This is a genomic window from Thalassospira lucentensis MCCC 1A00383 = DSM 14000 (assembly GCF_000421265.1).
GTDB classification, from domain to species: Bacteria; Pseudomonadota; Alphaproteobacteria; order Rhodospirillales; family Thalassospiraceae; genus Thalassospira; species Thalassospira lucentensis.
This window is the reverse complement of record NZ_ATWN01000002.1, coordinates 460,015-575,357: the sequence shown is the minus strand read 5'-3', so window position 1 is coordinate 575,357 and position 115,343 is coordinate 460,015. Positions and strand designations below refer to the sequence as shown.

The following is a 115,343-nucleotide window of genomic DNA, read 5'->3' as shown; positions in this document are numbered from 1 at the left end:
CAGGTGCCCGCCAATCTGGACCCCATAGAGGTCAACCGACGACCGTCCGATCGTGATGACATCAAGCCGCTTCATTTATTCTCTCTTTCTAGGGCGCCAGATGGAGTTCGGTATTCTTCGATCTCACAAGCACCTATGAAATTTGTAAAACTTCACATTATTCCTGCATCTGTGCCGCAAACTGCACACATCTGGGTTCAGGAGTTGATTGAAGAAAGCTCCCCCCACACAACAAACTAATATCCGTCAGGAATTTGCCGTATGAGGGGAGAGTTCATGCTCTAAGGGAGGCAGAGCATCAAATAGGTTGAAGCGAATAATCGCTTACTTTCTCGGGAGCAGCCGCGTTCAATACATTTACTGAACGCTGAACGCCTTCCGCACATGATAGCACCGGATCTTCATGCTCAATTGACAACCAACTATCGTAGCCAACGAGCCGCAACCTGTAACAAAACTCTCGCCACCAGCTTTCACCATGACCATAACCAATAGTGATGTAGGACCATGCACGCTCTGCGACATCGATCATCGGTCCGGTATCAAGCCGTGAAATTGTTGCTGCCTTATCGGGATTGATCCAGGTATCCTTGGCATGGACATGGTGAATGGCATCCCCGAGTGCGGATACAGCCTGCAGCGCATCTGCCCCCATCCACATCAAATGGCTCGGATCAAGGTTTGCGCCAACTGCTTTGCCAACTGCGTCACGTAAACGCAAAAGGGTTGGCACATTATACACCAACTGATTTCCGTGAAGTTCGATGGCAAAATTATCGATGCCAAATTCCCTGCCATTGTCGACAAGTTTGTGCCAGTACGGCAGCAAAACCTCATTCCACTGCCAGGCAAGTATTTCACTCGTTTCCGGTGGCCATGCGGAAATAATCCAGTTCGGGGTCTTGTCCGTCGGAGCCCCAGCTGGAAGACCTGACATCAGGCAAACTTTACTGCATTCCAGTTCAGAGGCGAGCCTGATTGTCTTTTCGACCACGGATGATTGGCGTTGTCCGTCCGTTGGGTGCAATTGATTGCCGTTGCAGTTTAACGCAATGAGACTCAAACCACGACTGGTAATCGCATTCATGAATCTTTTGCGTGCGTCAGAACTCGCCAGCATCTCGTCCAAATCTATATGCGGCGCAGACGACCAGTTGCCGGTGTTGATTTCAACACCTTCTATTCCCATTCCCGCAATTGTATCTAGTGCCGTTTCAAACGGCTGATTGGACAAAGAGTCTGATACGATCCCGATTTTCATTTTTGTATCCTCATTCAAAGCGTAATGGTGCGACCGGTTTCAAGAGACTGATACGCCGCCTCGGCAAGCAGCAAAGCCTTGCGGCCATCTTCACCGGACGGTGCAGGTGCAACTTCACCCTTCAAAACGCGGACAAATTCTTTCCATTCTTCGGCATAGGATTCCGCATACCGTTCAAGGAAAAAGAACAGTGGCTTTTCACGGGTAACGCCGTCCTCTCGTTCCTGCACAAGCATGGTTTTGGGGACATTCTCCGTGCGCAATGTACCGAGCGAACCATGGGCCTCGACACGTTGGTCGTATCCGAAGGACGCGCGCCGCGAATTAGTGATGACGGCAATTTTACCGCTGGCTGTCTGCAGGGTTACAGATGCCGTATCAATGTCGCCTTCGGCCTTGATAGCCGGGTCCGTTAGCGTAGATGCCAGAGCCGTAACACGCACCGGCTCTTCGCCCAGAATGAAGCGTGCCATATCGAAATCGTGGATCGTCATATCGCGGAACATACCGCCCGATACTTTGATATAGTCGATGGGCAACGCGCCCGGATCCTTTGAAACAACCGTGACCAGTTCCAAATCACCGATCACCCCCGCATCAAGCCGGCGTTTCAATTCTGCGACTGCCGGGTCAAATCGGCGATTGAATGCGACAAATAGCCTGTTTTCCTGTCCTTTGATCGCCTCAAGCGTGGCATTCACGCGACTGATGGACAGATCAACCGGTTTTTCGCAAAACACTGCTTTGCCAGCGCGTATCCCGCGTTCAATTAAATCCGCATGCGTGCTGGTAGCCGAGGCGATTACAATTGCATCAATATCGGTACGCGACAGGGCATCTTCCAAAGAACTTACCGATGCCCCGTAAGCTTCTGCAAGCTGTAGGGCAATCCCTTCCTGCGGGTCCACGACAATGGACAACCTTGATAGGGGATGGGCGGCGATATTTGCCGCATGCACCTGTCCAATTCGGCCAGCGCCCAAAAGCGCAATATTATAAATTTTGTCCATCATGTTTTTAGATTTCCGAGTTGAGATTAGTTTTTCAAAGACCAACGGCGCAGTGTTCGGTCGCCCAGTGCTGCAAAAACAACAATCAGGCCAAGAAGCAAAATGAACCATTGTGGGCGAACACCGGTCACCACGAGATAGGATTGAACCGAAGACAACACGAACGCGCCCAAAACAGCTCCGGGCAGCGATATGCGACCACCAGCAAGAACACAGCCGCCAAGCACGCAGGCCGCAATTGCCTGAAGCTCCATCAATCGGCCCATGGAGCCATCGGCGAAGCCAAGCTTGCTGGCCTCCAGGGTTCCGGCGAAGGCCGCAAGCACGCCACAAACAACAAAAGCCGAGAGTTTTATGCGTTCGACACGGACACCGCGCGAATGTGCGCTGGCGGCGGAGCCACCGACAGCCAGAAGCCGATTGCCCCAAGGCGTCATTTTCAGAGCAATCAGCAAAACCGCCAGTCCGGCCACCAACCAGTAGAACCCGGTATTGATGCCCAGGAACTCGGTTCCCCCAAGAACGGAATACGAAAGCCCATCCCGCTCCTTGTAAGGGACCGAGAATGAAAATCCGTCTGTCAGCGCAATTGCCAACCCTCTGAAGATCATAAGAGAACCAAGGGTGATGATCAGCGACGGGGTTTTGGTACGGGTTATCAGGATGCCATTGAAGGCACCAATCAAAGCACCTGCGCCGGTGGCAAGAAGCGCTGCAAAGACAGGATCAATGCGAACGGCAAACCACAGATAAATCAGGGCACCTATGCCAAAGGTTGATCCTACCGAAATATCGATCTCACCCGTTCCGATCACCAACGCAACGCCAAGCGTCATTAACCCCAATGTGGCAGTTACCTGAAGGATGGTGCCAATATTATAGGCATTGGCCCATCGTCCCTCGGACGTAAGGGTAAACAGCAACACCAGACACAGGGAGATGACCAGAATACCGATCTCGGTATGACGCCTTACGAGACGTTTGATTTCGCTCTTCAGCATCAGACCGCATCCCGTTTTTCGACAATGCGCCCGCCCTGGCGAATGACTTCCTCCAGTGCCTCGGCAGACATTGTTTCCGTGGATGCGTCTTCTATTTTTTCGCCATTCTCCATAATCACGATACGATCAGCCAGCCTGTGGACCTGAAAGATGTCGTGGGTGATATAGATCACCAACAACCCTTGATCGCGCAATTGAAGCGCCAGTTCGTTGACATGCTCGCGTTCGCGGACCGAAAGATGGTTTGTCGGCTCATCCATGATCACAACACGGTTTTTGAATTCCACGGCCCGGCCAATTTTGACTGACTGACGCTCCCCGCCTGACAGGCGTTCGACCTCATCATCAACCGAGACATTCTCACGAAGACCGAATTGCCTTATCACCCTGCCGCTCATCTCGCGCATCTTCGCAAAATCAAGCAGTGGCAAACCACAGAACCGTTTCACAGGCTCTCGCCCAAGATAAAAGTTGCGTGCAATGGACAGGTTGTCGCACAGCCCGACGGACTGCTGGATTGTTTCAATTCCCTGATCTATGGCCAGTTTCGGATGAAACGTCTTCACACGGGTTCCATCGAAATAAACTTCACCGGCAGAAGGGGTGTGAATACCGCAAAGGACACGGATCAATGTGGTTTTACCGGCACCATTGTCCCCGACAAGTCCGACCAATTCGCCTGCATGAAAGTCTACGGACACATTTTTCAGTGCGTGGAAGGCACCGAAATGAAGGTCCAGATTCTTGATCTGGATAAGGGGTGTTTGTTTGTTCATTGTTTCCTCCTTCCCGGTCACAGACTATGTCCGGCCGCGCGCGCCAGTTTCTGGTTGAAAATGACGGCGACAATCAAAACGATCCCGACAAAGGTCATGAACCACGAGGATGGCGCGCCCAGAGCAATCAGCTCATATCGGAAACTCACAACGATCAGCGCGCCAAGAACGGCACCAAGCAAGGACCCGCGCCCCCCGGATAGAAGACAGCCGCCAATAACCGCTGCGGCAATTGCCTCCAGTTCCAGCAACTCTCCCAGTGTGACATGCGTTTGCGGACGGTCTGCAAGGGTCACAATCCCGGCAAAACCAGCAAGCAGCGAACAGGTCACAAAGGCGATTGTTTTGGTCCTGTCTGTTTGAACACCTTGGGATTTGGCGCTGTCGAGATCTCCGCCAGCCGCCAGCAAATGGTTCCCGAACTTCGTTCTCCACAGCAGGACGCTGAGAATTGCAAGAAGCACAAGCAGCCAGAAAAGCGAGGCCTCAAGCCCCAGAAACTCTCCACCCAACATTCGGGTGATCCAATGTGATCTGGCTTCTTCCGGGAATGCGCGGACAGAACCGCCTGTCCAGACATAAATGATGCCGCGGACGGTAAACAAACCACCCAGTGTGACAATCATCGACGGCAGGGCGCCTTTCAGTACGGCCATTGCCTGCAAAAAACCGATCAATGCCGAAATCAGAAGTGCCGCAACAATCGCGCCTGGAACACCGAGGTCGGGTTGCAATGTGATAAAGGCGACCCCCGCAAGGCCATAAACCGATCCAACAGACAGATCGATTTCCTTTGACATGATGACCAATGCCTGGCCCATCGCGATCAACCCCAATATCGAGGCAAAGTGCAGCACGTTGGTGACGGTCTGAACTGTCCACCAGCCGCCAAAATCAATGACCGTAAAGACGGACAGCATTAACGCGACACCGACGACAGCACCAAAACCGGCACCGCGAGAAAGAGAGGTTGGAAAAAACATGGAAACTTACTCTCGGCACATTATCTGTGGCTGGGCATTCGAACACAGGTATCCGGCATCATCCGGACCGAAACGGCACGAGCTGGCAGTTTCGGTCCGGCGCTATTATGCTCGGTTACCAGGTGTTCTGTTCGTCGTACGCATCGCCGAAAATATTGCGTACCAAGCCTTCCCAGTGATCAATGTTTTCGATATCAACAATGATCGGGCCGGTCAGGATATCAGACTGCGGCTCATACCCCAGCTCATGCTTCCAATAAAGCCATTCCATTGGTGCATAGCCCTGCAACCAGAAGCCCTGACTGTTGGTCGCCAGAACATGCCCCGCCTTAATGCCGGCCAAGGCAACCGGGCTCGCATCCACCGTAATGATGGTCACGCCCTTGTCGTCGACATCAGGAGAAAGCCCCATATCGTTTGCAACGCCCCAGGCCCAGGGGGCAGACCAGCTTGCAACAGTGAAAATGTAGTTGGTGTCAGGGTTGGCCTGAAGATATGACTGCAAGGTATTGCGCGCCGTCGCTGGCTCTGCGGAAATAAACAGCTCCTCGAACTCTGCCCCGGCGGCCTCCATGGCATCCTTCATGCCGGCACAACGGGCCTTCAGCCCCTGATGGGCGGAGTCATGAGTTGCGCAAACTACGCGTTTGGGAGCCGGCAGGTCGGCTCGAGAAAGCGCATATTCCCCAAGCTTTTTACCGGTCAGATATTCATCACCACCGACATAGGTGAGATAGGGAATACGCTCACCTTCCGGGCGAGGATCCGGAATGTTGAAAGCAACAACCGGGATGCCCTGTTCAATTGCTTTGCGCAGTGGCACTTCAAACGCATCGGTACTAACAATGGGTACCGCGATGCCGTCCGGCTTCGTGGCAATTGCCTGTTCAAGCAGTCGCACATGCTCCTGAACCGAGTAGTTATTGGTCGAGATATATTCCGTTTTGACGTTCGGATACTTTTTCTCGAACTCCTCAAGCGACAGCGTCAGCCATTTCATATTCGGATCGTTTGATCCGATATGCGACACCATAACAAAGCGATAGTTGTTTTCGGCCTCCTGGGCCATTGCTGTTTGCGGTGCTGCTATTGCCAGCATGGCACACGCGGCTAGCGCATTTATAACCTTTTTCATGTTGGTATCCTCCCGATATTTAATTTTTTTGATGGATAGCCGAGACATCAAAACACATCTTTAAAAATCAAATAATCGGAAAATCACTCAAATTTGATTGAAAAAACATCAAAAAAGGAGTGTGATAAACCCTAGAGCAGATCGAATCGTTACTCGCGTTGACCTGATGTTAATTTTAGGAACAATCCATCAGATGACTGGTAAAGTTGATACGACCGATATTTTTGATGAACGAGGCAATTGGCGCTCCCCCAAGATCACCGAAATCGCACGTGCTTCGGGCTGCAGTACGGCAACCGTTGATCGGGTTCTAAATGAAAGATCCGGCGTGCGCGATGTTACGCGCAAACGGGTCCTCGATGCCCTCTCATCCCTGACGATTGAAAGTTCAACCGACGCCGCATCCTGCTTGAAAATCGCGTTTCTCTCCGACTCTGGCGCAGCATTCAATCAATCTCTAAGGGAGGGTGTTAATGCCTATCAGGCTGCTTACCCCAACCTCGAACTCTCGTTCGATTCTGTACTGACGACAGAAGTTAAACCTGTACAGTTTGCCCAACAGATTGAGCGATTTTCACAGGATGTCGATGGCCTAGTTTTGGTCGCTCGTGAGGATTTAACGATCAATAGAGCGGTTCGCGCTGTAACAGCGCGTGGGGTGCCTGTCGTATGTGTCACAACTGACCTACCGAATTCACGTCGAATAGCCTACATAGGCAACGATCAAACCGGAGCCGGTTCGACAGCAGCTTGTCTGATGGGAACATCAATCAGTTCATCCAACAGTAGAGTTTTGCTTGTCATCAGCGCCCCGTATCGTTGCCAAGAAGAACGTGAACTGGGCTTCAGAAGGGTTCTTCGATCAGAGCACCCCTCACTGACGGTAGAAGAGCGTGTCAGCAGTAACGATGATTTCGAATATACCTACAGGAACGTAAGAAATTATATTCGTGATCACGGCCCGCCTGGCGGCATCTATAATGTCGCAGGTGGCAATACTGGTATTGCGGAAGCTCTACGAGATGAGGGGCTTCGTGACGATGTGACGTTTATTGGCCACGAACTTAACAGTAACTCCAGAATCCTCCTCGAGACAGGGGGGATGGATTTTGTAATCGGCCACGATCTGGATCGAGAAATCGGCTTTAGCATCGAATGCTTACGTGCAAGCCTCAAAAAACAGGATCTTCCAAACATTCCGTCAATGCCGGTTCGCATTTTCACAAAATATAACTGTTTCTAAACATCATCAATATTTCTGCTTTTCAAAAATCAAATATTCGAGAATTCTGTCACACCTCATACGCTCAGAACGAATGTTAAAAGAAACCGCCTGACTATAGCCTGACCACATATCGAAAGACGATTACATCAATGTCCAGACTCCTTTCCTACATTATCAAGAGCAATTTCGAACCCGCCGACAATATTTACATTCTCTGCAAGTTCATTGTCAGTGAACCATGGTAATCAATACGAATTCATTCGCCTTGCTCTGTCGCACATTAATTGTCGGACTGAAATCGGGTATCAGGTTGATTGAGATTGGCAACCTCTTTCTCCAGCTGCTCTATCCTATACTCCAATTTAAGCAGGTACTCACCCTCGGATCATCAACCCATTCAAACTTTCCGATGCAACTCTGACACTTTTTCCATAACCGCCGAAACATTTCAGGTTCTCCTTTTTCGCTCAACCAAGGTTGGGGTTCCCGCAGAATTGAATCTCCCCTGTAACCGGGCGTAAATGCTACGACAGATTGTCCAGGGCGTTGCAAAGTTCGCCGAGATCGTTTTCATCAGATATACGGCGGCTCAGGTCCGCCTCAAATCCTTTCACAAGCTCACGTGCCTGCCCCAGAAGACACGCCCCATCCGGGGTAAGTGAAATCCTTTGGGCACGACTGTCCTTACGGTCTTTATCCCGAGCTACCAATCCACGTCGCACCAACGGCGCAAGATTGGCCGTAATTGTTGCGTGATCCTTCCCAAGCAACTCTGCCAAATCTTTCTGGCGAAGGTCGCTATCCAAGCCGATGGCATCCAAAATCATCAATTGCGAACCGGTTATTCCGATCGGTTGCAAGACACTGTTAAGTCGCCTTGAAATCACACGGTTGACCCGCTGCAAAACAAAACAGAAGCGTCCGGATAACGGTATGTCGCCCTTTTCTGGTATCGGTTTTGTCACCGACGGGGTTCCCTTATTCTGCAGCATTGTCCCGGCGGTCTTCATGGTGGAAAATATTTGCGGGTGCATGCTCCATATCAGGTGTCGGTTTGATCCTGAACCAAACGGCATAGAGCGCGGGCAGGAAGAGCAGGATCAGAACCGTCCCGGCGGCCGTACCTCCAATCAGCGTATAAGCCATAGAGCCCCAAAACACTGAATGGGTAAGAGGAACAAAAGCCAGAACGGCAGCAAGTGCCGTCAGGATGACCGGTCGCGCACGCTGGACGGTTGCCTCGACAACAGCGTGATAATCATCGAGCCCAGCAGCACGGTTGTCCTTGATCTGCTCTGTCAGGATCAGGGTGTTGCGCATCAAAATCCCGGCCAGCCCGATCAACCCCAAAATGGCGTTGAAGCCGAAGGGTTGATTGAATGCGATTAGGGTCGGAACAACCCCGACAAGCCCCAATGGCGCGGTCAACATGACCATGGTCATGGTCGACAGGCTTCGGACCTGCAGAATGATAACGATCAGGGTGGCGGCAATCATTACCGGGAAGATTTTTGCTAGCGCAGTGTTTGCCTTGACTGACTCTTCAATGCTCCCGCCCATTTCAATGCGATACCCAACCGGAAGTGAGGTGATCAGCGGCTGAAATGCCTCCATGATCTGTTTTGAAACTTCCGGCGGCTGGGTTGCTTCATTGATATCAGAGCGGACCGTAATCACCGGTGTTCGGTCACGCCGTTTCAGGATCGGTTCTTCCAGCTGTATTTCGGTTTTTCCGATCTGATCGAGCGGAATTTGTTGACCATCCCGGCTAATAAGCGAAAAATCTGCAAGCCGGGCAGGATCAAGACGCGCTTCCCCGGCACTGCGTGCCACGACAGGTACATTGCGAATGTTTTCGCGAACCTGCGTCACCGGGATACCCGTCAGGAGGAACTGCATCTGCTGTGCTGCCTCGGTCGGTGACAGGCCAATAAGATTGAGACGATCCTGATCAGGTGTGAAGCGCAGGACCGGTGCACGGTTGCCCCAATCGCGATTTGCCTGCCGGACATCGGGGACCTTACGCATGATCTCCAGCGCCTTTTGGGAAATCTCGTAAAGCTTTTCCGGGTCTGGCCCTGTGATGCGGAACTCGACGGGGAACGGGGTATAGGGACCGAATACTAATTGCGTAACACGGACATAGGCTTCCTGTGCAAGCCCGTCGGATACGGCCGTCCGAAGGCGATGTTTCAACGCCTCCCGTCCGTCTGCATCCGGTGTTAGCACGACGATCTTGGCAAAGGACGGATCGGGAAGTTCCGGTGACATGGCAAAGAAGAAGCGCGGCGCGCCTTGCCCGATATAGCTGGTGACGATCTTTGCCTCAGGCTGTTGTTGCAGCCAGTTTTCAACTTTCTCGACTGCTGCTGTTGTGGTTTCAATACTCGTTCCTTCGGGCAGGCGCACCTCAACCAGCACTTCGGGACGATCCGACGTCGGGAAAAATTGCTGTTTAATAAGCCCCATTCCGGCTCCGGAAAGAAGGAAGGCAAAGACAACAACGCCACATGTCAGGAATTTGTGACGCACAGCGTAACGGATCATACCTCGAAGGCGCCTATAGTTCGGTGTGTCATAGATTGCATGATGTCCGCCCTCGACCGGTTTGATCGCTGGCAGCATCTTAACACCAAGATAAGGCGTAAAAATCACGGCGACGAACCAGGAGACGATGAGTGCAAAACCGACAATCCAGAAGATATTGCCGGCATATTCACCGGCACTGGACTTGGCAAAACCAACCGGCATCAAACCAATGATCGTCACCAATGTACCGGAAAGCATCGGAGCTGCGGTGTGGCTCCAGGCATAGGCCGCCGCCTTGATGCGGTCCATGCCCTCTTCCATTTTGACTACCATGACCTCGATGGCAATGATGGCATCATCGACAAGCAGGCCAAGCGCCAGAATAAGCGCCCCAAGCGTGATGCGATCAAAAAACCTTCCCGTTTCCAGCATGATCAGAAAGACAACGGCAAGGGTCAACGGAACAGCAGCCGCAACAACGATCCCCACCCGCCAGCCAAGACTGATCAGGCTCACCAGCAACACAACCCCCAGCGCCATGGCGAATTTCAGCATGAATTCCCCCACAGCGGCGTTGATATTCACAGCCTGATCACTGACCTTCTCAAAGCTGATGCCAAGCGGTAATGTCTTTGCGATGGCAGCTGATCTGTCTTCCAGGGCTTCACCCAGTTCCAGCCCGTTCCAACCCTGTTGCATCACCACAGACAGCAGAAGTGCGGGTTCACCGTCGTGACGGATAATGTAGGTAGGTGGATCTTCATAACCCCGGCGCACCTCGGCAACATCCGAAAGCTTCAGCGTACGTCCACCAGCAACAATCGGGGTGTCCGCGATGCTCTGTATATTATTATAGGCGCCATCAAACCGAAGAAAGACCTGTGGCCCGCGTGTATCGATTGAACCGGCTGGCGTAACAGTGTTCTGTCGTTGCAAAGCGCTCGCGATCTCTTGCATCGATATGCCGAGTGTCGCCAGCTTCGCATAGGAGAATTCAACGAAAATCTGTTCCGCCCGCTCGCCAAGAATATTGATCTTCTTGACGCCCGGAACATGCAAAAGGTCCTGACGGATCGTTTCGGCCTGCCGGACCAGATCGCGCATCGGCATGCCCCGAGCCTGCAGGGCATACAGGGCAAAACTTACGTCCGAATATTCGTCATTAATGAAGGGACCGAAGACGCCGGACGGCAGATTTCGGGCTTCATCCCCCAATTTCTTGCGTGCCTGGTAGAACTCTTCGTCAACTTCAGCCGGAGGCGTACTATCTTTCAATGTGACGGTAAGAAAGGCATATCCGGGCCGTGTTATCGTCTCGACCCGATCATACCATGCCAGTTCCTGAACGCGCTTTTCCATCGGTTCGGCGACAAGGTCCTGCATCTCGCGCGCCGTTGCGCCGGGCCATGCGGCTGTCACCGTCAGCGTCTTGATGGTAAAAGACGGATCTTCCGCCCGGCCCAGATTTACAAAGGCGTAAATCCCGGCTGCAGCAAGCAGAATGATAAAGAATAATGTGACAGCTCTCTCGCGAACGGCGAGCGCGGAAAGGTTTAAACGCATCAGTTCGCCGCCTCTGCCTGAAGGGTCGTTCGGATTGCGGTACCGTCCGCAAGCAGATGCGCGCCAAGGGCAACAATCTCCTGCCCTTCATTGATGCCGGTGACAATTGCGATTTCTTCGCCAAGCTTCGTGATCTGTACCGGCACAAACTGCACAGAGGCAGAATCCTCCGTGATCTTCCAGACACCCGTTCGACGGCCATCGTCCAGAACCGCGCCAATTGGGATAACGACACCTGCTTGCTGATCCTGACTGGCAATAGATACCGTCACTGTTGCTCCGAGCGGTGCCAAGGCCGCGTTGCCTTCCAGCACATAGCGGGCCTCGTAGGTCCGGGTCAGCGGATCGGCAGCATCGGAAATCTGTCGCAGACGTGCATTGCCTTGGGCTTCCTTCTTTCCATAGATACTGGCCTCGGCGATTGATCCGATTTCCGGACGGATCGTTTCAGGAAGCGCAATAACAGCCTCGCGCGGCCCGGCATGAGCAAGCTGAATAACAGTTTGTCCTGCAACGATGACCTGCCCCGGCTCGCCAAGTGTCGCAACCACAGTTCCGTCAGCATCGGCGTGTAAAGTGGAATAGGTAGCAGCGTTTTCCGCAACTTCCGCATCCGCTTGTGCAGCAGCCATCTGGGCTTTTGCCGTATCAAGCGCAGCCTTGACCTGTTCATAACGCTGTCGACTGGCTGCCAACCCGTTTTTGACCAGCGTTGCATATCTTTTCTCGTCAGCTTCTGCCTGAACAAAAGCTGCCCGCGCGGCAGCAACGGCATTGCGCTTGGCTGTCAAAGCGAGATCCAAATCCGTCTCGTCGAGCCGCATCAAAGGCTGACCAGCTTCAACCTGTTGCCCGACATCCACAAGGCGTTCGACAATTTTGCCCGGCACGCGGAATCCCAAATTGCTCTGAACCCGTGCGGCAATGGAGCCCGTGAAAGAACGCTCGGCACCAAGAACGCTTGTCGCTTTCGTCACCTTCACCAGGACCGGCGCTTCGCGGGGGTCTGTGGACGCCAACGCTTTGCGCGGTGAGGATTGCGAGAGAACAACACCCCCAATCATCCCAACAGCTGCCAATGCGATCGCACCAAAAAGAAATAGCCGTTTGCGCCTCATAACCGAGCCTTTCAATAGAAAACTTAGTTCACCACTTAGATTACATTCGGCATCATTACCTCAATTAGATGTCGACCGCAATCTATTTTCACCGCGGTGCGTCCTGGATCACATCGAAAGCATTTCCAGAACACTTGCACTAAGACGACAAAACAACTATAGATGTTAGTTGAAATCTAACTGTGGGTATCAAGCAATGCGTGTCAGCCGTGAACAAGCCGCCCTAAACCGCCAAAACGTGATCGATGTCGCCAGTCGCCTGTTCAGGGAACACGGGTTTGACGGGATTGGCCTTAAGGATCTGATGAAAAGTGCCGGACTGACCCAGGGCGCCTTCTATAAGCAGTTCACCTCAAAGGAAGACCTTGTTGCACAGGCATCACAACGTGCTCTGGAGGGGTCGACAGAGAGATGGACCGAAGCTGCCGAGGAAAACCCGGACGACCCACTTGATGCCGCAATCGCATTTTATCTCAGCGAAGGCCATCAGGAAGAAAAAATGGACGGCTGTCCGATCGTCGCACTCGGTGCAGATGCCGCCCGACAAAGCCCTGACGTCAAAGCTTCATTTGAAGCTGGAGTGAAGGCTCAGCTTGATGTGCTTGGCCGAATGATTTCTGCAACCAGCGCAGCAGAGCGGGAAGAGAAATCAATCGCCATCCTGTCGCTCATGGTTGGTGCACTTACATTGGCCCGCGTTGTTAACGATCCGAAAATGGCACAGTCATTTCTGGATTCAGCCGCCCAAAAAGTCAGGGAAATTGCCTAACCCCTGATGATCATACTTGCCGAAAGAATGTTCCGAAGCCCCGGGTCATAGGGCTTCAATCGCCAATGCAATACCTTGTCCGCCTCCGATACAAAGTGTGACGAGACCCTTTTTCACACCATCCCGCTGCATGGAGTGCAACAAACGTGTGACCAGAACCGCACCTGTCGCCCCGATGGCATGACCATGTGCAATGGCACCTCCCTCCACATTCACAATGTCCTCGGGCAACCCCAATTCCTTCATGACGGCAAGCGGCACGGCGGCAAATGCTTCATTGATCTCGACACGGTCCAGATCGGATATGGCCCAACCTGCACGATCCAGCGCCTGGCGCACGGCAGGCACTGGTCCCAGGCCAAAAAGACCGGGTTCAACAGCCCCAACACCATAAGCGACGATTCGGCCAATTGGATCGAGACCGGACGCCTCAGCAAAACTTCGCTCGGCAACAACCATGGCGGATGCAGCACTGTTAAGGCCCGGCGCGTTACCCGCAGTGATGGTACCACCTTCTCTGAAGGCGGGTCTCAACCTAGCCAGTGCTTCCAAAGTGGTACCCTGTCTTGGTGCTTCGTCGACCATAAAGTTCTCGAATTCTTTGAGGCCCTGAATGGTAACGGGAACAATCTCGAATCTGAACTTGCCTGCATTGCGCGCAACACAGAAAAGACGTTGTGATCGCTCGGCCCAACGATCCTGCTCCTCCCGATTCAGTCGGGCATGGACCACCAAATCTTCTGTATGCCAACCTGAATGCTGCCCTGAGAAGGCATCATTCAGACCATCACGAAGCATACTATCGACACCCGTTGCATCGCCCATGCGATAACCCTGACGTGCTCCTCCCAGCAGGTGCGGCGCACGATCCATATTCTCCATACCGCCCGCAATCGCCGCATCATGAAGACCCAGTTCGATCTCCTGAGCCGCCGTCACGATTGCCTGCGCGCCGGAACCACAAACACGGTTCACCGTAAAGGCAGGTACCGAAACAGGCAAACCACCTCCGATTGCAGCTTGACGTGCCGGATTCATCCCGTTGCCAGCCTGGATGACATTTCCCATAACCACAGAACCGATATTTCGGGCTTCAAGCCCGGATCGTTCCAGCGTTTCTCGCACCACGATAGCACCCAGATCCACAGCCGGAGCATCCTTCAATGCACCACCAAAAGCGCCAATAGCCGTTCGAACCGGATATGCGAGAACAATTTCTCTTTTCGTCATGACAGTCTCTTTAATTCGGGGATTACGGGGAGAAATAACGTTAAATATCGGCTTTCAAAGCGCGCATAGCTGTCACCTACAGAACACAAGCATTCTGGCCCGTGCCCTTTGCTTGTCCGTGACATGCGACATTTTCAGTCTCGTATTACTCATGGGCAGGCAGCGCTTTAAACTGACGGCTCAATGCAACCGGAATGAAGGTCAGAATGGCCAATCCCGAAGCAATGCTCAGAACCAAGGCAAGGGAACTGAGCGGCGCAAGCGGCAAAATGCTGGCAAATGACGCCCCGACAGCAGCACAACTCATCTGTAAAAATCCCAGCAATGCAGAAGCCAATCCCGCCTGCCGGCCAAAAGGATGAAGTGCGATTGCAGTGCCGAGCGGATTGATCAGCCCCATACCAAACAAATACACTGCGATGACGACAGTAAAAGACGTAAATGAGGGAGCAGCGGCAAAAACAAACATGGAAAGGCTGCCAACCAGCGCAATCAGAAGGCCGATCATGCCGATCCTGCGCTGGCCCCAGCGACGTGCCAGATGTGGCGCGAGAAAGCCCGCCAGAAATACGATCAGAACCGTTCCGGCAAAAGTCCATCCAAGCTCGACAGGCGAGAGGCCCAGTTCATCAAGCAAGATCGACGGTGCAGCAGCAAAAAAGGTATATAGCCCGCCGATTATCAGGCTTACGGAAGCAGCAGGAAAAAGAAAATGCGGATTGATAATCAGTCGACCGTATGCCGTTGCAAAAGTTGAAACTTTCAACAATGTCCGGCGACGGCGCGGAAGGGTTTCACCAATATGCGTCACATAATGGAGTGAAAGAACCATAGCGAAAACTGCCACCACAAGGAAAATAGGGCGCCACCCGAACAATCCGTCCAATGCGCTGCCAAGCAAAGGCGAAAATCCCGGTGCCGCAGCCCCCGCAATCATCGTGAGTGATAAGGCCCGCGCAAGAACCTCACCATCGAACAGGTCACGGGCAATTGCACGCGAGAGCACCGATGCTGCACAAGCTCCAAAAGCCTGTATGATTCGACCAAACACGAGGAAGGGCAAGCTGTCAGCGACGGCGCAAAGGACACTCCCGACGACAAACACTCCAAGCCCTCCCAAAACCAGCCACTTGCGGCCCAGATGGTCAGAAAGCGGCCCGGCCAGAAGCTGCCCGAAGGCAAAGGCCACAAAGAAGCTGCTCAGAGTCAGGCCAAGATCTCGCGAAGAAACATCCAGGCTCGCGCCCATTCCAGAGAACGCGGGGAGAATAATATTCGTTGAAAGCGTCCCTAGTGCGGCCAGCCCCGCAAGCAGGAATATCGTCCCCTTGGACAACCGATGCTCTGATGCATCAGGAGATATGATCGTGGACATGGAACTCAAGCCTTTCGGGGAATGATCATGCATGATGACGTTCCATGCGCGTGGATTTTGCCTTCCGCATTCTCAATCCTGCCTTCCAGCGTAATCAGGGTTCGACCGCGTACAACCACATAGCCCGTCACATGCATCACACCGGAATGAATGGATATCGGGCGGACAAACTTGGTTGATGTCTCGAGTGACGGGCAGACTTCACCAGCGGCGAGCGTCGTCTGGGCAGCAAGTGACATCGCTGTATCAAGCATTGTCATCGCCCACCCGCCGTGAATGGTATTTGTCAGATTGCAAAAACGGGCTTCGGGAGTAGCACGCAGTTCAACCTTCCCCACTTCAGGAAGAAGCAGCTTAAAGGGAAGTGTTTCTGCCATTGCAGGAGGACGGAAGGTGCCATCTGCCAATCTCGAAACGCATTCAAGTCCTGTGCATGCCATTAACTCGGACACAGAAACTTGGCCATCGCGGATCTCCGCTCGAGACGATCCTGTCATGTATTGATCCTCGTTCTTACCCGCCATCCAGACACGTGTGGCAAAGCATTTTTTAGATTTTGATTGAAATCTATAATCCACATAGAGTATGAACGCAATCTATTAATCCACTTGGGCAACTATCGGGATCTCGTATCCTCGAAACAGGAAAAAACAGCCATGTCGAATTCTAAAATTGTGGTCGTCACCGGCGTATCGTCCGGTATTGGCCGCGCTACCGCCATCAAGTTTGCCCAGAAGGGCTGCAGGGTTTTTGGTACCGTGCGAAATATTGAAAAAACACAACCTATAAACGGCGTTGAGCTGGTCGAACTGGATGTTTGCGACGAAACGGCGGTTCAAAATGGCATTCAAACCATCATTGATCAGGCCAATCGCATTGATGTGCTTGTAAACAGTGCGGGCGTCACCCTGCTGGGCGCAACTGAAGAGACCTCTGTTAGCGAGGCGCAGGCGCTATTTGACACCAACGTTTTTGGCATCCTGCGCGTTGCAAAAGCTGTCCTGCCATATATGCGCGAACAGCGTTCTGGTCGCATCGTCAACATCAGCTCGGTATTGGGCTTTCTTCCGGCGCCATATATGGGCCTCTATTCAGCATCCAAGCATGCTGTTGAAGGTCTCTCCGAGACTCTGGATCATGAAGTCCGCAAATTCGGGATCCGGGTATCGCTTGTCGAACCGTCCTTTACCAAAACCAATTTGGACATCAACGCACCCCAAGCTGCGTCGACAATCGCCGTCTATGACAAGGACCGCAACACTGTATTCGAAGCCATTCAAAAGAATGTCCACAAAGCCCCCGCGCCCGATGAAGTCGCTTCTACGATCGTTAATGCGGCCTTGGGTACATGGAAGATGCGACGGACACCAAAAGGCGAGGCCTCGCTTCTAAGCAAGTTGCGACGGTTCATGCCTTTCGGTCCTGTGGATTCCGGTATCAGAAAGACCTTTGGGCTTTCCTGAAATAGACCGTAACCCTTGAACCTCTTCGATATTTTGGAAAAGGCTGTCACTCATCTGCAATACAGAAGGAAGATGAACGGCAGCTTTTCCTTTCAGTTCAGAAAGAAATCTCTACTTCGATAAACTAACGCACCATAACCCAAATTTATAACAACCGGGGTTTAGGGCGTGTTAGGAATTCGGAGCGGGATTAATCAGGGGAAATGGCGTCCATGGGAAATAATCATATAATATGATTATTGCTGTCAGGTGCCACAAAAGGTGACATTTGACTTCTTACAAAATCAACTCCTTAGCATTTTCAATTGCCAGATAAGTTGTCATCGATTGTCACAAAAGATGACAAAAACCTGCAGAATTGACAGAAAAGCTGACATTTCTATTGCCCAGCTTCAAAACAGCTCCCGACGTTGATTGATTTCTTCATGTTCAACTTTGCTCAGCAGCTTGGAAGTCGCACCTATCGAAATAAAGACGAGCTCTTCGTTCATCTACTTGAGAAATTGAGAGTGGTCTCACGCAGACCTGCAATGCAGGGCAAATTTCGATAGGTATATGCTTCCTCGGGACCAACCGAACATCGCTGCCGGTCAAACAGTAGAAGAACAGGTAGATAAAACTACAATAATCAAGGAAGCAGAAGCACTTGAACGTCGGCCACGTTCGTGCCTGTTGCACCAGTGACCAGTAGATCATGTGCGCGGCTTAGCGCTTCATGGCTGTCATTGTTTCTGAGCAACGCATCAAGGTTCCCACCTGCGTCCGCGATCCGTTTCAGCGTGCCTTCGTCAACCAATGCGCCTGCCGCATCTGTCGGACCATCTCGTCCATCTGTCGCCCCCGAAAGGAACACCCAGTTATCTTGCAAGGTGTCTTTTGCTGCCAAGGCAAAGCGAAGCGCTAGTTCCTGGTTGCGTCCGCCGCGTCCCGATCCTTTGATCTGGACGGTTGTTTCTCCGCCGAAAATCAGGGCTACCGGCCCTTTGGCAGATCGCGCTGCAGCGATAACTTCCGTCGCTGCCCTTTCGACATCGCCAACAAGGGCATCACTAACAATGTGAGCGTCAAAACCTTTGGGGGCGGCAGCCAACATCGCTTCCAGACTTTGCCGGTTTGACCCGATCAGATGATTTGATGCCGTTGGCAGATCAATTATCGGCGCGCTCTTGACCAGATGATCGCGAATGCTGGCCGGGACTTTATCCCAAATCCCCAACGACTTCATAAGCGATACAGCCTGCTGGGGCGTTCCAATCGGTGCCACGGTAGGACCAGAAGCGATGGCCCGCAAATCGTCACCGATTACATCAGACAGCAGTAAAGCATGCACTTCGGCTGGCGCCGCAAACCGTAAAAGACCGCCCCCTTTAAGATCATCAACCTGCTGGCGAATCAGATTCATGTCGTTGATCGCAAGCCCGCTGGCAAGCAGCACGTCATTCAAGCTGCCGTAATCTTCGACAGAAATGCCACCGGCAGGCGCTATCATCAGCGATGACCCACCGCCTGAAATCAGCGCAACAACAACATCGCCCTCGCGTGACGCCTGTAAAAAATCAATGACGCAACGGCCAGCATGCGCGGAAGCTGCATCGGGCACCGGATGCATCCCCGCTATGACCGTCGTGCCGACGAGGTCACACATGTTTTCCGGATTCGTCACGACAAGAGCATCATGTACATCAGGTATCGCGCTTTGCGCCGCCCGCATCATTGGAATAGCAGCCTTGCCAATCGCCAAAACAATGCACCGCCCCCCTTTTTTTGAGGGCAGCGGGCTTACTGCGAGTTGCCGGCGCACACCTTCTTCCGGATCGGCCCTTTTAACGGCAGCGGCAAACATGTCTTTGGCATGTTCCCGCAATTCTGCAATGCCCTGAGAGCCTAAGGTGCCTTGATCTGTGGTGTTCATTTTCTACCTTCATGTGTCTGGTACATCTCAACTGCCTAAGACCCGTTAATGAATTCCACCGGCCACAGTGAAACCGCGGGCACGTAGGTGATGATCATTAGGGCGGCAAAAACTGTCAGAACAAACCACAGCAATTGAGGGATAATTTTCTCAACCGGCAGCTTGGCAACAGCACAGGCCGCGAAAAGATTGACGCCCAATGGGGGCGTAATCATGCCAAGCGCAAGGTTAACCACAATGATCAGCCCGAAATGAACCGGGTCAACGCCATAAGACATTGCAACTGGTGTCAATATCGGAGCCAAAACCAATATCGCTGCTGCGGTCTCAATGAACATACCGACCACGAGAAGCAAGAGATTCACAGCCAGAAGGAACGAATATTTACTTTCAAACATCCCCTTGATTGAGCTGGCAATTTCATTGGGCAAGCCTGAACGGGCAATCAAAAATGAAAACAATGCCGCAGCCGAGATAATCAGCATGATTGCCGATGTTGCAATGACCGTCGACCTCAGGATCGGATAAAGGTTTTGCACCTTCAGTTCGCGATAGAACACCCCACCAACAACGAGTGCAGCCACCACAGCAGCAGCACTGGCTTCTGTTGGAGTGAAAACCCCGGAATAGATACCGCCAAGAATAACGAAGGGAACCAGAAGCGCTGGCATTGCCGAAAACAGAGCTTTCAGGAACCCTGGACGATCATCCTTGCCAAGCTTGCCGATCCCTCGAAGACGGCACAAAATCAGAACCAGTGCCATCAGTGATCCGGCGACCAGCATCCCTGGACCAAGCCCTGCAACGAACAAGTCACCAATCGATGTTTCGGTGGAAACACCGTAAAGAATGAGCGGAATGGAAGGGGGAATAAGAACCCCAAGCTCGGCGGAGCTGGCCTGGACGGAGGCCGCGAAAGGTGCAGGGTAGCCTTGCTTAACCATTGCAGGTATCAGGATCGCACCGATGGCAAAGGTCGTTGCAACCGAAGAGCCGGAAACGGACGCAAAAAGCATACATGTCAAAACACAGGAGGCAGCAAGACCACCCTGAATACCGCCAACAACTGATTTGGCGAGTTCAACCAGACGATAAGAAATGCCGCCCGCCGACATAAGGTTCCCGGCAAGAATAAACAGCGGGATCGCCATCAGGGGAAAACTGTCGAGACCGGCGAACATCCGTTGCGCCACAAGTAACAGCGGAAGGCGGCCATGGACCTCTATGCCGATAACCGACGCCAAACCGATTGAGATCGCGATCGGCACACCGACAACAAAGAAGATCAAAAGAGACAGAACAATTGCTGTATTCACTGGGCTTCCTCCCAATGATCAACGCAACCATGTTGAATAGCCCTGATTGCACTGCCCAGTGCCGACATCAAAATAAAGACAGATGCCGTCGGCAATGCCGCATAGGCCCAAGACATTGACAGATCGAGACCGGCAACCGTTTGGCGCGCAACGCGCCCGGTCATGGCCCAGCCTTGCCAAAACAGGATCGCAAAGAAGATGATGGTCAGCGCCGTGGCAACCAGATAAAGAGCAACACCAAACTTGCGCGGCAACACCCTCTGAACAAGATCGACGGCAATCATACCGCCCTCGCGGATCGCAGGGGCCACGCCCATAAATACCCCCCAAATCATAGCAAACCGTGTGATAACCTCCGTCCAGGTAGACGGGTGGCCAAAAATGAAACGGGTGGATACCTGATAAACTGCAAGCCCGGCTGCGATCAGCAAAAATGCAATGGCACACACAAGAGCGAACTGCGTCGCGGCCGTCTCGACACGCAAAAAAAGCTTCATCCGAACGTTTCTTCCAAAAAGAAAAAAGGACCAGCGCATGGCGCGCTGGTCCGGTCACAAAATCAGGCGTTATTTGACGGCCTTGATCCGCTCGATCATCTCAGAACCATATTGGTCTGTATAAACGGCGTAGGATGCTTCTTCTGCCAGTTTTGCAAACGGTGCCTTATCGACGTCAGTCAGAACCTCCATACCGTGTTCGCGCATCATGGCGACCCCGCTATCTTCAAGACGGTTGACCTCAGCGCGGTTCGCTTCAACCCCTGCCTTCGCTGCCTCGTAGAACCAACCTTTTTGTTCATCACTCAGCCCCTCGAACAAGGCAGGTGATGCAAGGAAAATGGCCGGTGAATAGACATGACCAGTCAGAGATGCGTATTTCTGCACTTCCCAGAACTTAGAAGCCGAGATCACGGTAACCGGGTTTTCCTGACCATCAACAACGCCTTGCTGCAGGGCACTAAACACTTCCGGAAATGCCATCGGTGTTGGCGCGGCCCCCATGCCCGAAAAGGCGGCCATATGGACTTTGTTCTCCATGGTGCGCAGCTTAAGACCATCCAGATCACCGGGCGTTTTCACAGGATGAACATTGTTGGTAACATGACGAAAGCCATTTTCGGCCCATGCCAGGCCAACCAGATTATTCTCATCGACCTTTTTGAGTAATTCCTGACCGATCTCTCCATCAAGCACCTTGCGGGCATGATCATAGTCGCGGAACAGGAACGGTAGATCAAAGGCGTAAACTTCGGGAACGAAGTTGCCAAGCGGCCCGGTCGACACCATGGCCAGATCAACCGAGCCGATCTGCAGCCCTTCGATCAGGTCGCGCTCGCCGCCAAGCTGACCGGCAGGTGCCTGTATTCCGGTAAACTCACCACCAGAAAGCTCTTCAAGCTTGTCAAAGAATGCTTCGGCGCCAACGCCGAAATGCGAGGTCTCGGAAGTAATTGTGCCAAGGATAAGTTGCTGTGCGGCCTGCACTGGTGTGGAAAGCGCGAAGGCAATCGCCGCACCGATAATAAAGTGTTTCATCTTGTTTCCTCCACTGATGTCTATGCGAAAGTCTTGTTATGCTTGGGCGATGGCCCCGCTTTCGTCTAATAGACTTGGTTATGCGCCTGATCCTTTATGGATGGCGCGTTTCAAACAGTTGGTTCGCTGTTCTGGAAGTCATGCCCGTACCTAGCCGTCCGGGCATGACACCCCCTCTGTCATTGCGCTGCTTCGGGCAGCACGACGACCTCGTAAAGTCCAAGCTCAGGCAGCTCAAGCACGAGCGCGCCATCTTCAGTTTGGCCTTCAATTTCTTTATCCGACTTCAGAAGCCGCGCCGGACCGACACCATCCTTTATCCGCAGGACACCGCCCGAGATTGGCAAGTGCGGTCCAACGGATCGGGTTCGCATCCCGCTTTGATTGATCAAATGAATGACCAGGCCTGCATCCGACCGTCCAACGACAATTTCAACCTGATCTGGCAACTCAGCCGTGACCGTCGGGGTCGCAAGATCGGCAACACAATCGAGGAAGAAATCCCTGATTTCGGTCGTCCCGAATTCGCGATAGGTATGACCAATGGTCCACGGAAACTGGGTAACACTGCCACCATTGATCAACCGAACCGCAGCTGGGTGGTCGCTAAGGATATGGCCATAACACTTTTCGGGTGGGCCGAACGGCGCTTGCGGTGCAAGACGGCCCATCTTTTCGGCACGCGGCTTCCAAACGTAATTGGCATAGGTGCCGTAAACGGCCACCATACGCGGCGCAAAACAAAACGCATCAGATTGCGTTTGTTCAGCATCGGTCACGAATGTCGACCACAAGTCGGAACCGGTCAAAACATTACCAGCGCGCATGATAGCAGGGCCTGTGGCAAGTTCGCCTTCGCCCTCGTCGGTTATTGCACTGCCTCCGGTCAGCACAACATTCCCACCAGCCGCCACATAGGCGTCCAAAGCCGATGCCGTATCAGATCCAACCTGACCAAGGTCAGGTAAAATGATCATCTGGAACTGACTGAGACGACCTTCTTCAGCGATCTTGGAAATGCATTCGACCGCCACCACGTCAAACGGCAGGTTACGCTCCGTCAAGCCAGAGAAAAGCCCACGGAATTCAGAAACATTTTGTGCATAACCTGGTTCAGCGCGGCGCACCGGATCAGGCCGAACCAACGCAATATTCGAGGCGGGTCGAAGACCGCGATAAATTTCATGATGGTTGCGATGAAAGCACTGAATTTGGCCTGCCACAGGCAGGTTTGCATAGGGAATACGGCCCGGTGCACCCATGATATATGTCGACGGATTTCCGCCGCGCGCGATTGCCTGCAGCAAATATTGCGCGAACATTTCAGGCTGCTCGCCAGACATCCGATAGGGCATATCGATGAAAGATACCGAGTTCACCAACAGGGAAATCTCGGGCAGACCAGTCATATGCGCGCCGACATTCTCTGAGGTGTTATGGTGCCATGGCTCTCGCCCGAATGCGTTGTTTGCCTCGTAGTAGACAATCGGCGCACCGCGTTTGAGAACAAGCGCCGCATCCGGACGTCTGGCGCTGATATGGTCCGAGATCTTGGCACACAGTGTGGTTACGACATCATTTGCAAAACTCAACCACTGCGCATAGTTCGGGCGCCCCGGACCATCGGGAAGCTCCTTGCCACCGGAGTATGTCGCAAAGCGCTCTTGGCAAACATTGCAACTGCAAACGCCGTGATAGACCCGGCTGTAATCCATTTCGGAAAAATCGAACCAGTTAAAAAAGAACCCATCAATCGGATAGCGATCAATGACCTCATCCAGAATGTCTAACGACCGGTTCTGATAATAATCACGGTTCGGACAGGTGCTATAAAGCGTGTTGTAAATCTGCGGCTCGCCCTTCGGCGATACAAACAACCACTCCGGATGTTCCTTGGCAATACGTGGGGATACCTTGGAAAAATCGAGGCGTGACAGGACTTTGATCCCGCGTCTCTTTGCAGCGGCAACAGCATCACCAATCAGATCTCCTGACGGTCGGTCTGCCAGAAAGGGATTGCGAGTCTGATAGGGCAGATCAGTCGGATAAAACGAAGAGATTCCGCCGGTATTAATCAGCCACGTCGTCGCACCCTGAGCCTCAATTCTATCAAGAGTCTGTTCAACATCCATAGTTGCGTCGATCTCTTGCAGATTGGTTTGGAACACAGAAAAGGGACGGCGCCACCACCCATCTTCTCCGGTGAAAGATGTTCCACCAGATTTACGATCCCGCTCGTTTTCCCCTGACATCTTATTTTCCTTATATTTAGGCGTTTGCCGAGCATGGCGCAGCGACGCTTTCAGTGCCTCGACACCATGCTCAGCTATCACAGCTTGGTAAATTTGTAATAATTTGTCAACACTATCTATATCTTGATAATGCGCACTGCCTGATCACACGCCGACTATTCAGAATCTGAACCGGATATTGCGCCAAGCACCCGGAATAGTGCGGAATGGTCACTCTGCCCCTCGCCTTGTGCGATCGCGGCATTCATGATCTGAACCACACCAGCAGTATTCGGAAGCGCGACATTTAGCTGCCCCGCATTTGTCAGCGCGATATTCAAGTCTTTGCGGTGCAGGGCGATTTTGAAACCAGGGTCGAAGGTTTCATCAATCATCCGTTGTCCATGCAATTCGAGGATTCGCGACTGAGCAAAGCCGCCCAGCATGGCGTCACGAGCGACCTGTAGATCGACACCAGCCTTTTTCGCAAGAAGAAAGGCTTCGCTGACAGCTTGGATCGTCAGACCAACCACGATCTGGTTGGCAACCTTGACTGTTTGCCCTGCCCCTATATCGCCGACGTGAGTGATATTTTTCCCCATTGCCTCCAACACTGGACGTACAGAAGCCACCGCATCCCGGGTTCCACCAACCATGATCGAGAGAGTTCCTTCCCGTGCGCCAGTTTCGCCACCAGACACAGGAGCATCAACATATTGAGCACCAAGGGCATTGATTTTTGAGGCAAATTCCTTGGTTGCCAGCGGCGATATCGAACTCATATCAACCAAGATCGCGCCGGAACCAAGCGTGGAGGCAACCCCCCGATCGCCAAACAGAACCGAATCAACGTCTGGCGTATCTGGAACGATCAAAATAACGATTTCGCTTCCTTGCGTGACCTCTGCAGGCGTTTCGCAGGCAGTCGCACCGAGATCAACCAGATAACGCGACGCATCTTTTACCCGCGTAATCCGCAATTCGTGCCCCGCTTTGATCAAGCGCTCAGCCATTGGGCACCCCATAGTGCCAAGCCCGATGAAGCCAATTTTTGCCATGATAGTTTCCTCCGTCGTGATTATGATACGCGTATGCACTCCGGGATAACCGGATATCATTTTCGCCTGATTGGCCAAACGGAAGTAACAGATTTTTACAAATTTTCCAACTCGCTTGCGATAACAATGCAATTTTGCTAGCTTGGAAGCTGGTAAGGTCGGAAAAAATTGCACCGCCACACGCTGTTTTTAAGGCAAGGGTCAAAGTGCCCAATGATGTCTTTTCCGACGGGCGTGCTAAATATCCAAAGCATCAGATTGGGAGGATAAACGTGACGGTTGATGAAGTCGCAGACAAGCTGTCTGACATTACGTACCGTGAAATGTTTGATCTCATCCGTAACGGAACCTGGGCAGAAAATTCACGTCTGCCTTCCGAAAACGAGATGGCACGTCAGTTCAACGTTTCGCGTCCGGTGATCCGACAAGCGCTTGCACGGCTCCGTACTGAGGGGCTTATTTTATCACGTCGCGGATCGGGTAGCTTCGTTACGCGAAAGCCGTCTTCAGACGTACAGTTTCCGGTAATTGCCAGTATTGCAGACATTGCTCCCTTTTCCAGCTTCCGCGAGGGTGTGGAGGGTGAGTCGGCAGCTCTTGCAGCTGAGCGCCGCACTGACAAGCAACTGGAAATGTTGCGCAGCGTATCGACCTGCCAGCCGGGAGATTCAATTGAGGATAGCGCAGGCAGAGATTTCAAATTTCATGTCGGCATTGCCGAGGCATCAGGCAACCCATTCTACGTCAACACACTGCTGTCACTTCGTACACAAATACAATTATGCATGAATCTTACATGGAATATTGCGGCTTTCAGTTCCGACTTTAATAAAGCTGTAAATCACGAGCACCAGGAGATTTTTGACGCCATCGAAGCCAAAGACCCAGAGCGTGCACGCACCGCGATGCGTCACCATGTATGCTCGTCTCATAAGCGACTGATGGAAGGACAGACAGGAAAATCCTGACGAGATATGTCATCAGAGCAGCAAGATAGACAAAACCATACCGTGCATGGAAGTTTGGAGCATCGATAGATGAACCCGCGAAATTTTTGTTTCGAATACAGAATTGGCATTGAAGGTGAGGCCGCAGCGGCGGCAGCAAGATACCGCACCGAAACGGATATTGCGCGCCTGAAGAAAGCGATGTCCGACCTCGAAAAGCTCCACCAAACGTCACAATTCTCCTTTGAAGTGGATTTCGAATTCCATCTCTCTGTCGCCCGTGCCACGCATAACAACTTTTTCCTAAGCTGTCTGGAAACTATGCTGCCAGAGATTCGCAGCGGCATGGTGCTTGCTATCGCCCCATCAGGTCTTTCAGCAGAAATGAAAGGCATGGCAATCCGCCAACAACACCTTGCCGTTTTTAATGCCATAGAAAGACGCGATGATGCTGGGGCGCGCCATGCGATGCGTATGCATCTGTCTCGTTGCAGCCAATCAACCCGGCACTGGGACGGTGCAGGAACTGCGTTAGAACTTGACGAACAACCATACTGAAGCACGTTAGCAAACGAACACTCTTATACTCTTGCCCCGCATATACGGGGATTTTGCCGCAAGCAGCGCTCACGGCAAAACCGAATTACTGATCAGGAATTCACCTGATGGGCGGCCATCGTTTCCAGAGCCCGTACGAGTGCCGAATGATCTTCCTCTCCATGCCCCAATGCACCGCAGACATTGAACAGTTCCTGAACCAGTGATGTCGATGGGAGTGAGAGTTTGATACTTCTTGCGGCATCAAGGGCGTTGTTGATGTCTTTTTGATGCAGTGGAATGAGAAATCCTGGCTCGAAATTGCGATCAATCATACGCTGACCATGCATTTCAAGGATCTTTGAGGATGAAAATCCACCCATCAATGCGCCACGCACCTTTGCCGGATCAGCCCCCGCTTTTGACGCGAACAGCAAACCTTCAGACACCGCATTGATGGTCAGTGCGACAATGATCTGATTGGCCAACTTTGGCCGTTTGCCCATCACCAACGCCCCCCCCCCCCCGACAAGATTAATGTTTTTGCCCATGACTTTAAGGACAGGTAGGACCTTGTCGAAATCCTCTTGCGTGCCACCAACCATGATGGAAAGGGTTGCAGATTTGGCACCGGCTTCACCGCCGGACACCGGCGCATCAAGATACGCACAGTTAAGGTCAGAAATATGGCTGGCGAATTCTTTGGTTGCAACCGGAGAAATCGAACTCATATCGATGACAGTTTTACCCGCATCAAGCCCCTGAGCCACGCCGCTCTTGCCAAACAGGACAGCCTCAACATCAGGCGTATCAGGCAACATCAGGATGATAATGTCCGATGCCTTGGCAACATCCTTTGCCGATTTGGCTTCCTGACCGCCCATTTCTACCAAATGACGGGATTTGTCTTTTATCCGATGAAGCTGAACGCTATGTCCTGCTGAAATCAGGTGCCAGCCATCGGTTGCCCCATTACACCCAAACCAATGAATCCGATATTCATTTTGATCCTACCTTTTTTACTATGTTTGATGTTTACCTGTCCGAACCGGTAGATCGTCGGTTCAGCTTTTCGACCACAGATCTTCCTGACTGATCTGATTAAGCATGCTCTCGCCGGCGCGGTAACGCTGCAGATTGTCGAGAATCATCTTCAATGAACGTTCCGAGCGATCTGGCAAAGAGGCTGTAAAATGCGGCGTGATAAGTACGTTCGGCATATCCCATAACTTATGCCCCTCTGGCAGCGGTTCCGGGGTCGTAACGTCGAGGCCTGCGCCTGCAATGCCGCCATTTTCAAGTGCGTCAATCAGTGCGGCCTGGTCGACAACCGGGCCGCGCGACAAATTGATCAACACGGCGGATTTTTTCATTTTTGCCAGTTGTTTGGCCCCGATCATGTGATGCGTGGCATCCGAAAGGTTAATCACAAGCGCAACGATATCGGCCTGCTCAAGTATTTCATCAATCCCTTCGCCACGATCACTGCAATACATGCGATCCACGCCTTCGGGGGTCTCCTCATCACGGCGTCGATAGCCCAGGACATTCATGTTAAATGCCTTCGCCCGCACGGCCAGCGCCTTGCCGGTATGGCCCATGCCAATGATGCCCATCGTGCGGCCACTCAGAGCGCGCAAGTTCGCCATCTCAGGAACCCGACGCCACTCATGGCGTTTCTGTGCCTCATAGAAATCCCGGTACCCGGAGCACAGTAAAAGCGCGAACATCATGGCATGTTCGGCCAGCGCTGGACCAGAACGACCGGCTGATCCGGTCACGGTCAAACCTTTTTCGAACACCTCGGGTGTGGCGGACTTGGTCAAACCGGCATGATCGCAATGTATCCATCTAAGATAGGGAGCAGACAGAAAGCGCGCGTCGAGGTCCCCTTTGAGAATGGCGACCTCGGCTTCGGCCAAAGCAACAGCAACAGCATCATTATCCGCCGTATCAACCTTGATCATTTTGCCCGGGGCAATCGCAGATTCCAGGCGCGCCCACTGACTTGGGTCAAACGGAAGATCGTGAGAAGCAAGGGTGACAAAAGACGACATGACGGGCGTTATCCTGTTTTGTTTCAACGTTTATTAAAGAAGCCGGAAAGAAGGCTCGTTGGTTGCAATTTGCACAAAATCGCAAAAATATCACACATTATAAAGTTAAAATAATGTACTATTTTTTCCAACAAAAAAACAAGCAGGGCATCGCAACTGTCGGTCAGAAAGTGGCGATCACGTAACTTTCAAGTTCATATTTTCGTTATTCTTTGACGCTTACGCGGGCTTATCGAGGCGCTTGCGGCGCAATCGATCCCGGAAGATCGTATGAGCATTGCGGGTATGCTCTTCGATCGCACGCACTGCTTCGTCTACTTCACCTTTTTCGACGGCCTCAACAATGCGCCAGTGTTCTGCAACAGATCTGCGCATTTGCGCGACATTCAAAGGTTCTGTTTTAGAAAGCGCCCTAAGCCAGCTGTCGTGTTTACGGATGATTGCAATGGCTTCACTATTGAAGTGATGATTGACGATCAGATCGTGAAATTTCAGGTTATATTCACGGTAGGATGAATAATCGCTATGTTGGGCCGCCTTCTCGCAGCCTTCCTGATAGCGTCTTAGCTCGGCGATATCTTCTGACCGTGCGAATTCGACAAATGACCTGACAATATAAGCCCACAGAATGGCCCGAAGCTCGAAAACATTGTGGAGCATATCTTCGCTAATTTCGCGAACACTGGCACCACGGTTTGGTTCGATGGTGACGAGCCCTTCACCTTCCAACACCTGAAGTGCCTCTCGTGCCGGGTTTGTACTTGTTCCATAGCGCTTTGCAATTTCGGATACTTTAAGGCGTGAACCTGCCGCAACTCTACCGTTGAAAATTTCTTCTCGAATCGATTGGACCAAACGGACGTATCCTGGTTCACGCACCTTTTTATTCTTGGTTCGAGAAGTAGTGCCGTCCTGTTTTGTTTTTGTTGCCTGCGTCATCTTATTCCTCTTACCGGCAGGACTCCTGCATCCCAGCATCGCAAAGCGTTTTATATGGCTTTTGATCACATCGCAGGCGTGGTGCCCGCTAGAACTGAACTGTCAGCATTTAACATAATACATGATTCCTGCAAATCATCACACGCGCCGTGTTCAAATCGATTTCAAAAATGAACAGCCCGATTTTGACGGACCGAGGACCACAGCGCCAATCCAATGATCGCGACACCGCCGATTCCGGTAACGACTTCTGGAACGTGCACGATGGATTGTACGAACATGATAATTGAAAGCGTGATGATCGCGTAGAACGCACCGTGCTCAAGATATCGATATTGCTTTAACGTACCGCGCTCGACGAGCATGATGGTCATAGAGCGCACATACATCGCGCCAATACCAAGACCGATCGCAATCACCAAAAGGTTCTGCGAAAGCGCAAATGCCCCAATCACGCCATCAAACGAAAACGATGCATCAAGCACTTCAAGATAAAGGAACGCCCCCAGTCCACCTTGGGCCGCACCTTTCATCGCCGTTTGCGATTGGTCAAGCAAAGCACCGATAACCTCGACAATCAGAAAGGTTACCAGCCCCCAGATCGCCGAGACAAAGAAGGCATATGAGTGATCTGCACTCGTCTGAAGCGATGCGAACCCAAGAACGATCAACAGGACGATCATGATCTCGAAGCCACGGATGCCAGCAGCGCTCACCATTTTGAGTTCCAGCCAATGCATCCAATGCTCGTCTTTTTCGTGGTCAAAGAAAAAACTAAGACCAACCATCATCAGAAATGTGCCGCCAAACGCCGCAATGGGCAGATGGGCATCCTGCATGATCCGAGCGTATTCATCAGGCTGCGTCAATGCCAGCAGCAATGCTTGCCACGGACCAACATGCGCCGCCAACACGACAATCAGCAGCGGGAAAAGGATACGCATGCCGAAAACAGCAATCAAAATGCCCCAAGTCAGAAACCGACGTTGCCAGACCTGCGACATTGTTTTTAACTTGTTGGCATTCACAATCGCATTATCAAACGACAAGCTGATCTCAAGCACGGCCAATACGGCGGTAATCATAAAGATCGTCGCAGTACCGCCCAATGTTCCCGTCGCCTGCCAGCCGACAACGCCGCCCAAACACAATCCGATCACTGTGACAAGAAAAGCCCACCGGAAATATCGGTAAACCGAACCTCCCTGAACAGGACTTTCTTGTCCGCCACCTTTAAGCATTCTGCTTGATCCGATGATAGAAATAGTCGGCCCCCTTGGTCGAGAGCCAAGCCTCATAGGACGAACGGTTCTCATCTTTGGTGCAGGGGTAAAGACCGATTATGGTTTCGCCTTCGGCCACCTGTTCGGCGACAAATTCTTCGTAGGCTGTCATCTCGATACATTCATCGGCGACATCGTCAGCAATCTCTGCAGGGATCACAATGACGCAATCCGCATCGCCAACAATAACATCACCGGGAAAAACCGGCGCATCACCACAGCCGATCGGTTCATTGATGGCAATAGCCTCATTATTGGTGAGATTAGTCGGGCTTGATGGGCGGGTATGATAGGCCGGGATATCAAGACCCGCAATCGTCGCAGCATCCCGAAAACCGCCATCTGTCACGACACCGGCACCGCCGCGCTTCATCAGACGGGTCAACAGAATATCACCAGCCGAGGCCGCGTTGGCCTGTTTGCGACTGTCCATAACCAGCACATGGCCCACAGGACAGGTTTCAATGGCAACACGTTGGGGATGCTCGGGATTGCGGAAGACATCAATTTGATTGCGATCTTCACGCGCGGGCATGTAGCGCAGGGTAAATGCCGGCCCGACCATGTTGCGCCCCTTGTTGCCAACAGGACCAACACCCTGGATTACCTGATTGCGCAGGCCCCGTTTGTAAAGTGCTGTTGCAATTGTCGCGACCGATATGTGCATAAATTTTTCGCGTGTGCTTTCTTTCATCGTCCGATCCTTAAATCCCTAGAAATACGATCACGGCACTGCCACAACCCAGCTTGGTGCAACGCCAACATTGACGCGGTTGACAAAATCTAGATCCCCGTTGGTTCCAATTTGATAAGTCCAGACTTCACCGCTTTTTTCCCCCAAGGCGACAAGCACCCGACCAGAAAGATCAACACAAAACGCACGCGGGCAATCCGGCGCCTTAACAGCACATACCCGCTCCATTTCCCGATTGGCTTTCAAACGGTAGCCAAAAATTTGCGAGCTGTTTCTTTCTGACGCATACAGAAAGTCCCGGTTTGGGGTCAGGCAAATCTCAGACGCCCACGCCTTTTCGCCTTTGGGCAAAAGCGCGACCGTTTGCCTGGGAATAAGCGCCCCCGTTTTCGCCCCGACGTCAAACAGCGTTAAGGTACCGACGAATTCAGACACCAGGTAGGCGACCGCTCCATCATCAGAGAACACAATATGACGCGGGCCGGAGCCGCTCGGAACTTCACGGCGGGCAACCGGTCGAAGTGAATTGCGCGTATCGTCGAACGCATAAGTCTGGATAAAATCTCCACGCAGACTGGTTGCATACACAAAACCATTGGGGTCCTCGATCAAGCAATGCGCGTGCTGCGCGTCCTTGATCATGACCGGCTCCCCGACCTTTCCTTTCGCATCAATCGGGCTGATGGCGATTTTGCTGCCTTTATAGGAACTACTCAGCAGGCGACTTTCACATGATGTCGGCACCGTATAGCAAACACCTTCTGGCAGATCAGCTTGGCCAAGGCAGGACAAGCTGCGCGCCTGACGGTCAAGTTCAAAACTGAAAACTCTTGGCTTCTCACCACGCCAGCCGGCATATACCCGACTGCCTGCACAGTTCACCGAAATCGGCATCCCCGCACAGCCGCCCTCAACATCGGGCAACCGCACTTTATCAAGCAGAGAAATATCGCCCGTTTGAGCATTTAACTCACAGAGCGCAAGCGCGCCTTCCCCGGCAAGGCCGATCACCAGAAGAGACGCACCTGCAACCTCAGGAGCGGTGCTGTTGGTCGGTTGCACAGTCTCGCTCCTAATTTTGGTCTGTCTGAGTCAGCCGCAGACGCGCACGACGACGAAGGCGAGTCTGGAAATAGACACACTCACCGACGGTTCCAGGTTCGTATGCGTTTTCGTTGGTTGGCATATCCGTCACGTTGCGGTCACTAGGGTACTTTTCGATCTCTTCTTCGACCAGTTCCACACCCAGGCCCGGCGCATCTGGAACTTTCAGTGCGCCGTTTTCTGACTTCAAAGCAGGCGAAACGACTTCGTAACGACCGGACCAATCAAATTCGATACGTTCAAGCATCAAGGCATTTGGAATCGTCGCCAATACGTGCAACGCCGCAAATTCGGCGACCGGCCCAAGCGATCCCGAATGTGGCGCCATGGTGATGTAATGAGACTCAGCCATTGCCGCCATTTTGCGCATCTGGGTAATGCCACCGGCACGGCCGGTATCGGGCTGAATGACATCAACAAGATCGCGTTCGATATAAGGACGAATACCCCAAATCGTGCTGACCCTCTCCCCCGCCGCCAGCGGGACATCCACAGCATCCCGCACCCGCTGCAAGGCGTCGAGATTCTCTGGCGCGACCGGATCCTCGTAGAACAGAAGATCCAGCTTCTCCAACTCACGCCCGACAAGGATCGCATCGGTCGCCGTCATCCATGACGGCCCATGTGCATCCACCATCAGATCGACATTTGGCCCAACAGTATCACGGATCGACGACACCAGATCGATGTCAACACCGCCGGTAAAGCCGACTTTGATCGCGCTATAGCCGCGATCCATCAATTCACGCGCGCGCTCCGGCGTTTTTGCGTGCCCATAAACAGGAACCGTGTCGCGGAACTTGCCACCCAGCAGATTCCACACAGGCTGGCCCAACACCTTGCCCTTGATGTCCCACAGAGCCATCTCTATCCCGGTCAAGGTACCGCCGCCGACCGTACCAGTCATGCCATGCCCCATCAACGCGGCATAAACACGATGCCACAAGCGATCAATGTTGCTCGGATCTTCACCAATCAGGATGCTGGTTACATCCTGAACGGCACGTTCAATAACACGCGGCCAACCGGAACATTCGCCGATCCCGTATACACCTTCATCGGTTTCGATTTTCACAAACAACCAGTTGCGCGAGCCACGAAAAGACCCTTCGCCAGCGGGCATGCCCGGACGTGGGCCCACCTGCATCAGATACGTTTTTATGTCTGTTATTTTCATTGGATATCCTCAGGTCGCTTCATGGTAACGAACACGTTGCTTTTGCCCACGTACGCGTGGGTCGGCAACTGGCACAGCCGAAAGCAGCGACTGCGTATATTCATGTTTTGGTGTCGTGCAGACTTCTTCGGTATCGCCGGTTTCAACGATGCGTCCTCGGTACATCACCGCAATACGATCACAGAAATAACGGATGACCGCGATATCATGACTGATCAGGATAAAGCTCAGATCAAGGCGTTCCTGAAGATCAAGAAGCAGGTCAAGAATTTGGGTTCGCAGGCTTACATCCAGCGCAGATGTTGCTTCGTCTGCGATGATGATCCGCGGATTAGGGGCGATCGCACGCGCAATCGAAACACGCTGGCGCTGCCCACCGGAAAAGGCGTGCGGGTAACGCATGAAAGCCGATGCGGGCAACCCGACAAGCTCAAGCAGTTCGTAAACACGTTCGCGAATCTGACTCCCTGATAGCTTGCCTTCGACAATCAGTGGTTCGGAAATAATCTGACCGATTGTCATACGCGGGTTCAGGGACGAAAAAGGATCCTGAAAAACGGTTCGAATATCCCGCCATGGCTGGGCCAGTTCGCCTTCGCTCATCGGGGCAAGATCAAGTTCTTGTCCCGATGCATTGGTATAAAGAATGTGACCAGACGTTACATCATGCACACGCTGCAAGCAGCGACCCAGCGTTGTTTTTCCCGAACCGCTTTCGCCGACAATACCAAGGTTCTCGCCGGTTCGCAGTTCAAGATACGCATCGTTCACCGCAACAAGACCACCACTGACTTCTTTTTTAAACCAGCTTTTGCTTGCACCAAAAACCTTGCGAACCCCATCAGAAACCAGGCAAGGCTCCCCGACGGGTCGTTTTTCACGCATCGCCAACCGACGTTCAGACGGGCGATCAAGTTCCCGCACAGAATTGAGCAGACGTTGGGTGTAGGGATGTTTGGGATTTTCGAATATCTCGTAAACGTCCCCGGTCTCAACCACTTTGCCGAACCGCATCACTGCAATCTCATCGGCAATCTCTGCCACAACCCCCATATCGTGGGTAATGAACAGAACGGCCATGTCGCTCTCTTTCTGAATCGATCGAATCAAATCCAGAATTTCCGCCTGGATGGTCACATCCAGAGCCGTTGTCGGTTCATCCGCAATCAAAACGGTGGGATTGCAGGCGAGTGCCATAGCAATCATTGCGCGCTGACGCATTCCGCCGGAAAACTCAAACGGGAATTGGTCAATCGCCTTTTCCGGCCTCGGAATTTCGACCTTGCGCAGCAATTCAAGCGTCCGCTCACGTGCTTCTTTCTTTGAAACACGCTCATGTAGCCGGATGGCCTCGCCAACCTGATCGCCGATCCTGTGCACGGGCGAAAGCGAACTCATTGGTTCTTGGAAAATCATTGCAATGTCCCGGCCACGAAGGTTCCGGATTGCAGATGATTTGGGATTGAGCTTCAAAAGATCGATCGTCTCTTCCTCACCCATACCGCGTGCGGTGCGATGACGGTGCAGCAAGACTTCGCCACCACAAACACGCCCGGGCGGATCTACGATCTGCAGGATAGACCGCGACATAACGCTTTTGCCCGATCCACTTTCGCCAACAACGCAAAGCGTCTTGCCGGCATGCAGTTCAAGCGAAACGTCATCCACTGCGCGAAACGGACCACGTTTGCTGACAAATTCGGTGCTTAGGTTCTTGATCTCAAGAACCGTTGTATTGGCTTTTGTATTCATGTCGGTCGTGCTCATTAATTATTGTCCTGCGCATAGGGGTCAGCTGCGTCACGCAGACCATCTCCCAAGAAATTCAGAGCAAGGACGGCAATACACACAGCGGCCCCCGGCGCAAACAACCAAGGCGCCTGTGACATGGTTCGCACGTTCTGAGCTTCTTTCAACAATACGCCCCACGAAATTGTTGGCGGTGTAAGACCCAGCCCAAGGAAAGAAAGTGAAGTCTCCGCAATAATCATCACTGGAACCGCGAGGGAGACAGAAGCAATGATGTGGCTAACCAGCGAGGGCATAATGTGTCGGAAGATCACCCTACGGGGACGGCAGCCATCCAATCGCGCGGCCGTAACGAAATCTTCTGTGCGCAGCGCCAAGAACCGCCCACGCACTACACGCGCAAGCTCGGTCCAGGCAACCAGTGACAGGATAATTGTAATCGCAAAATAGCGAGTTATGGGTGACCAATCCTGCGGCAGGGCAGCACTTAACCCCAGCCAGATCGGGATCGTTGGCAATGAAATCACCAACTCCACAACACGCTGGATCAACATGTCAACCCGACCACCCCAGTAGCCCGATATCCCACCAAGAATCAGGCCAAGCAACAGACTCATGCTTACACCGATCAGGCCGATGGACATGGAGATGCGCGTACCGTAAATCGTACGGCTCAGCATATCTCTTCCCAGGCGGTCAGCACCAATCAGAAAGAAACGTTGATTGGGGTCTTCGGTTGTCAGGAAATGACGTTCCATGGGAATAATCCCCCATAGTTCGTAGGGCTGCCCCTTGGCAAAGAAATCCAGATAGATTTTCTCGTCCGGACTTTCTGTGTAGGTCGTTTGAAGCGTGAAAGGGTCACGCTCGGCGTTCATTGCTACGACGTAAGGACCAAAAGACCAGCCATTATCGTCGTCGTAATCGATAAAATGCACCATCTGCGGCGGATGATATATGTCTTTCGATGATGCAGAGTTGGGGTCATACGGCGCAAGAATTTCCGCAAAGGCACCTACAAAATAGAACAGCAGGACAATAACCACACCGGTCATGGCCAGACGATGCCGGCGGAACGCAAACCAGATCAGACGCCACTGTGAAGCAAAGTCTTCAGGTGATTGCGAAGAGGCACGAGGGTCGATTTCAGCAGTCATTTGGCTCACCGGAAACGAATTCGAGGGTCAATCACCGCAAGCAGGATGTCAGATACGAGCATCCCCACGACGGAAAGACAGCAAAGAAGAAGAATGAAAGCACCTGCCAGATACATGTCCTGTGCCAGCAAAGCCTGAAGCATCAAGGGTCCAGCTGTTGGCAGGGAGAGGACAAAGGCCGTAATAACAGCCCCCGATATCAGCTGCGGAAAAGCCCATCCAATCGTTGAAACGAAGGGATTGATCGCAATCCGCACGGGATACTTCAAAATGAGGCGCCACTCAGACAAGCCTTTTGCGCGGGCGGTCGTGACATAAGGGCGATGAAGCTCATCAAGCAGGTTCGCCCGCATCACGCGTACAAGACTTGCCGTAGCACTCGTCCCCAGGATGACGACTGGAATCCAGATATGCTTGGCCAGATCAACAAGCTTGGCAAAGGACCACGGCGCATCTTGATATTGCTGGGAAAACAGGCCCGATACATCGGCACCGAAATAGGCCACCGCCACATACATCAAAACCAGCGCGAACAGGAAATTTGGCGTTGCAAGACCGATGAACCCAATGGTGGTAAAGATATAGTCACCGATGGAATACTTGCGGACGGCAGAATAAATACCGATCGGCAGAGCGACGGCCCAAGTAAACACAAGTGTTGAAAGTGCGAGCGTAACCGACAGGGCCATACGTTCCCAAATCAGTTGCCCGACCGGTTGCTGCCATTCAAATGAAATCCCGAAATCGCCCTGGACAACTCCCGTAATCCACTGGAAATACTGGACAATGAATGGTTGATCCAAGCCGTACCGCTCGCGCAGGGCATCAAGACGAGCCTGATCAACAATATCGCCGGACTGCGACAGGGTCGCTGCAAAACTGGTGATATAGTCGCCAGGAGGCGCTGAAATCAGCGCAAAAGCAATGAGCGACACAGCGAACAGTAAAGGAACCGCCCATACCATGCGACGCAAAATATAAGCAAAAAGCATTGGTTATGTATCCTAGGTGACGCATTTGGAAGGACGGTGCCGCAAAACATGCGGCACCGCAAAATGCTCTCTGGACGTTAACTTATTTGTCCCAGTACCAAGTCTGGAGCAAAGTCATTGAAGGCGTCCCGGCAGACCAAAAATTCGGCATTGCTTCAGGCACATTTTTCAAGCCGTTTTTGACGATCCCGTAGGTCGGCAAGGCCTTGGAAATCCCAATCACTTCGAATTCGTCGGCTGCGATAGCTGCGATTTCCAACATCAGTTCACGGTGCTTGTCCGCATCTGCTGTCGCACGCGACTTATCATAGATCCTCAGACGCTCTTTGATCGACTCAGGCGGTTCTGAACCCTTTTGGCCTTGGCTCTCATACCATTCTACCCAAGGAATGCCGTACCGGCTGTCATGACTGACTGGCAACAGCTGATGAGGCAACTGTCCTGGCACCCAGCTTGCTTTGGCATTCCAGATCGCCACGTCGTGTTCATTACTTTCGGACGTGCGCTGATAGAAGAAGGTCCGTTCGAGGGTATTGATCTCTGCATCGACGCCGATCTTCGCCCACTGCTGCTGAACCAACTGCAGTGTGTCGACCCACGTCGGATCAAAAGTAGGAATAACGTCGACCTTAAAGCGAAGCGGATCCCCGTTCGGGAGGAGGCGAATGCCATCTCCATTGCGTTTATCGAGCCCTAAGCCATCCAGTAGTTCATTTGCTTTCTCTGGATCGTAGTCGAGATACTGCTTGGATATCTTCTCGTAGTAATAAGGATGGTCCTCGAACGGTCCTTGTTGCCAAGGTTCACCTTCGCCCAACAAAACCGTGTCGATGATTTCCTGACGATTAATCCCAACTGAAAGCGCGATACGAAAATCTTTTTGGTTAAAGACCTTCCTTAGCTCAGGGTCTTTGGCAGTCAGATTGAGGTCGATAGCCATAATTGATCCGCCAGGAGGCGAAGCCTTGAAGAAGTGGTAGTCGCCTTTTTCTCGGTTTTCCGCGAGCAAAGGACGGTTATCGGGGGTATCGATGTGACGTAAACCAAAATCAATTCGACCGCCAATGATTGCCAAAAGCAGGCTTTCAGTGTCAGCACCAATCGGCATGACAAGCTGGTCAATATAGGGCAGCTGATTGCCCTCTGTGTCGATTTGCCAAAAATACGGATTACGTTCCATCACAACCCGGGTTGCACCACCAACATACGGCTCTTTGACAACCCAAGGATCTAAGGTCGGCCGATCTGGATTACCCCAACGGGTTGCAACTTCAAGGTCGCCACATTTTTGCAAGAACAAGTTACGCCAGTCAGAGGCGTTATTTTCCGCGATCAATGCCTCGACATTGTCATTGTACTTCGGCAAGAACTGTTTGCAGTAATGCTTGGCATAAAGCACAGGGTTCTGCCCAAGGGGCGCAGCCAGCTCGGCAAGAAACCCCCCGTAAGGCGCCGAGAACGTAAACTTCACCGTGTAATCGTCTATTTTTTCGATCTTCAGCGGCTCACCACCGGCAGTAAAGCGCGCAGGTGTAGGCGCAAAGTCTGCGTTAAGGAGCAGATCATTGACGTTAAACATTACGTCATCGGCGGTAAACGGCTTCCCATCTGACCACTTCATTCCTTTACGAAGATGGAAAATGAAGACCTTACCTTCATCATCGACTTCATAGCTCTTGGCTACGTTTGGAATAACTTTTGAGTATTGAGGGTCCCAACGAACAAGCCCCTGGGGGCCTACAATACGCAAAATGCCGTTATGGTCAGAACTGCCGCGCAGGCCGGTTCTGATTTCGCCACCATAGGTGCCAATCGCATTCAGCGGCTCGACAATTTCAGGCTCCTCACCAACACGCTCGCTTACTGGTGGCAGGTTTCCCGCTTCGACCATCTCCATAAGCGCGGGTGCCTGCGCTGTTGCCTCTTGTGCCATCGCTGACACCGTAAGAAAGGGCAAAACAGCAGCCCCGAACATAAACCGGGCAATAACAGGCCTGGCCCGCGTCGACACCAGCGACTTAAAATCTTGGATCATTTTCATCCTCCCTAATTTCCGTGCGCCCGAGTTCTTTGCATCACTTTTTCGGATTTCTTCAGCGCACCTTCAAAAAGCCTATTACAGGAATTTACACTTATCAACAAAAATAGTACATTATTTTAATGACATCATGTAAAACTCAATGTACCTATAAATCATCAGACAAAAAGGAAACCCTATAAATATCTGATAAATTTAGTATAAATAGATGATTCCTGAATCTGGAAGGAAAATAGGCCTTATAATTTTCGCACATTATTGATGGCTTTGCGCATTCCAAATGCGATGAAAACACGCGAATACTGAACAAGGAAATGATGCCGTTTTCCATACGAAATCAACGCTATAAACAGAACAACGCCATAAAACATCGGAATATCAGGACCTGAAATGCTTTCCCCAATTCACGACCCGCAACAACGCATGCCCGGAGGCGGATGACGGATGAAAAATCCCAGAAAACGCAACGAAAACGCCACTTCGGACATGACTCGCCCTCCGATTGCTCAAAGCACTAAGTCCATCGCAATGACAGGGGGCGCTGGCAGAGTTGGAAAAGCACTGCGCAAAGCGCTTAGCGGAAAAGTGGGCCCGATAAAAATCCTCGACATTGCCGACCCCAGCCCGCTGGCGGAAGATGAAACCTGGGCACAGGTCGATATTTCCAATCACACCGAGCTCAGCCAAAACCTGACCGATGTCGACGCCATCATTCATCTTGCAGGCCACCCCAATGAACGCGGGATCGACGACATTCTGCGCGTTAACGTGCTGGGCACCCATAATGTGCTTGAGGCTGCACGCCAAAACGGCATTGATCGCGTTGTTTTTGGCTCATCAAACCATGCCATCGGCTTTTACCCGCGCGAAACCAAGATCAGCGAAACCGATCCGATGCGCCCCGATAGCCTGTATGGATTGAGCAAATGCTGGGGCGAACTCGAAGCAGGGCTTTATTTCGACAAGTTTGGCATTCGCTCATTGAACATTCGTATCGGCAACGCCGGAGAACGCCCGACCGACGCCCGTTCTGCGAAAATCTGGGTCAGCGCCAGAGACCTGGCACAGCTTGTTTTGATTGGCCTGGAACATCCCGACATCACTTGCACGACGGTTTTCGGTGTTTCGGAGGTTGCCGGAAGCTGGTGGGACAACAGCACAGCATCCAAGCTTGGCTACACCCCGATCGACAGTGCACATGCCGTCGCAGGTCCTGAAACCGAAAACGAACTCCCATCGCCGCTGCCAACCATTTCCGAGCATTTTCAAGGCGGACGGTTTTGCGTCATTGATCATGACGGGACATTAAGGTGGCGTCCCTCATGACGCCGCGCAAAGGTGCGTCAAATTGCCGCTTCTCAGACCCGGTATCTGCGCGCCACACCCTCCGCAACCAAACCTTCGAGGCAGTGTTTCAGCCCTTGGCAGGCGGGCGCATGCTTTCTTTGCGCCATGCCGATCACGGCGATCTGATTGTCTCGCTGCGCGACGCATCCTTTCCACCCGCCCAATGGCCAAAAGCCGGTGCTTTCCCGCTTTTTCCATTTCACAATCGTGTGCGCAACGCAGCATTCCGGCTTGATGAACGAAAAATCCAGCTCAGCGCCAATGCGGCGAATGGCCTCGATACAATGCATGGTCCGGCGCATCAGCGCCCATGGCACGTCACCGACAAGGGGACAAGCTTCATTGCAATGGAGCTTGTCTTTGCGCCCGACCATGACTGGCCATATCATTTTACAGCCAGACAGCGCTTCGAACTTTATGAAGACCAGTTGATCGTCGCCTTGGAACTTACCAATTCTGGCAGCGTGAATATGCCCGGCGGCCTTGGCTGGCATCCATATTTTCAACCCACATATGACGGCCAAGTCTTCACCGATGCCAAAACTCAATGGCAGGAAAACCAAGAGACCAACCGGCCCGAAGCGTTTGAGCCGCCACACAGCATCGAAAGCTGCGCACTACAGTTCGGCATAACCGAACATTTCGCCAACTGGTCCAATGCAACGGCACGGATTGGTATCGGAACCACGATCGCGTTATCTGCAACTATCGGCTTGTCACATTTAACTTTGCTGCGCCAAAAAGACTACCTGTGCATCGAACCCACGTCCCACGTTGCTGGCGCATTTGCGACCCTGCCCGAACCACCGGCTGAAACCGGGCTTTGCATTCTGAGCCCCGGACAGACGATCACGGGTACCGTCACATTGCAAGTCAACCGGTAAGACACCTCAAACAAACCATAGATCGTCCATGAGATAGAGCTCCTATGAGGCCTTTCGCCACGGCGGGTCTTTGCGGTCAAAGAATGCGGCAATACCATCACGGGTTTCGTCGGTTTCCCATCGATCAGCCAACGCCCCCGCAGTTAATTCAACGGTTTCACTTAGCGGCGTCTCGCTTAACTGCCGGCAAATTTGCTTTGCAGCAGCAACCGCCCCCGGTGCGCAGCCAAGCAGGGATGATATTTCCTGTTCGACTTTCTCGTCGAGATCTTGATCCCTACACACGACCGCCGCCAAGCCTGATCGCAATGCGAATTCGGCGCCAAACAGCTTGGCATTGAAGAACACCTGTCGTGCGAAGGCTTCTCCCAGACGCCGGACAACAAACGGGCCAATGGTTGCGGGTATCAGGCCCAAGCGCGTTTCAGTCAGCGCAAGTTTGATGTTTTCCGCCATGACCACGATGTCACAAACCGATATCAAGCCAAGGCCACCACCATATGCGGCACCCTGAACCCGCCCGATTACCGGTTTTGGCAAGCTGTTCCACGCGTGCAGCATTTCAGACAATGCCTTCGCGCCTGTCATTTTGCCATCGCGGTCGAGTTCGGCTTGATCGCGCATCCAGCCAAGATCACCACCAGCGCAGAATGTTTTGCCATTAGCAACCAGTACCACGACACGAACATCTCCGTTCGCGGCAAGAGATTTTGCCACATCGTTCAATTCATCAATCATACGCGCATTCATCGCGTTGTGTTTTTCCGCGCGCGCCAGCGAAACGGTTGCCACACCGCGCAGATCAATATCGAGCCGGATCATTTCGTAATTCATTGGACAGCCTCCTGATCGTTTGTGTGCCCTGTGACAAGCGCTCGGATCTGCTGTTCCGCTACGCTTAGCTGGCGCAAATCAATCCCGGTCTGCCAGCCGCTTTTTTCAAGCGCATCGACGAGTTCACCCGTCGCAACATTACCCTTCGCACCGGGCGCATAAGGGCAACCGCCCAATCCCCCGACAGCACTGTCAAAGGTACGCAAACCCATTTCAAGACTGGCGAAGACGTTGTCGATTGCCTGATTGCCTGTGTCATGAAAATGCCCTGCCAGCTTACAGGCGGGGATAGATTGCAGCACACTATCGAGCATTTTCTGAATGGACGAAGGTGTGCCTGCACCAATCGTATCGCCCAAAGACACCTCATAGCAGCCAAGATCAATTAACTGCTGAGCGACGTCTTTGACACTTTCCGGGTTAACCGCACCGTCATAAGGACATTCAACAACGCATGAGACATAGCCACGAACGGCAATGTTTGAGGCTGACGCAGCCTGTAAAAGCGGCTTGAACCGTTCGATACTTTCAGCAACCGAACAATTAATGTTCTTATGACTGAAGCCTTCTGATGCGGCAGCAAACACAGCAACTTCCGTGACACCAGCCGCAACTGCACGCTCGAACCCCTTGATATTGGGGGCCAATGCAGCATAGGTCACAGCAGGATTTCGCGTGATACCTGCCATGACCTCGGCGGCGTCGGCAAGCTGCGGCACCCATTTTGGGGAGACGAAGCTTGTTGCTTCAATTTTCTTGAAACCCGCACCGGACAAAGCATCAATCAGGGCGATTTTCGCATCAGTCGGAATGATGCTTTTTTCATTTTGCAGCCCATCACGCGGTCCAACTTCATAAATCAGAACGTCGCTCATGCCGCGTCCTCTTTGATCGCGTCCTCGCGGAATGTCACTAGGGCAACACCACCTTCAACGGTCTCGCCAACGTGACAATTCACCGTCTCAACCACGCCATCAATTGGGGCGACAATGGCCGTTTCCATTTTCATCGCTTCCATGACGCCCAGTCGTTGACCGGCTTTAACCGCGGCGCCTGCTTCGACATCCAATGCGATCACGACCCCCGTCATTGGGGCGGTAACGAGCTTGCCCTGATCACTGTTAATGCCGCTATCGGCCAACGGATCGGGGCAGATGAAATCGACGACACGGCCCCGGAACCTGATCGACACTAGCGTTTGACCTGTAAGATCAGCACAAACCGCATCGGCGCTGACGGCCTCGTTATACTGACCTGTCCGTGCCTGGAGCGTTGTGCCCACCGTTTGAACGTCAAACAGCATCACTTCTTTTGAACCGCCAATTACCCGGACCTTGCCACCGTCCTCGAACACAATTGTGCGCTCCAAGACCTCATCCTCATGCAGCAGTCTGATCGTGCGGCGTGCTCCCCCCCAAAGCGACCAGCCCACGCGCTCGGCACCGAAATCAATTTGCAATGCCGCAAAACACGCAAACGCCACAGCAAGCTCATCAACGGGGACAACGGCAACCAGTTTCTCGATGTCTCTGTCAATCAGTCCAGTATCGAACGCACCGGACTCAAACCCTTCGTGGCGAACCAAGGCATCAAGGAAAGCTGCGTTGGTAACGGTACCGGCAACGTGCGTTCGCTTCAGGGACTTTGACAGTTTCTCAAGCGCTTCTTCGCGCGTTGTGCCATGTACGATGACCTTGGCAATCATCGGGTCATACCATGGCGAAATCTCATCCCCAGAACGCACACCGGTATCGTTGCGGGCATTGGGATCAAATTGCAGGTGATGCAGCTTGCCGGTGCTTGGCAAGAAGCCGTTTGCGGGATCTTCTGCATAAAGACGCGCTTCAAACGCATGACCTGAAATCGTGATCTGATCTTGTGTCACCGGTATGTCCTGCCCCGCCGCAACACGGAGCTGCCAGTCCACCAGGTCGAGGCCGGTAATCGCCTCGGTGACCGGATGCTCGACCTGTAGGCGGGTATTCATTTCCATGAACCAGAAACCATCTGCACGCAGGCCATCGGAACCATCGGCAATAAATTCAACGGTTCCAGCTCCTTGATATCCGATTGCTTTTGCCGCGGCGACCGCAGCCGCAGTTACAGCAGACCTGACCTCTTGGCTCATACCGGGGGCCGGCGCTTCTTCTATGACCTTTTGGTGGCGACGCTGTAAAGAACAGTCACGCTCGAACAAATGCACAACATTGCCCGCACCATCGCCAAAGACCTGCACCTCAATATGCCGAGGAGAGGTGACGTATTTTTCAATCAGAACATGACCGTCGCCGAACGAAGACTCACCTTCGCGGATGGCTGATTGCAAAGCCTCGGCAAAGTCTGCAGGCGCGTCTACTTTGCGCATCCCTTTGCCACCACCACCTGCGCGGGCCTTGATCAGGACGGGATAGCCGATTTCGTCTGCTTTACGGGCCAGAAACGCAGTGTCCTGATTCTCCCCCTGATAACCAGGCACCACCGGCACACCAGCCTCAACCATCAGATTCTTTGCTGCATCCTTTAACCCCATGGCACGAATTGCATCTGCCGAAGGCCCAATAAAGATCAAACCAGCTGCTTGGACGGCCTCAACAAAGTTCGGGTTTTCCGACAGGAAACCATATCCCGGATGGATGGCCTCGGCCCCGGTATCGAGGGCAGCCTGAATGATACGATCAGCTTTCAGGTAGCTTTCCCCCACCGGCGCAGGCCCGATACGAACGGCTTCATCCGAGAGGTTGACATGCATGGCATTTGCATCTGCTTCGGAATAGACCGCCACGGTCGCAATGCCCAGTTTGTGGGCGGTTTCAATCACCCTGCAGGCAATTTCACCACGGTTCGCGATCAGAATTTTTGAAAAAAGCGGTTTCATAATTACATCCTAAACAGGCCAAACTTCGTCTCTTCAACCGGCGCATTCAATGCAGCCCTGAGACTAAGTAACACGACATCACGGGTTTTTCTGGGATCAATGACACCGTCATCCCAAAGACGCGCAGAGGCATAAAGCGGGTGAGACTGGCGTTCAAACATCTCGACCGTCGGACGCTTGAATTCTGCTTGTTCCTCTTCGGACCAGAATCCACCGCGCGCCTCGATGCCAGCACGTTTCACATCGGCAAGCACGCCTGCCGCCTGAGCGCCCCCCATCACCGCAATACGCGCATTGGGCCACATCCAGACAAAGCGTGGCCCAAAGGCACGACCACACATCCCGTAGTTCCCCGCACCATAAGATCCACCGATTACAACGGTGACTTTCGGAACGTTTGCAGTCGAAACAGCTGTAACCAGTTTCGCACCATCTTTGGCGATCCCGCCGGCTTCGTATTTAGAACCAACCATGAAGCCGGTGATATTTTGCAAGAACAGGATCGGTGTTTTGCGCTGACAGCAAAGTTCGATGAAATGTGCACCCTTCTGGGAGCTTTCAGAGAAAAGAACCCCATTGTTGGCGATGATCCCGACTGGAAGCCCGTCAATATGGGCAAACCCGGTCACAAGCGACGTACCAAAGCGCGGCTTGAATTCGGAAAAATCAGAACCGTCAACCAAACGAGCAATGATTTCACGCACGTCATAAGGGGTTTTGGTGTCCTGAGGAACAATGCCCATAACCTCGGCAGCATCATATTTTGGCGCCCGTGGTTCGGCAATATCAACGTCGGGCCGATGTTGCGGACCAAGGTGACTGACAATTTCTCGCGCCAAGGCAAGTGCATGTTCGTCGTTATCGGCCAGATAATCGGCGACCCCCGACAATCGGGTATGCGTATCACCACCACCAAGCGTTTCTGCATCAACCACCTCACCGGTCGCGACCTTTACCAATGGCGGCCCGGCAAGAAAGATGGTGCCTTGTTCGCGAACAATAATGGTCTGATCACTCATTGAAGGCACGTACGCCCCGCCCGCAGTACATGACCCCATGACCACCGATATTTGCGCAATTCCTTTGGCGCTCATACGCGCCTGATTATAGAAAATCCGCCCGAAATGGTTTTCATCAGGGAAAACTTCGTCCTGGTTCAGCAGGTTCGCCCCACCAGAATCCACCAGATAAATGCAGGGAAGGTGGTTCTCCTCGGCGATCTTTTGCGCACGCAGATGTTTTTTGACCGTCATCGGGAAATACGTCCCGCCTTTAACCGTGGCATCGTTACACAGGATCATGCATTGCCGACCTTCAACATTGCCTATTCCTGCAATAACGCCTGCAGACGGGATTTCATCGTTATACATTCCGTGGGCGGCAAAAAGGCCGACTTCCAAAAACGGAGAACCCGGATCGATCAGGTTCGCAATTCGGTCACGCGGCAGCAGTTTTCCACGTTTTACATGACGATCGCGGGCTGCATCCGAGCCCCCCTTCATAATGCGGGCGGCTTCCGACGCAACCTCATCATACTGTTGCATCAAGGCATCCCGGTTATCGGAAAAACCGGGGGTGCTTTCAGAAAGCGTACTTTGGATAATCGTCATCTGGTTACTCCATGCATTCCGGCAAGCCTCCCCCGTTCAGATGCGATTTTGATCGCATCCGCTAAGAGGAAGGAGGGCTGGCCGCTTTGTTTCTTGGGCCTTCTCAGCGCCCCATAAGGCCAGGCAGATACAGCGTGATGTCCGGGATCATGATCAACACAATCAGAACCACGATCTCCATGATCAGGAAGGGGATCAACCCCCTGAAGATAGATCCGAGCGGAACACCAGTTTGAGCCCCCGCAACATAGGCATTCAGCCCAAGTGGCGGTGTAAGAAGCCCGATCTCAACAGTTTTGGTAACGATGATGCCGAACCAGACAGCGTCATATCCAAGCGCCATCGCAGTCGGAAAGGCCAGCGGCATCGCAAGCGATAAAATCGCGAGCTGATCCATGAACATGCCCATTACAAGCAGGATCAGCACCATCATCGCCAAGATGACTTCGCGTGGCATCTCGGTATTGCTGACAAATTCCAAGAGATTTTGCGTCACACGGGTAAAGGCAAGATAATTCGAAAAGATCGCAGAACAGGCAATGATGGCAACAATCATCACGGTTGCACGGATTGCACCGCTCAGAGATTTTCCAATCCCGGGCATGCTGATGGTACCCTGTGCCAACACAACAATCAGCGACCCCATCACACCGAGTGCCGCCGCCTCCGAAGGCGAGGCAATGCCACCATATATCGCCCCGATCACCGCCATGATCAAAAGCGCAATCGGGAAGACATTGACACTGGATCGAACCGCCTTGCCAAACTTGAACGGATCGCCCTTGGGCGCATGGTCCGTGCGATGGGCAATAATCTTGATAACTGTACACAATCCGGCCGCAGTCAAAAGACCTGGCACGATCCCCGCAATAAACAGCTTACCGATCGAGGTTTCGGTAAGGACCCCGTAAACAACAAGAACAATGCTCGGCGGCACAACAACTGCAAGCGTTCCGCCAACAGAAACCACCGCAGCCGCAAGACTGTCATGGTACTTATGGCGTTTCATCTCGGGAAATGCAGAAGCTGCCATCGCAGCAGTTGACGCGGTTGAACTTCCGACAAGAGCCGCCAGCAGAACAGAGGCGGCAACCGTCGCCATTGCCAAGCCACCTTTGAAATGCCCCACCCAGTTCTGACATGCAATGATGGCGCGGCGCGTCACATCCCCGGCAGTCAGTAGCTCTGCCATCAAGATAAATAGCGGAATGGACACAAGAATGAATGAGGCCGACGTGTCAAAAAAGGCACGTTCAAGCACAGCCATAGCTGGATTGAAGCCAAGCTGAAGCGCCAAACCGATAAAACCCGAAATCCCCATGGCGAATGCAATTGGCATCCGAAAAACCATCAGAACTGCAAGCAGGACCAAAATAAGCAAAAAAGTAAGCATGAATAAAACGCACGCTCCGTGAAGGGGGTGGCTCCCACAACGCTATGCGGGAAGCCACCCTTCAATGACAGGCTGAGAAGTCCTGGAATTAGTTGCCCGAGACCTTTTCCTGGTAAGCCTCAAGAACCATTTCGGCCTTGTCGTTATCGATCCGTTCAACCCAATCAGCGCTGACCGCTTTCATTGCGTTACGCAATTCATCCAGCTCACTTTCGGTGAACTCATAGACATTCAGCCCTTGGGCCTCCCATTCCAAAGTCAGCTGTTTGACAGAGTCATCCTGAACCTTGGCAAGGTGCGTTGCGGTTTTGCCACCTTCCTCGATCATGGCTATCTGCGCGTCGGATGACAGGTCTTCGAACTTGTCTTTGCCCATCACCATGACGAAGCTGTACCCACCGAAAGAACCGTTGGTGGAGATATGGCTGACAACCTCTTGCAAGTTGTATCCCGGCACGGAAGCCAGCGGGAACAGGATGCCATCAAGACGACCACGCTCAACAGCGGTGTACACTTCTGGACCCGGGATCGAGATCCCGACGGCACCCAATGCACGTGCCGTCATGGCCTGGGTCGAGCCTGATGTGCGCAGATCAAGTGCATTCCAGTCTTTCACGCCACCAAGGTGCTCTTTGGCAAGCACCTGATAGGGCGGCAAAACGAAACCAAAGATCGGCATGACACCTGCTTCAAGGAACTCATCGCGCAGAGGGCCTGCCTTAAGCATGCTTTGCAGAGCTTCCGTTCCCTGAACCGCAGTACCATAAAAACCAGGCAAGCCGACCACAGAGTTCAGCGGCAGCACCTCGCTGTGATACAGCGCGCCAAGCAGCGATACGTCAAGAATGCCGTTATTTACCGCATCAAGCTGGGCTGCTGATTTTGCAGCTTGCTGTGCCGGGAAGTGCTCAAAGGAGATTTCGCCACCAGTCGCCTGCTCAACGGCAAACATCCAGCGTGTCGTACCTTCAATCGAGATAATATGACTGGTGGACTGGAAATCCCCCAGCCGCAATGTCTCCGCAGAAGCCGGCCTTGCATCCGTACCGAATGCAAAAACACCAGCCATGATCGCCAATATCTTTCCGGTATTCTTCATTGTGTAATCCTCCCAGACATTATCTTTGTTTCAAGATGCTTCGGCCGTTGATTTTTGACACGTGTCATAAAGCAATCTTAACGAGAGCAAACCGCACCCCAGCGGGATTGCGGCATAGGCCCAGCCAAGGGGCCAATCAATCACCCCGTACTCGACTTCACCACGCATGAACGCCCGCAAGGCAAACGACCCTGACATGTACGTCACTGCTGCAAAGAACAGTGCCGGCATGAGCGTGCGCAATTTGTTGACGAGAGTTCCCATACCCCCCTTCAACTCAAACGTCATAAAATCGAGTGCAAGATGACCACCGCCGCGATAGACCCGCGACAGCGAAAGCGCTGCCAGCGCCGGCATCAGATACAATTCCGTCATTTCGAATTGAATCTGAACCGGGATACCTGCAACCATTCGCATAACGATATCTGCATTAATCAGCACCGCGACGATGACAAGGGCGAGGCACCCTCCCCAATGGAGGATGTCCTCAATCCGATGCAGTATCTTTCCAAAAACGCTCAACCCAGCCTCCTTGAGGTTGAAGCATGAAAAGGATTAGCGCTTGGGCAACTCGACGATCGCCGAACCAATGGCCGACAGTTCACCGTCTTGCTGTTCCGCACGCTGGCGAATTTCCACGAAGTGACGCCCACCTTCCTCATATTTGCGGACGACTTCACTATTGATCAGGATGATGTCGCCTTCTGGATTGTGCCGGCGGACCTGACATTTAGCCTGAGAGAGGAAACCGTCATCGCCCATCCAGTTCGTGACCTGGTGCTGGAGCCATGAGGTTCGTTCAGGACCATAATCGTAAGCACCCGGCGCGCCAACTTCTAGGGCAAACTCTTCCTCCCAATGCACGCGCTCCGGGCAATCCGGGATACCAAAGCGGTTTTTGATACCGGCATTCGGGTGTTTCTGCTGAAGCTGCCACGCCAATTTATTGGCACGGATGTAAAGCCCACCCCAACCCTGCGCATAGGCAACAAAGCCGGTAACCGTCATCGGGCCCTTGACCATGGTCGGCAATGCTTCGCCTTCGGCGACGTCATCCCAATAACGGGTTTCGGACCCACGGATGGTTTCTTGCTCGTAATACTTGGTGAACTCTGCGAGCTCTTCATCGGTGTAAACACGTTTCGGACGCGAACGCGCTTCAGTGTATTTCGTGCCGTTCTCGCGGGCCTGATCACGGTCAGTACGGAAACACCAACTGTCTGCTTCTGCCAGCATGTCACCGGTTTTCGCATCGTAGAAATCAACATGATAAATCTGCTGAATGGCGCGACCGGCAAAACGTGTGTTGTGCTCAACCAGATCCTTCAGATGGGCGACGGTGCGGACCTCGGTATTGCGCATGATCGGCTTGTACCAAGCCCAATCAGCACCGGACCACATCGCATGGACGCCCGGAAGACCGCCAACATAACCGGAAATAATACGGCTGGTAGCAAACAGAAAGCTCGGCAGGGCGATCACATCACCATATTTGGTGGTCTTTGCGTATTCCGGATCACACCAGAGCGGATTGTCATCACCGATACCATGGGCGTAGTGACGAATATTGTCGCGGGTTGCTTCGTAGCACCATGGCTCGACTGTTTTCTCGATTTTGACACCGATACGCTTGCTCAGGTCATCAAGACCTTCTTGCGTAATTTTCGGAAAACGTCTTTGCGAAATCTCGTTCATGTCTCATTTCCTCACTGAAAATAACCTTGGATCACCACACGCCATCAGGCGGCAGTGCCCTGTTTTGCTTCCTGATCTCGAAGGGTTTTGCGGTTCACCTTGCCTGCCGGGGTTTTCGGCAGGTCGGTGACATAATCCACATGACGGGGATATTCGTGACGGCTCAGATTGGTACGGACCAGATCCTGAATTTCCTCAGTCAGGCCATCCTCGAAGCTGTCTTTTAGAACGATAAACGCCTTGACCACCTGGCCACGTACTTTGTCGGGCACCCCGATTGCGGCTGCCTCGGCAACCTTCGGGTGTTTGAGGATCGCATCCTCGATCTCAACCGCACTCATAGTCCAGCCCGCCGAAATGATCACGTCATCGGCACGCCCGGCATGATAAAAGTATCCGTCGGCATCAATCCGAGCGAGATCCTTGGTCGGGAACCATTCGCCCTGCTTGCGCACCATTAGTTCGCCATTGACATTTGGCTTTGCGAGGTTGCCCTCGGCATCCTGGACCTCAACTTCAACGCCCGGAACAGCCTTGCCCATCGACCCTTCACGAACATCAAAATCCGGCGCCCCCGGATAGTTTGCCAGGATCACACCAATCTCGGTGGTGCCATACATTGAGCAAACCTTCGTACCGAAAAGATTTTCAATGTAGCGCGCACTTTCGCTATCAATCGGTTCGCCAGTAAAGGACAGCTTTTCAATTGCATAAGTGAAGTTTTCCGCCTGCCCGGTATTGCGCATCATGCGGTAATGGGTGGCGGCCGCAGACATGTTGGTAATCTTATAGTCCTGCAAGGCCTTGAGCAGGCGTACCGCATCAAACTTGCCACTGAATGTTCCGGTTGAAACACCAAGCGCAAGCGGTGCAAGTGTCCCGTGCCAAAGACCATGCCCCCAAGCTGGCGACGACGGGCAGAAGAAGCGGTCACCGGGACGAATGCCCGTTGCGTACAATGCCGCAACCATCAATGTCACCAGTGACCGGTGAGTATGTTTTACAGCCGCGGGCAGCAACCGGGTTGTGCCCGATGTGTATTGCAAAACGGCAAGATCATCACCGGCCGTGTCGCAGTCAAAATGATCTGGAAAATCGGCAAGTGATTTGATGAATGCATCATCCGCAACGACAACATCAAGATTGCCAGCCTCATCCGCGTCATTCTTCTTTTCAGCATTGGTAAAAATGAGGCGCGGCTTGCAATCATCTGCGCGCAAACGAATGCCTTCCGGGCCAAACAGGGTAAACATCGGCACAGCAACCGCGCCCATTTTGATGGCCCCGAACAATGCCACATAGAATGCCAAAGACGGCTCAAGCATGACCGCAATGCGGTCTCCCTTGCCAATCCCTTTCGCCTGCAGGAGATGGGCGAACTGCGAAGAAAGCTTTGCCAGTTCGTCAAAACGGATCAGTTCATCACGCCCATCCGAATGGGCAACGCGCACAGCTACACCGCCTGTGCCTACATGCCGATCAACACATTCATGGGCGATATTGAAAGTCTGGCGGCTTCCATCAAACAGCGCCCAAAGCGCATCGCGTGAAAAGTGCTTCTGGGCATCCGCGTAGGATTGAAAATCCGTCAAACGGGTCATGTCCGGTCTCCTCCCGAATTTTGCTTTCGGGTTCGTCATCGACGTCCCGAACTGTTCGTTGACAACGATAGGGAGATCAGAACATTATTGTCAATACGCTTTACTTATTGTATATAGACAACAAATTTACCGTTGTCAGAGGATGAGATGACCGAAAAGCCAGAAACCCCGAATAACAAAAGACAGGTCCCTGCCGTCACGCGTGCCTTGGCAATCCTCAGGTTTTTGGCAAAATCGCCAGAACCGATGGGTGTAAATCCTATTGCCCGTGAACTGGACCTTGTCCCGAGTACATGCATGCATATTCTGCGGGTTCTTCAGGATGAGGGACTCGTTGAGTTTGAGCCAAAAATCAAACGCTATTCAATTGGTATCGGCATCTTGCCGCTGGCCCGGTCAGCGCTTCAGAAAAACACCTTTTCAGCCCTTGTACAGCCGCATCTATCAGCGCTTTCAACGCAATTTGGCGTCACGGGCATTGCCACCCAGATTGCAGAACCCGGCCAAATGGTGGTGGTTGCACTCTCGCAATCAAACCTGCCATTCCGCCTACAGGTCGATTTGGGCAGTCGCTTCCCATTGCTGATTTCCGCGACGGGTCGTTGTGTCGCGGCATTCAATGAGATGGACGAAGACACCATGCGTTCCAGGTTCAAGAAACTGGCTTGGGATCATCCGCCCAGCTTTGAAGAGTGGCGGGCTGAAATCGATCAGGTCCGAAAGCAGGGATATGCCGTTGACCGCGGCGCGTACATCTCCGGTGTAACCGTCGTCGCCGTTCCGATCCTGGATCAGAATGATCAAATGGTCCGCTCACTGGTGGCAATCGGCATCAGTGAAAGATTACAGAACAAGGAAGTTCCGAAACTGGCCGAGGCATTGCAAACCATTCGGGACAGAATCAACGAAATGCAAGCAATGCCAGGGAGTTAAAAAACGTGTCAGAGAAAGCAACGACCACCGAAGACTGGCGGGAACTCTCTATTCCCGGCTTTATCAGTATGATTGGACCTGTTCGATCTCGTCGAGTGGATGGCCGCAAGACCTATAGCCTGCAGACAACAGCCAACCACGAGAATGCCATCGGTGTCATTCATGGCGGTGTCATTACCAGCTTGCTTGACCAGGTGATGGCGATGGAAGCTTGGCAAGCTGCAGACCGATCCCCAACGGTGACAATCCAGATGGACACACGGTTCCTTGCCTCAGCGACATCTGGCGATCTTCTGGAAGCCAATGTCACCATTCGTCATGCCACCCGATCAATGATGTTTGTCGATGCTGAAATCACGGCCGATAACTCGCTGATTGCAACGGCCACCTCTGTCATGAAGATCATCAAGAAAGCGCGCTAACCTATGACAACCGCAAACTCCACAACCGGCCCGCTTTCGGGTATCAAGGTCCTTGATTTCTCCCGCATCCTTTCCGGCCCCTATGCCAGCATGGTTCTGGCGGATCTTGGCGCCGAAGTTATCAAGGTCGAGCCGATTGAGAAAGGCGATGAAACGCGAAACTTCCCGCCATTTCAGGGACCGCTAAGCCATTACTACATTGCACTGAACCGCAGCAAAAAGAGCATCAGCCTTGATCTTAAATCCGAAGAGGGATGCGAAATTGCGCGCAAGCTTGCTGCCCAAAGCGATATTGTTCTTGAAAACTTCCGCCCCGGCGTCATGGATCGGCTTGGTTTGGGTTACGAGACACTCAAGGCCGACAATCCCGGATTGATTTATTGCTCGATCACGGGTTTTGGCAAAAACAGCCCGCATGGCAACAAGCCAGCGTTCGATATTGTAGCCCAGGCCCTTTCAGGGGTGATGAGCGTCAACCGTGAACCAGATCAGGCCCCGAACAAGCTGGGTCTTCCCTTGGGCGACATGGCAGGCAGTATCTTCTCGCTGTTTGGCGTTCTCGCCGTTTTGCATGAACGCAATCAAACCGGGCACGGTCGCCATGTTGAAATCGCCATGCTCGATAGCCTGATCGCACTTCAAGGCTACCTATCACAGATCTATTTTGTTAGCGGCAAAAGCCCGGAACCGGTTGGCACCCGCCACCCAAGCATCGTGCCCTACGGTTCATTCCCAACCTCGGACGGGTATGTGATCGTTGCCTGCCTGACCGAACGATTCTGGCACAATTTTGCACGCTGCCTTGATATGGAAGACCTGATCGAGGACCCGCGCTTTGCGCAATATGAACAGCGTTTGACAAATCGGGATGAGCTCGAACCAATGATTTTCAACCGCATGCAACAGGACTCAACCGAATACTGGCTTGACCGGCTCAGCACATTCGATGTCCCCAACGCCCCGATCCTGAGCATCGGTGAGGCCCTTGAACAGGATCACGTCGCACAACAGAGCCTGATTGAAACCGTCACCCATCCGGTCGCGGGCGAGATGCGCATTGTCCGCGGCCCGATCCAGTTTGATGGCAAAGGTGCGGTACAATCCGGTGCCCCCGCCCTCCTTGGCGAACATACATCTGAAGTCCTGACAGAGATGCTGGGATATTCACCTGAGAAAGTCCAGGATTTGGCCAACAAGGGCTACATCAGAAACACATAGCAAGAAAGCAATCGAGTGACCGGGGTCCATATCCCCGAATTATGACAAACAAATAGCCGCGCCGACGCAGATATGCGTCGGACTGAAGCGGTATAAATTTTTCGAATGTCACGTGCCACAAAAGGTGACATTCGACATACAGCATAATCAACAACTTGGCATTTCCGATTGCCAGATAAGTTGACACGGATTGACACATAAGCTGACAAAAAGCTGCAGGATTGACAGAAAAGATGACAATTTCTCCAACCCCTCCTTCCTAGCCCTCAGTCTAGACTAAAAAAAGCCCTCCCCATATGCAGTTGGAGAGGACTTTAGCAATCTGGGCCAGAGACTGATCAAGAGGAGGAGGCTATAAATGGGCCAAGAGAGAACGATCAAATCGTTCTATTTTGACGCTTCTCTGAGGGATACTTACTAGCTCACAGATATAACTGGCGCCCCAAACAAGACCTCATCGGGTTTCACACCAAGACCAATGCCTTTGGGAAGAGCAATATGTCCGTTCTCGATGCGAACACTATTCTCAGTATGGTAATGCCCTTCAATATACGGCGCAGCAAGCCAAACCCCTTCGCAAAACATCGGATCGACGGTAGCACCAATATGCGTACAAGCGGCCGCAATGATATCCCCACCCCAAGCATCATCACAGGTATGGGGCAAACCTCGAACCGCGCAGATGTCACGAAATGTTGCCATTGGCCAGAGTCCACCGATCCGAGTGACCTTCATCCCCAAACCATCGCAAACACGTTGACCCACCAAGCGAATAACTATCTCAAGACTGTCACCACTTTCATCGGTATAGAGAGGGTGACAAATCCGGTCTCGGATCGAGATGAGTTCTTCGATTGTGTTACAAGGTTGCTCGAAAACAAAGGGTACGTTGGAGCACTGACGGCTCAGCCGGATTGCGTCGCGTGCAGGCAATGGTCTATTGCCATCAATCGCCAGACGCATTCGGCTTCCAACCCGCTCCCAGACCTTTTGAACGACCTCGATATCGCTCAACCAGAGGGGTGCATCAAGCACGCCGACAATCACACAAGGGATGGAAGCCGCACGGCCGAGACGCAGGGATGCGCCGAAAAGGGCTGTCCGTTCACGCATTGTTCCTGCAACTGCGAGCCTCGCCTTCTGAATGCCAAGCACAAAATTTTGTGGGGATAGGTGGCAGACTTCTGTATCTCGCCTCACCACAGTGGTGTAGAGTGGTGCAAAAGAGGATTGGATCACCATGGCTTCCGCTACGAGAAAGAAATTGTCGTCTAAGGCGTCACACCGTTTGTCGGTGAGTCTAACCGAAGAGCAACACATAGAACTAGTTAAAATAGCAAAGAAAAACAGAGTCTCTGTCGCTTGGGTTGTGCGAGAGGCCATAGAACGACTGCTTCGCGACGAGCAGCCGTTGTTCCATGTGGGGCAAGATCGATGAATAAGCACGTACAGGGCATTACGACAGATACTCCTTCAGATGTTTCCCTTGAGCGTACTCACAGCGGACGCTTCATGGCGCTTGACACCGATAAACTGCGAGGCGGCTACTACACCTCTGGGGAGCTAGCGCGCTGGCTGTGCGCTTGGGCAATCCGCGATGCCGGAGAAATGGTTCTAGAGCCAAGCTGCGGTGATGGCTCTTTCCTTCAGGCGGCAAGTGCGCGCCTTGAAGAGCTAGGCAAAAAAGGCCCTGCGCGTGCGAACAATTTGCGCGGATTGGAGATAATCCCAGATGAGGCTGATAAAGCCCGCAAACGTCTCAAGGATGGCTTGGGTATGCGCGCTGACGATGTTGTCGTGAATAGCGATTTTTTTGCGTGGTGGAGCCGTCCGAGCCGTCCAGAATTTGATGTAGTGGTAGGCAATCCGCCTTTCATTCGCTATCAGAGCTTTCCGGAGCCCCATCGCAGCCGGGCGATGGATATCATGCACGGGCAAGGGCTCTCTCCGAATCGTCTAACAAACATTTGGGTGCCGTTTGTGGTTGCAGCAGCAGCGGCGCTAAAGGAAGGCGGACGCATGGCACTCGTGCTTCCTGCCGAGCTTTTGCAGGTAAGTTACGCCGCACAATTGCGCTCGTTTTTGACTGATCGATTTTGCCGTGTCGATCTGATTTCTTGCAATGAGTTATTCTTCGCGAAGGCAGAGCAGGAAGTGCTGCTGTTGCTTGCTGAGGAGGCGCGAGCCGCGCCTTCGGCCAGCAATCCGTGCAAGGTCAATTTGACGGAAAGCGACACGGTCGCGGATATCGTCAAGCGCAAACCGCACGAGATCTTGAAAGGCGCGTCCCCAAAAACGGTTTGCCATGACAGCGAAAAATGGCTCAAATATTTTTTGAACGCCGAAGAGATTTCCTTCATGCGCGAATTGCGCGCTGGTGAGAGTACGACCGAGTTGGGCAAATATGCTTCGGTCAATGTTGGGGTTGTAACCGGCAAAAACCAGTTCTTTGTACTTCGTGAAAGCGAAGTCGAACAGCTTGGCCTTCACGGCTATACAATGCCGCTAATCGGGCGTTCAGCTCATATGGACGGAGCTAAAATTGACAAGGATGGTTGGCGCAGGCTCGCCGATGAGGATCAGCGGGTGCACCTTTTGCATCTCGCACCGATCAACGGCACAAAACCCAAAGGCGCGCTTGCGAGCTACATAAGACATGGAGAAAGCCTGGATGTGCATAAGGGTTACAAGTGCTCGGTGCGCACACCTTGGTACGCAGTGCCCTCTGTCTACGTCCCGGATGCTTTTGTTTTCCGCCAAATTTATGACTTTCCGCGCATTGTACTCAATGAGGCCGAAGCGACGGCAACCGACACGATTCATCGGATGCGAAGCCATGGCGCCGATCCGCTTGCGATTGTCGCCAATAGCTACAGCTATTTAACGGCTGCTTCAGCAGAAATTGAAGGACGTAGCTATGGCGGCGGAGTTCTGGAGCTGGAACCTACGGAAGCCGAAAAACTGCTTATGCCCGCAACGCTGGGGGACGCCTTAACCGTCGAAGAGTGCGATGCATTGATCCGCGACGGACAGCTTCAGACTGTACTCGAAGAAAACAACCGCCGCATCTTGATGAGGCAGATCGGGCTATCAAAGGCCGAATGCACGATGCTACGCCGCATCTGGGAAAAAATGCGGAACCGTCGCCTAAGACGCCGCCGTGCCGGCAAGAAAACGCGGAGCTAGGGATGAGTGTTGATGCGGAAGCCGGAATCGTAGCTCCTGGCGTTATTGAAAGTGTAGAAGCGAAAGAACAGGCGCGCGACCGCGTAGCTGAGCTTGTCGGGCGCTTCGGTCGCAACGAGGCTGATTACCGCGATGCCGGGTACAACGAAACCCAGGCTCGCACCGAGTTTATAACACCGCTGCTTGAAGCGTTCGGCTGGGACGTTCACAACAGACGCGCCCTGCCGCTGATATATCGTGAGGTCATCGAAGAGGCGACAGTTGAGGTTGGGGAAGAGCGACTGTCCAAGCGGCCAGATTATGAGCTCCGGCTTGCGCGCCAACGCAAGATTTTCGTAGAGGCGAAAAAGCCAAGCATCCGAATTGATCGAGACCGTGCCCCTGCGTTTCAGACGCGGCGCTACGGGTACTCTGCCAGCTTGCCGATCTCGGTTGTCACCAACTTCCATCAGCTTGTTATTTATGATTGCAAGCCGGTGCCACGCGAAGCCGATGAGGCACACGTCGCAAGACTGCACCTATTCGGTTATGAGGAATTTGAGGCACGTTTTGATGAGCTATGGTCATTGCTTTCGCAGGAAAGTGTTCTCTCCGGCGAATTTGACCGGCGCTTTGCCATTGATACGACCCGCCATGGTGCGCAGCAATTCGACGATTTCTTTCTGAATCAAGTCCGTGATTGGCGAGCCCGCCTTGCTGCCGACATTCACGAGAATACACCCGGCCTTAGCTCGGAGGAGTTGACCTATGGGGTCCAGCTTTTTCTCTCGCGCATAGTCTTTTTGCGTATTTGTGAAGATCGCGAGATCGAGAAATACGAAACGCTTAAAAACCTTGACGGCAACGCCACCTTTGATGCCCTGATGGAACTTCTACGCCGTGCGGATGAATTCTACGATTCAGGGCTGTTTCGTTTGATTGATGATGATCCGTTGGGGATACGGATCAGCGACGATGTGCTGCAAGGTATCATTGCCGAGCTGTATTATCCGCTCAGCCCCTACACGTTCGCCGTAGTAGAAACCGAGGTGCTCGGGGAAATATATGAGCAATTCCTCGGTGAAGTGATTGTGGTGGAAGATGGCACTGTCACCATCACTAGCAAGCCGGAAATCCGTGAAAGTGGGGGCGTAGTGCCCACTCCGAGATTCATCGCCGACGCAATTGTTGCTCGCACTCTCAGCCCTCTCCTTGCTGATCGCTCTCCGGAAGAGCTTTCGGCCTTTACACTGGCCGATACATGCTGCGGCTCCGGCATCTTTTTGCTCTCCGCGTATGACTTTCTGCTAGGCCATTATCTCGATTGGTATGTTGCGGATGGCCCGGATAAGCATGCAGGCACCGCGATATATCAGACAGGTGAAAACCGTTGGCGGCTGACCTTCGATGAGAAGCGCCGCATCCTTCTAGCGCATCTACGTGGGGTCGATATCGACCCCAATGCCGTGGAGGTTGCCCAGTTTAGCTTGCTACTCAAACTTATCGAAGATGAGAGCGAGAATGCGCTGAAGGACTATGTGCGTCGGAAGAAACATGCAGCGCTGCCAGAGCTTGATAGTCGAATCCGTTGCGGTAATTCCCTCGTGAGCACGCAGGAATGGGAGGTGGCATGCGGGCCGTTGCCTGCGGTATTGCATGACGTGATCAATCCTTTCCGTTGGGAAGACGAGTTTGCTGATGAGATAGCTGGCGGCGGTTTTGACGTCGTGGTGGGCAACCCGCCCTATATCCGCATTCAGAATATGGTGGCCTACTCGCCGGAAGAGGCCGCATTTTATCATGCGGCGGGCTCACCCTACAGCACCGCCCGCCAAGATAATTTTGATAAGTATGCTCTGTTCATCGAACGCTCTTTGGCGCTCGTCAAAGATCAGGGCCGCATCGGCGTTATCGTACCCAACAAATTCATGACGATCCGCTCAGGCCGAGCGCTGCGCAGCCTCCTAACCCGCTCGCCGGTGCTCGAAGAGATCGTGAACTTCGGGGTTAAACCGGTCTTCGGGCGTGGCACGTCCAACTACACCTGCATTCTAGTCATGGATCGTGCAGGGCGCGAAACGGTCACTGTGGAGCAAGCTGGCCCGTTGGAAGAATGGCGCTATGGGCGGGCGGGCACGGTCTCATCCGTACCTAGCGCTGAGTTAAGCGAAGAGACTTGGACGTTCGGACAGGAAGATGCGCGCACCCTCTTTAGACGGATCAAGGACGACGTTCCGGGCAGGCTGGAAGCGCTGGCAAATATTGAGGTGGGCGTTCAGACCAGCAAAGATGAAATCTATTTGCTGCACCCTACGCGCACTGACGTTGATCATGTCTGGATCGAGTGGGACAACCGAGAATGGCAGATAGAGCGTGGCATCTTGCGTCCCTGCCTTCACGATGCGCAGCTTGACGCATTTGGCCAGCCCGAGGCCAACGCCTGGATGATCTTCCCTTACGAGCTTGTGAACACGCCGAAGGGCAAGCTGCGCGCTCGGCTTCTGCAGCCCGATGAAATGGCTGCAAGTTATCCACGCTGCCTTGAGTACCTTACCGCACGTCGCGAAACACTCGAAGGTCGCAATGTTGTCGGGGGTGCGGCGGACGAGCGGCAGTTTTATCAGTATGGACGGTCACAAAGCCTGACGAAGTTCGACACGCCGAAAATCATACTCCCCGTTCTCTCCCGCGAGCCGCGTTATGCGTATGATACAACGAACACGATCATCACCGGAGGCGGCAACGGCCCGTACTACATGATCCGTGTCAAAGATGACGCACCGATCTCTACGCTTTATTTGCTGGCCGTCCTGAACCATCCGCTCTGTGAAGCGATGATCCGAACTAATACTAGCGTATTCCGGGGTGGTTACTATTCCCACGGAAAGCAGTTTATTCAGGATCTACCGATCCCTGTGCCCGATAGCGACGCTGCTAAAGCGGCCATCGAATTGCAAGTTGAAGGGCTCATAAAGGCGCTGGAAGCGTTGAATGCAGCGCGCACTCCCCGTGAACGTACACGTCGCGAACGCACGGCTAAGGATGCGAGGGCGCAGCTAGAGCGCCAGGTGAACGCACTGTTTGGCCTATCAGATGACGATTTAAAGATAATTGAGTCAGTGCCGGTGCCTTCATGAAGAAAGTACGGCGTTAGAAATGGGAGGCACAACATGAGCAGTGATACCCGTGAACAAATCACAGAGTGGCTTACCGGCACCGACACCTGCTTTCTGATTGGGGCAGGTTGCAGTGCCTGCGCAAACAAGCCTCTGATCGGAAAGCTTACTGATAACGTTCTGAACGGAATTGATCAGAAACTAATCGATCAATTTTCAGGGTTGAAGTCGCTGTCTGATCGCCCTCCGACAATCGAAGACCTGATCAATTATCTGGTCCGATATCGTGAGATTCTAAGCACAATTACAACGGGCGCGACACATGGTCTTAATGTCGATGAAATCGATGCTTGGCTCAACGAAATCAAAAAGCGCATCGTTAGCGAAGTAGCGGACGACTGGCAGGCATGCGATTATCACGAACGTTTTCTGCAACGGCTTCGTGGTGCTCGTGAACGCGGTCCTCGCGATATATTCAGCTTGAATTACGATACGCTGCTTGAGGCGAGTCTAGATTCTCTCCGGCTGCCATATTCTGACGGATTTCGCGGAACCAATCGCGCTTGGTTTGATCCGCAAAGTTTTGATGAGGCCGGGCCGGGCATAGCATACCGGATTCACAAGCTCCATGGCTCAATTAACTGGACACGTGATGCGGATGGTCATGTTCGGCGCGGACGTAACGCGAATGAAGATGCTAAGGATGAACCGGTAGTAGTTTATCCGTCTGAGCAAAAGTATCTGCAAACTCAGTACGGGGTATATGAAACCCTGATTGGCCGTTTCCGAAATCGGCTTCGGCGAACCGGTGTCAACAATCACCTCGTGGTGTTGGGCTACAGCTTTAACGATGAGCACATCAACGAGGCAATCTGCGACGCAATAAACTCTCCGCAAAGCAATCTCACAGTCATAGCCTTCGTGGGGCCGGAGCAAGATCGCGACAAGCAGGACCAGCGCTTGCAAACCTTCTGTGATCGCTGTGATTCCCGCTTTAGCGTCTTCGTTGGGGGCAAGGATAATGGCGGATTCATTGGGCACGCCCTCGATGTGGAATCATCCCTCGGTGTCTTGGAGGCTGACCTTTGGAAGTTTGAAAATCTGGTAGATTATATAGCTGGGGGGAGCTGATGAGCGATCCAATCCTAAAGATCGGCCGCGTCGTTGAGGTCTCCGGTTCTAAGGTGATCGGTGAGCTGGAAGGAACGGTAGAAGACCTGCATCGCACCTACAAGAGTCGCCGATATGCAGTTGGTCAGGTCGGCTCAATTGTAAAGATTGAAGCTGGCGACAAGCTTGTCTTCGGAGTGGTGACAGCACTTCGCATGACCGAAACTATGCTGGACGGCGCGGAAGTTATTGGCCGCGAGACTGTGGGAGATGGTGCATCAAACGCAAAATGGCTGGAAATTGAACTGTTCGGCGAAGCCGTACGGACCGGTCTTGGCGAAAGCGATTTTGTATTTCAGCGCGGCGTGGTGACCTACCCGCTTCCGGGTCAAGGCATATTCGTTGCGAGCGTCGTTGAGCTTCAGCGGATATACAATCGTACCGACAAACCAAGTGTCCATGTCGGTACGCTTTCGCAAGCCGCATCCCTTCCGGTCTATTTGCTGACCGACGAGTTGCTGGGCAAGCATTTCGCGATCTTGGGCACTACTGGATCAGGCAAATCTTGTTCGGTCACGGTATTGCTGCGCTCCATTTTAGAAGTCGCGCCACGTGCTCATGTGATATTGCTTGATCCGCATAATGAGTACCGGCGCGCATTTCCCGATCTTGCCGAAATAATTGATCCTACGACGCTGAATCTGCCGCATTGGCTGTTAAACTTCGAAGAGAGCGTCGAGCTGTTTATTGGCAAAACGGAACACGTCGCTACCAGTCAGACCAACATTCTCAAGGATGCCATACTTGCGGCACGACGTGAATTCGGCACTGTAGGCATCCCACCAGAAAAGATCACAGTTGATACACCAGTGCCGTACCGTCTCGGTGACATGTTAGCGCAAATCGATGCGGCGATGCCAACGCAGGCTTCGAAACAGGATTCGTATCTCAAGATCAAGAATAAGGCCGAAACGCTCCAACAGGACAGCCGTTTTGGTTTCATGATGGCTCCCGATGAAGCTGTTGGTGACCAGTTGGCTGAGATCGTCGGTCAGTATTTGCGGATTCCAGTTGGTGAAAAACCACTGTCCATCATCGATCTTTCAGGTGTTCCGTCCGATGTTGTCGATGTGGTGGTCTCTGTGCTCTGCCGCATGGTCTTTGATTTTGCGGTTTGGAGCCCACGACCGGTGCAGATTCCGGTGGTATTGATCTGTGAAGAGGCACATCGCTATGCGCCTCGCCGCGACGATGCCGCATTCCAACCGACCAAACAGGCGTTGTCACGGATCGCTAAAGAAGGACGAAAATACGGCGTGGGGCTAGGATTGATTTCGCAGCGCCCCTCCGAGCTAGCGGAGTCGATCCTCTCACAGTGCAACACACTGATTGCGCTGCGCATGAGCAACGAGCAGGATCAGAATTTTGTCCAGCGCGCGCTTCCCGATTCAGTGCGCAGCCTAGTCAGCATCTTGCCGACTTTACGCACCCAAGAAGCTTTGGTTGTCGGTGAAGGCACCGTCGTGCCTGTACGGCTGCGCTTCAACGATCTAGACGAAGCCCATATGCCGCATAGCGCAGATGTGCCATTCGCGGCACTATGGGAAACAGACGGCGCGGAAGCTGACCTGGTAGCAAACGTGGTGCGGCGATGGCGGATGCAAGAGCGTCCGCCATTGGTTGTTGTAACTGAGGAAGATGCGGAAGGCGAAGGTGAGTAACTTGTTCAGGCGTTTGGAGATACCATGATCGGGTTCAGCGCCGATGCGATGACGGCATCCAATCCGCTCAAGGTTGGTCAGGGTTCCAATGGGCCTCAAAGGCTCCGTGGTCATTGGGATGGTTCCAAGGAAGATGACGACTGGGCGAGCGAAGAATGACAGAAGAGAAGATCGAACGTTTTTTCTGCAATGCGTGCAAACAAAAGACGAAGCATTTTATTCGTGGCGAATACAACAAACACGATGATGATGAGGTAATTTGGTTTAAGCAGCGCATGCTAATTATCGAATGTTGCGGATGCGAGAATCTTGAACTCGTCAAGATGACGCTATTCTCAGAAGATGTTGAATATTTCGACAACCCGCATACGGGAGAACCTGACAGTGAAGGCAAGTGGGATGAGGTCATTTATCCACCTGTAACCTACCGTAATCCACCATCTTGGTTCGAAGATCTACCTGATCCAACGCTGCGGACAATTTCAGATGAAATCTATAACTCACTGCAGTCAGGTTCCCACTACTTGGCAACGTTCGGCTCTCGAACATTAATCGACCGCTTGATTGTCCTAACAGTCGGCGACAAGGGCAACTTTCCAAGAGGTCTTCAAGCTTTACAGGACAGCGGTAAGTTGTCCCAGCACGAACGTGAAATATTGAACCCAGTAGTCGACGCGGGTAACGCTGCAGCCCATCGCGGCTGGGCGCCGACAAAAGAACAAATAAGGGTCATACTCGATACAGTTGAGGGACTAATACACAGGCTTCTTGTTCTACCGAAACTTGCTGAGGAACTCGAGGAAGCTGTTCCAAGCCGTGGAACAGGATCAAAGGGCAAGAGCGAAAAAGCCGTCGTAACTATGAAGGATAAGATAGAAGCTGCTCCAAAGGGCTTAAGAACGGCATACAATGACCTTGCGGCAAAACTCCGGACACTTGGAGACGACGTGACCGTTCATGCCCAAAAGCATTACATGGCCTTTCGGCGCAACAGGAACTTCGCATCAGTTCAAATTTACAATCAGAGAAAAGTTATCAAGGTTTACTTGAACCTTGATCCAGACGCCGTCGAAATCGATGAGAAGATTATGCGAGATGTCCGTCAAATCGGTCACTTTGGGACCGGTGACCTCGAGGTCACTATAAATAAATCCGAAGATATAGAACGCATCTCATCCTTGCTAGAACTGAGCTACGAAGTTTCCTGACCTTCGACTAAATAGCTCAGTTCCCCCTTAGCTAAAATCCCGACCAACCGTCTCGGCCAGATCAAGAACCTGATTTTCCTGACCTTTTTGCAACGCCTCCAGCCCCGTCAAACCATCAAGTTCGCCATGCTGTTGCTTCAACAACCGATAAACCGACCAAGAACCGCCCAAACGTTCATGTAGCTCGACAAGTGTCCCGTATGTTTTTCCGTCTTCTTTGAGCTGCCAGATCGGAAAGCGATATCCTTTCACTGCACCTTTGAGCCCTAATAGCTCCCCGCGACGTCGCTTACTGTTCACAGTTGCGACAGAAACTCCTAGCAGCGCAGCAAACTCCTCAGAGGTCTTCATTTCCTCACCAGCAAGGAGCTCGGCGGACAGTTTTCGTCCCCGTTCTCTCGCTGCATCAATAGCATCGCGTAGTTTCGTCTTATCCGAAGAAGTTGACATCATCCTCATACTCTCCGTCGCTGATCATGCTTAAAGTTGGAACAGCAAGCTTTCCTGACATGTTCAACTTTACCACAAAACCGTGCTTGCGTGCCGCACGAAGCCCCTATCTCTTTCCGCATGAAAAATGGCCATCAAGCACCGGAAATGCTATTATCACTTCACAAGGTTGAGCTTCAGCCATTCTTACCCGGCTTGAATTTCAGGTAAACCAATGAAGCCTACAGCCAACGAGGCTTTATTGACCGAGCGTTTAAAACCCAAAAGCACCTCCGACTATCAGATCCGTGTCAGCGTGAACGTTTGAGCAGTGAGAACCCCAAAATGTATCCCTGTAAAATTTCAAAGCGAGATGGTGAATTTGCCCTGACATTGCCTGATGATCTGGTTGCCAGACTGAGCCTTAAAGAGGGGCAGACCCTTTTTGCATCAGTGCAGGATGGCGCACTCCTACTTCGTCAGGGAAACACACCTTGTTACTCGCTGGACGACCTTCTGGCCGCCACAAACCCAGAAGCACTTGGACAAGCAAACACACACAGTGAATGGCTAGAAGCGTCTCCCAGGGTCGGACGAGAAATCATCTAGTCGACTGAATATAACTTTAATGAAGTTGCTGGCTTGAATTGAGCCCGCGTCCGGCCTATGGCACGCGATGAACCTATCGCGGACGTTCAAGGCGCAGATAGTGCTCATTCGCCTCTTCCGGCTCCAGAAACGCATTACATGCCTCAAGAATGCTGCGCGTTTCAGCCCAATCCTGCCACAGCACCTCAGATGTCCAAAGCTGAGCAAAATCAAGCATACGGATCAGGGCCGCTGTATTTCCCACTCGGGACATACTTCTCAAGCCAGCAAAATATGTATCTCGAAATACAGGGGGGATTATAGCTCTCGACTGATTATCAGCCGACATTTCTCTGTTCATGGCAATGCGCGCCATCCGTCCATTGCCATCATCGAAGGGATGCACCTCACTGATCAGGAACATGGCAAACACGCCACGCCTAAATCCACCCTTAAGCTCATCAAGCATGGCAAATCCCTCTTCCAGGGTGCCCGTCACCTTTTCGGGAGACACAAATACATAGTCTCCTGCCATGTTGGCTTTGGCCTTGAACACACCAGGGTTCTTGCCTGAATGCCCCTGCATGACGCTAGCGTGATCTGTTCTTAATTGGCGAATAAAGGCGTCAAAGCTCGTTGGGGGCGAAGACATGTGTGCCGCACCGGAAACCACCTGCCACGTCCCGAAAAGGCCCTTAGCATCCTCTAAACGCCCCTCGGGAATCTTGTTTGTAAAGATGATATCCCGCGCCTCCTCTACGTCGAATTTAATTCCCTCAATGAAATTAGAAAAGTAAGCCTCATAGAAAGCACTCAGCTCATTTTTGGCTGGGTTTATGGCAGAGACTGGGCGATCGGAGGGGATGAACTCGTGCAGTGCCGTAAATAGCTTTTCAAACAGCACCACACGATCAGCATCAATCCTGGTTTCGCCCTTGTCTGTTCGCCTGGCAACTTCTGGGAGCACATTATTTGCACCGAGCAGGGCACCAATGAGTTGATCAAGCTTTTCAGCTTCCTGTGTCATTCCCAACTGCTGTCCGACCGCAGATACCTGACCGCGCAACCGGCTTAGGCCGTCTTCCCCATACCGCTCCAAATAGGCTTCTAGATACGCCTCGAGTTCATCCTGATTATATGTTCGCGCGACACGCCGCGAAGAGGCACGGGACGGAACCATGTTCTCGATCAGGGCGCGTGTCGGGCTCGGGATATATACGCCTTTTCTGGTTCTGGTGTCGTCTGAGAGCGGCGCATGTCCACGGCGGACATGAATGGTCAAACCAGGCAGAACAGTATCCCGGCCAGTTGAGGTGACGAGAAATATGCACCCATCATTGGCTGGCCCATTCTGAAGGGCTGTGCGCCCGTCAAGAACAGGTTCTGAGTATAGCTTTGATACGATTTCCCAAAGATGACGGCGCACATAGTCCTTGAGCGGTGTATCTATATCCTTGGTATATAGCCCGCGCGCCAGCCATCTCACTCTGTTCGTCTTTAGTGCATAGGAAATAATCTGCCGCGACGATGGTGACGTCGTGAAAAGTTCAGGCAGATTTTTTAACGACTGCATATACAACAATTCCGCCAATAAGCATGAATAGCCCAAGCATTTTTTGGACAAACTCAACAATAAGATATGGATTTATTGACAAATATACGAATAAGGATCGTCAAAAAAGCTATTCAAAGCTCAGATATTTCCAACTAGCGAATGCTTGCTATGTGAAAATCGATGCCACATATCTAGCCGCGAGCCAGGTACCACTTACTTAGTTGAGCCTCGTCCAAGGAATAATATTCCAGCAGATTTTCAGTATCCAGTCGCCGACGATATAATCTCAGCGCCCCGTGATTTATGGCATTGAACAATTTGCTATATGTCAGGCCCATATGATTGTACTTGGCGACAGCTCGAGACAACTGGATCGTTCTTTTGCCTTTAGGCGGTCGCTTGGCGTTTTCTCGCAAACCATCCAACCATTCATCGACGGCTTTCCTGTCATACCACCACTTTTGCCAACCGTCCTTTTCGGGCGAATGAAATGGATTAAGAATGCTTCCGGTACTCAGACTGTAGAGCGAGTGAAGGGACAGACCGAGCTCTTCTGCAAGCTCCTTTCTTCCGACAAAACGTGATCTGGTTTCGGCATATTCCCGCACGCTGTCACGATGCACACAGATCATCTTACCATAGCTGGTGTCGAAAGGTTTGCTCTGAAGGTAATGCCGGTCGACAAGGCGTTTAAATTCCTGACGACCAACGCCCAATTGCTTTCGAGCAATAAAGCCCGGCACATAAATCCGTCGGTCACGCTTCTTCAGTACAGAAGGACACCCTCTGCCTGTCAAAATGCGATCCTTCAGTCGACGGTTCATGTAATCCTGAAGCCCGTCAAACAGGAACCCCAACTCCTTTTGCCGTGAAACCAAGCTTTTGTAAAAACCACCGAACATCCAGTGCATCACAATTGCACCATTGGGCGCACCTTTACCCGCACAGACATCATCTAGGAATTTGAAATACCCGGAAGGCCAGTTAACCAATGCGCCGGAAGCATGATCCATCTTTTCAATCATGGTTTCTGGTCTTACTTCCAACCATCCATGGTCGATATCGCCTTCTCCACGCCAGGAGCGCATCGCCAAGAAGGATATGGTCTGTAGAAGCGTATAAAGATCACCATCCACAACCTGTTTAGGAAAGCCGAACTCGGTCAAATCGAATTTGGTACCAAGGAACTTGTTGGAGATGAGTTGCATGAGTGCTCTGACTGAGTCCGGGCACTCACTTCCGTGACCTCTATACTGACACCCGGGTAGACAGGGGGCTATGCGCCCCCTGTTGAAAGTTACGGGCTCCTTGCAAGCAGGACAGGCGTCACGCAACAATTCACCATGTTCCGGACAGTGCGTAACGGCTTTCAGATCCCACAAACCCGAAACGAAGCCTTTTTCGCGCAAGCATGAAAAACAGACACGTTGACTTGGCCAGTAAAGGTATTGTTTGGGGATAATTTCTCCCATCGACAGGATAACGTGTAGATTGTTTCCCTTCGCACTTACGTAGTAGCAGAGGGACTTCATCTCCGCATCCGAAGCGCCAACAACTTTAGCTAAGCGCCCGAGACGGTTACTCATCTTGGACAAGGTTTCTTCCGTGAGATTAACCCCGGCCAAGTTTCCGATCCAAGACATGCGTGGATACCGGTTCAGTTCAGCTATTCTGATCAGATAGCCGACCAGACTCTCGTTTTGGATCGGAGGCGATTTAAAAAGGAGGGATCTAGAGGAGGTCATAGATATCGGCCTTTCCTCCATCTTTGTCCCTTGGTTTCTTCTTTTTCCCAGGACGGATCGTTGCTTGCCCAACCTCGAAGGTCACAGGTCCCAATTCCTGCACAGCATCTTGTAGATGGCGAAACCGGAGTGTCTCATCTCCCTCAATCACTGCTTTCTCGGTCGCACGATAGACAGCTTTCATCATGTGACCGAGAAGTCCTTTATTCTCGTCGACCACATATTTGATCGCGTTTGGATCATTCAAAGCTGAAAGCTCAGGCCTTGGGAGTGGCAAGTGCTTGTTCAGCATATGAAAGAATAGGAAGACGGACCTGCGGTTTTCGTCCGTATCAAGATCAAAGGGCACAATGCCTATCTTGCCGTTTCTTCTCGTCTCGAGCTGAGGGTTCAGTGCGAAAATGTTATGAACTTCAGGTAACCCCGCAAACACGATCGGTTTGCGCAATATCTCTACCTGAGTTTTTAACCAGTCTGCCGCATCGTACTGTCGTTTTGCACTCCCGCGGTTGGTCAGATGCTGAAACTCATCAAAGATCAGCATCTCGACACCCGTGCGATCAACGTAGTCTTTGATCCGAAGCTCCATGTCCTGCCGGGTGCCTTTCACACTCGACAGGTCTCCTAGAGCCATGAGTATGCTCGCGGCAAGGTTCTTGATCGTACAACTCTCAGGTACAATAACGAACAGTACCTTCTTGAATTGGCCGCTCTCGTTGTGAAGATTGCAGTAATCTTCAATGATGGATGTCTTTCCCGCACCTGTTTCACCTACCATTGTCAGAATTCCTGGCCGGGCAGCATGACGTCCTGTTTGATGGAAATTCGCAATTTTGGTCAGCGCATCCTGAAAGGCATCATGTGCAATCCTGCGATCCCGAAATGCTGCAAGTTTAATAGCCTGCTCTTCGGTAAGAAGTTTCTCGAACTCATGCATCAGCTTCACCCCCATCACGGCTTTGCCTTCCCGCACGAGAAGACCTCCATCCCCGTCGTTTCAATTCCTCGTCAAGTTCTTCAGGCGACTGAAATGGTGAAGTAAATTCGGTATCTGGCATGAAATCGTCATTGTCATCTTCAGAAGACTCGTCCGAAGCAGGCAGCGGACCATTCTCGTTGCCGGCTTTCCTTTCCTCGCTGCTGACACGATTGGCCGCCTTGCGTTTCCTTTTCTGGCGACTTTTAATGAGATCTTCAGCCACTTCGAACAATGACTGCCGCACTTCGAGAAATTCATCTTCCGAGGATTTTCTCAGGTCGAGCTTTTGCTTGAGCATCGCTTTGCGGATAATGCGATGACGCCAAATCGATAGTTGCAACGCATATGTCTCATAAATGCATGTGACTGGGAGGAAAACCTTCGCATGAGGGTCCTCGACAAAGATCGTCGACAAGTCCTCGGGATCGAATTTGACGCGAACGTTCGGGTTTACTTTCTTCCCTGATCCATTTTTCATCAGACGCTGCCGAAGCATCTGCACGGCATCCGACTGATAGCTCAACCCCATGATCTTGATACCGGCTCGGGTCAGCTTTCTTAGGTTCACCTTGAACAGCAATACTGACAGGTCTTGCTGGTCGGAGATGAAGCGAACCGGATGTTTCTGCACGCCAGCCTGCCATTTCTTCAGCGGAAGCTGATCCAACTCAGAGTGAATTGTCAGAGCATGATCATCGACGATGAATTTGGTTAGCAGGAACTCCAAATCCTCAATCGTTAAACAAGCAGCCTTCTCAGACGGATAGTCACCTCTCTGTCGAGGATTGGAGAATGTTGTGCCGGGCAAGGTGTGGATCAGCTTGGTATTTAACGTTCCGAAAAAACGCTCAACTACACCCTTATAGTGAGGTTTTCGAGCTGGGTTGTACTCCAGCGAAACACCTAGTTGACTGCAACTATCCTGTAAATCTTGCGAATGGAATTCCAAACCATTGTCGAGCACCAAAGTGTCCATCAAACCAAAACACGGCCAGTCCGACGAGAACTTGGCGTCCAGCACCGTAGCGGATTGGGCTTTGAATTGCTCCAACACCCGCTCAAGGTATTGTTCTTTGGGCAGGATTGCATTCTTCAAACAATGCATAACCGAAACATAGCTCGGCGCTTCGAAGCTAATGTAGAGCCCCACTGGCATTCGACTGTAAACATCTACAGCCAGCGTCAACCAAGGCTTTCCTATGACATCGCCTACTTGTGAGCTCAGAGTGAGGTCAATAAAGTGATGATCCACCTCCACAATGTGCAAAGGAAATCTGGCGACGAGGCCTAACCCGACGGGAGCGAAAACCTTGTCTGCTTCCTTTCGTCCCTTCTGGGCTGCCATCACTTCATAGGGATCAAGCCCCGCAAGAAAACGGTAGATGCTTCGTGAAGAGGGTATGTGCATGCGTCCAGCTTCTGGATGAAGCTTGTTCTCTTTTACCAACCGGCCTTTAAACAGCTTGAAAACGCTGAGTTTCGTCTTCGGGGTTCGGATGAGGTAGTGATCCTCGATAACTTCCTGAAGTATTTCAAACGACCGGTTGCACAGACATGTCGGTCGTCGCCCCTTCGCATGGTGCCGAGGAAGGAGGGCCGTGATGTTCCGCCCACCTTTAATCCAGGCATCATACCATCTCCAAATTGCAGTGAAACTTGGCGGCAAGGAAATCCCGCCCGTCACTGCGCTCTGGATCACGTCATTTATGGCTGTTGTTAAGTTGCTCTCGGCAAGATGCTCATCGACTTTTTCAACATAACTTAGCCGTTCGCGCGCAACTGCCTTGTCCCTCTCATTAAAAGCATCAAACCGTTTTTCAATTTGACCTTTTAACTTGAGCATCGTTTCAGGAACTTGCTGCTCTATTGACGCTTCACCGTCGATGATTTTTTCCACCATTTCGCGCGTGGAGATCAGAAGAGGCTTACCTGTTTGACAACATGTGAGGTTCAACTCACCGGTTTCGGTGTGGCAAGTGACTTTATAAACTGCCTCGTCTAAACGAACTCGAGAGTTCACGGGAATATGGATCATTGTCATTGTTCGATCTCCCCGTCGTAAAACCATACGAGGCTGTCCGCGGTTATAGGCTTGTTGAGATCGACACAAAGTTTGCCTTCCGCGATATAAGGCAATACGGCCTCAAATGCGTTATCCGCACTTATTTGCCGCGCAAGTTCACCGATTGATATCCGTTTTCTTCCACCGAAGGCACGTGCGATCGAAATGGTGGAATATATTGTTCCACCTAGCAGACGATAAGGTTGCAGGAGGTCAACGTTTGAGACCAAGGGTTCTGGGCGAATTTGGTCTTCAGTCCATACTTCGAAAGAATATCCCTCACCCTGAAGTACAAGCCGGATGACTTCAAACCTATCGAATGTGTCACCTTTTAAGAGTTTATCGTTCGGCTTGACTTCGATGAATTTACGTCCCGTGCGAGTTTTGACCTCGATATCCGGGTAGTAAATCCGCTGTTTCCCGGCAAACTCGTAAATGAACCCGCCCGGCTGCGACCAGTACGCCTCCACCTCGGGCAGGATATCCAAAATTCTCATGCAATCCCGTTCGAGCTGAGATTCCCATGGAACTGAACGCCTGTTCCTGCTGCTAAAGAAACGGCCTACGACACGGCCTTTACTGGGGGTTACTACCCTCCGTCCTGGCTTGTGAATATCATTCTCCTCATCGCTGAATTTAGGCAAAGTGGTCCTGTGGCGTGCTTGACACGCAATGCTTGCCTGAGCGGAGGGAACGTGCTAAAGGAGAAGTTGTCACACATACTCGCGTTAGCGACGTAACGAACCGTCTCAGACATTCTGGGGCGGTTTTTGCGTTTTGGGCCTCATGGGTTGTTTTCGTTGGAAAGAATGTTTCCGGCTGATCACCTAAAGGTCAAGGCCCCCTCATTTCCATACGACCTTACCCACACCACTCACAATTTTCTGAGCCGTTTCGATGGCCGTTCTTTATGCGTGAACTGGTATTTTTTTGAGAAGGTAGCGATACAATGTCTTTTTGCATTTTGCGAAAAGACAGGATGGGAAGCTGCGGTCTTCGTCCCCAATTTCGAGAGGTTGATACATTGTAAGAGACGTATCAGCCTCCTATTCAAAATTCAGAATATAGCGCGACAAAAAGCCAGAACGTTCTCTCAGACGCTCCGATATTGAGATCAAAAAAATTTTGCCTGGGACAATTATTTCGGCATCAAAATTTTCAGAGGTTTGGGAATAGGTAGGGACTCGAAGAAACAATTTCGCTTAAATGCAGAAAATTGTCCGTGAATGCCCATCAGACCGGAGCTGAATATTCGTTCACACAAAGGTAAGGGAACCGATCATTTAAGATCGGCCATACAATTCGGCCAACGAAGATAGTGAATTATGATCACGGGAAACGAGCTTTATTTATCCAAAGCTCTTTTGCCAACAGAGGCATTGTCGAGTGCCAGTTTCATCATTTCCGGCGAGAATTTCATCTTCTCTGGCGAAAATTTCAACTTTTGTGGCACTCGACATCGAAAAAATGGTAGGCCCGGAGGGACTTGAACCCCCAACCAGACCGTTATGAGCGGTCGGCTCTAACCAATTGAGCTACGGGCCCCCAAGAAACAAGACGGGGTATAGAAAAGACCGCACCAGATTACTGGTGCGGTCCCGAAAACTAGCGATTTTCGGGCCAAGGTCAAGCCCGAACGTCGTGTTATTTCTTAATAATCGAGGAACGAACGCAATTTGCGTGAGCGTGACGGATGTTTGAGCTTCCGCAGCGCTTTTGCTTCAATCTGACGAATACGTTCACGGGTCACAGAGAACTGCTGACCAACCTCTTCGAGCGTGTGATCGGTGTTCATACCAATCCCGAAACGCATCCTCAGAACACGTTCTTCACGCGGGGTGAGGGACGCCAGAACCCGCGTGGTAGTTTCACGCAAGTTTGCCTGGATCGCCGCATCAAGCGGTTGAACAGCGTTTTTATCCTCAATGAAATCGCCCAGATGGCTGTCTTCCTCGTCCCCGATCGGGGTTTCGAGAGAGATAGGCTCTTTGGCAATTTTCAGAACCTTGCGAACCTTTTCAAGCGGCATCTGAAGTTTTTCAGCCAGCTCTTCGGGGGTCGGTTCACGGCCGATTTCATGCAACATCTGACGCGAGGTGCGCACAAGTTTGTTGATGGTCTCTATCATGTGAACCGGAATACGGATCGTACGGGCCTGATCGGCAATAGAACGCGTGATCGCCTGACGGATCCACCAGGTCGCATAGGTCGAGAATTTATACCCACGGCGGTATTCAAATTTATCCACCGCCTTCATCAGGCCGATGTTGCCTTCCTGAATAAGGTCGAGGAACTGAAGACCACGGTTGGTGTATTTTTTGGCAATCGAGATCACAAGACGCAGGTTGGCCTCGATCATCTCTTTCTTTGCGCGGCCTGCTTCGCGTTCACCCTTGTTCACCACGCCATAAACGCGGCGGAATTCACCAATCGGCAAACCAACTTCGGCGGAAACACCACCGATGCCTTCGCGCAAATTGGCAATTTCATCCGGATAGCGTTCGATAAAGGCTTTCCAGCCCTTGCCCGGCAGACCCGAAACACGTTCCATCCAGTTCGGGTCAAGCTCGTTGCCCTGATACTGTTTAACGAAATCAGGACGCTTGATTTTGCAGCGGTCGGCAAAGCGCAGAAGCTTACCTTCAAGGCCAAGCAAACGGTTATTCAAGCCGGTCAGGTGATCGAGAAGCTCTTCAATCCGGAAGTTGTTCAGATGAACATCTTCCATCAGGTCGACCATCTCGTTCTTAAGCTTGTTGTAGCGCTTTTCGGTCGCGGCCGGCACGGCCTCGCCCTTATTATGCGCAACAAGACGCTGTTCCTGGGCTTTATGGAGTTTCTCGTAGGTCTTCGCAATCAGCTCAAACTTCTCAAGAACCTGCTCGGTCAGCTCTTCTTCCATTTTGGACAGAGAGACATTGACCTGCTCGTTCTCGTCATCGTCTTCATCGCTGTCGCGTGGACCCTGAGCCTGTTCTTCTTCCTCGTCATCATCATCGGATTTTTCAGAAGTCTCGGACTCGTCTTCGTCGTCCTCCTCTTCCTCTTCACCAATGGTGTGCGGGGTTTCGGTTTCGGCCTCATCATCGTCGTCGTCATTGGCACTGTCGAAACTTTCGACATCTGCTTCCGGATCGACTTCCTCGGCATCGGCTTCTTCGCCGTCACTTTCCTGTGCGGCAATTTCCGCATCCGGGCCACCGCCATAGGTGGTCTCAAGGTCAATGACATCGCGCAGTAAAAGCTCACCAGCCTGAAGCTGGTCATGCCAATTGACAATCGCGCGAATGGTCAGCGGGGATTCGCAAATCCCGCCAATCATCATGTCACGACCGGCCTCGATACGTTTGGCAATGGCAATTTCGCCTTCGCGCGACAGCAGCTCGACACTGCCCATTTCGCGCAGATACATACGCACCGGATCATCGGTACGGCCCACATCGTCTTCAGAGATATTACCACGCGGATCAGCTTCTGCTTCCTCGCTGTCGTTATCATCTGAATCGTCACCATCGATAACATTGATGCCCATCTCATTGAGATTGCTCATCACGTCTTCGATTTGTTCCGACGAGAAATGCTCTGACGGCAATGCCGCATTCAATTCATCGACCGAGATGTGGCCTTTCTCTTTGCCCTTGGCAATGAGCTTTTTGATGGCCGACTTATATGTATCGAGAAGAGGTCCGTCTGCGTTTTCAGAAGAGTTCTTTTTCTCTTCAGCGTTCGAAGTCTTAGACGACATCTATTCCCCGTTTCCCGCTGGGTACATGTTCTGTACCGTTGTTGTCCCAAGCACTGTATTCTCAGCGCAAATCACAAATAGCCCGATCGCTGATCCGGCGTGCACCGCACCCAAAGATCAGTCGTCGAGCTTAAACACTTTCTCCCGGCGACGAGCGAGATCCTCACGTCTGTGAGAAAACCTCTCCCATTCTTCCTCGCTGGTATCTGCTGCCAACTGTCGGACGGCGTATTTTGCCTCTTCGTCCTCCAGGGAGCTTACAGCCATGGAAAAAACCTGTTTCCAACCCGTTCGGGCCCGTTCAAGCGGCGTTTCGGACTTGGCGAAAGCAGCGTGCGCTATAATATCCGCACTAACCACCCGCAAAACTGTCTCTGACAGCCCGTCGCGCTTCAATTGGGCCTTGATCGTATCAGAATCAAGTCCAGGATCATCGTCAAGCAGCTTTAAGACGGCCCGACGAAGATTGTCAAGCTCGGAGTCTGCACAACTGTAGATTCCGAGCTGTTCACCGACCTCATCATGCAGATGAGGATGGTTGATCAGCGTCACCAGCAGGATCGAGTCTTGCAGGTCACGCTTCTTTTGCATGGGTGGACGCGACATCCCCGGCACCGCTTTACCGGCCGGACCCCAGAAATGGTCATTTTTCCCGCGTTTGCCAGCCCGGCCCGGTTTTTTATTTTGATAACCGCCCGCCGAGCCCCCCGAAAATCCACCGCCATAACCACCACGACCGGTCGGTTTTCCGGGTTTTTCGCCCTTAAACAATTTCCACGTGCGATCATTAAACATGGATCGGTACTGCGATTTAACCGCGTCATCGGCAATCACGGAAATCCGCTGATGAAGGTCGGCCTCAAGGGCAGCACGCCGTTCGGGGGTATCAATCTTGCGCCCCGACAATTCCATGCGCCAGATCAACTCGGCCAACGGAACTGCCGTATCAATAATTTTCTGGAACGTCGCAAACCCGTCGGGGGCGGCCATCATGGTATCAGGATCTTCGCCTTCGGGCAGGATGGAAAACACCAGTGACTTGCCGGGGCGCAGGATCGGCAGTGCGCGTTCTGCGGCACGTACAGCCGCCCGTTTGCCCGCCGCATCACCGTCAAGACACATCACCGGCTCGTTGGTCATTTTCCAAAGCTCGCCGATTTGTTCTTCGGTGACCGCTGTGCCGAGTGGGGCGACGGCCCCGCGATATCCCGCCCGGTGCAGGGCAATGACATCCATGTAACCTTCGGTCACGATAATCGGTGCATCGTTCTGCGATGCTTCGCGCGCCTGCGGCAGGCCATACAACAACCGCCCCTTATGAAACAACGGCGTATCCGGACTGTTGAGGTATTTTGGCTTGCCATCCCCCATGACACGACCACCAAAGGCCACCACGCGACCCCGACGATCAAGGATGGGAAACATCACCCGGCCACGGAACCGGTCATAGCTTTGCCGCCCGCTATCTTCGGGTTCGATCAAAAGTCCGGCTTCGATCATCAGCTTTTCGTCGATTTCTTCGCGCTTAAGTGCGGCCTTCAGCGCCCCACGATTATCGGGCGCAAAGCCAAGGCGGAAATCGCCAATGGTTTTATCATCCAGACCGCGTCGGCGGAAATACTCCAAACCTTCCTTGCCCTCGGGCATGCGCAGCATGCGTTCAAAGAACACACAGGCGACTTCCATCACCTCATACAGGGTTTTGGCTTTTTGTTCGCGTTCCTGGGCTTCGCGCGATTGCTTGGGCACATCCATGCCAGCCTGATTGGCCAGCACTTCGACCGCCTCGACAAAGGTCAGGCCACGGGTATTCATCACAAAGCTGATGACATCGCCATGCGCCCCACAGCCAAAGCAGTGATAGAAACCTTTTTGGTCGTTGACCGTAAAGGAGGGAGATTTTTCAGAATGGAACGGACATAGCCCGGAATATTCCCGGCCACGCTTGATCAGCTTCACAGACGATCCGACGACATCCGCCAAATCGACCCGTGCCCGCAGGTCGTCTAGAAACGACTGGGGAAAGCTCATGATTGTCCCGATCCCGTGATTTTGGTGCGATCATCCGCACAAATGGTAATTACCCTGCCCCAGACTGTTTTTTATTGCTGTATCAATGACAGGCCTGAGACGACGAAAGCCGGACGATTTTACACGCCCGGCTTCCATTTAAATAGGCTTCTTGGCGTTAACCCAGAAGTTTTTTAGCAACGCCACCAGCTTTGCCGAAATCCATGGTGCCGCTGTACTGTTCACGCAGAACAGCCATGGTCCGGCCCATGTCCTTAAGGCAGGTCGCGCCAAGATCGGAAACGGCACCGCGCACAGCGTCTTCGATTTCTTCATCGGAAAGCTGTTTGGGCAGGAACGTTTCAATCACGGCGATTTCGGACGCTTCCTGTTCTGCCAATTCCGGGCGATTGCCCTTGGTGTACATTTCGATGCTTTCGCGGCGCTGTTTTACCATCGCCTGAAGCAGAATGACGATATCATCGTCGGAAATACCATCGGTATTCCCCTCGCCCCGTGCTGCGATATCGCGTTCCTTAAGTGCTGCCAGAATAAGGCGCACGGTGGTTACGGAGCAGGCATCCTTCGCAAGGACGGCCTTTTTCAAAGCGTCAGTAAGCTGCGATCGCAGCATGGCTCATCTCTGATTCTGTGGAACAAAGGAGCGAACATAGCGTAAAACGCCATCCAAGGCAAAGAAAACCGCGCACCTCAAACCGTTGATTTTCCTAGAGAAATAAAAGTTTAGATGCATCCTTGACAGGCCTGCCTCGTTCCCGTAGACATCCGCCAATTTGCCTACCGGGATTAAGCTTCGCCCCGCTTTCAGCACACCCGACTGGCGCAACCAAAACGCGTAGTCATCCATGCTGGAAAACACTTGGCACGTCTGCATGTCCGGTATGCGGGTTAAAAGCAGCCGTTTGAGTCGGCTTGCGTGAAATTATTATATATAAAGACTCCGTAGTCTCACCGTGGAAAGATCGAAAGGACATTTGCCAATGTCATCCCCCACGCACACCCCGCCTCCTGGTGCTTCTGCCGTTCTGGTTCTTGCAGATGGTTCAGTATTTTGGGGACGCGGCGTCGGTGCCCGAGGAGAGGTCGTCGGTGAAGTCTGCTTCAACACCTCGATCACGGGCTATCAGGAAATCATGACCGACCCGTCCTATGCAGGTCAGATGATCACCTTTACTTTCCCCCACATCGGCAATGTCGGCACCAACGATGAAGACATCGAAAAGGCCACACCGGTTGCCCTTGGCTGCATCCTGCGCCAGGACATCACCGAGCCGTCAAACTACCGTGCACAGAAACACTTCAACGACTGGCTGACCGAACATGGCCGGATCGGGATTGCCGGCGTTGATACCCGCCGCCTGACCAAGCGCATCCGAAATGAAGGTGCCCCCAACGGGGTGATTTCCCACAACCCCGATGGCACGTTTGATATCCCTGCCCTGATCGCCGTGGCCAACGACTGGCCGGGACTTGAGGGCATGGACCTTGCCAAGGACAACAGCTGTGAGGCCGGGTACGAATGGGATGAAACCCTTTGGACCCGCGAAGGCGGCTACGGCGCACTTGGCAATGCCAAGCACCATGTGGTTGCCATCGATTACGGTGTAAAGCGTAACATTCTGCGCAACCTCGCCGCCCTTGACTGTAAGGTATCGGTCGTTCCGGCAGACACCTCGGCCGAGGACATTCTGGCGATGAACCCGGATGGGGTGTTCCTGTCAAACGGTCCGGGTGATCCGGCCGCGACCGGCACATATGCCGTCCCGACCATTCAAAAATTGCTGGACAGCGGCAAGCCGGTCTTTGGCATCTGCCTTGGTCATCAGATGATGGCGCTGGCCCTTGGCGCCAAGACGCAAAAAATGGATGTTGGCCATCGTGGTGCGAACCACCCGGTCAAGGACACCACCACCGGTGTTGTCGAAATCACATCCCAGAACCACGGCTTTGTTGTTGATAAAGACAGCCTGCCTGACCACGTCGAAGCAACGCACTTCTCGCTGTTTGACGGATCGCTTGCGGGCTTGCGCGTTAAAGACAAACCGATCTTTGCGGTTCAGTACCACCCCGAAGCATCCCCGGGACCGCATGATAGCCACTACCTGTTCAAACGTTTCGTTGGTCTGATCGAGGACGCGAAATCCCGATGACGGGACACGCCCCAAGATAACCGATTAACGGACTTAAACGAGGCGGTGCAGCAGACGCGCCCGCCCTGCGAAAAGCGGAAAAAGACATGCCGAAACGTACAGACATTAAATCCATTCTCATCATCGGTGCTGGCCCGATTGTTATCGGTCAGGCTTGCGAGTTCGACTATTCCGGTGCTCAGGCCTGTAAGGCGCTGAAGGAAGAAGGGTATCGCGTCATTCTGGTCAACTCCAATCCTGCGACCATCATGACCGACCCGAACCTTGCCGATGCGACATATATCGAGCCGATCACCCCGGCCATGGTCGCCAAGATCATTGAAAAGGAACGCCCTGACGTTCTTTTGCCGACCATGGGTGGCCAGACTGCCCTTAACACCGCACTTGCCCTGCATGATGATGGTACGCTTGAAAAATACGGCGTTGAAATGATCGGCGCGAAAAAGCACGTCATTGAAAAGGCCGAAGACCGTCAGCTGTTCCGCGAAGCCATGGACAAGATCGGCCTTGAAAGTGCGCGTTCGGCCATGGTTCGCACCTTCGAAGAAGCAGTTGTAGCTCTTGAAACCACCGGTCTTCCGGCGATCATTCGCCCAAGCTTTACCCTTGGCGGTGAAGGTGGCGGCATTGCCTATAACCGCGAAGAGTTCGAACAGATCGTGCGCAACGGCCTGGCGATTTCGCCGACCCATACGGTCCTGATCGAAGAGTCCATTCTGGGCTGGAAAGAATATGAGATGGAAGTTGTGCGCGACCATGCGGACAACTGCATCATCATCTGTTCGATTGAAAACGTCGATCCGATGGGCATTCACACCGGGGACTCGATCACTGTCGCCCCGGCATTGACCCTGACCGACAAAGAATACCAGATCATGCGCGATGCCTCCTTGGCAGTACTGCGTGAAATCGGTGTTGATACCGGCGGTTCAAACGTTCAGTTCGCGGTTAATCCTGATGATGGCCGTCTGATCGTCATTGAAATGAACCCGCGTGTCTCGCGTTCATCGGCACTGGCGTCCAAGGCAACTGGCTTCCCGATTGCCAAAATTGCTGCCAAGCTTGCCGTTGGTTATACGCTTGATGAGCTTGATAACGACATTACCGGTGTCACCCCGGCATCCTTCGAGCCGACCATCGATTATGTCGTCACCAAAATCCCGCGCTTCACGTTTGAAAAATTCCCGGGCGCACAGGCGCTTTTGGGGACCGCGATGAAGTCGGTTGGTGAGGCCATGTCAATCGGTGGCAGCTTTGCCGAAAGCCTTCAGAAAGGTCTTCGTTCAATGGAAACCGGCTTGACCGGTCTGAACGAAGTTAAAATCGAAGGTGCACCGGACAAAGCCGCGATCCGCGCCAAACTGACCCAGCCAATCCCGTTCCGTATCCTTTACGCAGCACAGGCGTTCCGTCACGGCATGACCTTGGCTGAAATTCAGTCGGCGACCAAGTTTGATCCTTGGTACCTGCGTCAGATCGAAATGCTGGTCACCGAAGAAGAAAACGTTCGCGCCAACGGCATCCCGAAAGACAAACAGAACCTGCTGCGCCTTAAAAAGCTTGGCTTCTCGGACGCGCGTCTGGCCGAACTGGTCGGCCGCGAAGAAGACGATGTGCGCGCAGATCGTCAGGCCCTTGGCCTGCGCCCGGTGTATAAACGCATTGATACCTGCGCGGCAGAATTCCCGTCGCGTACGTCCTACATGTACTCAATGTACGAAGGCGACGGTTTCTTTGAACCTGAAAACGAAGCCGAAATCACTGATCGCAAGAAAGTCATCATTCTTGGTGGTGGCCCAAACCGGATCGGTCAGGGCATCGAATTTGATTACTGCTGTGTTCACGCGGCCTATGCGCTGCGCGAAACCGGGATCGAAGCGATCATGGTCAACTGCAACCCGGAAACGGTTTCAACCGACTATGACACATCAGATCGTCTGTATTTCGAACCGCTAACCGCCGAAGACGTGATTGAGCTGTGCCAGCTTGAACAGACCAACGGCGAATTGCTTGGCGTGATTGTTCAGTATGGCGGACAGACCCCGCTTAAACTGTCTGCTGCTCTTGAAAAGGCTGGCATTCCGATCCTTGGCACCAGCCCGGACAGCATCGACCTTGCCGAAGATCGCGACCGGTTCCAGGAACTGATCAACAAACTTGGCCTGAAACAACCGGCCAACGGCATTGCACGGTCGGTTGATGAAGCCGTCAAAATTGCCGAAAGCATCGGTTATCCGATTGTGATCCGCCCGTCTTATGTGCTGGGCGGTCGTGCGATGGAAATAGTCCACACCACCGAAGACCTTCTGCGCTACATGCACGAAGCGGTTCAGGTATCGGGCAAAAGCCCGGTTCTGATCGATAGTTTCTTGCAAGATGCAATTGAAATTGATGCCGACGCGGTATCAGACGGCGAAAACGTCTTTGTTGCCGGGATCATGCAGCACATCGAAGAAGCCGGTATTCATTCGGGTGACTCGGCCTGTTCCCTGCCGCCCTATTCGCTTGATGAGGCCATGATCGACCGCCTGAAAGCACAGACGGTTCAACTGGCCAAGGCGCTTGATGTTGTCGGTCTGATGAATGTTCAGTTCGCGATCAAGGATGACGAGATTTATCTGATCGAAGTCAATCCGCGTGCATCACGTACGGTGCCGTTCGTTGCCAAGGCCACCGGCAACCCGATTGCCAAAATCGGTGCGCGGATCATGGCCGGTGAAAAACTCGGCGACTTTGACATCGATCCGGGTCCGTTCAAACACATCGCGGTCAAGGAAGCTGTCCTTCCGTTCAACCGCTTCCCCGGCGTTGACACCTTGCTTGGCCCGGAAATGCGTTCGACCGGCGAGGTCATGGGCCTTGATACTGATTTTGGCCGTGCCTTTGCCAAGGCACAGATGGCGGCGGGCCATACCTTGCCGCTTAAAGGCAACGTTTTCATCTCGGTCAAAAACCATGACAAACCGGCTGCAGTTCAACTCGCACGCGATGCGATTGCACTTGGCTTTGGCGTGGTTGCCACCCATGGCACAGCAGAAGCTCTTGAAAAAGAAGGGCTGGACGTCACCCCGGTCAATAAGGTACAGGAAGGACGTCCTCATGTTGTCGACATGATGAAGAACGGTGATATCAACTTGGTATTCAACACCACAGAGAGCAAACAGGCCGTGGTCGACAGTTTCTCGATCCGCCGCACAGCTCTTACTGACGATATTCCGTACTACACCACAGTCGCCGGTGCACGCGCCACTTTGCGTGCCATCGACAACCTGAAACGCGGAGCACTTGATGTTCGCGCGCTTCAGGAATATCTTGGGGACAAGTACTGAGGTTCTTAACCGAATCCGACCAAAGAGTTTAGACCGCCCGGCGGTAAATGCCGGGCGGTTGATTTTGTAGTATCGACCGCAATTAAGAATAGGCTGTGAGCGCGATGGAAAAAGTACCAATGACCCCGCAAGGGCATCAGCGCCTCGAAGAAGAACTGAAGCACCGCAAATCCGTTGAACGTCTTGAAATCATCAAGGCAATCGCGGAAGCGCGCGAGCATGGTGATCTTTCGGAAAATGCCGAATATCACGCTGCCCGCGAACGCCAAAGTTTCTGCGAAGGTCGTATTGCCGAGCTGGAAGATGTCCTGAGCCGGTCCGAAGTTATCGATGTGCCGTCACTTGCCGGTTCCGTCGTTAAATTCGGGGCAACGGTTGAACTTGTCGACGAGAACACCGACGAAGAAACCACCTATCAGATTGTTGGCCCGATCGAGGCTGACATCAATGCCGGTCGTATTTCGACAACGTCCCCGATTGGGCGTTCGCTGATTGGCAAGTCGGTTGGTGATTCTGTCGAGGTGATCGTTCCCGGCGGCACCAAGAGCTATGAAATTTTGAAGGTCGACTTCGCCTGATTGAAAAAAGCTTTCAATACGAAAACGGCCCGTCATCAAAACGGGCCGTTTTTTTATGCCTTCATTTCATCAAACACAGAAATTCCGGATGAACGCCATGACAGCCCAGATCACCATCCGCCAAGCAATCCCTGATGATTGCGCCCATGTCGCAGACATGTCCAATGCCCTGCATGTTGAAATGGATTACGATAATCCACCCCATAGCACGGACAGCATCCATGACATGATGTTTGGCAAACATGCGCTGATCAAAAGCCTGATCGCATGGCACGATGAAACCCCGGTCGGACAGGCGGTGTTTCAACCTTTCTATAACCCGGATATCTCGAAACTGGGCCTATGGATGACCGAACTTTATGTCACGCCGAACATGCGATCAGAAAAGGTCGGGCATAAGCTCATGACCGCCATGGGCAATCACGCGACCAAGCATGGCTATGTTTCGATGTGGTGGTCTGTGCTTCAACGCAACGACGGGGCACTTCGGTTCTATGAACGTTTGGGCGCACGTAACTCCGGCGCATTGCAATATGAGATTGATGGTGACGCGCTGATGCGCCTTTCCGATTAGCGGCAAAGTTTCATTCAACGCGAGTTTCACCACAAAGACGTGTCAGTCTTCAGCTTCGATATCGATCGGCACGCCGGGCATATTTTTGGCCGTCCGAATCGACAGAGCCGATTTGACGTGATTGACGTTCTCGGCAACGGTCAGCTGCGTCGTCAGGAATTTCTGATATTCGTCCCAGCTGTGTGAAACGATTTTGAGCAAGAAATCCATTTCGCCGGCAACCATGTGACATTCACGTACTTCCGGCCACGCAGCAGCGCGCGCTTCGAACGCACGCAAGTCGTGTTCAGCTTGACTTGCCAAACCAACCATCGCAAACACCGTGACATTATAGCCAAGTGCCTGGGCATCAACATCGGCGTGATAGCCCTGAATGAAACCGGTTTCTTCCAGCGCACGCACACGACGCAAACAGGGCGGGGCCGAGATACCTGCACGACGTGCAAGTTCCACATTGGTCATGCGGCCATCTTCCTGTAGATCGCGCAGAATTCTGCGGTCGATCTTGTCGAGTTTGACCCGTTGCATTTATTCCTCGATTCTGTGCGCTAAACTGACCTCGTACGAAACAATATTACAGCGAGGCCCGATGCTGGCAATAATATATTCCGATCAAGAATGCAATCTTGTGCTTGGATGCCGTAACTGAAAATGCCGTAAATTCCGATTTTTAATGTCTTTTTGCCCTACGGTCTCAGGGTCTTGGCCATGCTTGGCAAACGCCCCGTCAAAAACGTAAAATTTCACGCTCTAAAAATCTGCGACAACAGCATGCAAACTTTGTGCGAAGCTGTTGCGTCTTGCGCGGTCAGTCAATATGTTCGAGGCCAGTTTTCATTCAGCTCGGACGAATACAAAGAACATGGCCCAAGAACATCAGACCAAAGTCCTTATCATTGGCTCCGGCCCTGCCGGATATACTGCCGCGATCTATGCGGCACGTGCCAACCTTGAACCCATGATGGTGATGGGCCTGCAACCCGGTGGCCAGTTGACGATCACCACCGACGTTGAAAACTATCCGGGCTTTGCCGATGTTATTCAAGGTCCGTGGCTGATGGATCAGATGAAGGCACAGGCTGAACATGTCGGCACCAAAATGGCGCACGACCTGATCACCGAAGTCGATTTTTCCAAACGCCCGTTCGTTTGCAAAGGTGATTCTGGCGATGTTTACATTGCCGAAACCATCATTATCTCAACCGGGGCTCAGGCCCGCTGGCTGGGCCTGCCGGGCGAAGAAAAATTCAATGGGCGCGGCGTTTCTGCCTGTGCGACCTGTGACGGGTTCTTCTATCGCAACAAGCCGGTCACGGTTGTTGGAGGTGGCAACACCGCGGTCGAAGAAGCCCTGTATCTTGCTGGCATCTGCTCGAAGGTTACCCTGATCCACCGCCGTGATGAGCTGCGTGCAGAAAAAATGCTGCAGGACCGTTTGCTTAAACACGAAAAGATCGATGTGGTCTGGGACAGTGTTGTTGATGACATTCTGGGTGGCGATGGCCCGATGGATGGCGTCGAAGGGGTGCGTGTCCGCAATATCAAAACCGATGAAACCACCGACATCCCGGCCGACGGTTTCTTTGTTGCCATCGGTCACGATCCGGCAACGGCGGTCTTTAAGGGGCAGGTCACCATGGATGACGAAAACTATATCCTCGTCAATCCGGGCAGCACGGCAACCAACATTGCCGGTGTCTTTGCCGCAGGCGACGTCACTGACAAGGTTTACCGTCAGGCCGTGACGGCTGCGGGCATGGGCTGCATGGCCGCCCTGGAAGCTGAAAAGTTCATTGCTGAACAAGAAAGCTGATCTTTTCGGCTTTGGCGTGATGGGCATCCTGTGCCACCGTCATAAACAAAATGATCCAGAAAACACCAAAGGGGATGCATTTTTGCATCCCCTTTTTCATGTGCCTGTTTTGGGTCCGATCCCGCCAATTACCTGACTTTTCACAAGAATCGCGCCGTTTGAAAATAGCGGTATAGGAAAATGCCTGCTTGCAGAAAACGTCACAGGCCTCATATTGAATTAATAATCATGTGCTTGGGCGGTTTGTGTGACGCACTTAACAGTGTTGAAACCAAATTGCCCATAAAAGAAGAGAACTATTATCAGGGGACTGGCGCAGCGACCGTGCGGCAGTGACATCTAGGAGCAGGTCTATGGACTGGGACAAGCTGCGTGTATTTCACGCTGTTGCGGAAGCTGGAAGCTTCACCCATGCGGGGGAAAATCTTAATCTGAGCCAATCGGCTGTCAGCCGACAGATCAGTGCGCTTGAAGAAAGCGTAAAGGTTCCATTGTTCCATCGTCATGCACGTGGCCTTATCCTGACGGAACAGGGTGAACTTCTGTATCGCACGGCACATGATGTCTTTGCCAAACTTTCGATGGCAGAAGCCCGCATCCGCGAATCCAAGGAACGGCCAAGCGGCCCGCTGAAAGTAACCACCACGGTTGCCTTTGGTTCAACCTGGCTGACACCGCGTATTAATGAATTCCTTGAACGGTATCCGGAAATTGAACTGTCGCTTGTGCTCAATGACGAGGAACTCGACCTTGCCATGCGCGAAGCTGACGTCGCGATCCGCATGCAGCCGCCCCGGCAAGCCGACCTTGTACAACGCCAGTTGATGACGCTACGCTACCATGTGTTTGCATCGCCTGAATACATCAAACAATACGGTATCCCCAAAACACCCGAAGACCTCAAAGATCACCGCCTGATCATTTATGGTGCGGATGCCCGCCCACCGGTGTCAAATGTGAACTGGATGATGGCAACCGCCCAACAGTTCAAGCCTGACATGCGGCCTATACTCAAGCTGAACAACATCTACGGGATTTTCCGCGCGACCGAGTCTGGCCTTGGCATTTCTGCCCTGCCCGACTACCTGCTGCCCGCGACCAGCAATCTGGTGCGTATCTTGCCTGAACTCGAAGGGCCAAGTTTTGACGCCTACTTCGTCTATCCCGAAGAATTGCGTCATTCCAAGCGTATCGCGGTGTTCCGTGACTTCCTGATTGAAGAAATCAACAAAGGCAAGGTCAAGGCCGCGGCAGCTGCTGCGGCAGCGGCCAACAAGGCATCTTCTGACTAGCGCATATTGCCATAAGCTTCACTGAACGCAGTACAATCTTCACGGCCCGGCCTTTGCCGGGCCGTTTGTCCATGCGCTATCAACATGGCACACCTAAAAGCACATCTGTACGATAAGCTTAGATTATCCCCAGCGTATCTAATTGAAATGGCGTATTTTCTTGATCTTTCGCCACCCGATAGATCCATTTTTCCGGTCAAAAAAAACCGGTTCACGAGCACACATTTCCGCATAGTTCAATTGATCTGCGACAATCAGCACCCAACCATAGATATCATCCCCCTTCATCCATCCATTGCTGCGATTTAAACCGGAATCAAGGCGGCCTTTAACAGTCTTCACCGCCTCAGACTTGTCATAATTCCTTCAAATTATTGACGTTTCCTCGCCATGCATTAGACGCATGGTTGGTTTGACATTATTAGACTTTAAATCACAGGTAAGCATTCTTATATTTGCATCATAGGTTGTGAGCATACGCAAAAGCGAAATTGCTCCGACCTTATCCTGATCATTTGATGATCCGTCAGCCAGAACGATATCTGGCATAGGAATCTCCCCCAGATTCCTTGTGTCTCCCAGACACAAGCCTCCCTGTTGATCTTGCCGGTAGCACCCCCCTGCTACCGGCATTTTTTTTGCTCCTGCACAATAAATCTGCCGCCTGTTTATGCAGACAAACAACCATTGAAGTTCAAAACCACCTAATATTTCAATATTTACAATAACTTACGCTGAAATACCGAGCAATTTTCTATTTATGCAGATTTTGCATGGCTGGAAAAGCAATTTGTCAGTGGTCATTCCCGTCAAAAACGCTATCTTGCTCCTCGAACCACAGCGGTACACACCGCAGCGTGGTACAGAGTTTTCTCCCTGACCGAATTTCGGTCTTTGCCGGGCGCCCTGCCCGGCATACCCAGGGCCCCGCGAGGGGTCCTACGTCTCCCAGACGTGAAGCCTCCCTGATAAACTTGCCGGGCATTTAATATGCCCGGCTTTTTTTTCTTTTTCCCAAATACTCTCGCATCTGCCACGCAAGCGTGATCCGATGTCATCACCCGATGACTTGGCAAAATCATCGCAACCTCGCACTATGATCCCAACGAACCGTCCATGGCAGCTATCGTGCATATGCAATCGGTTTGACAGTGACGTCTGCGTGTCAGGAAACAGTTGGTTATGAAAAGCACACTTTGGGCGTTTCTGTTTGGCAAACCGGTGAACGCACACCTGCCCGAACGCGTCCTGATCGCCATCGAACACCAGCAACGTGACAGTGAAAAGCTGATCGGATGGGTGCAGCTTCTGTTGGTGACAATATTTGCCAGCCTCTATGCTTTTGCCCCGACCAGCGCCATGAACAAGGGGTTTCATCCCGTTCCATGGGCCTTGTCACTGTATTTCCTGTTTACCTTTGCACGCCTGATCCTGTCATATCGCATCGCATTGCCACACTGGTTCTTGACGGTATCGGTCATTGCCGACATCGGACTCTTGATGGTCCTGATCTGGAGCTTCCATATCCAGTATATGCAGCCAGCAAGCTTTTACCTCAAAGCGCCGACAATGATTTACGTCTTCATCTTTATTACCTTACGCAGCCTGCGTTTTGATCCACGTTACATCCTGATTGCCGGTGGGGCGGCCGCCTTTGGCTGGCTGACACTGGCCCTCTATGTGATCTGGAGCGAAGGTGGAAAAAGCATGATCACGCGCGATTATGTGACCTACCTGACATCAAACTCGATTCTCATCGGGGCAGAGGTCGACAAAATCATCGCCATTGTTCTGGTATCGGGGGTGCTGGCCATTGCAGTACTGCGCGCCAAACGGTCTTTCATCCGGGCCATTACCGATGAAATTGCCGCCAAGGATCTTTCACGGTTTGTGTCACCTGAAATTGCCGACCGCATCACCCGTGCGGAACATCAAATCAAACCCGGCGAAGGCGACGCTGTGACAGCAACGGTGATGTTTACCGACATCGAAGGCTTTTCAACCATATCGGAAAAACTGAGCCCAAAAGAGCTCGCCAAACTGTTAAATGAGTATTTCACCCAGACCAGTGCGGTCATCGACAGGTTCGGCGGGATCATTACCCAGTTTGAAGGCGATGCAATGCTGATCACGTTCAATGCCATCACATCCGATCCCGATCATGCCGCCAACGCAGTCCGCACCGCTCTGGCCATTCAGGAAATTGCGCAATCACATACCTTCTGCCACGGCGCAAAAATCAAAACCCGTTGCGGGATTAACACGGGCGAGATCATCGTTGGGGCAATCGGTGCCGAAAACCACCTGACATTTACCGTGCATGGCGACAACGTCAATATTGCCGCCCGCCTTGAACAGCTCAACAAGCAATATGGCAGCTACGTCCTTGCAACCAAGGAAACCCATCGTGCCTGTGGTGATCTGTGCGAAGAATCAGACTGGACACCCTGTGGCGATGTGATCGTGCGTGGCCGCGCGGCCCCAACTCCTGTGCTTAGCATCGCCAGCCCGTCATAGATCCAGAGCCTGCTCCCCCTTGAGACATTCTTACTGCAATGCCACGCCCCGGACAAAATAAAAGTCCGGGGAGCCGAAGCTCGCCCGGACTTGGGGACAGATGGTCTTGGGGAGACCGATCAGATGCGCTGCCTTACCCGTGGGGTGCAATCGCTGTGGGGACAGCTTTTTACGGGTCCGATGCCAGTGAGGGAGGGCACCGCATCGATGTTTACGCATCTGACAATTGTGAATATGCCCGTGAAATGCGGCTCAAAAATCGGCCATCCGTGACCATTTTCGGGCGAATTACGGCAAATTACGGCAGCCAAAATTGCGACCAACACAAAAAAAGGGGGCGGGATAAACCCGCCCCAACTTATTCGGGGTCATCATGGTCTTGGGGAGACCGATCAGCCGCGGAATTTTCAGGCGGGGGAAAAGCCTGAAAAATAAGCGATCCAGCATTATGAGGGGGGACAGATTTTGCTGACCGCGTCCTCGGCTGACAGTTAGGAATTTGGCCGATAAACAAGGCGGGAAAATAGGTCGCATTAGACCATTTCGGGGCGAATTATGGTCAAACCGAGGCATCTAAAAACTAAGTCATTGATATTATTATAAACCCTAACGGCCTCCTCCGAGGTGAACACGGAAATATCACAACAAAATTTCTGCGCCAGCACCAATCGCGCTTACCCAAACCCCGCCCCAAAATAACCCCACAAGCTGTAATAGAATTGATCTATTGCAAAAGATCACAGGATTGATTGGCATAGAGTTTGTACCAAGCAGATACTATGTCTAACGAAATTGGGTCGCCACCCTTTTGGGCCCCCACCCCGAATAAAAGGAGAAAACAAATGCAGATTGATATCGGTATTAATGAAACGAACCGCACGGAAATCGCCGACGGCCTTGGCCGCGTTCTGGCAGATTCCTATGCGCTGTATCTGAAAACCCATAACTTCCACTGGAATGTAACGGGTCCGATGTTCCAGACCCTGCACACCATGTTCGAAGGACAATACACCGAACTGGCAACCGCGATTGACGAAGTTGCCGAACGTATTCGGTCGCTTGGCGCCTTTGCGCCAGCCAGTTTCTCGGCCTATGCCGAACTTTCCTCGATCGAGGAAGAAAAAGGCGTCCCTGCTGCCAAGGATATGATCGCACAGCTGATCACAGGGCACGAAACCCTGATCAAAACTGCGCGTTCGCTCTATCCGATTTGCGATAGCGCGGATGATGACGCAACCGCCGATCTTCTGACCGCCCGCATTCAGGTCCACGAAAAAACCGCCTGGATGTTGCGCTCCCTGCTTGAAGGCTGATCGGCGCAACTTCAAAATTAAGAACGGCCCGGAATGAATTTTCCGGGCCGTTCTTTTTTGTACCAAGGCAAGAACCCCGGCACGGGATTGGCAATCAGGAAAGGAGCAATCTGATTACCAGACTTAACAGACCGTTTACTGACTGTGTTTGGCAATCGCGGCTCTGGCGGCCTTGACCATCGCTGCACCATCGACACCCTTTTCATTCATTTCGGCAATCCAGCGATCAATCACTTCATCGGATTTACCGGCAAACTTGTCGGTTTCTTCGGCCGACAGCTGAATGACTTCCCCTGATTTCGAAAAGATGTCTTCGCCGCGCGGCTCAATCGCATCCCATGCATCGCCAATTTCCTTGGCAATATGTGCCCCGGAATTATCATCGATCACTTTTTTCAAATCATCGGGCAGGGCTTCATACCGGTCCTTGTTCATCGCAAACATAAAGACCAGTGTGCCAAACCGCACACCATCGGCACCTTCAATCGAATATTTGGTCATATCCTGAATTTTGAACGGAATGGCAACTTCAAACGGGATCAGCGCACCGTCCACCACACCAAGCGAAAGTGCCTGAGGTAAATCAGGTACAGGCATGCTGACAGGTTGCGCCCCCCAGCTTTCAAGCATCCAGACACCGGTTCGCGATGGCGCACGAAGTTTCATGCCTTGCAGATCCGCAAGGCTCTCGATCTTCTTTTCGGTGGTAAAAAGTGCCTGCCCCGTATGGACATGGATCAGCAAGGGTTTGATATCATCAAAGTCCTGCGACAGATGTTCTTCATAGACATCCTGAATGGCCATATTGGTGATCGCGGCACTGCCGGTATGCACAAACGGAAGCTCAAACACTTCGCTACGCGGATACACACCGGGCGTGTAGCCAAGCGCGCTCCAGCCAAGATCAACCGCACCATCGCGGATATGGCTGTAAAGTTCGGTCGGCTTGCCGCCCAGCGACATAGCCGGATAAATCTCGATCTTGATCCGGCCATCGGATTGTTCTTCGATCCGCTTGGCCCATGGCTCAAGGAACTGGGTTTGTGCCGTGGATTTTGGCCCCAACACATGTTCAAGAATAAAAGTAAATTCGGGTTCGGCATGCGCAGATATCGCACTTGCCAGACAGCCCACAGCAACCGCTGCGGACACACACAGGCGTTTAAACATGATCTACCTCAGACGTTTTCCCTGAAAGTCGCACAACACCCCCGCCCGCTTTTCGCGGTTTTGGTGCGGTTCAATGATGTTGTGCGTTTCTCTCTCTTGTTGTTATTTTGCCGAACGGAACGGCCCGTACGACTTTATTGGAACTGGCGGTTACCCCGCGGCCAGAGCACGGTCAATCAGGCGCCGCGCACGCACGCCGCCAGCATCAATGTTGAAATTCAAAAGCTTGCGCTCCGGATTGCGCAGCAAATTGGCCTGTTGCCCTTCGACCACTTCAAGGTCCTCGTGGAAGACCTTTGCCTGTGCATCCTTGATATTCTGCGTCAGACCGTGGTCATCAATATCAAAGTTGCGCACCATACCCCAGTAGTAGCGGCATGTGGTTTCAGTTTCCGGGGTCATGGTGTTCACAACAATCCCGGTGACACCTTTTGATCGATCTCCCTGTTGCGCACCAGTCCCGGCAAGCGCAACCCCGACATCAATCATGATGTTAGACGGCAATGTGAATGTGCAAATCTGCCAACGGTCACAGACTTCCTTGGATTTCAGGTTATTTGCCCAGAACGGCGGCGGGACAATGTTTTCCATCCAGCGTTCCACCGTAACACTGTCATCATCCGAACGGGTCACTGGCAGGCTTTCGGTGATTTCAAGCTGTCCGATGCTTGACGGATGAACATATGTCTCATGGCTCAGATCCATCAGGTTATCGACCAGAAGCTCATAGCCGCATTTAACGTCATATAAGCCACCGTCAAAGACCCAGCCCTCTTCGGAGGCATGCGGAATCACTGGAATCAGGCTTTCGTCAGACTTTTCCTTGTCCCCGATCCAGACCCAGACAAACCGGTCTTTTTCAACGACCGGATACGCCCGCACACAGGCTTCGGGGTGGATGCTTTCCTGATTGGGCATATGAACGCATGCCCCAGCCCCGTCAAATTCCAACCCGTGATAGCCACAGATAAGACGATCCCCTTCGACGTAGCCCTGACTCAAAGGCAACAGACGGTGCGGGCAACTGTCTTCAAGTGCGACAACAGAACGGTCAGCACGACGATACAAAACAATATTTTCATTGCAAATGGTGCGCGCAACCGGCTTACGGCCAATTTCGCCATCCCACCCTGCAACATACCAGAAGTTACGCAGGAACATGTTTTCTCTCCCTTGGCATTGCGCCAAATCGATTACGTACAGGTGAATGTAAATCCACTCTCTTTTTGTTATGGTTCTAATCGTAATAAAATTGGATCCAATTTGGCAAGAGGCTTTTTTACCAATCCAATCTGAACTATGATCAGACGCCTATAAAAAAACCGGGATCAAGCATGAGCAAACACGGCCAGAGAGTCCTGATCACATTGCGCAAAATGATAGCCAACGGGGAACTTCCTCCGGGCGAACGGGTTGCCGAAATTCCGATATCCGAACGGCTTGGCGTTTCGCGTACGCCGGTTCGAATTGCCTTTCGCACGCTCGAACAGGAAGGACTCCTGCGCAAAGGCGACCGCCGCGGCTATACCGTCCGCGCCATCACACCAACAGAAATAGCCGATGCCATCGAAGTGCGCGGCGTCCTCGAAGGACTCGCCGCACGCCTGGCCTGCGAACGTGGGGTTTCACCACCAGAACGCAACAGTCTTGTTAACTGTCTGTCTACGGGTGACTCATTGTTTTCAAAGGGATTTTTGACCGATGAGGACATGGAAATCTATCACGATTTCAACATGCAGTTCCATAACACCATCATTGAGGCCAGCCGCAATATCGCCATCGAAGACGCCCTGTCGCGCAATGACCACTTGCCCTTTGCATCGGTGTCTTCAATCGCCTTTAACCGCGATGACATGTCCGGAGAATACCGGCGTTTTAATTTCAGCCACATGCAGCATCACATCATTTTTGATGCAATCGATAATGGCCAAAGCGCACGCGCAGAAGCCCTGATGCGCGAACATGCCAACGCAGCATTGCGCTACACCAAGATCCTCAGCCCATCGCAGAACATGCCGGAAAACTTTACCGTCATTGAACGCGAAGACTAACACCAACCTCACAGTACCCTCCCTATCGACATGCATGGCATTTGACAAAATTGGATCCAATTGATTTAATCTGGATCCAATTTAATCCCGCGAACAATCACACTCGGACGCAATCCGGGGACAGGGAAGGAAAATCGCTATGCTCAGAACCACCGTCCAACAGATCCATACCCTGACAGATCGCATCCGTGGATTCGATCTTGTTGCATCCGATGGACGCGCGCTTCCGCCGTGTGAACCGGGGGCCCACATCAAGGTCAACGTCACCGACACATCTGGAAATTCGGTCAAACGGTCCTATTCCGTGATAAATCCCGGTCAGACCGACAGATACCGGATCGCCGTTCTGCATGAAGTCGATGGAGAAGGTGGATCTGCCTTCATGCACGACAAGGTAACAGTCGGTGATGAACTCGACATCGACCTGCCGCAAAATGACTTCCCTCTGCACAGTGATGCTCAAAACACCATCCTGATCGCAGGTGGCATTGGCATCACACCCATTTTGGCAATGGCCACAACGCTAACGGCGGAAAAAAAGGATTTTGCCCTGCATTACAGCAGCCGCACCCATCAGGACATGGCCCTGATGCATGATGTGCTTGATGCCGCTACCGGGCGGTGCACGCTTTATTTCGACGGTGGTACACCATCACGCGCAATGCCGCTTTCGACCATCCTTGGCCCGGCCCACACACATAAACATGTTTATGTGTGTGGGCCGGGTGGCTTGATTGATGCCGTCCTTGATGCCGCGCGCCGTCACCGTTGGGCATCTGACAACATCCATTATGAACGTTTTTCAACACCAGCAGCCCAGCTTGATGACAGTGCATTTGAAGTTCACCTTCAACGCAGCAACCAAAGTTTTGACGTCCCTGTTGGGAAATCGATCCTTGATGTGCTGATCGACGAGGGCATTGATCCGCTTTATGACTGCAAAAAGGGAAATTGCGGGATTTGCACATCGGCGGTTTTATCGTGCGATGGGGACCTATCCCATCGCGACGCCTTTCTGAGTGACGGGCAAAAAAGCCAGAATGATCAAATGTGTATCTGCGTGTCACGCATGCAGGGCGGCGGCAAATTGACCTTGGATCTATAACGCAAAAGGCCCGGAAAATTCCGGGCCTTTGTTGATTTTATACCAGCGGATCCATCAGCCAAACAGCGGATCAATCTGGCGCGCGGCCCCCAACACCGACTTGTCATGACCATGCGGCGCAGCGATCATTAAGGACGCCGGAACGGTTTGCCCGACAACATTGACCGGAATTGAAATCGCACAGGCATCAACAAGGTTGAGATAACCGGTATTGCGCAACATCATCGCATTGAGATTGTCAAAGTCGGCTTCGACCTCAGCAATCTTCGGCGCCATCATCGGCAAGGTCGGGGCGATCATGACATCGACCTCTGCCATCGCCGACCCGAACTGCGCGATTACATCGGTGCGCTTGGCATAGGCAGCAATCAGGTCATCTTTTGACAGCGTCTCGGCAAATTTAATCCGCGTCAAAACGCGCGGGTCGCCGCATGTTTCGAGCTTGGCAATATCTTTGCCGTATATGGCATGCGCTTCGGTCGACACCAGCATTTTGTTAAGGATCGCGTTTTCCGCAATAAAACCAAGATCAAGCGCCACTAGCTCATGCCCCGCATCGCGCAGCTTGGCACAGACCATGTCAAAATCGGCCTTCACCCGCCCGTCAAGACCATCGACAAAGCCACTGCTCGGCACACCGATGCGCAACGTTGCGGCACTTGCCGGCGCATCAATCACCGCTTGATCCGACATCACTTCAAACACCGTGATCACGGTATCAAGGTCGGATGCCAGTGGCCCCGGCGTATCAAAGCTTTTTGCCAGCGGATGGATGCCTTCACCCGACACCGACAGGCGCGATGGTTTAAACCCGTAAAGGCCATTGATTGCCGATGGGATGCGGATTGACCCGCCGGTATCGGTGCCCAATGCAAAATCAACCACCCCATGGGCCACTGTCAAACCACCGCCCGACGTCGACCCACCGGGAATGCCATCGGCGTCAAACACATTACCCGGTGTTCCGTAGTGCGGGTTCAACCCGACACCGGAATAGGCAAATTCGCTTAATGTGGTGCGGCCAAATGGCACGGCACCGGCGTGCTTCACACGCCGGACAACGTCGCAATCTTGCGGTGCCGGGGTGCGACCTTTCAGAAGTTCGGATCCCGCCGTGGTGGCGATACCTGCCTCATCATACAGGTCCTTGATCGACACCAGTTTCCCGGCAAGCGGCAAGTTGGGGTTGTCAGAAACCTGTTTTTCACAAAGCTCGGCGTCGCGTAAAATCCGGTCGCGATCAAACTCGGTAAAGATTTTACCGGCCAGATCGCCCAACTGATCAACCATGTCAATCGCAGCCGTGACCTTATCGATAATCGCCCCCATCAGGCAGCCTCCGTCCTGTTATGTTTTTTCTCTGCGCACCAAATTGCCCCAAGTTAAGGACTTAGGCGATTTCGGGCAGTTCCTTAATGTCATAGGCGTGCTCGATGGTGCGATCAAGTACCGGGTCATGCAATGCCATTTTAAAACGACGGGCCGGACGAACCCCGCCTTTTGCACCAAGAGTTCCACACAGCATCACCGATGCCTTGCCTTTGTCTGATGCACTCATCAGCCCGGAACCATCGATAAGGTCGGTCAAAGGCCGGATCGAGGCAATCGTACCTTCCTGATACAGCACCCAGTCATCGCCATCTTTTTCCTGTACCCAAGACCGCATTTCAATCTGTTCGATATGGTCTTTTACCTCATCAAACCGCCAGATTTCAGATGCCACCGGCTTTTCACAAATCTGTTTGGAAAGCGCGACAGAATGGGCTTCAAGTTCACGGTCGGTGTGATCCGACGCCAAACCAAGATAAAGCACACCGTCGTTCGCGATCAGGAACGGCTCGATCTCGCCCGATGTGCCCTTGCCCACCACTTCAATGGCACCTTGCTGGGTAACCATGCCCGATGCCGTGCGGTAATAAAGCGGCACGCTTGATGGCGGCTTAACGCCAATCTCGGCCAGTTCATCAATGTGATGCTGAATGGCCGCCGCATCGCGCCCGGTCCAGCCGGCAACCGTGCAATGTGCAATATCAAAACTGATTTCTGTACCCGAAAGGGTGAATGTCATCTGCATGTTGATGTCCCAGTATTCTTGAATTTTTGAGGTGCCGGTTTCGGTCTTCGGCACAATGAAGGGGCCCGGACCGGGATATTCCCGGCCCGCCAGCCAAAAGGTGTGGTGAAGGAATCTGGCCTGCTCCTAAAGGTAATCAGGCAGGAACAAGGCCAGTTGCGGCAGGAAGATCAGACCGACAATCATTGCCATCATCACCAGAACAAACGGGATCGTGCCCAGCATAACCTCGGAAATCCGTCCGGATTTTCGTGCACCCTGCACAACATAAAGGTTCAAGCCAACCGGTGGGGTGATCAACGCCATCTCGATCAGAACGATCAAAAGAATGCCAAACCAAACCTTATCGAACCCCATGCCGGTCATGATCGGCACAATGATCGGAATGGTCGCCACCATCAGTGACAGAGTTTCGATGAAGAACCCCAGCACGATATAAAGGGCAACCACGACCATAAGAGTGCCCATCGGACTAAAGTTAAGGCCGGTCAAAAGGTCTTTAAGTTCACGCCCCATGCCCGCTGCTGTCAGGGTAAAGTTCAAGAAATACGCCCCGATGATCACAAGCATGATCATGGCGGTAATCCGAACGGTTCCAACCAGACACATTTTGATCATGTCATTGGAAACACCCCGGTTAAAGGCGGCAATCAACATGGCAATCACAACCCCGATGGCCGCAGACTCGGTCGGTGTCGCCCACCCGGCATAGATTGATCCGATCACCGCGATAAACAGGATCAGGATCGGAATCAGATGTCGCAGGCTTCCGATACGTTCCGACCATGTAAATGACCGGCTTTGCCCGCCAAGCGACGGCTTGATCTTGCACAGAACAACCGTGACCAGCATGAAGGCAACCGCCATCACAAGCCCCGGTACCAAACCCGCTAGAAACAGGCGTGGAATGGATGTTTCGGTCAGGAACCCGTAGACAATCAGATTGATCGACGGCGGGATCATGATGCCAAGTGTACCGCCCGCCGCAATCGCCCCGGAAAACAATTTTGGGTCATAGCCAAGCTTTTCGGCCTGCGGCATCGCCACCGTTGCAACCGTGGCCGCCGTGGCCACCGATGATCCTGACGTTGCCGAAAACATCGTCGCGGTCCCGATATTGGCGTGGATCAACCCACCCGGAAGCCAAGAAAACCATTTATCCAGCGCCTCATAGGTTTTTTCGGCAATCCCGCCACGCACCAGAATTTCGCCCAGCAGGACAAAGAATGGAATGGCGATCAGGGTTGATGAGTTTGACGATGACCAGACAACCTGACCCAGCCCGCGCAAAAGCGGGAACGGGGTAAAGAACTGGTCAACACCAATGCCCAGCAGAAACAGAACAATCCCGACCGGGATGGATAAGGCCAAAAAGCCCAAAAGGGATGCGGTTACAGCAAAAATCATGTCTCAAGCTCCACTTCGGAGCGCGCACCGACAAGCGCATCGGCCTGATCAAAATCGCGACGCATCATCAATACCAATGACAGGATCACAAGAACGCAGGCCGACACCGCAAACCAGACCCAGCCCGAAAGCCAGATCGTCTGTGGAATCCAAAGGGGGGTTTCAAGTGTAGTATTGGCCCGCGATCCGCGTTCGATGGTTTTTTCAAGCACCGGCCAGCATTGAAACGCAACAAGTGATGCCACCCCGGCCAAAGCCACAATCGCAATCAGGTCAAGCAACGCCCGACCGCGTGTCTGCAAACGCAACCGGATCAAATCAATGCGGACATGGGCAAGCTCGGTCAGGGCATATGACATCCCCCAACTGGCAACGCCTGCCATAACATATCCTGATATTTCTTCGGCACCGCCAAGCGATATACCGACTTCGCGCAGCACGATTTCTGCGATAATCAGGATCACGGTGCCCGTCAGAACAAGTCCGACGAGCAACGCGATAATGCGGTTTGTGCGGCGGATGGCCGCAATCAATGTATTGGTCACTGTTCCGGCCTCTCCGCCTATTGCTGAAACTTAGTTCAGCGGTACGGTAACACCGACTGTTTTGCCAACGCTATCGTTCCAGCGCGCAACCCAGTCATCACCTGCACGTTCTGCCCATTCCGGCAGGACCGTCTCGGTCAGGATGGATTTTGCCTGTGCAACATCGGCATCAGACACATCAACCAGCGTCATATTCGCCGGATCACCCGCCGGGCAGGTACCATTACCGGTCAGACACGCTACATCGTTTTTCAACGCATCTGCGGCAGATGCCCATGCCGGGGCTTCGAATTTGGTCGTGATTTCATCGGTGATAAATTTCTGGGTTTCCGCAGACAATGAATTCCACTTATCAAGGTTCATCGCAGTAACAACCGGATCCCAGCCGCCCAGCGGAATGGTCATCAGATGGTCGGATACTTCCCACCAACCTGCACTGTACCCGGAACCAGCACCGGTGACGGCGCAATCAATCACACCACGTTCAAGCGCACCCGGAACCTCCGAAAACGCCACATTCACACCGTTCGCACCCAGCGCTTCAAGGAACTTGGTGGTCATACGGCCCGAACCACGGACTTTTTTGCCTTTAAGATCGGTGATTGAATTCACTTCACCCGCACAGAAAACCACCTGCGGCGGATAAGGTGCAATGGCAAGAACCTTGGAATTGAAACGGGTTTCAAAGATGTCATCAACCATCGGGCGGGCTGCTTCGACCATGGCCTTTGCCTCGGCGGCGGTATTTGCCACCAGTGGCACATCAAGGCCTTCAAGTTCTGGCGCATCACCGACCGCGTAATCACCAACCGTCATGGCAACGTCAAAAACACCGTCGCTCAGCAAACGAAACACGTCACCACCGCCAATGCCCATCTGATCATGGGTGGTCATCTGAACGGTGATGTCACCGTTTGAATCTGCCGGAAGCGTTTCGGTCCAGAAGGTGTTTTCATACTGTTTATAAAGCGGCAGGCTGCTCCAGCTGCCGACAACCGAAAGTTCTTCGGCAACTGCAGGTGTGGCAACAAAACCAGCACCAAGTGCGGATACCGCCAAAAGCGAAGAAACCATCTTTTTCATAAGAATGTCCTCTCTGATAACTCGTTTATGATTGATATACTTCAGGCTTCGTCTGAAGGGAAAATTCCGCGGCTTCTGCAAGAACGTCGGTTACAAGCATCAAGCCCGGCTCGTGCGTGATGGCAAAATCCGGCAACACGTTGCGAATTGCCATTTGTGGCGTGACTCCGCACGCCCAGAAAACCGGGATGTCCCCCTCGTTGATGACGGGTTCATCGCCAAAATCCGGTTTCATAATATCCGCAATACCGATCTGCAATGGATCACCGATATGAACCGGTGCGCCGTGGGCCAGACGATATCTGTCGGAATACAGGATCGCCCGGATCGCATCACCGGGCGCAAAGGATCGCATCGAAACCACCAAGGGACCGTGAAAGCGCCCGGCCGGGGTGGTCGCGATATTTGTCACATACATCGGCACATTACGGTTCGCATCCATGTGGCGTAACCGCACACCGCCGCGCGTAATGGCCGCTTCGAATGAAAATGAACATCCCAGAACGAACGTTACCAGATCATCGCGCCAGACATCGGAGACGTCCGTGACGCTGGTGTATTCGGCACTACCACGAAAAACGCGATAACCCGCAAGATCGGTTCGGATATCAAGATCAATGCCCAGTTCCGGGATGTGGGGCGATCCCGGTTCGGACATGCCGATCAGTGGGCATGATTTGGGGTTCTTTGAACAGAACTGCAAAAACTCGTCGGCATAGTCCGCCGGTAAAATCGCAAGGTTCCCCTGAAGGTACCCTGATGAGAAACCGGTCGTCGTTCCTGTGTGCTCGCCACGTCGGATTGATGTGCGCAACGCCAATGGCGTGATCCGCGAAATATCATCCGAATTGGTGTCAACGGAACGGGTGGCGCTTTTTGATGCGGTCATTTTCAGTCCCATTCTCTGCCTCTGACGAAAGATTGAGAAATGGAACCGATCTTGTCAAGTAATCATTTTAAATGGTTTACGATCGTTTTTAACGATCAATTTGATCTGACAGTCGTGCTGCTTCCTGAATAGCCGCGCCAATTTCACCGTTCCGTTCGGCGTAATAAGTGATGACAAAATGCAATGCTGTCAGCGATGCTTCAGGCAAAACAGGGATTGGTTTGATATGGTCGGCCCACTCGGAATTCTTGACCATAAGTGTTGGTAAAACCCCAATTCCAAAGCCCCCCGCCACCAAATGTTTGACCGTCGAGAGCGATGCCGAACCATGCAGGGCCGGTTGTGAAATATCGGGGGCGGCAAAGATACTTTCGACTTCGCGAAACGGCGGCGTTCCTTTGGGAAAAGTCACAATTGCGTGCTCGGCCAGATCGCGTAACGTCAAGGGTGCGTCGCCCAACTCCAGATCTTCGGCACAGTACCAGCCAAGCTCAACCGGCTTAAGCGGCGCGGCAACGGCCCCTTGCGGCACGGATTCGCGCAACATGATCGCGACATCCATATCATCATCACTCAACGCCTTGCTAAGCTGCCCGGATGTATCAACCGATAATTCAAACCGGACCTTGGGAAAGTCATCTTTTAACTTGTTAAGCATATCGGTCAGCAACGTATGCACGATGGTTTCCGCCACCCCGATCCTGACCGTCCCGCTAAGCTCGCCGGGATGTGTCAGCTCCTGCCAGATGCGATCACGTGCCCGCGATAAACGCTGGGCTTCCTCGATAAACCGTAACCCCGCCGCAGTCAGGCGCACCTGCCGGTTGCTGCGGTCAAACAGCATCATGCCCAGCTTCTTTTCCAACGCGGAAACGCGGGCTGAAATCGCCGACTGCGACAGGTTGTATTTCTGCGCTGCTGCGCGAAACCCACCGGCCTTGACGATGTCTTGCAATATTTCGATATCTTTGAACTCAAACACGTATCGCCACCCTGATTTGATCTGATTTCGATCACAATACCTATCCGTCGATCACTTCGCACGATCAATTGATGGAGAAATTGATCAATTCGCGGTTTGTCGCCGCACCAACAAGGACCAACAAACTGAAATCAAACACGTCTCACTGGCTGTTCACCGAGGCGTGACTTGCCCGAATGTCATTTTGCGCGGACATTATGTTCAATGCGATTTTGGAGGAAGCAATGCTGATACGCCGCAACAAAGGCTGGGAAATCCCGGAACGTGAAGCCACCCCCGAAGCGGTTTATAAAAACCGTCGGCAGTTTCTAAAAGGGATTGCTACTGGTTCAATCGGTGCTTCCGCCGCAGCCATGCCGCTTGGCAGTGCACTAGCCCAAGGGACAAGCCCCACCGCCGACCTTTATCCGGTGACCCGCAATCCGGCCTATACCGTTGATCGCGAAATGACCGAAAAGGCCAAGGCGCTGACCTACAACAACTTCTATGAATTCGGGTCGCACAAATCCATCTCATCGGCTGCACAGGCGCTTAAGTTGCGTCCATGGACGGTCAAGATTGACGGGATGGTCGAAAAGCCGATTGAAATCGATTTCGAAGACCTGGTGCGCAAAATGCCGCTTGAAGAACGGGTCTATCGTTTCCGCTGTGTTGAGGCATGGGCCATGACCGTCCCGTGGTCAGGCTTTCCGATGAAGGCACTGGTTGATTTTGCCAAGCCATTGTCAGGCGCAAAATATGTCGAAATGGAAACCGCCAGTCAGAAGGAAACCATGCCGGGCCTGCGCCAGTTCTGGTATCCATGGCCTTACGTCGAAGGCCTGTCGATGGCCGAGGCCACCAACGAGCTGACCATGATTGCCACAGGCATCTACGGCGAAGAAATGCCCAAACAAAACGGTGCACCGCTGCGTTTGGTCACCCCGTGGAAATACGGGTTCAAAAACATCAAATCCATCGTCCGTATCACCTTTACCGACAAACGCCCGGTCAGTTTCTGGGAAGAACTCAACAAGGATGAATACGGCTTCTGGGCCAATGTGAACCCCAAAGTCCCCCATCCACGCTGGAGTCAGGCACAGGAACGCCTGCTCAATAACGGCGAAACCGTCCCGACCCAGATTTACAACGGCTACGGCGACTATGTGGCTGATATGTACAAGGGCATGGAAGACGAAAAACTGTTTATGTAATCCCTCCCCGACCCACGACGTCCCAACGAAGAAGGGCTGCCACACGGCAGCCCTTCTTCGCATGTCTAACGATGTCCCGCCGATCAGATCATCACACCATTAAACGTGATGTCATAAAGCAGCTTGATGTTCAGCGCGATGATGATCGCTGCAATCAGCGATGCGGCAATCGTCAGCCACATCGGCGCCCGCAAATCACCCATCTTTTCACGCGACGCGGTAAACATCACAAGTGGCACGACAGCAAACGGCAGTTGGAAACTCAAAACCACCTGCGACAGGATCAAAAGCTTTGCGGTTTGTCCTTCGCCGTAAATCACCGTCACGGCAATCGCCGGCACAATCGCAATCAGCCGCGTCACCAAGCGCCGCATCCAGTTGGGCAGGCGAATGTTGATAAACCCTTCCATCACGATCTGACCGGCCATGGTCGCGGTCACCGTCGAACTTAGCCCGCAACATAAAAGTGCAATGGCAAACAATGCCGGGGCAACCGATGCCCCCAAAAGTGGTGCCAGTAACTCATGGGCAATCCCGATATCATCAACATTCGTGCGTCCTACCACATGGAACGTGGCGGCCGCCAATATCAGGATCGATGCATTGATCAGAAGTGCAAATGACAGGGCAATGGTGGAATCAAGCGTGGCATATTTAAGCGCCTCGCGCTTACCTTCGGGGGTGTGCTCATAGGCCCGCGTCTGCACAATACCCGAATGCAGATACAGGTTATGGGGCATCACCGTCGCGCCAATAATGCCAAGTGCCAGATACAGCATATTCTGATTGCCAATCAGATCCACTGTCGGAGCAAAACCGACAATCACCCCATGCCAATCGGGGTTGGCCATGGCAATCTGCACACCAAAACAGACCGATATCACCGCCAGTAATGAGATGATGAACCCTTCGACCCAGCGAAACCCGCGCCCCTGTAACCACAAGATCAAAAGAACATCGGCTGCTGTGATCAAAACCCCCAATTCAAGCGGGATCGAAAACAACAGATTAAGCGCAATCGCCGTTCCGATGACTTCGGCCAGATCGGTCGCACAGATGGCCAGTTCCGCCAAAACCCAAAGCGGCCATGACACCCAGTTCGGAAACGCATCCCGGCACGCCTGCGCAAGATCGCGCCCCGACCCGATGGCCAACCGCGCGCATAGTGATTGCAACACAATCGCCATGACGTTGGATAACAAGGCGACAAACAGCAATGCATAGCCAAACTGCGATCCACCGGCCAGTGATGTCGCCCAGTTTCCCGGATCCATATAGCCGACCGCAACCAGATACCCCGGCCCGGCAAAGGCCAGAAACTTACGGAATTTTCCCGACTGGTTGGACACGGCAATGGATCGAAACACCTCCATCAAGGATGGATCGGATGCGTCACTGCGCCATCCCGCATCACGTGCGGGGGCTTGCTTGGCTTCGGACATCTGAAAACGGCCTGACTGTGAAATAACCTTACGGATTGTAAGGTCACCATTTATGACACGGCTTCCAAAGTTAGTCAAACCTAACTTTATGGCAAATTCGACACATTTTAGAGTTCGGAATACCGCCCCGAACCCCGGCAGCCAAAGACCACAAGATCAATGCATGCCTTAAGGCCCCTTGCGGCGGCGTCCCTTGTATTTTGATTTGTTGGCTGATTTCGAACCGGGTCCGACAGTGCCAATAGTGCGCGCCATTGGGCCTGCTTCGGCCAGACCAAGTTCCTGATCTTCAAGTCGCTTGATCTCGTCACGCAGACGGGCGGCTTCCTCAAACTCAAGGTTCCCGGCGGCATCACGCATCCGTTTTTCAAGATCCTCGATGTGAGCACGCAGGTTATGACCAATCAGCGTATCGCCCGACACACCCGTATCGACCGTGACGTAATCCTGTTCGGCAACACTTTCGATGACATCATTGATCCGCGACCGCACACTTTCGGGCGTAATGCCATGTACCTCGTTATAGGCAACCTGCTTTTCACGCCGACGGTTGGTTTCATCAATCGCGTATTCAAGGCTGTCGGTCATCTTATCAGCATAAAGCAACACACGCCCATCGACGTTACGCGCCGCACGGCCAATGGTCTGCACCAGTGATGTTTTCGATCTAAGGAACCCTTCCTTATCCGCATCCAGAATCGCCACCAACGCACATTCGGGAATGTCCAACCCTTCCCTCAGCAAGTTAATCCCGACCAGAACGTCAAACACGCCAAGACGCAAATCGCGGATGATCTCGATCCGTTCCAGCGTATCAATATCGGAATGCAGATACCGCACCCGAATGCCATGTTCGTGCAGATATTCGGTCAAATCCTCGGCCATGCGCTTGGTCAAGGTCGTGACCAAAACACGTTGTCCTTTGGCCGCACATTCCTTGGCCTCCCCCAGCAAATCGTCAACCTGCGTTTCGACGGGGCGGATAATACACACCGGATCAATCAACCCGGTTGGTCGGATCACCTGTTCGGTAAACACGCCCCCTGTGCGTTCCATTTCCCATTTGCCCGGTGTTGCCGACACAAACACGCTTTGCGGGCGCATCGCTTCCCATTCTTCGAATTTCAGCGGCCGGTTATCAACACAGCTTGGCAGGCGGAACCCATGTTCGGCCAGCGTGAATTTGCGGTTAAAGTCACCCTTGAACATGCCGCCGATTTGGGGCACGGCAACGTGGCTTTCATCGACAAACAGCAACGCGTTTTCCGGCAAATACTCAAACAGGGTCGGCGGCGGATCACCGGGATTACGCCCCGATAACCAGCGCGAATAGTTTTCGATCCCTTTGCAATGGCCAACCGTTTCCATCATCTCAAGATCAAACGTCGTGCGTTGCTCGATCCGCTCAGCTGCCAGTAGCTTTCCCTCGTTCTGGAACTGGGCAAGGCGGTCTTTCAGCTCCTGCTTGATACCCGTCATGGCCTGCACCAAGGTCGGGCGCGGGGTGACGTGGTGCGAATTGGCATAGACCGTGACCGAATCCATGCTGGCAAATTTATGCCCGGTCAGCGGATCAAACTCGGCCAGTTCCTCAATCTCGTCCCCAAACATCGACACCCGCCATGCGCGGTCTTCCGAGTGGGCCGGGAAGATTTCCAAAACATCGCCGCGCACACGGAAGGTGCCTCGCGAAAATGCGGCGTCATTACGGGTATATTGCAGTTCGACCAAACGCTTCATGATGTCGTTGCGATCAACTTCATCGCCAACCGAAATGCGCTGCGTCATTTCAAGATAGGTTTCCACCGCCCCGATACCGTAAATGCACGACACCGATGCAACGATGATGCAGTCGTTGCGCTCTAAAATCGCACGGGTTGCCGCGTGACGCATCCGGTCAATCTGCTCATTGATCGACGAGTCTTTTTCGATATAGGTATCAGAGCGTGGCAAATAGGCTTCCGGCTGATAATAGTCGTAATAAGATACGAAATACTCGACCGCATTTTCCGGGAAAAAATACTTCATTTCCGCATAAAGCTGGGCGGCAAGTGTCTTGTTGGGGGCCAGAACCAATGCCGGACGCTGGGTCTGTGAAATGATGTTGGCCATGGTAAAGGTCTTGCCCGACCCGGTCACACCCAGCAGAACCTGATCACGCTCATCATCATTGATGCCGTCCATAAGCTCGGCAATCGCGGCGGGTTGATCGCCTGCTGGCTGATATTCGGTCACCAGCTTGAATTCCCGCGATCCTTCGACCGGCGGGCGGCGTTTTGTCAAAAATTCCGGTAGCGCATTCATCGGGCAGGCCCCTGTTTTATCCTATGTGTAGTTATAAGACAGATATGCCCAACCGCAAGCCCCACCCCCGACACATCCTGTCAGGAAATGTCAGGAGATGTCAGGACGCCACTTAATGGGAACAATGCCCAATTCATGGCGTTAAGGGTTAAGTTCTTTCCGATCAGACAGATCAAGGGTCGAAAATACGATCAAATCATCCCAAAGAACCCGCAGAAGCGCCGAATGAGCCTTGAATTGAAATTAAGGCAGGCGTAGGGTCCGATCCGAAAGAACGCGATTCTTTTCACTTCTTTTTTCATTCCAGGGAAACAGACCAATGGCGTTTATTGCCGACCGTTTGAGCCGTATCAAACCTTCTCCCACCATTGCCGTCACCACCAAAGCCGCCGAGCTCAAAGCCGCTGGCGTTGATGTGATCGGTCTTGGCGCAGGTGAGCCGGATTTCGATACCCCCGACAACATCAAAGCCGCTGCCAAAGCCGCCATCGATGCAGGCAAGACCAAGTACACTCCGGTCGCCGGCACGCCCGAGCTGCGCAAGGCAATTGTCGAAAAGTTCAAACGTGAAAACGACCTGGAATACACTATCGACGAAATCACCGTCGGTTGTGGTGGTAAACAGACCCTGTTCAATGCGTTCTTTGCAACGCTGAACACGGGCGACGAAGTTGTCATCCCGGCACCGTACTGGGTTTCCTACCCGGATATGGCGCTGATGGCCGAAGGCACCCCTGTCATTGTTGAATGTCAGGAAGAAAACGATTTTAAAATCACCGCTGCCGAGCTTGAAGCTGCCATCACGCCAAAAACCAAATGGGTGGTTCTGAACTCCCCGTCCAACCCGACCGGTGCGGCCTATTCGCGCGATGAGTTGCGCGCGATTGCGGACGTTTTGCTCAAACACGAAAACGTCTACATCATGTCCGATGACATGTATGAGCACCTCGTCTATGACGGGTTCGAATTCACCACCATCGCGCAGGTTGAGCCAAAGCTCAAAGCTCGTACGCTGACCTGTAACGGTGTGTCGAAATCCTATGCCATGACCGGTTGGCGTCTTGGCTATGCAGCGGGTCCGGTTGAATTGATCAAAGCGATCAACAAGGTTCAGTCGCAGTCAAGCACCCACACCTCCTCGATCAGTCAGGCGGCTTCGGTCGAAGCCCTGAACGGTCCGCAAGATTTCCTCGCAGAACGCGCAGAAGTCTTCAAAGGCCGTCGTGATCTGGTGGTTGCAGCACTCAACGAATGCGAAGGCCTGTCGTGCAAAAAGCCTGAAGGTGCGTTTTACGTCTATCCTTCCTGTGCGGGCGTAATCGGCAAAACAACCCCGGATGGCACCAAGATCGAAACCGACACCGATTTCATCACCTACCTGCTTGAAGCAGAAGGCGTTGCTGCGGTTCCGGGTTCGGCATTTGGTCTGGCCCCGTATTTCCGCATTTCCTATGCAACCTCGGATGCGGCCCTGACCGAAGCCTGTGCGCGTATCAAACGCGCCTGCGCTGCTCTGAAGTAAGGGTTATCCATCGGCCAGTTTTGGGCTGAAGAACATTTCACAGGGTCCGGCACTTGCCGGGCCCTGTTTTTTTGTCCATTATCCAATTCAACAATTGCGCACCAAATTACCGATAAATCGGACACGCCATGTTAAACGAGAATTTCTATGTCACCGTCGACGGGGTCAGCCTGTCCTGCCAACGGATCATTCCTATGGATGTGATGGAAGATGCCCCCACCATCATTTTCCTGCACGAGGCCCTGGGCACCATCCGCATGTGGCGCGACTTTCCGGCAAAACTTGCCACCGCCACCAAACATCCGATGATCATTTATGAACGGCGTGGCCATGGACGGTCTGATTCACATGGGGAGGGTGATGTCCCGCGCCCGATTGATTTTCACAATGTCGAAAGTGATGTCTATCTGCATGGATTGATCAGCGAACTTGGTCTGACCCGCCCGATCCTGTTTGGGCACAGCGACGGGGCCACCATTGCGCTTAAATATGCCGCCCGCTTTCCCGACAATGTTAGCGCTGTCATATCCGAAGCCGCACATGTGTTTGTTGAAGACGTCACCATTGCCGGGATCAACGATGCCGCCGCGATCTACGCCACGACCGACTGGAAAACCAAACTCGAACGCCATCATTTTTTCCAGACTGACATGGTGTTCAAATCATGGGTCGATACATGGCGCCAGCCAGCATTTCGCGACTGGAACATGGTTGACGAACTGCCCAACATCACCTGCCCACTTTTGGTGATACAGGGCGATGATGACCAGTTTGGCAGTGACGATCAGGTTGACACCATCTGTAAACATGTCCGCGGCCCGGTGACAAAAATGCTGATCAAGGAATGCGGCCACATCCCGCATTTTGATCAACCTGAAAAGGTGATTTCTGCGAGCCTGAAACATCTTGGGCTATAGAGTTTGCGCTGACTTATCGATAACAACCTGCCCGTAAAAACCGAACAAAGCTTACTATTTTTGCCCTCCGCTCCACAAAATTGAAGATTCCCAATCATCGAGGAAGCTGTTCTTTTTGAGCTCATCCTGAAACCCCAGTAACCCGATACCAAGCTTCACCCTAAAAACAGGTATATTCTCAAGGTGTGGAGTCAATACCGTCTCAACATCCTGGTTAATCGGAATAAGAGCAGACTCATCGGCTAGAACCTGCTGCCCCTCCCGAGACAATAGGAAGTCGATAAACATTTTCGCCTGATGTTTTGCCTGTGATGTGTTGGGGATAAATGCTGTTCTGCTCATGGTGATTGTGTAGTCGCGCAGGAAGTAAACTCCGATACCGGGGTTTTGCTCGGCAGCCGCAATCGCATAAGACCCTATGACATTGTATCCTAGAACCAGTTCCCCGGTCGCCACTCTGTCTAGAATTTCAGAAGAACAGCAATACAACCTGGCTCCAGCACGTCCGAAACTTTCTGTTAGTCGGGAAGTCTGGTTGTTCTGAATCGCATCCTGCGTGGCAAAAAAATAACCGATGCCTGATTGGCGAATGTTGTAAGTGCCAATCTTCCCGCTAAACATCTCCGGATTGTCGCGCACCAGATTTGACAAATCCGTGTGAGAAACAGGGGCCTTCACCCCCGCAAGAGCCTTTTTATTGTATACCAATGCTGCGGGCTCAAAAGAAAATCCATAAAGCTCATTGCGCCATTGCGCCCAATTGGGGATTGCATCTGCATTTTCCGCGTCAAACCGATAAGCCAGTCCTTCATTCACCAGCTTGACCTGCAAATCCATCGCGGGGCTGATGACTACGTCGGCTTCCATCTTTGGGTTATCAATGTTGTACATGACAACCTGAAAAAGCTCACTGGTGTTGAACTCCCGATAAACAACGTCAATGCTGGGATAGCTGGCCTCGAAAGACTCGATAAAGGGTTCAACCGCAGACGTATCCGTTGCACTCCAGACATGCAACTTGACCTGTACATTAGCATGTCCGGAGGAAGCCAACAAAACGAAAAACCAAGGCACAGCCCCCCACCCTATCCTTGAAAAACGGCTCATACCCCTGTTCTCCCGGCTATTTGAAATACCAGTTCAACCCGCAAACCACCTTGCTCCGATTTAGTCAGACACAGTCTCGCATCATGTGAGTCTGCAACTGCCTTGACGATTGCCAAGCCAAGCCCAGAGCCCGTACCAAAACTTGAAAACCGTTCCAGCACAGTGGCATGATTTTCCGCATCGATGCCCGGCCCATTATCTTCCACGATCAAATGGCATGTTTCAGCTGACTTCCTCACAATAATCCCGATTTTATAAGGTTCACGTCCATACTTGATCGCATTGTCGATCAGATTGCGAAGAGCCTCGCGAATGCCAACTTCGTCAATCAGTACAAAAGTCGGTACATCCGGTTCTAATTCGTTCTCAATCGAGAAGTCGGCGTCGTATTTCAGGTAATCACGAACGATATCGCCAAATACCGTCCTGATAACGTCGATGAATTCCTTACGCTCACGCGGCGTATTGTCAGCCCGGTGAATGATCATCGCATGTGAAAGAAGCTGATTCGTCAGGCGTATCGTCCGTTCAGCCTGCTCCTCGGCCTGCTTTAACCGCGTCCGAGTATCTTTTGTATTTGACTGCCTGCTGGCACTTTCAAGCAAACCATGCAACGCGCCTAAAGACGTTCTGGTTTGATGTGCAACATCGGCAATGAAGACCTGTGCGTTATCCAGACTTTTCTTGTGACGCAGGATAAACCCGTTGATCGAACGTGTCAGACTGGCGACTTCGCGCGGCGGAGTAATCAGAATAGGCGAGAAGTCCGTTGGCTCCCGGTGGCGCAATTGTCGTTCGATCCCAATCAATGGGGCCAGCGCACGATTGATCCCAAACCAGACAAACCCCAACCCGACAACAGTCACCAGCAAGAGCAACGCCATGGCATTAATCATCATTTCCTGTGCAAATGCGGAGCGAGCAATACGCGTTTGTCCGATTTGGACAACAATCCAGTCACCATAACTTGCGCCGGCAAGAAAACGCCCCTGCAGCAGAAACCTGACAGGCTCACCACTATGTTCTGTATCAAAGAACTCTGGCTGATTGTTCGGTTGATAGTTTTCGGGCAATGGCAAGTTTTCAGAGCCGGTCAATGTTTCTCCATCCGCAGTGAAGATGCGATAGAAGACCCGGTCGCTTTCGGCAAGACCGATCATTTCCAGTGCTGAATAGGGGATTTCGACACTGGGGCCAGTCGGTGTTACCAGCGCACGTTCCAGAATGGCAAATGCCGCACCGCTTAGAAGCCTGTCATATGAGTGGTTCGCCGCATCTCGTGCATAGCTCCATATCCCGATTGCGATACTAACAAGAATGATCGCAAACCCGGCAGCCATACTGACCAGAAGCCGTTGACGTAAGGAATGATGTGCTGCCAATTTATTCTTCCGCGATATGGGCAATATAACCAAGCCCTCTAATCGTCTTAAGGATGATTGGCCCACCAGTCAGCTTTTTGCGCAACCGGGTCACCATTTGCTCGACAGCGTTCATACTCGGTGCTTCGTCGAATGAATAGACCTTGTCAGCAAGATCTTCCTTGGTCAAAACGCGCTGAAGGTTACCAATAAATATTTCAAGCAACTGGACCTCACGGTTACGCAACTCTACGTCCCGTCCATCAATCTTTGCCGTCTTGGCCGCTCGATCAAACACAAAGTTTCCGGCCCGGAATTCATTTGAAGCCGCCCCGGTGCGCCGACGGATCAAGACACGGCATCGCGCGGCAAGCTCACGCAGATCGACTGGCTTGACGATGTAATCGTCTGCCCCGCCATCCAAACCGATTAAGCGATCATCAATTTCCGATCTCGCGGTCAGGATCAGAACAGGTGTTGTGTCACCGCGCGCGCGCATGGATCGCAAAATCTCAAACCCGCTGCGCCCCGGAAGGTTAATGTCCATTAGGACCAGATCGAATTGTTTGTGACGAAGTAAATCGTTCGCAAGTTCGCCGTCACTTTCACAGTCGATTGCATGGCCATCAGTATGCAATCGATCACTGATCGTTTCCGCGAGTGTCTCATTATCTTCGATTAAAAGAATACGCATGGCCGGATATTAGGCTCGGTTTCGCCTTCTTACAATTTGTTACATTTGATGTCAGCTTCACGTCAGGAAGCGGTCAGCCTCCCGTCAGAACACCGTCATGGCAATGTCAGGCTCGTGGCGTATAGCTGTTCTGCGTATCGAACACCGATGCGTAGAAACAATAATTCAACGGGAGGATATCATCATGAAAAAGCTGTTCGCAGCTACTGTTGTCATGGCCAACTGCTTTTTTGGCAGTGCACAGAGCTCAGACATCAAAAAACCCGAATGTATTGCCCCGGCAAAACCTGGCGGTGGTTTTGACCTGACATGTCGTGTCGCCCAAGGCGGAATCGGCGATCAGTTTGGCAATCCGATGCAGGTAACCTTTATGCCTGGCGGCATCGGTGCTGTTGCCATTAC

95 protein-coding genes, 1 tRNA gene and 1 pseudogene (1 of these 97 running past the window's edge) are annotated in these 115,343 nt (G+C 52.5%); 31 read left to right on the top strand and 66 right to left on the bottom strand.

The genetic code is table 11. The annotated features are described in order from the left end of the window. Positions 1–298: 298 nt before the first annotated feature. The 6 genes from K355_RS0106815 to K355_RS0106790 all read right to left on the bottom strand — a co-directional run bounded on the left by K355_RS0106815 (position 299) and on the right by K355_RS0106790 (position 6,166). Complete coding sequence (locus tag K355_RS0106815; protein WP_022731368.1) at positions 299–1,261, bottom strand: sugar phosphate isomerase/epimerase family protein; 963 nt, start codon at positions 1,259–1,261, stop codon at positions 299–301. Positions 1,262–1,275: 14 nt separating this feature from the next. Then, positions 1,276–2,274, bottom strand: a complete 999-nt coding sequence (gene iolG / locus K355_RS0106810) for an inositol 2-dehydrogenase (RefSeq protein ID WP_022731367.1) — start codon at positions 2,272–2,274, stop codon at positions 1,276–1,278. A gap of 23 nt (positions 2,275–2,297) precedes the next feature. Then, complete coding sequence (locus K355_RS0106805; protein WP_022731366.1) at positions 2,298–3,272, bottom strand: ABC transporter permease; 975 nt, start codon at positions 3,270–3,272, stop codon at positions 2,298–2,300. Next, complete coding sequence (locus K355_RS0106800; protein ID WP_022731365.1) at positions 3,272–4,048, bottom strand: ATP-binding cassette domain-containing protein; 777 nt, start codon at positions 4,046–4,048, stop codon at positions 3,272–3,274. Before K355_RS0106800 ends, K355_RS0106805 begins: the two co-directional genes overlap by 1 nt. Before the next feature lie 17 nt (positions 4,049–4,065). Continuing rightward, positions 4,066–5,031: an ABC transporter permease gene (locus K355_RS0106795; protein ID WP_022731364.1), complete on the bottom strand. Its 966-nt coding sequence runs from the start codon at positions 5,029–5,031 to the stop codon at positions 4,066–4,068. A 115-nt stretch (positions 5,032–5,146) separates the two neighbouring features. After that, positions 5,147–6,166 carry a sugar ABC transporter substrate-binding protein gene (locus K355_RS0106790; RefSeq protein ID WP_022731363.1) on the bottom strand — a complete coding sequence of 340 codons (1,020 nt, stop codon included), beginning with the start codon at positions 6,164–6,166 and terminating at the stop codon, positions 5,147–5,149. Between the two features lie 193 nt (positions 6,167–6,359). Between K355_RS0106790 and K355_RS0106785 the strand changes: the two genes are divergently transcribed. After that, positions 6,360–7,409: a LacI family DNA-binding transcriptional regulator gene (locus K355_RS0106785; protein ID WP_022731362.1), complete on the top strand. Its 1,050-nt coding sequence runs from the start codon at positions 6,360–6,362 to the stop codon at positions 7,407–7,409. A 506-nt stretch (positions 7,410–7,915) separates the two neighbouring features. On the opposite strand, the gene K355_RS25035 is transcribed toward K355_RS0106785, so the two are convergent. From K355_RS25035 to K355_RS0106770, 3 genes are read right to left on the bottom strand one after another with little or no spacing between them, the layout of a single operon-like run. Further along, on the bottom strand, positions 7,916–8,383 hold the full coding sequence (locus tag K355_RS25035; protein ID WP_022731361.1) for a MarR family winged helix-turn-helix transcriptional regulator: 468 nt from the start codon (positions 8,381–8,383) through the stop codon (positions 7,916–7,918). Beyond that, positions 8,370–11,483, bottom strand: a complete 3,114-nt coding sequence (locus tag K355_RS0106775) for an efflux RND transporter permease subunit (RefSeq protein ID WP_022731360.1) — start codon at positions 11,481–11,483, stop codon at positions 8,370–8,372. The genes K355_RS25035 and K355_RS0106775 overlap by 14 nt, the downstream gene beginning before the upstream one ends. Then, positions 11,483–12,466: an efflux RND transporter periplasmic adaptor subunit gene (locus K355_RS0106770; protein ID WP_245562917.1), complete on the bottom strand. Its 984-nt coding sequence runs from the start codon at positions 12,464–12,466 to the stop codon at positions 11,483–11,485. The genes K355_RS0106775 and K355_RS0106770 overlap by 1 nt, the downstream gene beginning before the upstream one ends. A 331-nt stretch (positions 12,467–12,797) precedes the next feature. Here K355_RS0106770 and K355_RS0106765 point away from each other — a divergent pair, with 331 nt between their 5' ends. Further along, complete coding sequence (locus tag K355_RS0106765; RefSeq protein WP_022731358.1) at positions 12,798–13,370, top strand: TetR/AcrR family transcriptional regulator; 573 nt, start codon at positions 12,798–12,800, stop codon at positions 13,368–13,370. A 45-nt stretch (positions 13,371–13,415) separates the two neighbouring features. Here the strand turns inward: K355_RS0106765 and K355_RS0106760 are convergent, their stop codons facing one another. The 3 genes from K355_RS0106760 to K355_RS0106750 all read right to left on the bottom strand — a co-directional run bounded on the left by K355_RS0106760 (position 13,416) and on the right by K355_RS0106750 (position 16,472). After that, a complete protein-coding gene (locus tag K355_RS0106760) occupies positions 13,416–14,600 on the bottom strand; it encodes an acetyl-CoA C-acyltransferase (RefSeq protein WP_022731357.1) in 1,185 nt (394 codons plus the stop codon). Between the two features lie 145 nt (positions 14,601–14,745). Then, complete coding sequence (locus K355_RS23340) at positions 14,746–16,008, bottom strand: multidrug effflux MFS transporter (protein ID WP_022731356.1); 1,263 nt, start codon at positions 16,006–16,008, stop codon at positions 14,746–14,748. Continuing rightward, a complete protein-coding gene (locus K355_RS0106750) occupies positions 15,981–16,472 on the bottom strand; it encodes a PaaI family thioesterase (RefSeq protein ID WP_211219022.1) in 492 nt (163 codons plus the stop codon). The genes K355_RS23340 and K355_RS0106750 overlap by 28 nt, the downstream gene beginning before the upstream one ends. A gap of 159 nt (positions 16,473–16,631) precedes the next feature. Between K355_RS0106750 and K355_RS0106745 the strand changes: the two genes are divergently transcribed. Next, complete coding sequence (locus tag K355_RS0106745; RefSeq protein WP_022731354.1) at positions 16,632–17,438, top strand: oxidoreductase; 807 nt, start codon at positions 16,632–16,634, stop codon at positions 17,436–17,438. Positions 17,439–18,066: 628 nt separating this feature from the next. Here the strand turns inward: K355_RS0106745 and K355_RS0106740 are convergent. The 6 genes from K355_RS0106740 to K355_RS0106715 form a co-directional block, all read right to left on the bottom strand. Then, positions 18,067–19,350 (bottom strand): glycerate kinase type-2 family protein, encoded by a 1,284-nt coding sequence (locus K355_RS0106740; protein WP_022731353.1) that lies wholly within the window; start codon positions 19,348–19,350, stop codon positions 18,067–18,069. 35 nt (positions 19,351–19,385) lie between these two features. After that, positions 19,386–20,666, bottom strand: a complete 1,281-nt coding sequence (locus tag K355_RS0106735; RefSeq protein ID WP_022731352.1) for a TRAP transporter large permease — start codon at positions 20,664–20,666, stop codon at positions 19,386–19,388. Continuing rightward, complete coding sequence (locus K355_RS0106730) at positions 20,663–21,163, bottom strand: TRAP transporter small permease (RefSeq protein ID WP_022731351.1); 501 nt, start codon at positions 21,161–21,163, stop codon at positions 20,663–20,665. The genes K355_RS0106735 and K355_RS0106730 overlap by 4 nt, the downstream gene beginning before the upstream one ends. A gap of 69 nt (positions 21,164–21,232) precedes the next feature. Beyond that, positions 21,233–22,201 carry a TRAP transporter substrate-binding protein gene (locus tag K355_RS0106725; protein WP_022731350.1) on the bottom strand — a complete coding sequence of 323 codons (969 nt, stop codon included), beginning with the start codon at positions 22,199–22,201 and terminating at the stop codon, positions 21,233–21,235. 179 nt (positions 22,202–22,380) lie between these two features. Further along, entirely contained in the window at positions 22,381–24,453 is a 2,073-nt protein-coding gene (locus K355_RS23335) for an alpha-amylase family protein (RefSeq protein WP_022731349.1), read from the bottom strand. A gap of 155 nt (positions 24,454–24,608) precedes the next feature. Continuing rightward, a complete protein-coding gene (locus K355_RS0106715; RefSeq protein WP_309471160.1) occupies positions 24,609–25,670 on the bottom strand; it encodes a 2-hydroxy-3-oxopropionate reductase in 1,062 nt (353 codons plus the stop codon). 92 nt (positions 25,671–25,762) lie between these two features. Here K355_RS0106715 and K355_RS23330 point away from each other — a divergent pair, with 92 nt between their 5' ends. Then, on the top strand, positions 25,763–26,458 hold the full coding sequence (locus K355_RS23330; RefSeq protein WP_022731347.1) for a FadR/GntR family transcriptional regulator: 696 nt from the start codon (positions 25,763–25,765) through the stop codon (positions 26,456–26,458). A gap of 69 nt (positions 26,459–26,527) precedes the next feature. Continuing rightward, positions 26,528–26,995 (top strand): FadR/GntR family transcriptional regulator, encoded by a 468-nt coding sequence (locus K355_RS0106705; RefSeq protein ID WP_022731346.1) that lies wholly within the window; start codon positions 26,528–26,530, stop codon positions 26,993–26,995. A gap of 92 nt (positions 26,996–27,087) precedes the next feature. Here the strand turns inward: K355_RS0106705 and K355_RS24835 are convergent, their stop codons facing one another. The 11 genes from K355_RS24835 to K355_RS23315 all read right to left on the bottom strand — a co-directional run bounded on the left by K355_RS24835 (position 27,088) and on the right by K355_RS23315 (position 40,161). Further along, a complete protein-coding gene (locus tag K355_RS24835; RefSeq protein ID WP_425425741.1) occupies positions 27,088–27,888 on the bottom strand; it encodes an NAD(P)-binding domain-containing protein in 801 nt (266 codons plus the stop codon). 150 nt (positions 27,889–28,038) lie between these two features. Continuing rightward, a complete protein-coding gene (locus tag K355_RS0106695) occupies positions 28,039–29,031 on the bottom strand; it encodes a D-2-hydroxyacid dehydrogenase (RefSeq protein WP_022731345.1) in 993 nt (330 codons plus the stop codon). Positions 29,032–29,250: 219 nt separating this feature from the next. Further along, positions 29,251–29,970 (bottom strand): GntR family transcriptional regulator, encoded by a 720-nt coding sequence (locus tag K355_RS23320; protein WP_022731343.1) that lies wholly within the window; start codon positions 29,968–29,970, stop codon positions 29,251–29,253. Between the two features lie 164 nt (positions 29,971–30,134). Further along, the gene (locus K355_RS0106685; protein WP_022731342.1) at positions 30,135–31,211 is read right to left on the bottom strand and encodes a DUF475 domain-containing protein; all 1,077 of its coding nucleotides are present in this window, start codon (positions 31,209–31,211) and stop codon (positions 30,135–30,137) included. Next, positions 31,204–31,947 (bottom strand): ribonuclease activity regulator RraA, encoded by a 744-nt coding sequence (locus K355_RS0106680; protein ID WP_022731341.1) that lies wholly within the window; start codon positions 31,945–31,947, stop codon positions 31,204–31,206. The genes K355_RS0106685 and K355_RS0106680 overlap by 8 nt, the downstream gene beginning before the upstream one ends. Before the next feature lie 30 nt (positions 31,948–31,977). After that, a complete protein-coding gene (locus K355_RS0106675) occupies positions 31,978–33,009 on the bottom strand; it encodes a lactonase family protein (RefSeq protein ID WP_022731340.1) in 1,032 nt (343 codons plus the stop codon). 10 nt (positions 33,010–33,019) lie between these two features. Beyond that, the gene (locus K355_RS0106670; protein WP_022731339.1) at positions 33,020–34,228 is read right to left on the bottom strand and encodes a mandelate racemase/muconate lactonizing enzyme family protein; all 1,209 of its coding nucleotides are present in this window, start codon (positions 34,226–34,228) and stop codon (positions 33,020–33,022) included. Positions 34,229–34,237: 9 nt separating this feature from the next. Continuing rightward, a complete protein-coding gene (locus K355_RS0106665) occupies positions 34,238–35,995 on the bottom strand; it encodes a dipeptide ABC transporter ATP-binding protein (RefSeq protein WP_022731338.1) in 1,758 nt (585 codons plus the stop codon). Beyond that, on the bottom strand, positions 35,995–37,134 hold the full coding sequence (locus K355_RS0106660; protein ID WP_022731337.1) for an ABC transporter permease: 1,140 nt from the start codon (positions 37,132–37,134) through the stop codon (positions 35,995–35,997). Before K355_RS0106660 ends, K355_RS0106665 begins: the two co-directional genes overlap by 1 nt. A 5-nt stretch (positions 37,135–37,139) precedes the next feature. Beyond that, positions 37,140–38,126, bottom strand: a complete 987-nt coding sequence (locus K355_RS0106655; protein ID WP_022731336.1) for an ABC transporter permease — start codon at positions 38,124–38,126, stop codon at positions 37,140–37,142. An 82-nt stretch (positions 38,127–38,208) separates the two neighbouring features. Continuing rightward, positions 38,209–40,161 (bottom strand): ABC transporter substrate-binding protein, encoded by a 1,953-nt coding sequence (locus tag K355_RS23315; RefSeq protein ID WP_081649477.1) that lies wholly within the window; start codon positions 40,159–40,161, stop codon positions 38,209–38,211. Between the two features lie 447 nt (positions 40,162–40,608). Here K355_RS23315 and K355_RS0106640 point away from each other — a divergent pair, with 447 nt between their 5' ends. Then, positions 40,609–41,490: an NAD-dependent epimerase/dehydratase family protein gene (locus tag K355_RS0106640; protein ID WP_022731333.1), complete on the top strand. Its 882-nt coding sequence runs from the start codon at positions 40,609–40,611 to the stop codon at positions 41,488–41,490. Beyond that, positions 41,487–42,395, top strand: a complete 909-nt coding sequence (locus K355_RS0106635; protein WP_022731332.1) for an aldose epimerase family protein — start codon at positions 41,487–41,489, stop codon at positions 42,393–42,395. Before K355_RS0106640 ends, K355_RS0106635 begins: the two co-directional genes overlap by 4 nt. Positions 42,396–42,437: 42 nt before the next feature. Here the strand turns inward: K355_RS0106635 and K355_RS0106630 are convergent, their stop codons facing one another. From K355_RS0106630 to K355_RS0106590, 9 genes are all read right to left on the bottom strand, one after another. Continuing rightward, the gene (locus K355_RS0106630) at positions 42,438–43,229 is read right to left on the bottom strand and encodes a crotonase/enoyl-CoA hydratase family protein (protein ID WP_022731331.1); all 792 of its coding nucleotides are present in this window, start codon (positions 43,227–43,229) and stop codon (positions 42,438–42,440) included. Further along, positions 43,226–44,104 carry a hydroxymethylglutaryl-CoA lyase gene (locus K355_RS23310; protein WP_022731330.1) on the bottom strand — a complete coding sequence of 293 codons (879 nt, stop codon included), beginning with the start codon at positions 44,102–44,104 and terminating at the stop codon, positions 43,226–43,228. Before K355_RS23310 ends, K355_RS0106630 begins: the two co-directional genes overlap by 4 nt. Beyond that, a complete protein-coding gene (locus K355_RS0106620; RefSeq protein ID WP_022731329.1) occupies positions 44,101–46,104 on the bottom strand; it encodes an acetyl/propionyl/methylcrotonyl-CoA carboxylase subunit alpha in 2,004 nt (667 codons plus the stop codon). Before K355_RS0106620 ends, K355_RS23310 begins: the two co-directional genes overlap by 4 nt. A gap of 2 nt (positions 46,105–46,106) precedes the next feature. Beyond that, positions 46,107–47,714 carry a carboxyl transferase domain-containing protein gene (locus K355_RS0106615; RefSeq protein WP_022731328.1) on the bottom strand — a complete coding sequence of 536 codons (1,608 nt, stop codon included), beginning with the start codon at positions 47,712–47,714 and terminating at the stop codon, positions 46,107–46,109. 103 nt (positions 47,715–47,817) lie between these two features. After that, a complete protein-coding gene (locus K355_RS0106610) occupies positions 47,818–49,107 on the bottom strand; it encodes a TRAP transporter large permease (protein ID WP_022731327.1) in 1,290 nt (429 codons plus the stop codon). An 88-nt stretch (positions 49,108–49,195) separates the two neighbouring features. Continuing rightward, entirely contained in the window at positions 49,196–50,206 is a 1,011-nt protein-coding gene (locus K355_RS0106605; RefSeq protein ID WP_022731326.1) for a TRAP transporter substrate-binding protein, read from the bottom strand. Positions 50,207–50,236: 30 nt separating this feature from the next. Next, positions 50,237–50,728: a TRAP transporter small permease gene (locus K355_RS0106600; protein WP_022731325.1), complete on the bottom strand. Its 492-nt coding sequence runs from the start codon at positions 50,726–50,728 to the stop codon at positions 50,237–50,239. Positions 50,729–50,761: 33 nt separating this feature from the next. Beyond that, entirely contained in the window at positions 50,762–51,901 is a 1,140-nt protein-coding gene (locus K355_RS0106595; protein WP_022731324.1) for an FAS1-like dehydratase domain-containing protein, read from the bottom strand. Positions 51,902–51,945: 44 nt separating this feature from the next. Next, positions 51,946–53,502, bottom strand: a complete 1,557-nt coding sequence (locus K355_RS0106590; protein ID WP_022731323.1) for an acetate--CoA ligase — start codon at positions 53,500–53,502, stop codon at positions 51,946–51,948. 147 nt (positions 53,503–53,649) lie between these two features. Between K355_RS0106590 and K355_RS0106585 the strand changes: the two genes are divergently transcribed. Genes K355_RS0106585 through K355_RS0106575 form a run of 3 tightly spaced genes read left to right on the top strand, consistent with a single transcriptional unit; the run spans position 53,650 to position 56,075 of the window. Further along, complete coding sequence (locus K355_RS0106585; RefSeq protein WP_022731322.1) at positions 53,650–54,435, top strand: IclR family transcriptional regulator; 786 nt, start codon at positions 53,650–53,652, stop codon at positions 54,433–54,435. A gap of 5 nt (positions 54,436–54,440) precedes the next feature. Next, positions 54,441–54,857: a PaaI family thioesterase gene (locus tag K355_RS0106580; RefSeq protein ID WP_022731321.1), complete on the top strand. Its 417-nt coding sequence runs from the start codon at positions 54,441–54,443 to the stop codon at positions 54,855–54,857. A 3-nt stretch (positions 54,858–54,860) separates the two neighbouring features. Continuing rightward, positions 54,861–56,075 (top strand): CaiB/BaiF CoA transferase family protein, encoded by a 1,215-nt coding sequence (locus K355_RS0106575; protein ID WP_022731320.1) that lies wholly within the window; start codon positions 54,861–54,863, stop codon positions 56,073–56,075. Positions 56,076–56,492: 417 nt separating this feature from the next. On the opposite strand, the gene K355_RS26170 is transcribed toward K355_RS0106575, so the two are convergent. Next, positions 56,493–57,458, bottom strand: a complete 966-nt coding sequence (locus K355_RS26170; protein WP_051145945.1) for an enolase C-terminal domain-like protein — start codon at positions 57,456–57,458, stop codon at positions 56,493–56,495. Here K355_RS26170 and K355_RS26285 point away from each other — a divergent pair. Genes K355_RS26285 through K355_RS25025 form a run of 7 tightly spaced genes read left to right on the top strand, consistent with a single transcriptional unit; the run spans position 57,409 to position 66,395 of the window. Then, entirely contained in the window at positions 57,409–57,513 is a 105-nt protein-coding gene (locus K355_RS26285; protein ID WP_373964425.1) for a hypothetical protein, read from the top strand. The two genes, K355_RS26170 and K355_RS26285, sit on opposite strands and share 50 nt — an antisense overlap. After that, positions 57,510–59,261, top strand: coding sequence for an Eco57I restriction-modification methylase domain-containing protein (locus K355_RS0106560; protein WP_022731317.1), 1,752 nt, complete (start codon positions 57,510–57,512; stop codon positions 59,259–59,261). The genes K355_RS26285 and K355_RS0106560 overlap by 4 nt, the downstream gene beginning before the upstream one ends. Positions 59,262–59,263: 2 nt before the next feature. After that, positions 59,264–62,377, top strand: a complete 3,114-nt coding sequence (locus tag K355_RS0106555) for an Eco57I restriction-modification methylase domain-containing protein (protein WP_022731316.1) — start codon at positions 59,264–59,266, stop codon at positions 62,375–62,377. Positions 62,378–62,410: 33 nt separating this feature from the next. Continuing rightward, positions 62,411–63,487 (top strand): SIR2 family protein, encoded by a 1,077-nt coding sequence (locus tag K355_RS25030; protein WP_022731315.1) that lies wholly within the window; start codon positions 62,411–62,413, stop codon positions 63,485–63,487. After that, positions 63,487–65,187 carry an ATP-binding protein gene (locus tag K355_RS23295; RefSeq protein ID WP_022731314.1) on the top strand — a complete coding sequence of 567 codons (1,701 nt, stop codon included), beginning with the start codon at positions 63,487–63,489 and terminating at the stop codon, positions 65,185–65,187. The genes K355_RS25030 and K355_RS23295 overlap by 1 nt, the downstream gene beginning before the upstream one ends. A gap of 24 nt (positions 65,188–65,211) precedes the next feature. Next, positions 65,212–65,346 (top strand): hypothetical protein, encoded by a 135-nt coding sequence (locus K355_RS26165; RefSeq protein ID WP_022731313.1) that lies wholly within the window; start codon positions 65,212–65,214, stop codon positions 65,344–65,346. Then, positions 65,343–66,395, top strand: a complete 1,053-nt coding sequence (locus tag K355_RS25025) for a DUF5655 domain-containing protein (RefSeq protein ID WP_051145944.1) — start codon at positions 65,343–65,345, stop codon at positions 66,393–66,395. Before K355_RS26165 ends, K355_RS25025 begins: the two co-directional genes overlap by 4 nt. A gap of 27 nt (positions 66,396–66,422) precedes the next feature. Here the strand turns inward: K355_RS25025 and K355_RS23280 are convergent, their stop codons facing one another. From K355_RS23280 to K355_RS0106470, 11 genes and pseudogenes are all read right to left on the bottom strand, one after another. Then, positions 66,423–66,848 (bottom strand): DNA-binding protein, encoded by a 426-nt coding sequence (locus K355_RS23280; protein WP_022731312.1) that lies wholly within the window; start codon positions 66,846–66,848, stop codon positions 66,423–66,425. 658 nt (positions 66,849–67,506) lie between these two features. After that, positions 67,507–68,985, bottom strand: a complete 1,479-nt coding sequence (locus K355_RS0106515; protein ID WP_022731310.1) for a Fic family protein — start codon at positions 68,983–68,985, stop codon at positions 67,507–67,509. Positions 68,986–69,158: 173 nt separating this feature from the next. After that, positions 69,159–70,175, bottom strand: coding sequence for a hypothetical protein (locus tag K355_RS0106510; protein ID WP_245562916.1), 1,017 nt, complete (start codon positions 70,173–70,175; stop codon positions 69,159–69,161). A 135-nt stretch (positions 70,176–70,310) separates the two neighbouring features. Further along, positions 70,311–70,712, bottom strand: a pseudogene (locus K355_RS26280) (TniQ family protein); the annotation flags it as partial. Continuing rightward, the gene (locus K355_RS0106505) at positions 70,699–71,685 is read right to left on the bottom strand and encodes a TniB family NTP-binding protein (protein WP_147250351.1); all 987 of its coding nucleotides are present in this window, start codon (positions 71,683–71,685) and stop codon (positions 70,699–70,701) included. The pseudogene K355_RS26280 and the gene K355_RS0106505, both read right to left, overlap by 14 nt. Next, on the bottom strand, positions 71,642–73,732 hold the full coding sequence (locus K355_RS0106500) for a Mu transposase C-terminal domain-containing protein (RefSeq protein WP_022731307.1): 2,091 nt from the start codon (positions 73,730–73,732) through the stop codon (positions 71,642–71,644). Before K355_RS0106500 ends, K355_RS0106505 begins: the two co-directional genes overlap by 44 nt. Next, positions 73,729–74,250 carry a TnsA endonuclease N-terminal domain-containing protein gene (locus K355_RS25020; RefSeq protein WP_022731306.1) on the bottom strand — a complete coding sequence of 174 codons (522 nt, stop codon included), beginning with the start codon at positions 74,248–74,250 and terminating at the stop codon, positions 73,729–73,731. The genes K355_RS0106500 and K355_RS25020 overlap by 4 nt, the downstream gene beginning before the upstream one ends. A 971-nt stretch (positions 74,251–75,221) precedes the next feature. After that, positions 75,222–75,298, bottom strand: a tRNA-Ile gene (locus K355_RS0106485). A gap of 106 nt (positions 75,299–75,404) precedes the next feature. Beyond that, positions 75,405–77,498: an RNA polymerase sigma factor RpoD gene (gene rpoD, locus K355_RS0106480; RefSeq protein ID WP_022731304.1), complete on the bottom strand. Its 2,094-nt coding sequence runs from the start codon at positions 77,496–77,498 to the stop codon at positions 75,405–75,407. Positions 77,499–77,615: 117 nt separating this feature from the next. Then, positions 77,616–79,529 (bottom strand): DNA primase, encoded by a 1,914-nt coding sequence (gene dnaG / locus K355_RS0106475; RefSeq protein WP_022731303.1) that lies wholly within the window; start codon positions 79,527–79,529, stop codon positions 77,616–77,618. A gap of 157 nt (positions 79,530–79,686) precedes the next feature. After that, the gene (locus K355_RS0106470; protein WP_022731302.1) at positions 79,687–80,142 is read right to left on the bottom strand and encodes a GatB/YqeY domain-containing protein; all 456 of its coding nucleotides are present in this window, start codon (positions 80,140–80,142) and stop codon (positions 79,687–79,689) included. Positions 80,143–80,509: 367 nt separating this feature from the next. Here K355_RS0106470 and carA point away from each other — a divergent pair, with 367 nt between their 5' ends. From carA to K355_RS0106445, 4 genes are all read left to right on the top strand, one after another. Further along, a complete protein-coding gene (gene carA / locus K355_RS0106460) occupies positions 80,510–81,679 on the top strand; it encodes a glutamine-hydrolyzing carbamoyl-phosphate synthase small subunit (RefSeq protein WP_022731300.1) in 1,170 nt (389 codons plus the stop codon). A gap of 86 nt (positions 81,680–81,765) precedes the next feature. Next, entirely contained in the window at positions 81,766–85,008 is a 3,243-nt protein-coding gene (gene carB, locus K355_RS0106455) for a carbamoyl-phosphate synthase large subunit (protein WP_022731299.1), read from the top strand. 104 nt (positions 85,009–85,112) lie between these two features. Then, positions 85,113–85,586 carry a transcription elongation factor GreA gene (greA, locus tag K355_RS0106450; RefSeq protein WP_022731298.1) on the top strand — a complete coding sequence of 158 codons (474 nt, stop codon included), beginning with the start codon at positions 85,113–85,115 and terminating at the stop codon, positions 85,584–85,586. Positions 85,587–85,683: 97 nt separating this feature from the next. Then, positions 85,684–86,160 (top strand): GNAT family N-acetyltransferase, encoded by a 477-nt coding sequence (locus K355_RS0106445; protein WP_162142284.1) that lies wholly within the window; start codon positions 85,684–85,686, stop codon positions 86,158–86,160. 42 nt (positions 86,161–86,202) lie between these two features. On the opposite strand, the gene K355_RS0106440 is transcribed toward K355_RS0106445, so the two are convergent. Further along, positions 86,203–86,688, bottom strand: a complete 486-nt coding sequence (locus K355_RS0106440; protein WP_022731296.1) for an Lrp/AsnC family transcriptional regulator — start codon at positions 86,686–86,688, stop codon at positions 86,203–86,205. 334 nt (positions 86,689–87,022) lie between these two features. Here K355_RS0106440 and trxB point away from each other — a divergent pair, with 334 nt between their 5' ends. Continuing rightward, a complete protein-coding gene (trxB, locus tag K355_RS0106435; protein WP_022731295.1) occupies positions 87,023–87,973 on the top strand; it encodes a thioredoxin-disulfide reductase in 951 nt (316 codons plus the stop codon). Between the two features lie 353 nt (positions 87,974–88,326). After that, positions 88,327–89,265, top strand: coding sequence for a LysR family transcriptional regulator (locus K355_RS0106425; RefSeq protein WP_022731293.1), 939 nt, complete (start codon positions 88,327–88,329; stop codon positions 89,263–89,265). A 366-nt stretch (positions 89,266–89,631) separates the two neighbouring features. Here K355_RS0106425 and K355_RS0106415 read toward each other — a convergent pair whose 3' ends face one another. Continuing rightward, on the bottom strand, positions 89,632–89,814 hold the full coding sequence (locus tag K355_RS0106415) for a hypothetical protein (protein WP_147250352.1): 183 nt from the start codon (positions 89,812–89,814) through the stop codon (positions 89,632–89,634). A gap of 633 nt (positions 89,815–90,447) precedes the next feature. Here K355_RS0106415 and K355_RS0106410 point away from each other — a divergent pair. Then, positions 90,448–91,782 (top strand): adenylate/guanylate cyclase domain-containing protein, encoded by a 1,335-nt coding sequence (locus tag K355_RS0106410; protein WP_022731290.1) that lies wholly within the window; start codon positions 90,448–90,450, stop codon positions 91,780–91,782. Between the two features lie 842 nt (positions 91,783–92,624). After that, positions 92,625–93,095: a Dps family protein gene (locus tag K355_RS0106400; RefSeq protein WP_022731288.1), complete on the top strand. Its 471-nt coding sequence runs from the start codon at positions 92,625–92,627 to the stop codon at positions 93,093–93,095. A gap of 135 nt (positions 93,096–93,230) precedes the next feature. Here the strand turns inward: K355_RS0106400 and K355_RS0106395 are convergent, their stop codons facing one another. After that, on the bottom strand, positions 93,231–94,265 hold the full coding sequence (locus K355_RS0106395) for a TRAP transporter substrate-binding protein (RefSeq protein ID WP_022731287.1): 1,035 nt from the start codon (positions 94,263–94,265) through the stop codon (positions 93,231–93,233). Positions 94,266–94,415: 150 nt separating this feature from the next. Next, positions 94,416–95,426, bottom strand: coding sequence for an aromatic ring-hydroxylating dioxygenase subunit alpha (locus K355_RS0106390; protein ID WP_022731286.1), 1,011 nt, complete (start codon positions 95,424–95,426; stop codon positions 94,416–94,418). Between the two features lie 173 nt (positions 95,427–95,599). On the opposite strand from K355_RS0106390, the gene K355_RS23270 reads away from it, so the two are divergent. Further along, positions 95,600–96,316 (top strand): GntR family transcriptional regulator, encoded by a 717-nt coding sequence (locus tag K355_RS23270; RefSeq protein ID WP_022731285.1) that lies wholly within the window; start codon positions 95,600–95,602, stop codon positions 96,314–96,316. A gap of 139 nt (positions 96,317–96,455) precedes the next feature. Further along, positions 96,456–97,421, top strand: a complete 966-nt coding sequence (locus tag K355_RS0106380) for a PDR/VanB family oxidoreductase (protein ID WP_022731284.1) — start codon at positions 96,456–96,458, stop codon at positions 97,419–97,421. Positions 97,422–97,475: 54 nt separating this feature from the next. Here K355_RS0106380 and K355_RS0106375 read toward each other — a convergent pair whose 3' ends face one another. The 7 genes from K355_RS0106375 to K355_RS0106345 form a co-directional block, all read right to left on the bottom strand. Continuing rightward, positions 97,476–98,750 (bottom strand): amidase, encoded by a 1,275-nt coding sequence (locus K355_RS0106375; protein WP_022731283.1) that lies wholly within the window; start codon positions 98,748–98,750, stop codon positions 97,476–97,478. Positions 98,751–98,811: 61 nt separating this feature from the next. After that, positions 98,812–99,495, bottom strand: a complete 684-nt coding sequence (locus tag K355_RS0106370; RefSeq protein WP_028791391.1) for a DUF2848 domain-containing protein — start codon at positions 99,493–99,495, stop codon at positions 98,812–98,814. A 126-nt stretch (positions 99,496–99,621) separates the two neighbouring features. Then, complete coding sequence (locus K355_RS0106365; RefSeq protein WP_022731281.1) at positions 99,622–100,902, bottom strand: TRAP transporter large permease; 1,281 nt, start codon at positions 100,900–100,902, stop codon at positions 99,622–99,624. Continuing rightward, positions 100,899–101,447, bottom strand: a complete 549-nt coding sequence (locus K355_RS0106360; protein WP_022731280.1) for a TRAP transporter small permease subunit — start codon at positions 101,445–101,447, stop codon at positions 100,899–100,901. The genes K355_RS0106365 and K355_RS0106360 overlap by 4 nt, the downstream gene beginning before the upstream one ends. Before the next feature lie 30 nt (positions 101,448–101,477). After that, positions 101,478–102,530, bottom strand: a complete 1,053-nt coding sequence (locus tag K355_RS0106355; protein ID WP_022731279.1) for a TRAP transporter substrate-binding protein — start codon at positions 102,528–102,530, stop codon at positions 101,478–101,480. A 25-nt stretch (positions 102,531–102,555) separates the two neighbouring features. Continuing rightward, positions 102,556–103,419, bottom strand: a complete 864-nt coding sequence (locus tag K355_RS23265; protein ID WP_081649476.1) for a putative hydro-lyase — start codon at positions 103,417–103,419, stop codon at positions 102,556–102,558. 88 nt (positions 103,420–103,507) lie between these two features. Continuing rightward, the gene (locus tag K355_RS0106345) at positions 103,508–104,401 is read right to left on the bottom strand and encodes a LysR family transcriptional regulator (protein ID WP_022731277.1); all 894 of its coding nucleotides are present in this window, start codon (positions 104,399–104,401) and stop codon (positions 103,508–103,510) included. Between the two features lie 224 nt (positions 104,402–104,625). Between K355_RS0106345 and msrP the strand changes: the two genes are divergently transcribed. After that, positions 104,626–105,594 carry a protein-methionine-sulfoxide reductase catalytic subunit MsrP gene (gene msrP, locus K355_RS0106340; RefSeq protein ID WP_028791390.1) on the top strand — a complete coding sequence of 323 codons (969 nt, stop codon included), beginning with the start codon at positions 104,626–104,628 and terminating at the stop codon, positions 105,592–105,594. Between the two features lie 83 nt (positions 105,595–105,677). Here the strand turns inward: msrP and K355_RS0106335 are convergent, their stop codons facing one another. Beyond that, on the bottom strand, positions 105,678–107,036 hold the full coding sequence (locus K355_RS0106335; protein ID WP_022731275.1) for an Nramp family divalent metal transporter: 1,359 nt from the start codon (positions 107,034–107,036) through the stop codon (positions 105,678–105,680). 168 nt (positions 107,037–107,204) lie between these two features. After that, positions 107,205–109,340, bottom strand: coding sequence for an excinuclease ABC subunit UvrB (uvrB, locus tag K355_RS0106330; protein WP_022731274.1), 2,136 nt, complete (start codon positions 109,338–109,340; stop codon positions 107,205–107,207). A 319-nt stretch (positions 109,341–109,659) separates the two neighbouring features. Between uvrB and K355_RS0106320 the strand changes: the two genes are divergently transcribed. Both K355_RS0106320 and K355_RS0106315 read left to right on the top strand, forming a co-directional pair. Further along, a complete protein-coding gene (locus tag K355_RS0106320) occupies positions 109,660–110,862 on the top strand; it encodes an aspartate transaminase (protein WP_022731272.1) in 1,203 nt (400 codons plus the stop codon). Between the two features lie 128 nt (positions 110,863–110,990). After that, positions 110,991–111,779: an alpha/beta fold hydrolase gene (locus K355_RS0106315; RefSeq protein ID WP_022731271.1), complete on the top strand. Its 789-nt coding sequence runs from the start codon at positions 110,991–110,993 to the stop codon at positions 111,777–111,779. A gap of 54 nt (positions 111,780–111,833) precedes the next feature. On the opposite strand, the gene K355_RS23260 is transcribed toward K355_RS0106315, so the two are convergent. From K355_RS23260 to K355_RS0106300, 3 genes are read right to left on the bottom strand one after another with little or no spacing between them, the layout of a single operon-like run. Continuing rightward, the gene (locus tag K355_RS23260; RefSeq protein ID WP_051145943.1) at positions 111,834–112,886 is read right to left on the bottom strand and encodes an ABC transporter substrate-binding protein; all 1,053 of its coding nucleotides are present in this window, start codon (positions 112,884–112,886) and stop codon (positions 111,834–111,836) included. Next, positions 112,883–114,268, bottom strand: coding sequence for a sensor histidine kinase (locus tag K355_RS0106305; RefSeq protein WP_028791389.1), 1,386 nt, complete (start codon positions 114,266–114,268; stop codon positions 112,883–112,885). The genes K355_RS23260 and K355_RS0106305 overlap by 4 nt, the downstream gene beginning before the upstream one ends. 1 nt (position 114,269) lies before the next feature. Then, complete coding sequence (locus K355_RS0106300; RefSeq protein WP_022731270.1) at positions 114,270–114,941, bottom strand: response regulator transcription factor; 672 nt, start codon at positions 114,939–114,941, stop codon at positions 114,270–114,272. A 184-nt stretch (positions 114,942–115,125) separates the two neighbouring features. Between K355_RS0106300 and K355_RS0106295 the strand changes: the two genes are divergently transcribed. Beyond that, on the top strand, positions 115,126–115,343 hold the beginning of the coding sequence (locus K355_RS0106295) for a Bug family tripartite tricarboxylate transporter substrate binding protein (protein ID WP_022731269.1). Its footprint extends 748 nt past the window's final position; 218 of the gene's 966 nt are visible here — the first part of the coding sequence; it begins with the start codon at positions 115,126–115,128; its stop codon lies off the right edge, out of view.

Excerpts from the sequence above, each read along its gene's own strand:
- K355_RS0106660 (WP_022731337.1), bottom strand. The coding sequence starts at position 37,134 with ATGACTGCTGAAATCGACCCTCGTGCCTCTTCGCAATCACCTGAAGAC.
- K355_RS0106400 (WP_022731288.1), top strand. The coding sequence starts at position 92,625 with ATGCAGATTGATATCGGTATTAATGAAACGAACCGCACGGAAATCGCC.
- K355_RS23295 (WP_022731314.1), top strand. The coding sequence starts at position 63,487 with ATGAGCGATCCAATCCTAAAGATCGGCCGCGTCGTTGAGGTCTCCGGT.
- K355_RS0106705 (WP_022731346.1), top strand. The coding sequence starts at position 26,528 with ATGAACCCGCGAAATTTTTGTTTCGAATACAGAATTGGCATTGAAGGT.
- K355_RS0106575 (WP_022731320.1), top strand. The coding sequence starts at position 54,861 with ATGACAACCGCAAACTCCACAACCGGCCCGCTTTCGGGTATCAAGGTC.
- K355_RS0106445 (WP_162142284.1), top strand. The coding sequence starts at position 85,684 with ATGACAGCCCAGATCACCATCCGCCAAGCAATCCCTGATGATTGCGCC.
- K355_RS0106695 (WP_022731345.1), bottom strand. The coding sequence starts at position 29,031 with ATGTCGTCTTTTGTCACCCTTGCTTCTCACGATCTTCCGTTTGACCCA.
- K355_RS0106585 (WP_022731322.1), top strand. The coding sequence starts at position 53,650 with ATGACCGAAAAGCCAGAAACCCCGAATAACAAAAGACAGGTCCCTGCC.
- carA (WP_022731300.1), top strand. The coding sequence starts at position 80,510 with ATGTCATCCCCCACGCACACCCCGCCTCCTGGTGCTTCTGCCGTTCTG.
- K355_RS0106620 (WP_022731329.1), bottom strand. The coding sequence starts at position 46,104 with ATGAAACCGCTTTTTTCAAAAATTCTGATCGCGAACCGTGGTGAAATT.
- K355_RS0106685 (WP_022731342.1), bottom strand. The coding sequence starts at position 31,211 with ATGCTTAAAGGTGGCGGACAAGAAAGTCCTGTTCAGGGAGGTTCGGTT.
- K355_RS0106680 (WP_022731341.1), bottom strand. The coding sequence starts at position 31,947 with ATGAAAGAAAGCACACGCGAAAAATTTATGCACATATCGGTCGCGACA.
- K355_RS26170 (WP_051145945.1), bottom strand. The coding sequence starts at position 57,458 with ATGGCCTCTCGCACAACCCAAGCGACAGAGACTCTGTTTTTCTTTGCT.
- K355_RS25020 (WP_022731306.1), bottom strand. The coding sequence starts at position 74,250 with ATGAGAATTTTGGATATCCTGCCCGAGGTGGAGGCGTACTGGTCGCAG.
- K355_RS0106740 (WP_022731353.1), bottom strand. The coding sequence starts at position 19,350 with ATGAACACCACAGATCAAGGCACCTTAGGCTCTCAGGGCATTGCAGAA.
- K355_RS0106380 (WP_022731284.1), top strand. The coding sequence starts at position 96,456 with ATGCTCAGAACCACCGTCCAACAGATCCATACCCTGACAGATCGCATC.
- K355_RS0106775 (WP_022731360.1), bottom strand. The coding sequence starts at position 11,483 with ATGCGTTTAAACCTTTCCGCGCTCGCCGTTCGCGAGAGAGCTGTCACA.
- K355_RS0106410 (WP_022731290.1), top strand. The coding sequence starts at position 90,448 with ATGAAAAGCACACTTTGGGCGTTTCTGTTTGGCAAACCGGTGAACGCA.
- K355_RS0106500 (WP_022731307.1), bottom strand. The coding sequence starts at position 73,732 with ATGACAATGATCCATATTCCCGTGAACTCTCGAGTTCGTTTAGACGAG.
- K355_RS0106750 (WP_211219022.1), bottom strand. The coding sequence starts at position 16,472 with ATGACAGGATCGTCTCGAGCGGAGATCCGCGATGGCCAAGTTTCTGTG.
- K355_RS0106815 (WP_022731368.1), bottom strand. The coding sequence starts at position 1,261 with ATGAAAATCGGGATCGTATCAGACTCTTTGTCCAATCAGCCGTTTGAA.
- K355_RS0106655 (WP_022731336.1), bottom strand. The coding sequence starts at position 38,126 with ATGCTTTTTGCTTATATTTTGCGTCGCATGGTATGGGCGGTTCCTTTA.
- K355_RS0106730 (WP_022731351.1), bottom strand. The coding sequence starts at position 21,163 with ATGAAGCTTTTTTTGCGTGTCGAGACGGCCGCGACGCAGTTCGCTCTT.
- K355_RS0106745 (WP_022731354.1), top strand. The coding sequence starts at position 16,632 with ATGTCGAATTCTAAAATTGTGGTCGTCACCGGCGTATCGTCCGGTATT.
- K355_RS23270 (WP_022731285.1), top strand. The coding sequence starts at position 95,600 with ATGAGCAAACACGGCCAGAGAGTCCTGATCACATTGCGCAAAATGATA.
- K355_RS0106555 (WP_022731316.1), top strand. The coding sequence starts at position 59,264 with ATGAGTGTTGATGCGGAAGCCGGAATCGTAGCTCCTGGCGTTATTGAA.
- K355_RS0106765 (WP_022731358.1), top strand. The coding sequence starts at position 12,798 with ATGCGTGTCAGCCGTGAACAAGCCGCCCTAAACCGCCAAAACGTGATC.
- K355_RS23315 (WP_081649477.1), bottom strand. The coding sequence starts at position 40,161 with ATGATCCAAGATTTTAAGTCGCTGGTGTCGACGCGGGCCAGGCCTGTT.
- dnaG (WP_022731303.1), bottom strand. The coding sequence starts at position 79,529 with ATGAGCTTTCCCCAGTCGTTTCTAGACGACCTGCGGGCACGGGTCGAT.
- K355_RS0106320 (WP_022731272.1), top strand. The coding sequence starts at position 109,660 with ATGGCGTTTATTGCCGACCGTTTGAGCCGTATCAAACCTTCTCCCACC.
- K355_RS25035 (WP_022731361.1), bottom strand. The coding sequence starts at position 8,383 with ATGCTGCAGAATAAGGGAACCCCGTCGGTGACAAAACCGATACCAGAA.
- K355_RS0106365 (WP_022731281.1), bottom strand. The coding sequence starts at position 100,902 with ATGATTTTTGCTGTAACCGCATCCCTTTTGGGCTTTTTGGCCTTATCC.
- greA (WP_022731298.1), top strand. The coding sequence starts at position 85,113 with ATGGAAAAAGTACCAATGACCCCGCAAGGGCATCAGCGCCTCGAAGAA.
- K355_RS0106610 (WP_022731327.1), bottom strand. The coding sequence starts at position 49,107 with ATGCTTACTTTTTTGCTTATTTTGGTCCTGCTTGCAGTTCTGATGGTT.
- K355_RS0106785 (WP_022731362.1), top strand. The coding sequence starts at position 6,360 with ATGACTGGTAAAGTTGATACGACCGATATTTTTGATGAACGAGGCAAT.
- K355_RS0106370 (WP_028791391.1), bottom strand. The coding sequence starts at position 99,495 with ATGCAGATGACATTCACCCTTTCGGGTACAGAAATCAGTTTTGATATT.
- K355_RS0106300 (WP_022731270.1), bottom strand. The coding sequence starts at position 114,941 with ATGCGTATTCTTTTAATCGAAGATAATGAGACACTCGCGGAAACGATC.
- K355_RS23340 (WP_022731356.1), bottom strand. The coding sequence starts at position 16,008 with ATGCATGATCATTCCCCGAAAGGCTTGAGTTCCATGTCCACGATCATA.
- K355_RS0106630 (WP_022731331.1), bottom strand. The coding sequence starts at position 43,229 with ATGAATTACGAAATGATCCGGCTCGATATTGATCTGCGCGGTGTGGCA.
- carB (WP_022731299.1), top strand. The coding sequence starts at position 81,766 with ATGCCGAAACGTACAGACATTAAATCCATTCTCATCATCGGTGCTGGC.
- rpoD (WP_022731304.1), bottom strand. The coding sequence starts at position 77,498 with ATGTCGTCTAAGACTTCGAACGCTGAAGAGAAAAAGAACTCTTCTGAA.
- K355_RS0106315 (WP_022731271.1), top strand. The coding sequence starts at position 110,991 with ATGTTAAACGAGAATTTCTATGTCACCGTCGACGGGGTCAGCCTGTCC.
- K355_RS0106375 (WP_022731283.1), bottom strand. The coding sequence starts at position 98,750 with ATGGGGGCGATTATCGATAAGGTCACGGCTGCGATTGACATGGTTGAT.
- trxB (WP_022731295.1), top strand. The coding sequence starts at position 87,023 with ATGGCCCAAGAACATCAGACCAAAGTCCTTATCATTGGCTCCGGCCCT.
- K355_RS26165 (WP_022731313.1), top strand. The coding sequence starts at position 65,212 with ATGATCGGGTTCAGCGCCGATGCGATGACGGCATCCAATCCGCTCAAG.
- K355_RS0106605 (WP_022731326.1), bottom strand. The coding sequence starts at position 50,206 with ATGAAGAATACCGGAAAGATATTGGCGATCATGGCTGGTGTTTTTGCA.
- K355_RS0106635 (WP_022731332.1), top strand. The coding sequence starts at position 41,487 with ATGACGCCGCGCAAAGGTGCGTCAAATTGCCGCTTCTCAGACCCGGTA.
- K355_RS23280 (WP_022731312.1), bottom strand. The coding sequence starts at position 66,848 with ATGATGTCAACTTCTTCGGATAAGACGAAACTACGCGATGCTATTGAT.
- K355_RS0106800 (WP_022731365.1), bottom strand. The coding sequence starts at position 4,048 with ATGAACAAACAAACACCCCTTATCCAGATCAAGAATCTGGACCTTCAT.
- K355_RS0106760 (WP_022731357.1), bottom strand. The coding sequence starts at position 14,600 with ATGACGAAAAGAGAAATTGTTCTCGCATATCCGGTTCGAACGGCTATT.
- iolG (WP_022731367.1), bottom strand. The coding sequence starts at position 2,274 with ATGATGGACAAAATTTATAATATTGCGCTTTTGGGCGCTGGCCGAATT.
- K355_RS0106470 (WP_022731302.1), bottom strand. The coding sequence starts at position 80,142 with ATGCTGCGATCGCAGCTTACTGACGCTTTGAAAAAGGCCGTCCTTGCG.
- K355_RS23260 (WP_051145943.1), bottom strand. The coding sequence starts at position 112,886 with ATGAGCCGTTTTTCAAGGATAGGGTGGGGGGCTGTGCCTTGGTTTTTC.
- K355_RS0106595 (WP_022731324.1), bottom strand. The coding sequence starts at position 51,901 with ATGAACGAGATTTCGCAAAGACGTTTTCCGAAAATTACGCAAGAAGGT.
- K355_RS0106395 (WP_022731287.1), bottom strand. The coding sequence starts at position 94,265 with ATGTTTAAACGCCTGTGTGTGTCCGCAGCGGTTGCTGTGGGCTGTCTG.
- K355_RS0106590 (WP_022731323.1), bottom strand. The coding sequence starts at position 53,502 with ATGACCCGTTTGACGGATTTTCAATCCTACGCGGATGCCCAGAAGCAC.
- K355_RS0106560 (WP_022731317.1), top strand. The coding sequence starts at position 57,510 with ATGAATAAGCACGTACAGGGCATTACGACAGATACTCCTTCAGATGTT.
- K355_RS25030 (WP_022731315.1), top strand. The coding sequence starts at position 62,411 with ATGAGCAGTGATACCCGTGAACAAATCACAGAGTGGCTTACCGGCACC.
- msrP (WP_028791390.1), top strand. The coding sequence starts at position 104,626 with ATGCTGATACGCCGCAACAAAGGCTGGGAAATCCCGGAACGTGAAGCC.
- K355_RS0106355 (WP_022731279.1), bottom strand. The coding sequence starts at position 102,530 with ATGAAAAAGATGGTTTCTTCGCTTTTGGCGGTATCCGCACTTGGTGCT.
- K355_RS0106640 (WP_022731333.1), top strand. The coding sequence starts at position 40,609 with ATGAAAAATCCCAGAAAACGCAACGAAAACGCCACTTCGGACATGACT.
- K355_RS23320 (WP_022731343.1), bottom strand. The coding sequence starts at position 29,970 with ATGACGCAGGCAACAAAAACAAAACAGGACGGCACTACTTCTCGAACC.
- K355_RS23265 (WP_081649476.1), bottom strand. The coding sequence starts at position 103,419 with ATGACCGCATCAAAAAGCGCCACCCGTTCCGTTGACACCAATTCGGAT.
- K355_RS25025 (WP_051145944.1), top strand. The coding sequence starts at position 65,343 with ATGACAGAAGAGAAGATCGAACGTTTTTTCTGCAATGCGTGCAAACAA.
- K355_RS0106335 (WP_022731275.1), bottom strand. The coding sequence starts at position 107,036 with ATGTCCGAAGCCAAGCAAGCCCCCGCACGTGATGCGGGATGGCGCAGT.
- K355_RS23310 (WP_022731330.1), bottom strand. The coding sequence starts at position 44,104 with ATGAGCGACGTTCTGATTTATGAAGTTGGACCGCGTGATGGGCTGCAA.
- K355_RS0106725 (WP_022731350.1), bottom strand. The coding sequence starts at position 22,201 with ATGAAACACTTTATTATCGGTGCGGCGATTGCCTTCGCGCTTTCCACA.
- K355_RS0106790 (WP_022731363.1), bottom strand. The coding sequence starts at position 6,166 with ATGAAAAAGGTTATAAATGCGCTAGCCGCGTGTGCCATGCTGGCAATA.
- K355_RS0106390 (WP_022731286.1), bottom strand. The coding sequence starts at position 95,426 with ATGTTCCTGCGTAACTTCTGGTATGTTGCAGGGTGGGATGGCGAAATT.
- K355_RS0106515 (WP_022731310.1), bottom strand. The coding sequence starts at position 68,985 with ATGCAGTCGTTAAAAAATCTGCCTGAACTTTTCACGACGTCACCATCG.
- K355_RS0106615 (WP_022731328.1), bottom strand. The coding sequence starts at position 47,714 with ATGACGATTATCCAAAGTACGCTTTCTGAAAGCACCCCCGGTTTTTCC.
- K355_RS0106510 (WP_245562916.1), bottom strand. The coding sequence starts at position 70,175 with ATGCAACTCATCTCCAACAAGTTCCTTGGTACCAAATTCGATTTGACC.
- K355_RS0106795 (WP_022731364.1), bottom strand. The coding sequence starts at position 5,031 with ATGTTTTTTCCAACCTCTCTTTCTCGCGGTGCCGGTTTTGGTGCTGTC.
- K355_RS0106415 (WP_147250352.1), bottom strand. The coding sequence starts at position 89,814 with ATGCCAGATATCGTTCTGGCTGACGGATCATCAAATGATCAGGATAAG.
- uvrB (WP_022731274.1), bottom strand. The coding sequence starts at position 109,340 with ATGAATGCGCTACCGGAATTTTTGACAAAACGCCGCCCGCCGGTCGAA.
- K355_RS0106440 (WP_022731296.1), bottom strand. The coding sequence starts at position 86,688 with ATGCAACGGGTCAAACTCGACAAGATCGACCGCAGAATTCTGCGCGAT.
- K355_RS0106670 (WP_022731339.1), bottom strand. The coding sequence starts at position 34,228 with ATGAAAATAACAGACATAAAAACGTATCTGATGCAGGTGGGCCCACGT.
- K355_RS23335 (WP_022731349.1), bottom strand. The coding sequence starts at position 24,453 with ATGTCAGGGGAAAACGAGCGGGATCGTAAATCTGGTGGAACATCTTTC.
- K355_RS0106425 (WP_022731293.1), top strand. The coding sequence starts at position 88,327 with ATGGACTGGGACAAGCTGCGTGTATTTCACGCTGTTGCGGAAGCTGGA.
- K355_RS0106805 (WP_022731366.1), bottom strand. The coding sequence starts at position 3,272 with ATGCTGAAGAGCGAAATCAAACGTCTCGTAAGGCGTCATACCGAGATC.
- K355_RS0106665 (WP_022731338.1), bottom strand. The coding sequence starts at position 35,995 with ATGAGCACGACCGACATGAATACAAAAGCCAATACAACGGTTCTTGAG.